This is a genomic window from Desulfovibrio sp. 86, assembly GCF_902702915.1.
Taxonomy (GTDB): Bacteria; Desulfobacterota; Desulfovibrionia; order Desulfovibrionales; family Desulfovibrionaceae; genus Desulfovibrio.
In genome coordinates, this window is record NZ_LR738849.1 from 1,151,783 (window position 1) to 1,267,125 (window position 115,343).

General features: G+C 60.3%; 90 protein-coding genes and 1 riboswitch (2 of these 91 running past the window's edge). Of the genes, 57 read left to right on the forward strand and 33 right to left on the reverse strand.

The genetic code is table 11. The annotated features are described in order from the left end of the window. The 4 genes from DESU86_RS04975 to DESU86_RS04990 form a co-directional block, all read left to right on the forward strand. Nucleotides 1-181, forward strand: partial view of an HlyD family secretion protein gene (locus tag DESU86_RS04975; RefSeq protein WP_232088270.1) — the 3' end only. The gene continues 806 nt to the left of window position 1, outside the view; only the last 181 of its 987 coding nucleotides appear in the window; its start codon lies beyond the left edge, outside the window; the stop codon is at nucleotides 179-181. Nucleotides 182-190: 9 nt separating this feature from the next. After that, nucleotides 191-1,630, forward strand: coding sequence for an oligosaccharide flippase family protein (locus DESU86_RS04980; RefSeq protein ID WP_179980034.1), 1,440 nt, complete (start codon nucleotides 191-193; stop codon nucleotides 1,628-1,630). 472 nt (nucleotides 1,631-2,102) lie between these two features. Then, the gene (locus tag DESU86_RS04985; RefSeq protein WP_179980035.1) at nucleotides 2,103-3,101 is read left to right on the forward strand and encodes a 4Fe-4S dicluster domain-containing protein; all 999 of its coding nucleotides are present in this window, start codon (nucleotides 2,103-2,105) and stop codon (nucleotides 3,099-3,101) included. Next, nucleotides 3,098-3,589: a FeS-binding protein gene (locus tag DESU86_RS04990; protein ID WP_179980036.1), complete on the forward strand. Its 492-nt coding sequence runs from the start codon at nucleotides 3,098-3,100 to the stop codon at nucleotides 3,587-3,589. The genes DESU86_RS04985 and DESU86_RS04990 overlap by 4 nt, the downstream gene beginning before the upstream one ends. A 755-nt stretch (nucleotides 3,590-4,344) precedes the next feature. Here DESU86_RS04990 and argJ read toward each other — a convergent pair. The 6 genes from argJ to DESU86_RS05020 all read right to left on the reverse strand — a co-directional run bounded on the left by argJ (nucleotide 4,345) and on the right by DESU86_RS05020 (nucleotide 12,672). Continuing rightward, entirely contained in the window at nucleotides 4,345-5,532 is a 1,188-nt protein-coding gene (argJ, locus tag DESU86_RS04995) for a bifunctional glutamate N-acetyltransferase/amino-acid acetyltransferase ArgJ (RefSeq protein ID WP_179980037.1), read from the reverse strand. Between the two features lie 361 nt (nucleotides 5,533-5,893). Continuing rightward, nucleotides 5,894-7,972, reverse strand: coding sequence for an elongation factor G (gene fusA, locus DESU86_RS05000; RefSeq protein WP_179980038.1), 2,079 nt, complete (start codon nucleotides 7,970-7,972; stop codon nucleotides 5,894-5,896). A gap of 103 nt (nucleotides 7,973-8,075) precedes the next feature. Continuing rightward, the gene (rpsG, locus tag DESU86_RS05005) at nucleotides 8,076-8,546 is read right to left on the reverse strand and encodes a 30S ribosomal protein S7 (protein WP_179980039.1); all 471 of its coding nucleotides are present in this window, start codon (nucleotides 8,544-8,546) and stop codon (nucleotides 8,076-8,078) included. Between the two features lie 114 nt (nucleotides 8,547-8,660). Then, entirely contained in the window at nucleotides 8,661-9,032 is a 372-nt protein-coding gene (gene rpsL / locus DESU86_RS05010) for a 30S ribosomal protein S12 (protein ID WP_012625691.1), read from the reverse strand. A 166-nt stretch (nucleotides 9,033-9,198) separates the two neighbouring features. Next, complete coding sequence (locus DESU86_RS05015; RefSeq protein WP_179981722.1) at nucleotides 9,199-9,543, reverse strand: SMR family transporter; 345 nt, start codon at nucleotides 9,541-9,543, stop codon at nucleotides 9,199-9,201. A gap of 462 nt (nucleotides 9,544-10,005) precedes the next feature. After that, nucleotides 10,006-12,672, reverse strand: a complete 2,667-nt coding sequence (locus DESU86_RS05020) for a valine--tRNA ligase (protein WP_179980040.1) — start codon at nucleotides 12,670-12,672, stop codon at nucleotides 10,006-10,008. A gap of 95 nt (nucleotides 12,673-12,767) precedes the next feature. Between DESU86_RS05020 and DESU86_RS05025 the strand changes: the two genes are divergently transcribed. From DESU86_RS05025 to DESU86_RS05050, 6 genes are all read left to right on the forward strand, one after another. Further along, complete coding sequence (locus DESU86_RS05025) at nucleotides 12,768-14,189, forward strand: BPL-N domain-containing protein (protein WP_442873478.1); 1,422 nt, start codon at nucleotides 12,768-12,770, stop codon at nucleotides 14,187-14,189. Between the two features lie 153 nt (nucleotides 14,190-14,342). Further along, nucleotides 14,343-15,035 (forward strand): lipoyl(octanoyl) transferase LipB, encoded by a 693-nt coding sequence (gene lipB / locus DESU86_RS05030; protein WP_179980042.1) that lies wholly within the window; start codon nucleotides 14,343-14,345, stop codon nucleotides 15,033-15,035. Nucleotides 15,036-15,185: 150 nt separating this feature from the next. Then, nucleotides 15,186-16,073: a lipoyl synthase gene (gene lipA / locus DESU86_RS05035; RefSeq protein WP_442873479.1), complete on the forward strand. Its 888-nt coding sequence runs from the start codon at nucleotides 15,186-15,188 to the stop codon at nucleotides 16,071-16,073. A 202-nt stretch (nucleotides 16,074-16,275) separates the two neighbouring features. Further along, nucleotides 16,276-16,334, forward strand: a riboswitch (Fluoride riboswitch). 76 nt (nucleotides 16,335-16,410) lie between these two features. Then, on the forward strand, nucleotides 16,411-16,800 hold the full coding sequence (gene crcB / locus DESU86_RS05040; RefSeq protein ID WP_179980043.1) for a fluoride efflux transporter CrcB: 390 nt from the start codon (nucleotides 16,411-16,413) through the stop codon (nucleotides 16,798-16,800). 10 nt (nucleotides 16,801-16,810) lie between these two features. After that, complete coding sequence (locus tag DESU86_RS05045; protein ID WP_179980044.1) at nucleotides 16,811-17,128, forward strand: DUF190 domain-containing protein; 318 nt, start codon at nucleotides 16,811-16,813, stop codon at nucleotides 17,126-17,128. A gap of 25 nt (nucleotides 17,129-17,153) precedes the next feature. After that, entirely contained in the window at nucleotides 17,154-18,329 is a 1,176-nt protein-coding gene (locus DESU86_RS05050; protein WP_179980045.1) for an MFS transporter, read from the forward strand. A gap of 155 nt (nucleotides 18,330-18,484) precedes the next feature. Here DESU86_RS05050 and DESU86_RS05055 read toward each other — a convergent pair whose 3' ends face one another. The 4 genes from DESU86_RS05055 to DESU86_RS05070 form a co-directional block, all read right to left on the reverse strand. Further along, on the reverse strand, nucleotides 18,485-19,468 hold the full coding sequence (locus tag DESU86_RS05055) for an AEC family transporter (RefSeq protein WP_179980046.1): 984 nt from the start codon (nucleotides 19,466-19,468) through the stop codon (nucleotides 18,485-18,487). Between the two features lie 312 nt (nucleotides 19,469-19,780). Next, nucleotides 19,781-20,122, reverse strand: coding sequence for a hypothetical protein (locus tag DESU86_RS05060; RefSeq protein WP_179980047.1), 342 nt, complete (start codon nucleotides 20,120-20,122; stop codon nucleotides 19,781-19,783). Between the two features lie 123 nt (nucleotides 20,123-20,245). Next, nucleotides 20,246-20,842, reverse strand: coding sequence for an OmpH family outer membrane protein (locus tag DESU86_RS05065; RefSeq protein WP_179980048.1), 597 nt, complete (start codon nucleotides 20,840-20,842; stop codon nucleotides 20,246-20,248). Nucleotides 20,843-21,023: 181 nt separating this feature from the next. Beyond that, nucleotides 21,024-22,097: a transglycosylase SLT domain-containing protein gene (locus DESU86_RS05070; protein ID WP_179980049.1), complete on the reverse strand. Its 1,074-nt coding sequence runs from the start codon at nucleotides 22,095-22,097 to the stop codon at nucleotides 21,024-21,026. Nucleotides 22,098-22,460: 363 nt separating this feature from the next. On the opposite strand from DESU86_RS05070, the gene DESU86_RS05075 reads away from it, so the two are divergent. The 7 genes from DESU86_RS05075 to DESU86_RS05105 all read left to right on the forward strand — a co-directional run bounded on the left by DESU86_RS05075 (nucleotide 22,461) and on the right by DESU86_RS05105 (nucleotide 33,776). Further along, complete coding sequence (locus DESU86_RS05075; protein ID WP_232088271.1) at nucleotides 22,461-23,753, forward strand: hypothetical protein; 1,293 nt, start codon at nucleotides 22,461-22,463, stop codon at nucleotides 23,751-23,753. A 1-nt stretch (nucleotide 23,754) separates the two neighbouring features. Then, nucleotides 23,755-25,941, forward strand: coding sequence for a SulP family inorganic anion transporter (locus DESU86_RS05080; protein WP_179980050.1), 2,187 nt, complete (start codon nucleotides 23,755-23,757; stop codon nucleotides 25,939-25,941). A gap of 289 nt (nucleotides 25,942-26,230) precedes the next feature. Beyond that, complete coding sequence (locus tag DESU86_RS05085) at nucleotides 26,231-27,226, forward strand: tRNA dihydrouridine synthase (protein WP_179980051.1); 996 nt, start codon at nucleotides 26,231-26,233, stop codon at nucleotides 27,224-27,226. A 151-nt stretch (nucleotides 27,227-27,377) separates the two neighbouring features. Next, a complete protein-coding gene (gene ispH / locus DESU86_RS05090; protein WP_179980052.1) occupies nucleotides 27,378-28,244 on the forward strand; it encodes a 4-hydroxy-3-methylbut-2-enyl diphosphate reductase in 867 nt (288 codons plus the stop codon). An 85-nt stretch (nucleotides 28,245-28,329) separates the two neighbouring features. Beyond that, nucleotides 28,330-29,358, forward strand: a complete 1,029-nt coding sequence (locus DESU86_RS05095; RefSeq protein ID WP_179980053.1) for a chemotaxis protein — start codon at nucleotides 28,330-28,332, stop codon at nucleotides 29,356-29,358. Nucleotides 29,359-29,921: 563 nt separating this feature from the next. Continuing rightward, a complete protein-coding gene (selB, locus tag DESU86_RS05100) occupies nucleotides 29,922-31,898 on the forward strand; it encodes a selenocysteine-specific translation elongation factor (protein ID WP_179980054.1) in 1,977 nt (658 codons plus the stop codon). A gap of 168 nt (nucleotides 31,899-32,066) precedes the next feature. After that, on the forward strand, nucleotides 32,067-33,776 hold the full coding sequence (locus tag DESU86_RS05105) for an FAD-dependent oxidoreductase (RefSeq protein ID WP_179980055.1): 1,710 nt from the start codon (nucleotides 32,067-32,069) through the stop codon (nucleotides 33,774-33,776). A 422-nt stretch (nucleotides 33,777-34,198) separates the two neighbouring features. On the opposite strand, the gene DESU86_RS05110 is transcribed toward DESU86_RS05105, so the two are convergent. Further along, nucleotides 34,199-34,636 carry an MbtF gene (locus tag DESU86_RS05110; protein ID WP_179980056.1) on the reverse strand — a complete coding sequence of 146 codons (438 nt, stop codon included), beginning with the start codon at nucleotides 34,634-34,636 and terminating at the stop codon, nucleotides 34,199-34,201. A gap of 88 nt (nucleotides 34,637-34,724) precedes the next feature. Between DESU86_RS05110 and DESU86_RS05115 the strand changes: the two genes are divergently transcribed. The 15 genes from DESU86_RS05115 to DESU86_RS05185 all read left to right on the forward strand — a co-directional run bounded on the left by DESU86_RS05115 (nucleotide 34,725) and on the right by DESU86_RS05185 (nucleotide 51,582). After that, complete coding sequence (locus DESU86_RS05115; RefSeq protein WP_179980057.1) at nucleotides 34,725-35,921, forward strand: pyridoxal phosphate-dependent aminotransferase; 1,197 nt, start codon at nucleotides 34,725-34,727, stop codon at nucleotides 35,919-35,921. A gap of 53 nt (nucleotides 35,922-35,974) precedes the next feature. Next, nucleotides 35,975-36,382, forward strand: a complete 408-nt coding sequence (locus DESU86_RS05120; RefSeq protein WP_179980058.1) for a rhodanese-like domain-containing protein — start codon at nucleotides 35,975-35,977, stop codon at nucleotides 36,380-36,382. Between the two features lie 87 nt (nucleotides 36,383-36,469). Next, entirely contained in the window at nucleotides 36,470-37,966 is a 1,497-nt protein-coding gene (locus tag DESU86_RS05125; RefSeq protein ID WP_179980059.1) for a flagellar hook protein FlgE, read from the forward strand. Nucleotides 37,967-38,491: 525 nt separating this feature from the next. Then, entirely contained in the window at nucleotides 38,492-39,559 is a 1,068-nt protein-coding gene (locus DESU86_RS05130; protein ID WP_232088272.1) for a shikimate dehydrogenase family protein, read from the forward strand. Between the two features lie 321 nt (nucleotides 39,560-39,880). After that, nucleotides 39,881-40,327 carry a type II 3-dehydroquinate dehydratase gene (aroQ, locus tag DESU86_RS05135; protein WP_179980060.1) on the forward strand — a complete coding sequence of 149 codons (447 nt, stop codon included), beginning with the start codon at nucleotides 39,881-39,883 and terminating at the stop codon, nucleotides 40,325-40,327. A gap of 127 nt (nucleotides 40,328-40,454) precedes the next feature. Further along, nucleotides 40,455-41,036 (forward strand): 4Fe-4S dicluster domain-containing protein, encoded by a 582-nt coding sequence (locus tag DESU86_RS05140; protein ID WP_179980061.1) that lies wholly within the window; start codon nucleotides 40,455-40,457, stop codon nucleotides 41,034-41,036. Continuing rightward, entirely contained in the window at nucleotides 41,033-41,953 is a 921-nt protein-coding gene (locus tag DESU86_RS05145) for a CoB--CoM heterodisulfide reductase iron-sulfur subunit B family protein (protein WP_179980062.1), read from the forward strand. The genes DESU86_RS05140 and DESU86_RS05145 overlap by 4 nt, the downstream gene beginning before the upstream one ends. Continuing rightward, nucleotides 41,950-43,911 (forward strand): CoB--CoM heterodisulfide reductase iron-sulfur subunit A family protein, encoded by a 1,962-nt coding sequence (locus tag DESU86_RS05150; RefSeq protein ID WP_179980063.1) that lies wholly within the window; start codon nucleotides 41,950-41,952, stop codon nucleotides 43,909-43,911. Before DESU86_RS05145 ends, DESU86_RS05150 begins: the two co-directional genes overlap by 4 nt. After that, on the forward strand, nucleotides 43,899-45,347 hold the full coding sequence (locus DESU86_RS05155) for a hydrogenase iron-sulfur subunit (protein WP_179980064.1): 1,449 nt from the start codon (nucleotides 43,899-43,901) through the stop codon (nucleotides 45,345-45,347). The genes DESU86_RS05150 and DESU86_RS05155 overlap by 13 nt, the downstream gene beginning before the upstream one ends. Continuing rightward, a complete protein-coding gene (locus DESU86_RS05160) occupies nucleotides 45,344-46,417 on the forward strand; it encodes a 4Fe-4S dicluster domain-containing protein (protein ID WP_179980065.1) in 1,074 nt (357 codons plus the stop codon). Before DESU86_RS05155 ends, DESU86_RS05160 begins: the two co-directional genes overlap by 4 nt. A 164-nt stretch (nucleotides 46,418-46,581) precedes the next feature. Then, complete coding sequence (locus DESU86_RS05165) at nucleotides 46,582-47,442, forward strand: FAD/NAD(P)-binding protein (RefSeq protein ID WP_179981726.1); 861 nt, start codon at nucleotides 46,582-46,584, stop codon at nucleotides 47,440-47,442. 568 nt (nucleotides 47,443-48,010) lie between these two features. Beyond that, nucleotides 48,011-48,538 carry a DUF2318 domain-containing protein gene (locus tag DESU86_RS05170; RefSeq protein ID WP_179980066.1) on the forward strand — a complete coding sequence of 176 codons (528 nt, stop codon included), beginning with the start codon at nucleotides 48,011-48,013 and terminating at the stop codon, nucleotides 48,536-48,538. Between the two features lie 3 nt (nucleotides 48,539-48,541). After that, nucleotides 48,542-50,146, forward strand: a complete 1,605-nt coding sequence (locus tag DESU86_RS05175; RefSeq protein WP_179980067.1) for an ABC transporter permease — start codon at nucleotides 48,542-48,544, stop codon at nucleotides 50,144-50,146. 18 nt (nucleotides 50,147-50,164) lie between these two features. Continuing rightward, nucleotides 50,165-50,845: an ABC transporter ATP-binding protein gene (locus DESU86_RS05180; protein WP_179980068.1), complete on the forward strand. Its 681-nt coding sequence runs from the start codon at nucleotides 50,165-50,167 to the stop codon at nucleotides 50,843-50,845. A 197-nt stretch (nucleotides 50,846-51,042) separates the two neighbouring features. Next, a complete protein-coding gene (locus tag DESU86_RS05185) occupies nucleotides 51,043-51,582 on the forward strand; it encodes an HdeA/HdeB family chaperone (RefSeq protein WP_179980069.1) in 540 nt (179 codons plus the stop codon). Between the two features lie 387 nt (nucleotides 51,583-51,969). Here DESU86_RS05185 and DESU86_RS05190 read toward each other — a convergent pair whose 3' ends face one another. Together DESU86_RS05190 and ilvD are read right to left on the reverse strand one after the other, a co-directional pair. Next, nucleotides 51,970-52,905, reverse strand: a complete 936-nt coding sequence (locus tag DESU86_RS05190) for an AEC family transporter (protein ID WP_179980070.1) — start codon at nucleotides 52,903-52,905, stop codon at nucleotides 51,970-51,972. 371 nt (nucleotides 52,906-53,276) lie between these two features. Beyond that, on the reverse strand, nucleotides 53,277-54,953 hold the full coding sequence (gene ilvD, locus DESU86_RS05195; RefSeq protein ID WP_179980071.1) for a dihydroxy-acid dehydratase: 1,677 nt from the start codon (nucleotides 54,951-54,953) through the stop codon (nucleotides 53,277-53,279). 331 nt (nucleotides 54,954-55,284) lie between these two features. Here ilvD and DESU86_RS05200 point away from each other — a divergent pair, with 331 nt between their 5' ends. Continuing rightward, on the forward strand, nucleotides 55,285-56,838 hold the full coding sequence (locus tag DESU86_RS05200; protein ID WP_179980072.1) for a lipopolysaccharide biosynthesis protein: 1,554 nt from the start codon (nucleotides 55,285-55,287) through the stop codon (nucleotides 56,836-56,838). 1,754 nt (nucleotides 56,839-58,592) lie between these two features. Here the strand turns inward: DESU86_RS05200 and DESU86_RS05205 are convergent. Then, a complete protein-coding gene (locus DESU86_RS05205) occupies nucleotides 58,593-60,920 on the reverse strand; it encodes a methyl-accepting chemotaxis protein (protein WP_179980073.1) in 2,328 nt (775 codons plus the stop codon). A 386-nt stretch (nucleotides 60,921-61,306) separates the two neighbouring features. Here DESU86_RS05205 and DESU86_RS05210 point away from each other — a divergent pair, with 386 nt between their 5' ends. The 10 genes from DESU86_RS05210 (at nucleotide 61,307) to DESU86_RS05255 (ending at nucleotide 71,877) form a co-directional block, all read left to right on the forward strand. Next, a complete protein-coding gene (locus DESU86_RS05210) occupies nucleotides 61,307-61,591 on the forward strand; it encodes a hypothetical protein (RefSeq protein ID WP_179980074.1) in 285 nt (94 codons plus the stop codon). 862 nt (nucleotides 61,592-62,453) lie between these two features. After that, nucleotides 62,454-63,623, forward strand: coding sequence for an ABC transporter substrate-binding protein (locus DESU86_RS05215; RefSeq protein ID WP_179980075.1), 1,170 nt, complete (start codon nucleotides 62,454-62,456; stop codon nucleotides 63,621-63,623). A gap of 181 nt (nucleotides 63,624-63,804) precedes the next feature. Then, complete coding sequence (locus tag DESU86_RS05220) at nucleotides 63,805-64,719, forward strand: branched-chain amino acid ABC transporter permease (RefSeq protein ID WP_179980076.1); 915 nt, start codon at nucleotides 63,805-63,807, stop codon at nucleotides 64,717-64,719. Nucleotides 64,720-64,731: 12 nt separating this feature from the next. Continuing rightward, nucleotides 64,732-65,892 carry a branched-chain amino acid ABC transporter permease gene (locus tag DESU86_RS05225; RefSeq protein ID WP_179980077.1) on the forward strand — a complete coding sequence of 387 codons (1,161 nt, stop codon included), beginning with the start codon at nucleotides 64,732-64,734 and terminating at the stop codon, nucleotides 65,890-65,892. A 68-nt stretch (nucleotides 65,893-65,960) separates the two neighbouring features. Next, nucleotides 65,961-66,731, forward strand: coding sequence for an ABC transporter ATP-binding protein (locus DESU86_RS05230; RefSeq protein ID WP_179980078.1), 771 nt, complete (start codon nucleotides 65,961-65,963; stop codon nucleotides 66,729-66,731). A 9-nt stretch (nucleotides 66,732-66,740) separates the two neighbouring features. Continuing rightward, entirely contained in the window at nucleotides 66,741-67,463 is a 723-nt protein-coding gene (locus tag DESU86_RS05235) for an ABC transporter ATP-binding protein (RefSeq protein WP_179980079.1), read from the forward strand. A gap of 358 nt (nucleotides 67,464-67,821) precedes the next feature. After that, complete coding sequence (locus DESU86_RS05240; protein ID WP_179980080.1) at nucleotides 67,822-68,226, forward strand: hypothetical protein; 405 nt, start codon at nucleotides 67,822-67,824, stop codon at nucleotides 68,224-68,226. A gap of 569 nt (nucleotides 68,227-68,795) precedes the next feature. Next, nucleotides 68,796-69,221 carry an EF-hand domain-containing protein gene (locus tag DESU86_RS05245; RefSeq protein WP_179980081.1) on the forward strand — a complete coding sequence of 142 codons (426 nt, stop codon included), beginning with the start codon at nucleotides 68,796-68,798 and terminating at the stop codon, nucleotides 69,219-69,221. Nucleotides 69,222-69,471: 250 nt separating this feature from the next. Then, a complete protein-coding gene (locus DESU86_RS05250) occupies nucleotides 69,472-71,604 on the forward strand; it encodes a YgiQ family radical SAM protein (protein ID WP_232088404.1) in 2,133 nt (710 codons plus the stop codon). A 45-nt stretch (nucleotides 71,605-71,649) separates the two neighbouring features. Continuing rightward, nucleotides 71,650-71,877, forward strand: coding sequence for a SlyX family protein (locus tag DESU86_RS05255; RefSeq protein ID WP_179980082.1), 228 nt, complete (start codon nucleotides 71,650-71,652; stop codon nucleotides 71,875-71,877). A gap of 537 nt (nucleotides 71,878-72,414) precedes the next feature. On the opposite strand, the gene DESU86_RS05260 is transcribed toward DESU86_RS05255, so the two are convergent. From DESU86_RS05260 to aprB, 6 genes are all read right to left on the reverse strand, one after another. Then, complete coding sequence (locus DESU86_RS05260) at nucleotides 72,415-73,140, reverse strand: hypothetical protein (protein WP_179980083.1); 726 nt, start codon at nucleotides 73,138-73,140, stop codon at nucleotides 72,415-72,417. A gap of 107 nt (nucleotides 73,141-73,247) precedes the next feature. Continuing rightward, entirely contained in the window at nucleotides 73,248-74,429 is a 1,182-nt protein-coding gene (gene qmoC / locus DESU86_RS05265; RefSeq protein ID WP_179980084.1) for a quinone-interacting membrane-bound oxidoreductase complex subunit QmoC, read from the reverse strand. 13 nt (nucleotides 74,430-74,442) lie between these two features. Then, nucleotides 74,443-76,728, reverse strand: a complete 2,286-nt coding sequence (locus DESU86_RS05270; protein WP_179980085.1) for an FAD-dependent oxidoreductase — start codon at nucleotides 76,726-76,728, stop codon at nucleotides 74,443-74,445. Nucleotides 76,729-76,733: 5 nt separating this feature from the next. Beyond that, entirely contained in the window at nucleotides 76,734-77,969 is a 1,236-nt protein-coding gene (locus DESU86_RS05275; RefSeq protein WP_179980086.1) for a CoB--CoM heterodisulfide reductase iron-sulfur subunit A family protein, read from the reverse strand. A gap of 433 nt (nucleotides 77,970-78,402) precedes the next feature. Further along, nucleotides 78,403-80,391 (reverse strand): adenylyl-sulfate reductase subunit alpha, encoded by a 1,989-nt coding sequence (gene aprA, locus DESU86_RS05280; RefSeq protein WP_179980087.1) that lies wholly within the window; start codon nucleotides 80,389-80,391, stop codon nucleotides 78,403-78,405. A 37-nt stretch (nucleotides 80,392-80,428) separates the two neighbouring features. After that, nucleotides 80,429-80,917: an adenylyl-sulfate reductase subunit beta gene (gene aprB, locus DESU86_RS05285; RefSeq protein WP_179980088.1), complete on the reverse strand. Its 489-nt coding sequence runs from the start codon at nucleotides 80,915-80,917 to the stop codon at nucleotides 80,429-80,431. Nucleotides 80,918-81,365: 448 nt separating this feature from the next. Between aprB and DESU86_RS05290 the strand changes: the two genes are divergently transcribed. From DESU86_RS05290 to DESU86_RS05300, 3 genes are all read left to right on the forward strand, one after another. After that, the gene (locus DESU86_RS05290; protein ID WP_179980089.1) at nucleotides 81,366-83,261 is read left to right on the forward strand and encodes a 3-phosphoshikimate 1-carboxyvinyltransferase; all 1,896 of its coding nucleotides are present in this window, start codon (nucleotides 81,366-81,368) and stop codon (nucleotides 83,259-83,261) included. A 311-nt stretch (nucleotides 83,262-83,572) separates the two neighbouring features. Next, nucleotides 83,573-84,478 carry a carcinine hydrolase/isopenicillin-N N-acyltransferase family protein gene (locus DESU86_RS05295; RefSeq protein WP_179980090.1) on the forward strand — a complete coding sequence of 302 codons (906 nt, stop codon included), beginning with the start codon at nucleotides 83,573-83,575 and terminating at the stop codon, nucleotides 84,476-84,478. Nucleotides 84,479-84,747: 269 nt separating this feature from the next. Then, the gene (locus DESU86_RS05300) at nucleotides 84,748-85,224 is read left to right on the forward strand and encodes a hypothetical protein (protein WP_179980091.1); all 477 of its coding nucleotides are present in this window, start codon (nucleotides 84,748-84,750) and stop codon (nucleotides 85,222-85,224) included. Nucleotides 85,225-85,273: 49 nt separating this feature from the next. Here DESU86_RS05300 and DESU86_RS05305 read toward each other — a convergent pair whose 3' ends face one another. The 9 genes from DESU86_RS05305 to DESU86_RS05345 form a co-directional block, all read right to left on the reverse strand. Further along, the gene (locus tag DESU86_RS05305) at nucleotides 85,274-85,579 is read right to left on the reverse strand and encodes a hypothetical protein (protein ID WP_179980092.1); all 306 of its coding nucleotides are present in this window, start codon (nucleotides 85,577-85,579) and stop codon (nucleotides 85,274-85,276) included. A gap of 98 nt (nucleotides 85,580-85,677) precedes the next feature. Further along, nucleotides 85,678-86,253, reverse strand: coding sequence for a cytochrome b/b6 domain-containing protein (locus DESU86_RS05310; RefSeq protein WP_179980093.1), 576 nt, complete (start codon nucleotides 86,251-86,253; stop codon nucleotides 85,678-85,680). 250 nt (nucleotides 86,254-86,503) lie between these two features. Then, a complete protein-coding gene (locus tag DESU86_RS05315; protein WP_179980094.1) occupies nucleotides 86,504-87,718 on the reverse strand; it encodes a bifunctional 3,4-dihydroxy-2-butanone-4-phosphate synthase/GTP cyclohydrolase II in 1,215 nt (404 codons plus the stop codon). A 246-nt stretch (nucleotides 87,719-87,964) separates the two neighbouring features. Beyond that, nucleotides 87,965-88,732 carry a YkgJ family cysteine cluster protein gene (locus tag DESU86_RS05320; RefSeq protein ID WP_179980095.1) on the reverse strand — a complete coding sequence of 256 codons (768 nt, stop codon included), beginning with the start codon at nucleotides 88,730-88,732 and terminating at the stop codon, nucleotides 87,965-87,967. A 383-nt stretch (nucleotides 88,733-89,115) separates the two neighbouring features. Further along, nucleotides 89,116-92,283, reverse strand: a complete 3,168-nt coding sequence (locus DESU86_RS05325; RefSeq protein WP_179980096.1) for an efflux RND transporter permease subunit — start codon at nucleotides 92,281-92,283, stop codon at nucleotides 89,116-89,118. Between the two features lie 13 nt (nucleotides 92,284-92,296). After that, entirely contained in the window at nucleotides 92,297-93,034 is a 738-nt protein-coding gene (locus tag DESU86_RS05330) for a sulfite exporter TauE/SafE family protein (protein ID WP_179980097.1), read from the reverse strand. A 10-nt stretch (nucleotides 93,035-93,044) separates the two neighbouring features. Next, complete coding sequence (locus tag DESU86_RS05335) at nucleotides 93,045-94,199, reverse strand: CobD/CbiB family cobalamin biosynthesis protein (RefSeq protein ID WP_232088273.1); 1,155 nt, start codon at nucleotides 94,197-94,199, stop codon at nucleotides 93,045-93,047. After that, on the reverse strand, nucleotides 94,196-94,678 hold the full coding sequence (locus DESU86_RS05340; protein WP_179980098.1) for a tRNA (cytidine(34)-2'-O)-methyltransferase: 483 nt from the start codon (nucleotides 94,676-94,678) through the stop codon (nucleotides 94,196-94,198). The genes DESU86_RS05335 and DESU86_RS05340 overlap by 4 nt, the downstream gene beginning before the upstream one ends. Before the next feature lie 494 nt (nucleotides 94,679-95,172). After that, nucleotides 95,173-97,107 (reverse strand): hydantoinase/oxoprolinase family protein, encoded by a 1,935-nt coding sequence (locus tag DESU86_RS05345; RefSeq protein WP_179980099.1) that lies wholly within the window; start codon nucleotides 97,105-97,107, stop codon nucleotides 95,173-95,175. A gap of 227 nt (nucleotides 97,108-97,334) precedes the next feature. Here DESU86_RS05345 and DESU86_RS05350 point away from each other — a divergent pair, with 227 nt between their 5' ends. The 7 genes from DESU86_RS05350 to DESU86_RS05380 all read left to right on the forward strand — a co-directional run bounded on the left by DESU86_RS05350 (nucleotide 97,335) and on the right by DESU86_RS05380 (nucleotide 105,266). After that, nucleotides 97,335-98,255, forward strand: coding sequence for a branched-chain amino acid transaminase (locus DESU86_RS05350; protein WP_179980100.1), 921 nt, complete (start codon nucleotides 97,335-97,337; stop codon nucleotides 98,253-98,255). Nucleotides 98,256-98,454: 199 nt separating this feature from the next. Beyond that, on the forward strand, nucleotides 98,455-100,584 hold the full coding sequence (dnaX, locus tag DESU86_RS05355) for a DNA polymerase III subunit gamma/tau (RefSeq protein ID WP_179980101.1): 2,130 nt from the start codon (nucleotides 98,455-98,457) through the stop codon (nucleotides 100,582-100,584). A gap of 60 nt (nucleotides 100,585-100,644) precedes the next feature. Beyond that, nucleotides 100,645-100,866, forward strand: a complete 222-nt coding sequence (locus tag DESU86_RS05360) for a DUF6485 family protein (RefSeq protein WP_179980102.1) — start codon at nucleotides 100,645-100,647, stop codon at nucleotides 100,864-100,866. 253 nt (nucleotides 100,867-101,119) lie between these two features. Continuing rightward, complete coding sequence (locus DESU86_RS05365; RefSeq protein WP_179980103.1) at nucleotides 101,120-101,431, forward strand: YbaB/EbfC family nucleoid-associated protein; 312 nt, start codon at nucleotides 101,120-101,122, stop codon at nucleotides 101,429-101,431. A 4-nt stretch (nucleotides 101,432-101,435) separates the two neighbouring features. Further along, the gene (gene recR / locus DESU86_RS05370; protein WP_179980104.1) at nucleotides 101,436-102,047 is read left to right on the forward strand and encodes a recombination mediator RecR; all 612 of its coding nucleotides are present in this window, start codon (nucleotides 101,436-101,438) and stop codon (nucleotides 102,045-102,047) included. 293 nt (nucleotides 102,048-102,340) lie between these two features. After that, nucleotides 102,341-103,180: a ZIP family metal transporter gene (locus DESU86_RS05375; RefSeq protein WP_179980105.1), complete on the forward strand. Its 840-nt coding sequence runs from the start codon at nucleotides 102,341-102,343 to the stop codon at nucleotides 103,178-103,180. 445 nt (nucleotides 103,181-103,625) lie between these two features. Next, complete coding sequence (locus DESU86_RS05380; RefSeq protein WP_179980106.1) at nucleotides 103,626-105,266, forward strand: methyl-accepting chemotaxis protein; 1,641 nt, start codon at nucleotides 103,626-103,628, stop codon at nucleotides 105,264-105,266. 189 nt (nucleotides 105,267-105,455) lie between these two features. Here the strand turns inward: DESU86_RS05380 and DESU86_RS05385 are convergent, their stop codons facing one another. Beyond that, on the reverse strand, nucleotides 105,456-106,295 hold the full coding sequence (locus tag DESU86_RS05385; RefSeq protein ID WP_179980107.1) for a split-Soret cytochrome c: 840 nt from the start codon (nucleotides 106,293-106,295) through the stop codon (nucleotides 105,456-105,458). Nucleotides 106,296-106,603: 308 nt separating this feature from the next. On the opposite strand from DESU86_RS05385, the gene dnaK reads away from it, so the two are divergent. The 4 genes from dnaK to gatA all read left to right on the forward strand — a co-directional run bounded on the left by dnaK (nucleotide 106,604) and on the right by gatA (nucleotide 112,613). Further along, a complete protein-coding gene (gene dnaK / locus DESU86_RS05390; protein WP_179980108.1) occupies nucleotides 106,604-108,517 on the forward strand; it encodes a molecular chaperone DnaK in 1,914 nt (637 codons plus the stop codon). Nucleotides 108,518-108,793: 276 nt separating this feature from the next. After that, on the forward strand, nucleotides 108,794-110,155 hold the full coding sequence (locus DESU86_RS05395) for a hypothetical protein (protein ID WP_179980109.1): 1,362 nt from the start codon (nucleotides 108,794-108,796) through the stop codon (nucleotides 110,153-110,155). A 74-nt stretch (nucleotides 110,156-110,229) separates the two neighbouring features. Then, nucleotides 110,230-110,526: an Asp-tRNA(Asn)/Glu-tRNA(Gln) amidotransferase subunit GatC gene (gatC, locus tag DESU86_RS05400; protein WP_179980110.1), complete on the forward strand. Its 297-nt coding sequence runs from the start codon at nucleotides 110,230-110,232 to the stop codon at nucleotides 110,524-110,526. 626 nt (nucleotides 110,527-111,152) lie between these two features. Continuing rightward, the gene (gene gatA / locus DESU86_RS05405; RefSeq protein WP_179980111.1) at nucleotides 111,153-112,613 is read left to right on the forward strand and encodes an Asp-tRNA(Asn)/Glu-tRNA(Gln) amidotransferase subunit GatA; all 1,461 of its coding nucleotides are present in this window, start codon (nucleotides 111,153-111,155) and stop codon (nucleotides 112,611-112,613) included. Between the two features lie 364 nt (nucleotides 112,614-112,977). Here gatA and DESU86_RS05410 read toward each other — a convergent pair whose 3' ends face one another. The 3 genes from DESU86_RS05410 to DESU86_RS05420 form a co-directional block, all read right to left on the reverse strand. Further along, complete coding sequence (locus DESU86_RS05410) at nucleotides 112,978-113,292, reverse strand: DMT family transporter (protein WP_179980112.1); 315 nt, start codon at nucleotides 113,290-113,292, stop codon at nucleotides 112,978-112,980. 532 nt (nucleotides 113,293-113,824) lie between these two features. Then, on the reverse strand, nucleotides 113,825-114,724 hold the full coding sequence (locus DESU86_RS05415; protein WP_179980113.1) for a M23 family metallopeptidase: 900 nt from the start codon (nucleotides 114,722-114,724) through the stop codon (nucleotides 113,825-113,827). Between the two features lie 67 nt (nucleotides 114,725-114,791). Next, on the reverse strand, nucleotides 114,792-115,343 hold the 3' portion of the coding sequence (locus tag DESU86_RS05420) for a tRNA lysidine(34) synthetase (protein ID WP_179980114.1). It continues 219 nt past the right edge of the window; 552 of the gene's 771 nt are visible here — the last part of the coding sequence; the start codon falls outside the window, past its right edge — the gene reads right to left on this strand; the stop codon is at nucleotides 114,792-114,794.

Below are 115,343 nucleotides of genomic sequence, written 5' to 3' on the forward strand. Positions count from 1 at the left end.
GGAAATTCCCTCTCTTGGCAACAAGGCCTTTACGGGCAAGGTAACTGAAATATCTTGGGTTTCCAATGACATGAGCGTTGCCAATCCCTCATATTACACTGTGGAAATCACCGTGCCCAACCCGGATTTGGAACTCAAGCCCGGCTTCAAGGCTGTTGTGCGTTTCGGGGGCAGCAGGTAAAGCTCCCACATGAAGCTCAAGAGCATTCCCCGCAGGCTCGGCTACATTCTGGGCGCGCAATGGACGCGCGACCTGGCATGGGCGGCCTTTACCATCTTGCTGGCCCGCCGCAGCCCCGACATCATGGGCCAGGTGGTTCTGGCCCTTACCTTCGGCTATCTGGTGAAAACCATTGCCGACGTTGGCCTCAATGATTTTTTGCTGTCCACCTTTGCGCGGCGTGAAGGCCGCCCCCGCGCCCTGCTGGGCGAAGTAACCTGGCTCAAGCTCACGGTGCTGGTGCTGGCTCTGGCCGTGACCTGGCTGGTCACCGGCTGGCAGAACTACGGCCCGGAACTGCGCCTTATCGTGCTATGCATCGCCGCCGGGCTTGGGCTTGACGGCGTCAGCGACTCCTTTTTCGCGCTGTGCCAGGCCCGGGGCCGTCAGGACGTGGAAATGCGCATCCGCGTGCCTTCGGCGCTCATCGGCATCGGCTTTGGCATCACCTGCGTGGTCATGGGCGCGCCGCCCATACTCATTGCCCTGTACAAACCCATTGAATCCGTATTGTGCATCGTGTTCGCCCTTGCCGCCCTGGGGCGCAACCCCCTTGCGGGCGTGGGACGGGAGGGCATGCTTGATCTTGCCCGGCAGATGAAGCACGGCCTCATCTTCACCTGCATGGCGGCCTGCGCCATGTTTTACAACAAGATCAACGTCATTTTTCTCAAGCAGTACGGCGGCAACGCCGATGTGGGCGGCTACGGCGTGGCCTGGGAGACGGTGGAAGGCCTGTCGGTTCTGGTGTCCAGCGCCCTGCTCGGCAAGGTCATCTTTCCGCTGCTGGCCAAGTTCTGGCAACAGGACAAAAACGCCTTCCGTCAGCTTGCCGGACAGACGGCGCGCTCCCTGTGGGCGGCATCCCTGCCCGTCATTTTTCTTATCTGCGTTGAAAGCGACAGGTTTTTACCCCTCGTTTACGGCCCCAACTATGAAAGCGCGGTTCGCGCCCAACAACTGCTGACCCCCTGCCTGGCCACGGCCTTTCTGCACAACCTCGCCGCCTATGCCATGATCGGCATGCGCCGTCACCGCCTGCTGCTGCTCTTCTATGTCAGCGGGCTCCTGCTCAACATTGTCTGCTGTCTGACGCTTATCTCGGCCAACCCTTTGGATGGCGCGGCCCTTTCCCTGACCATTACCAAGGTATGGGTCGCCATCCTCACCGTGGGTTTTTTCCAGTGGACAACCCGACCCATGAGCCCTGGGCAGTGGCTGCTCATGCTGGCCACCGCCGCCTCAAGCGTGGCCCTGTGGTGGGGCATCAGCACAATCGCTCCGCGCGAGCTTGCCGAAGCTGCGGGCCTCATTCCCCTGCTGGCCCTGTTCTGGCGGTGGCGGCCCCCGGCGCCCTTTGAAAACCCCACTGACGAACCGCCGCAGGCCGAAACCACGGGCACTTCGTAAGTCGCCCCCCCAAAGCATTGCACCTTTGAAAAAAGGCTCGCCCAGGGCTGCAGGAGAGTGACGCGCGCGCCTGCGCGCGGCACACCGGCACAGCCGCTTGGGCAGCGGACCACTGCATCTGCTTTTCACCTCGCGCACGCAGGCAAGACGTATAAACTTTCCAGGCAACCATGGCATTTTTTAGCCGGAATCATCCGCCTTGCATTGACGTGAGCCTTCGCCAGCGCGTACCTTGCAATCTGGCTCGTGCGCAAGGGATTGAACGGTATGCGGGAAAAACCACCTGACGGCCCGCGGGCAATGATGCTGCTGCCCATAAAACTGTCGCCGCCACTCATGCCTTTTTGATACCGCAGCTTCCGCCAAACCATTTGCGACCAGCGCCTCCGCGCATCACATGTGAATCTTCGTGGCGTATGCCTGTGAACTTGCGCGTCCGCATCCTCAAGGGTAAGAAACTTCAGGTGATTTCATGCCAAGTGATCATTTTCTACAACGCAGAAAGCTTCTCAAGGGGCTGACCTCCGCTGGCGCTGCTGCCACACTGGCGCTGGCCGGGCCCAAACCCGCGCAGGCCATGTCGTTGCGCTTGTCGTCCGACGGTGTGGACTGCTGCACCGTCATTGATGTGGACAAATGCACAGGCTGCGGGGCCTGTGTTGCAGCCTGCCGTGGCCGCAACCTTTCGCGCCTGCCCGTGCCCAAATACCCCATCCCCCAACCGGTGCCCTCCTGGGTGCCCATCAGCGACTGGTCAACGCGCCAGCACATAAACAACCGTCTGACGCCCTACAACTGGATATACATCCAGACCTGCACCCTGCCCGCCGCTGGCGGCGTTCGCCGGGTTTTCATGCCCCGCCGGTGCCTGCATTGCCTGAACCCGCAGTGCGTGAGCCTGTGCCCATCGGGCGCGGCCCGCCAAACCCCCCAGGGCGCTGCCTACATTGATGAAAATATCTGTTTTGGCGACGGTCCCTGCCAGAGGGCCTGCCCCTGGCTGATTCCCCAGCGGCAGTCAGGAGTTGGGCCGTACCTCAAGTTTGCTCCCCGCTATATGGGCTACGGCCTGGTTTTCAAGTGCGACTTCTGCCATGACCTGCTGGCCCAGGGCCAGCCTCCCGCCTGTGTTGCCGCCTGTCCAGCCGGAGCCCAGAGTTTCGGCATCAGGGACAAAATGGTTGCCCATGCGCAGGAAATGGCCGAACAAAAAAAGGGCGAGCTTTTCGGGCTCAGAGAAAATGGCGGCACCAATACCATTTACGTTTCGTCCATCCCCTTCCGTGATATCGAGGCCGCCATGCTGCAACAGGAACAGGTGAGTTTTGGCAGACCCAGCCTGCGCCCGGCCGGAGCCAGCATGGAAAAAGAAAACAGCCTTGTGGACATTGTACTGGCAGCGCCTTTGGCAGGAGCGGCCCTGGCTTCGTTGCGGCTTTTACGCGACAGACTCAAGGGGCGGAAATCATGATGCGGTCACAAAATAAACCCACGCAACTGTTTTCAGGCATATTCTGCTTTTTCTGGACAACAGCCCTTCTGACCGCCGTGTGTTCCGGACTGTCGCATCTGCCCTTTGCCGTTCGCTACGGCCTCGTGCAGACGGACGCGCGCACGACCATATGGCACTACTACGCGGCGGCCGTACTGCTCATGCTCGGCACATATGCCGTCATTATCTGGTGGTGCGGGGGCAGAAAGGAGTTTTCCTTCACACGCTGCGGAGCCATCCGCACGGTTCTGTTGGTCTTGCTGTCCCTCTCGGGCCTGGGCCTCATGCTGCATAACCTGCCCGATGTGGCCCTTTTTGGGCGTGCCTATACGGCCATAAAATTCTGCCACCTTTTCAGCGCCCTGCTGCTCGTGCCCGTCCTTCTGATGCAGGGCGCGCTGTGGCTTGCCGGAAGACCCAGCTCGCTGAAAGCCTGCATCACCAAAACCAGGCGACCTTCCGCATAATCTGCCCTGCGGGCGGTGGAGCAATTTTATTGGGGAAAAATTTGTGGGGGAGGGACCCTTTTGCAAAAGGGTCTCCTCCCCCACGCCCCAAAAATCTTATGGTAGTTTGGTAGAGTACAACGGCTTTTCTGATTGGGACGGGAATTTAGAGCATTTTGACTTTGAAAAAGTGTACATGCTCTAACGCGGCACGAAAGTGCAGCGCGCCACAACGTGGTGTGGATTCAGCCGGAAATCGCATTATTCGGCTGATGCCCTAGAAAAGCCCTGAGTAAAGAGCCTCCGGGAAACGCGCTGGTATTTCGTTTGGCAAGGCGCGATCTTTTTTTGAAGCAGGAGTGGACTCTTCTGTCCCCGACTGTTTCAAAAAAAGTCAAGCAACGCCGCCAAACGGAATAAATCAGCGTTCCCCTAGAGCAATTTCACTGGCGATGCTGCCGCCATCCGTAAAGCTTCTTCGTCGCCTAACGGCTGCCGCTTGAAATTGCTCTGCTGACGCGAAGGCGGCAGCCGCCACGAAGTGGCGTGGATTCTGGCGCAAACCACGCTTTTCGCCAGAATGATGCGTTGAAACAAGGAGTGTTTCAAAAGCAAAATGCCCTAGGAAAGCCCTGAGTAAAGAACTTCCGGGAAACGTGCAGTTATTTCGTTTGGCAAGGCGCGATCTTTTTTTGAAGCAGGAGTGGACTCTTCTGTCCTCGACTGTTTCAAAAAAAGTGAAGCAACGCCGCCAAACGGAATAAATCAGCGTTTCCCTAGGAGCGGTAGTCCGAGTTCAGCGTCACGTACTCATGCCCAAGATCCGAGGCCTTGAAGCTGTATGAGCCATTGCCGTTGCCAAGTTCAATGTCCACCTGCACGTCCTTGCCCTTAAGCAGTTCGGCCAGCGCGTCTTCCTGATCGTCATTCACCGGGCAGCCCTTCTGGAAGCGCTCGATACCGCAGAGCTTCATGCTGACCTTGGCCGGGTCGAACTTTGCGCCACTGTACCCCACCGCCGTCACTATACGCCCCCAGTTGGCGTCGCCGCCGTAAATGGCGGTTTTTACCAGCTGAGAATGTCCCACGCTGCGGGCCACCAGTTCCGCGTCGGCATCATTGGCAGCGCCTGTCACCGTGATATGGATAACCTTATGCGCGCCTTCACCGTCCTTGACCAGCATGTAGGATACCTGGGCCAGAATGGCGGTAAGCGCTTCTTCAAGCAGGCCCATATCCGCCGCGCTGGCGGCGGTTACGCCGGAAGCGCCGTTGGCAAGGCCGAGAATGGTGTCGTTGGTGGAGGTGTCGCCGTCAACGCTCACGCGGTTGAACGTCTTGCCCACCGCGCGGCCGAACATGGTCTGCCAGGGCTTGCGCTCCACCCGCGCGTCAGTGAGGGCGACGCAGAGCATGGTGGCCATATTGGGGCAGATCATGCCAGCGCCCTTGGCCATGACCGCCAGGCGCACCGTGCCTCCCGTAAGCGTCACTTCGCGCGTGGCGAATTTGGGGAAGGCGTCGGTAGTCATAAAGGAGCGGGTAAAACCCTCGGCATCGCGCGTGCCCAGGCTTTTCACGAGAGCAGGCACGGCGTCAAGCCAGAGGTCCATCTTGAGATGCGCGCCCACCACACCGGTGGACAGCGGCAGGATCGCGTCGGCATCAAGGCCCGTCAGCCCGGCCACCATGGCCTGGGTCGCGCGGCAGTTGGCAAGCCCTTCATCGCCGGTGCAGGCATTGGCCTGACCAGCGTTGGCAAGCACAGCGCGCGCCGTGCCCGAACGGGTCAGAATTTCCTGGCAAACCAGTACCGGCGCGGCCTTGAAAAGGTTCTGGGTAAACATGCCTGCCAGTACAGCGGGAGTGTCGGAAACAATGAGACCAAGGTCGTCACGACCGACTTTCTTGAACCCGGCTGCCGCGGCCCCTGCCCTGAACCCCTTGGGCAAATCATTCTGCATGGCGCTCTCCTGAAAGTATGTCGTCCGCAGGTAGCACCGCGCGCAGTGCCGGGCTTGCGGAAGCAAGGTACATGTTGAAAGCAATTTCACGCTGAAATTGCCCTGACGTCTGTTCCAGTATGCGGGCATGCGCAAGCCGCCCGCCTAGGTGAGCATTTTTGCACTGAACATGCCAGTGATCAACGTGTTTGTGACGTCCATCGGCGTTTTGCCGCATACGGTGCTGCCCAAAACCAAGGGGAAGGAATCTCGCCTGTTCGCCAGATGTCCTTCCCCTGTCTTCAGCTGCCATCAGGCGGCAAGGCCGCCCCTGGCATGAAGGGTGCGGGTCGGCGTTTTGCAACGCCGACCCGTCTGATGCCTATGTTCTGCTCTTCTGAATTTCGTCAGAAATGGCCTGGGGCACCTTTTCGTAATGGTCGAACTGCATGGTGAAGGTGGCGCGGCCCTGAGTGCGCGAACGCAGGTCAGTGGCATAGCCGAACATGGAGGACAGCGGCACCTGGGCGCGCACGCTCTGCGCGCCGCCAGCGCGGGCTTCCATGCTCTGCACGCGGCCACGGCGGCCGTTGAGGTCGCCCATGACGTCGCCGAGGTATTCCTCGGGGGTCACCACTTCCACGTCCATGATGGGCTCAAGCAGCACGGGACCGGCCTTGTGCATGGCGTCCTTGATGGCCATGGAGCCAGCCACGTAGAAGGCCTGTTCCGAAGAGTCCACTTCGTGGTAGGAACCGAAGACCAGCTTGACCTTCACGTCCACCACGGGGAAGCCGGCCATGACGCCGGACTTCAGGGCGTCGGCGATGCCCTTGTCCACAGCGGGGATGTATTCCTTGGGAATAACGCCGCCGGTGATGCCGTTGATGAACTCATACCCCTTGCCCGGGTTGGGTTCGACCTCGATGACGACGTGGCCGTACTGGCCGCGACCGCCAGACTGCTTGGCGTGCTTGAGGTCGGTCTTGGCGGGCTTGGAAATGGTTTCGCGGTAGGCGACCTGGGGCTTGCCCACGTTGGCGTTGACGCCGAATTCGCGGGTCAGGCGGTCAACGATGATTTCCAGATGCAGTTCGCCCATGCCGGCGATAAGGGTCTGGTTGGTTTCTTCGTCGCCCTTGACGCGGAACGAGGGGTCTTCCTTGGCCAGCTTATTGAGGGCGGCGGAAAGAGCGTCGCGGTCGGGCTTGGTCTTGGGCTCGATGGCCACTTCAATGACCGGCTCGGGAATGTTCAGCGATTCCAGAATGACCGGGCGCTTTTCGTCGCACAGGGTGTCGCCGGTGGAGGCGTTTTTAAGGCCCACCAGAGCCACGATATCGCCAGCGCCAGCCCATTTCACGTCTTCGCGCTTGTTGGCGTGCATCTTGAGGATGCGGCCGATGCGCTCGCGCTTGGTGGTGTTGGCGTTGTACACGGTCATGCCGGATTCAAGGTAGCCGGAATAAATGCGGAAGAAGGAAAGGTGACCGATGAAGGGGTCAGAGAAAAGCTTGAACACAAGACCGGCAAGGGGTTCCTTGTCGTTGCAGCTGCATTCGATGATTTCGTCTTCCTTGCCGGGCACGTGGCCGGGCATGGGCGGGATGTCCACGGGCGAAGGCAGGTATTCCACAACGGCGTCGAGCAGGGGCTGCACGCCCATGTTGCGGAAAGCCGAACCACACATGACGGGCACGATGCTGCGGGCAATGGTGGCCTTACGGATGCAGGACATGATTTCCTCTTCCGTCAGGGTTTCACCGCTCAGGTACTTTTCGAGCAGGACCTCGTCTTCTTCAGCGACGGCTTCCACCATTTCATGATGCTTTTCTTCGTAAAGTTCCATCATGTCGGCGGGCACGTCCTCAATGAGGAACTCGGCGCCCTTGGTGCTCTTGTCAAAGCGGATGGCCTTGCCGGCCACGAGGTCCACAACGCCTTCAAATTTGTCTTCAGCGCCGATGGGCAGCTGCAGGGGCACGGCCTTGGCGCCCAGGCGGTCGTGAATCATGCCAACGCAGCGGAAGAAGTTGGCGCCGATGCGGTCCATCTTGTTCACAAAGCAGATGCGGGGCACGTGATAACGGTCGGCCTGACGCCACACGGTTTCAGACTGGGGCTCAACACCGGCGACGGCGTCGAACACGCAGACCGCGCCGTCAAGCACGCGCAGGGAGCGTTCAACTTCAATGGTGAAGTCCACGTGGCCTGGGGTGTCGATGATGTTGATGCGGCAGTCTTTCCAGAAGCAAGTGGTGGCAGCGGAGGTAATGGTGATGCCACGCTCCTGTTCCTGCTCCATCCAGTCCATGGTGGCCTGGCCTTCGTGCGTTTCGCCAATCTTATGGTTAACGCCGGTATAAAATAGAATGCGCTCGGTGGTGGTCGTTTTGCCGGCGTCAATATGAGCCATGATGCCAATATTGCGCTGTTTGTTTACAGGAACGGTGCGGGACACAGGGTTTTCCTCCATACTGCGGATGCGGTGTGGTGCAAAACCGACGCCGCTTCCTTACGGATGCGGCGTCGGGATACATTCATGAGAAAATCGGGACGGCCTCTTACCAGCGGTAATGCGAGAAGGCCTTGTTGGCATCAGCCATGCGGTGGGTATCTTCGCGTTTTTTCACCGCGCCACCGCGCCCATTGAAAGCATCCAGCAGTTCAGCGGAAAGCTTGGCGGTCATGCCTTTTTCTCCGCGGGAACGAGCGTAGTTGATAAGCCAGCGAATGGACAGGGAAACCTGGCGTTCGGGGCGCACTTCCATAGGCACCTGGTACGTCGCGCCGCCAACGCGGCGAGCCTTGACTTCCATGTGGGGCTTCACATTATCCAGAGCCTTTTCAAAGGCGCGCATGGGATCTTCGCTGGTCTTTTCGGCCAGGGTTTCCAAAGCGCTGTAGAAAATCTTTTCAGCGGCGCCCTTTTTGCCGTCATACATGAGCCGGTTCACGACCTTGGTGACGAGACGGCTGGAATAAATCGGATCGGGCAGCACTTCCCTTTTGGGAACAGGACCTTTACGGGGCATGGGGTTTCTCCTTCATGCGGGTTTCGGCGTCACCAACCCCGCAACGCGCCGGCGCTCCGCAATAACGGGCAGCCTGGCGCGCCGCATGGCGCACGCCGTACAAATGATAAAACCTTATTTGGGGCGCTTGGCGCCATACTTGGAACGGCTCTTGCGACGATCGGCCACACCGGAGGTATCCAGGGTGCCGCGCACGATGTGGTAACGCACGCCGGGCAAGTCTTTTACACGGCCGCCACGGATGATGACGACAGAGTGTTCCTGAAGGTTGTGGCCTTCACCGGGGATGTAAGCCGTCACTTCAATGCCGTTGGTCAGGCGCACACGGGCGACCTTACGCAGAGCGGAGTTAGGCTTTTTAGGGGTGGTGGTGTAAACGCGGGTGCAAACGCCACGACGCTGCGGGCAGGCCTGCAGGGCGGGGGTCTTCTTGCGTTTCAGCACGGCCTTCCGCTCAATGCGGATAAGCTGGTTAATAGTGGGCATTCTTTCTCTCCATATTGGATATTACTCTGAACTAAAACCTTTAAGAGGACAGGTCATAGCCTGCCCGTCAAAAACTGTCAATAGCGCTCCGGCATTGGAAACGCCGGACTCTTTTTCCGGCATGCCAGAAAAAATATGTGTTTGCGGCCTGTTGCCGCCGCTCGACCTAATGCGGCATGGACCCTGAAAAAAAATGTATGACCAGCACTCCCGCCACAATGAGGCCAAGGCCAAGGCAGGCGGCCATGTCCAGCGTTTGTCCGAACAGGGCGAGGCCCATGACGGAAACAAGCACAATGCCGATTCCGCTCCAGATGCCGTAGGAGATGCCCATGGGCACAACTTTGAGCACCTGGGCCAGCAGGTAGAAAGAAACGCCATAACCGGCCAGCGCGGCCGCCGAGGGCACAATGCGGATCATGCCGTTGGACTGCTTGAGAAAGGCCGTGGCCAGCACCTCAAGCAGAATGGCGCTGCCCAGTTGCACATAGGCTATGCTGGCGGGACTCATACTTTCCTCGTTCACGGCAATATCTGCCATGACCATGGTTACAACATGCTGACGATTCACCGTCTTTTTGCCAGGAACAAATCAGCGTGCGGCCACACTGTGTTGCGGCAAGAGTTTTAGGGGGTGGGGGCGTGGGGGAGGAGACCCTTTTTAGAGCATGTAACCTTTAAAAAAGGTTACATGCTCTAACGCTGCACGAGAGTGCGGCGCGCCACAACGTGGCGTGGATTCTGCCGTAAATCGCATTTTCGGCAGAATGACACCTTTGAAATGTGAAACATTTCAAAGGTAATCTGGTCTAAAGAGGGTCCCTCCCCCACAAAGCCTTTCCAACAGCACACTCCTGACACCGCAGAGAGCCTGCGCGGCGGGCGCGAAAAAGGGATTTTCATCCTGCCAGCCGCAAAACGCGCGGAAGGCAGCGTTGAAAACCCCTTTTTACAGCGCGGTACGCTGTCGCTCTTATTCCTCGTTCAAAGCCTCGGCAAAGCGGGCGCGCAGCGCGACCATCTTGGCCTTGGCGTCCAGCAGTTTTCCGGCGCGTTCACGTTCACGTTCCACCACGTCGACGGGCGCGCGGCTCACAAAGCTTTCATTGCTGAGCTTCATGTTGACGCCCACAACGTCCTTTTCGAGCTTGGCCAGTTCCTTGTCCAGACGGGCCAGTTCGCCATTGAGGTCCACAGCGCCGCGCAGGGGCACGATGACCTGGCAGCCTTCGACCACGGCAGAGGCCGAAGCCTTGGGCGCGGACACGTCTATGCCCACGGTGAGCTCTTCCAGGCGGGCCAGGGTCAGCATGAGATCGCGGTTTTCTTCCAGCAGGGTCTGCTGGTTGGCATCCACGGGATGCAGCATGAGGCTGACGCGGTGCGAGGGGCTGATGCCCAGTTCCGCCTTGATGGTGCGCACGGCCACGATGATGCCCTGAACAAGCTCCATGCTCGCGGCCTCGATGGGACGCACGCAGGCCGGACGCAGCGCCGGGTACAGTTCGCGGGCGAGATCCGTGGGCTTTTCACCGGCGGATACGGGCAAGGCGGCCCAGATTTCGGCGGTGACAAAGGGCATGATGGGATGCAGCAGCAGCAGGGTTTCGCGCAGCGCCAGCCACAGCACATACTGTGCGGCGGCCTTGCGCTGTTCGTCTTCGCTGTACATGTCGGGCTTGATCAGCTCAAGGTACCAGTCGCAGAACTCGTTCCACAAGAACTTGTAGCCAAGCTGGGCCGCATCGTTGAAGCGGTACTCGGTGAGGGCCAGATCCATTTCCTGCTTGACCGTCTCAAGTCTGTGCAGCAGCCACTGATGGTGCAAGCCCTGAATGCCGCCAAGGTCCACGGGGGCCGGGGCTTCTTCGGGCAGGTTCATGAGGGCGAAGCGGGCCGCGTTCCAGAGCTTGTTGACAAAATGGCGGTAGCCTTCGATGCGCTCTTCGGAAAGGCGGATGTCGCGGCCCATGGCGGCAAAGGCCGTGAGGGTGAAGCGCAGGGAGTCGCAGCCGTACTTGTCGATCATTTCCAGAGGATTGATGACATTGCCCGTGGACTTGGACATCTTGCGCCCGGAGGCGTCGCGCACCAGGGCGTGCAGATACACGTCGGCAAAGGGCGGCTTGCCCATGAAATGGATGCCCATCATCATCATGCGGGCCACCCAGAAGAACAGGATGTCAAAGCCCGTCACCAGCACGGATGTGGGATACCAGCGGTGCAGTTCCTTGGTGTCGGAGGGCCAGCCCATGGTGGAGAAAGGCCAGAGCGCGGACGAGAACCAGGTGTCCAGCACGTCCTCGTCCTGCTTGAGATTGGCGCTGCCGCAGTGGGGGCAGACATCCGGCGCTTCTTCGGCCACGATGAGCTGACCGCAGGCCTCGCAGGTCCAGGCGGGAATGCGGTGGCCCCACCATATCTGACGGCTGATGCACCAGTCGCGGATGTTGTCCAGCCAGTGATAGTAGGTCTTGAGCCAGTTTTCGGGCAGGATGCGGGTCATGTCGGGCACGGCGTCGCGCGCGGCCGGGGCCATCTTGGTGGCGGCCACAAACCACTGGGTGGACACGTGCGGTTCCACCACCGTATGGCAGCGGTAGCAGTGCCCCACGGCGTGATCCAGCTCTTCAATGCCCACAAGCTGACCGGCGGCTTCAATGTCGGCCACGATTTTTTCGCGGCAGGCTTCCTTGGTCAGGCCTGCATAAATGCCGGCCTCGGCCTTCATGATGCCGTTTTCGTCAATGGCCTGGATAAAGAGCAGATCGTGCTTTTTGCCGAGCATCCAGTCGTTGTGGTCATGGCTGGGCGTCACCTTGAGCGCGCCTGTGCCGAACTCGCGATCCACATAGGCGTCGGCAATGATGGGAATCTCGCGTCCGAGCACCGGCACAAGGGCCGTCTTGCCTATCATGTCGGCATAGCGCTCGTCTTCGGGATGCACGCAGATGGCCGTGTCGCCGGGGATGGTTTCAGGGCGCGTGGTGGCGATGACGATGGAACCGGAGCCGTCCTTGAGAAGGTAGCGCACCTTCCAGAGCTTGCCCCTGCTCTGCTCGTGTTCCACTTCGTCATCGGCAAGCGCCGTATGACAACGGGAACACCAGTTGATGATATAGTCGCCCTTGTAAATGAGGTCTTCATTGTAGAGCTGCACAAAAACCTTGCGCACGGCGGCGGAAAGGCCTTCGTCCATGGTGAAGCGCAGGCGCGACCAGTCCACCGAAGCGCCGAGGGCGCGGATCTGGTCAAGAATGCGGTGGCCGTAATCTTCGCGCCATTCCCACACGCGCTCGATAAAGGCTTCGCGCCCCAGGTCCTTGCGGCCCTTGCCTTCCTTGGCCAGAGCGCGCTCGACCACGTTCTGCGTGGCAATGCCCGCGTGGTCGGTGCCGGGCACCCAGAGCACGTTTTTGCCCTTCTGGCGGGCATGACGGCAGAGCACGTCGATGAGCGTGACGTTGAGGGCGTGGCCGATGTGCAGCGCGCCGGTGACGTTGGGCGGGGGAATGACTATGGAATAAGGTTCGCCAGGGGCGTCCGGATCAGGCGTGAAGGTCTTGTCTTCTTCCCAGTGTTTGCACCACCGGGCTTCCACGTCATGGGGCTCATAGCCCTTGGGGAGGGTATCCGCCATCTTGCATTCTCCGTAAAAGGCGGCAATAGTGCAGCACTATGCATGCTGCTCAGCCAATCTGTATTTTATGGGATTCGTCCCACATCTGGGGCCTCATGGCCTGGCGCGCTGTGCGCGCCATGGGACTGCCCTGCCGCCTGGTTAAGGGAAAAGAGATAGCCCAAGGCGTCCTTTTAGGCAAGCCGCAGCGTTTTCACGCTTCCGGCGCGGCCCAACAGTTTGCCGCCACAGACAAAAATGCGGCAGACCGCGCCGCTTTGCTGCTGGTTCCCGGCGGCAACGCCCGCCTCAAGGCGGCCGGACTGGGCGATGCGGGAAGGGCCGCCGTGCGCCAATGGATGGAAGCTGGCGGCAACTATCTGGGCTTCTGCGGCGGGGCCGGGCTGGCCCTGAGCCATGCCGCGCCCAAGGAGGGGCTTGGCATCTGCCCCTGGTCGCGCGCGGGCTACCCCGAAAGGCTGCACCATCTCATTTCGGGCCATGCGCGGGTGCGCATGCGTGAGGGCGACGAATTTTCCTTTTGCCCGCAACCGCCTGACGCGGCTGATCTTACGGGCAGCGCGGCGGACGATATGGCCAATGGCACGGGCGGCGCGGCGGCCACAGCCGGAAAGTCCGGTCAGTGCCCAAGCCCGCGCCAGAGTCAGCCACAGCAGAACATCCCCGGCGGCCCCAGCCTGCCCGTATGGTGGCCGGGGCGCTTTGCCGCAGAAGACAACACGCCCGTGCGGGTTCTGGCGGCCTACGACGCGCCCGACGCCGATTTCTGGCTGGCCGATCTGCCCTTGCAGAGCGTGCCGCCCTACATATTCGAACAATGGCAGGCGCTGTACGGCGTCAACCTGTCGGCGGACTTTCTCAAGGGGCAGCCCCTTGTGGTCAGCGGCGACTACGGCCAGGGGCATTATGTACTGAGCTATTCCCATCTGGAAACCCCGCACAGCCTGGACGCCAACGCATGGCTGGCCCAACTGCTGCAACAGCTTACCGGGCTTACGCCCTCCCGCGCCGACGTGCCCCTGTGGCAACTGCGCCACCCCTGCCACGCCTGGCCGGAAGACAGCGGCCCGCTGCTGGCGGCCTTGCGCCACATGCGCGGCCTGCTGGACCTGGCCGTTGAGCACCACCTCTTCTTTGCCCGCACCCACTGGCTGTGGGGCTGGCGCGCAGGTCTGCCCGGCGCGGCCTGCAACAATCTGCACGCGGCCCTGTGCACGGCTGCAAGCCTTGCGCCCTCGCCCGCCGCGCTGGCCTACTGGCGGGAGGTGGAGCCGCGCTTCAGCAAATTGGCCGATCTGTTCGCCGCCGGGGCCGAGGGCTACTTTCTGGCCTGCCGGCTGGCCGAAACCCTCCATCCCACACTGCCGGACGCCGTGGACAGACGCGGTCTGGACAACCAGCGGCAGGCGCTTTTCGGCCATCCCATGAGCGGCGGCGGATTGATGGAAGAACTGCTGGACATCACGGAAGAACTGATTTTTCTGTCGCAGGACGCGACCCCGTGCGACCTCAGGTAGAGCGGCGGCAGCTTCTGCGCGGGCCGTGCCTCTGCCCTGTCCGCGCATACCTGTCGTGGGCGATACAACGCGAACAGGGGCAATGGTGTACGCTCCCGACGTAGAAATCCCCAGGCCCAGAACTTCTCAGACCCACAACTCCACGGCGTGAACATGCTGGCATTTGACCTTGACCGCATCGGCTATCTTGATGCATTCGCCCTGCAAGAGCGGGTACTGGCATGGGTACAGGCAGGCGGAGACGACGTCCTGCTGGTGCTGGAGCACCCACCCACCGTGAGCATCGGCAAGAATTCCGGCGCGGAAAACGTGCCCCCCCATCTGGAATCCCTGTGCAAGGGCCATGTGGATGTGGTGCAGAGCACCAGGGGCGGCAACGTGACCTGCCATTTTCCCGGTCAGCTGGTGGCCTATCCCGTCATTGATCTGAAAAAGCGCTCCGGCGGCATCCGTGCTTACGTGCACGACCTTGAAGAGGCCGCCATCCGCATGCTGGCGCATTTTGGCGTCACCGCCGCCCGGCGCGAGGGCTTCCCCGGCGTGTGGACGGACGGCAGAAAAATCGCCTCCCTGGGCATTGCCGTAAAAAAATATGTGACCATGCACGGCCTGGCCCTGAACGTGGCCGAAGACCTCTCCCTTTTCAACTTTGTCACGCCCTGCGGGCTGGACGGCGTTTCCGCCACTTCCATAGCCAGAGAATCCGCGCAGGCCGCGCCTCCTATGGACGCGGTCAAACTGGCCTTTATCAGGGAGTTTCACGCCGTTTTTCACCCCGCCGCCAGCGGGGATGCTCCCGCCATGCAAGGGCGCGACAGCCTTATGACCCTGCTTCACAGCGTATAGAGCAATTTCACTTTGAAATTGCCCTGCTGACGCGAAGGCGGCAGCCGCCACGAAGTGGCGTGGATTCTAGCGAAAAACGTGGTTTTCGCCAGAATGATGCGTTGAAACAAGGAATGTTTCAAAAGCAAAATGCTCTAAAGGACGGAAAACGTGAACAGCAAATCCCCCGCCTCCCCCTCCTGCTGCGACGCCACGCACAAGCCCCTGCGCATGCCCCCCTGGCTGCGCCGCCCCCTGGCCTCGGACAAGCGCTTTTTCACCACTACCGGCCTCGTGGACGACCTGGGCCTTTTCACCGTGTGCAAGGCGGCCAACTGCCCCAACAGGCAGGAGTGTTACTCCGCGGGCACGGCCACCTTTCTGATCCTGGGCGAAACGTGCACGCGCAACTGCCGCTTCTGCAACATCCACCCGGGCCAGACCACAGCGCCCAGCCCTGACGAACCGGAGCGCGTGGCCAAGGCGGCCCAGACCCTCGGCCTCAGGCACATCGTCATAACCTCGGTCACGCGGGACGATCTGGAAGACGGCGGCGCGGATCATTTCGCCCGCACCATCGCCGCTGTCAGAAGCGCGCTGCCCACAAGCAGCATCGAGGTGCTCATTCCCGACTTTCAGGGGGATGAAGCCGCCCTGCGCACAGTCATGGCCGCCGCGCCCGACATCATCAACCACAATGTGGAAACGCATCCGGCCCTCTACAGCCGCGTGCGGCCCCAGGCCCGCTACCAGCAGAGCCTTGAACTGCTGCGCCGCGTACACGCTGCGGGCGGCGTGGCCAAGAGCGGCCTTATGGTGGGCCTTGGCGAAACCGACGATCAGGTGCGCCAGGTGGTGGACGATCTGCACGCCGCTGGCTGTTCCATCATCACCATCGGCCAGTACCTGCCGCCCAGCAAGGAACACCACCCCCTCGACCGCTACGTGACCCCGGAACAGTTTGACGCCTACGCCGCGTACGGAAAATCCCTGGGCATTAAACATGTGTTTTCCGCCCCCCTGGTGCGCAGCAGCTATCAGGCAGGCAGCTTTATTTAGGTTGTGTGGGGGGGAGAATGCGTTGCGGGGAGAATGCGTTGCGGGGGAGGGACCCTTTTGTAAAAGGGTCTCCTCCCCCACGCCCCCTCCCCCTAAAACCTTTAATGTTAGAGCAATTTCACTTTGAAATAGCTCTGACGGCTGCGAGCGAAAGCGTATGCGCCCCGGCGGGAATTGACATTTTGCGCCAAGGGAATAAGCTTTAAGGAACGGGGATGGAGTTCCCCTTGAACCGCGTTTGCTGATAACTCCTGCCACTGCTTCGGCGTTGTCAGGTATTTTTTTGAGATAACCACGCCCAAGGGTGTGGTTATTTTTTTTGAAGGAGCGCCCGTATATGCTGAAATCCGTCATTGCCATCAGTCTGGGAGCGTCAGCAGGTTCAGTGCTGCGCTGGGGGTTGGGGCTCATGCTCAATGCGCTGTTTCCGCCAATCCCCATGGGCACGCTTGCGGCCAACCTTATCGGCGGCTACTGCATCGGCCTGGCCGTCAGCTTTTTCGATTTTTTTCCGGCCCTGTCCCCGGAATGGCGACTCCTGTGCATCACCGGGTTTCTGGGCGGGCTGACGACCTTTTCCACCTTCTCCGCTGAAGTGACCGCTCTTTTGCAGCAGCAGCGCCTTGTCATGGCGGTGGGCGCAATCGGGCTGCACGTATTCGGTTCCCTGCTCATGACGCTTCTGGGCATCGCCACCTTTGCCCTGCTCAAAAATCCACATATTTAGGAGGCCGCCCATGCACGGCTATCAATTGACGTTCTTCACGCAGCAGAACCGCCTTCACGGCGCGCTCACCATTGCCGAATGGCTGACGGCGGAAGCCAAAAAGCTTGGCATCAGCGGCGTGACCGTGACCGCTGCGCAAAGTGGCTACGGCCGAGACGGTAAATTGCACTCCGCCCATTTTTTCGAACTTGCCGCACAGCCTGTGGAAGTCACCATGGCGGTCGCCGCCGAAAAATCAGACCTTCTGTTTGCGAAAATTGCCGCAGAGCGCCTCAAGATTTTTTATGTGAAAACGCCCATTGAATTCGGCGTCACTGGCGAAGAGTAGCGCCGTTCACGCTGAAGGACTGGAAATGATACACGGAATTTTGAACCTGCCGCGCAACATCTGGCTCATTGGCCTGATAAGCCTGTGCAATGACAGCGCGAGCGAGATGTTATACCCGGTCATTCCGCTCTACCTGTCTTCAGTGCTGATGGCCGGACCTCGCGCGCTTGGCATCATCGAAGGGATAGCGGAGGCCACGGCAAGCCTGCTGAAGCTGTTTTCAGGGGTCATCATGGACCGCACCCGTACAGCAAAGCCGTGGATTATCCTGGGCTACAGCCTTGCCGGATTCGGCCGCCCCCTGATCGCCCTTGCCGGAAGCTGGGGCTGGCTTCTGCTCATCCGTTTTGCCGACAGGGTGGGCAAAGGCCTGCGAACTTCCCCGCGTGACGCCTTGCTGGCCTCCTGCGCAGCGCCCAATCAGCGCGGGCTGGCCTTTGGCCTGCACAGAGCCATGGATAACGCGGGAGCGGTTATCGGCCCGCTGTTGGCCTTCGCTCTGTTGTCGCGGGAGGTTCCTCTTGCGCATATCTTCTTGTGGGCCATAGTTCCCGCGCTCATCTGCCTTGCTCTTTCTCTGAAAATACGGGAATCCGCCCCTGCGGCGTCCGCTCCAAAGCGCGTTGCCTTTGACTGGCGCCTGGGCGACATGCCGTTGGTCTTCAAAAGATACCTCGTTGTTGTCGCCCTTTTTACGCTCGGCAATTCTTCAAACATGTTTCTGCTGCTTCGCGCCAAAGAAGTCGGAATGCCGTCAGAATATGTGCCGCTGCTTTGGGCGGCCGTGTCCGCGGTTGCCATGATTTTTTCCATCCCCCTGTCGGCACTGTCGGACAGGGTCGGACGCATCACGGTATTGGTCTGCGGCTATACGGCATATGCAATATTTTACTTTGGAATCAGCGCCACAGAAAAAAATACAGGGGCGCTCTTTCTCCTTTTCGGCCTCTACGGCCTGTTTATGGGAGCCACTGAAGGGGTCGAAAAAGCCCTGGTGGTTGATCTGGTGGCAGAAGACCGCCGGGGGACGGCTTTTGGCTGGTTCAACCTGACGACCGGTCTGTTCCTTCTTCCCGCCTCGGTATTATTTGGCTTTTTATACCAGGGTATATCACCAACGTGCGCATTTCTGTTTTCAGGCTGCTGCGCCATTGCCGCGGCCCTGCTGCTTATATTTTTCGTGGCAAACAGGCGTCCATAACCGCTTCAATACCTTTTTGCGCGAAACTTACGGTACTGACGGTTTTATCCGACTACACATAAATGACTGCCTGATCGGCCAGTTCAATAGGACGCTGCGAGCGTGCGCAGGACGCGGCATATCCTGTGCGCCCACGCACCCTCAAAGGGCGCTGTCTAAAGCATGCCCATGGCGTGGAACAGCCACACAAAGCCCGTGAGGGTCAGAATGCTCACGCCGTTGGTCACCACGGCGGTGAGAGCAGCCTCTTCAGGCACGGCGCTGTAAACTTCAGCAATGACGCTGACCAGCAGGGCCGTCGCCGTGGCGCTGATGAGCACGGGAATGACCAGCCACAGCCCCGTGATGCCCATGACGTGCAGGATGCCCCAGCACAGCAGGGGATGCAGCACCAGCTTGCAGAAGATGAACCACACCTGCCGTAGCGCCATTCCGCCATGTGAGCGGCGGGTAGCAAGAGCAAGCTTTTGCCGCAGGTCAAGCCCCAGAGCCAGCAGCATGCAGGGTGCGGCCGTATAGCCCACAAGGCTTATGGCGCGATCCAGAGGTTCCCACAGGCCCAATCGTGACATGGAGAGCACCGCGCCCGCCAGAGTGGCCAGCAGCAGGGGGTTGCCCAGAATGAAGATGCGCACCAGACTGCCCGCAAAGCTCAGCGGATTGCCGCCTTTCCAGGCCAGAGAACCGGCCAGGATGTCAAGCCGGGCCTGCGCCAGAATAATGACGACATTGGGCGTGAGGATGGCGAGGCCCGCCACCAGCATGGCTTCGGTGTTGCCGGGCCAGAGGTTGGACACAATGGGCAGGCCCACAAAGGCCGCGTTGCAGGCCGAGCAGGAAAACCCGCTGATGACGGCGGGGCCGATGCCCCGACGGCTGAACAGCTTATCTCCCATATACCCAAGAACATAGACGACCATCTGCGATCCGATGAGGCCCAGCCAGAAGCCGCCCCTGGACAGGTCTTCTGGCCTTGCCCCGGCCAGCAGGTGCAGGATGAGCAGCGGCAGGGCCACCTTGAGCACGTAGACGCCAAGCACTGGCCCTGCGTTTTCGGGTAGAACATCGCGCGCTCTCAGCAGCGCGCCAAAGGCAATGACGCAGAATACGGGGATAACAGCAAAAAGTGCATGAAACATATCAACTCTCAACCATGCAATACGGTAATTTTTTTGGGCAGGTCCATGCTGAATCTGCCCTGGCGTCTCATCTGGCAGACGCCAGCCACAAGGCGGCGGGCACAAACATGGTTGTGCCGCTCCACGTCGAAACAAGGCATTCAGCCCTCAGGGCCGATGAACTTTGGGCATATCCATTCTCTAGGGTTACGCTACGCTGTCACCGTTTGTGTACGCAAGAAGACGGCACTGCCGCCCGCATACGCAACGCGGCTGTCATGCTCCCACAGGTCAATTCCGTCAAGGGCGCGGGCAGACCCTGCTGGCGATGGATCAACCTGCGTTCACGCTTTTACTGCGGGCGACTGCGCGAGCCGTCGCCAGAGCAATTTCAAAATAAAAATGCTCCAGGCTGTCCTCCAGGTCGGCCATACCCAATGTTTCCATCGGTATGCCGCCGCAAGCAGGGCCAGCATGCTCTTCATGCCGTGCCCTGTCCAGCCCGGCACATAACAACAAGAAAACACTGATTAAAGTGCCTCCAGGAAACGCGCAGTTCTTTCGTTTGGCAAGGCGCGATCTTTTTTTGAAGCAGGAGTGGACTCTTCCGTCCTCGACTGTTTCAAAAAAAGTGAAGCACGTCCGCCAAACGGAAGAAATCAGCGTTTCCGTCACAATGTCCGGCTGGTTCCGGCATGCCGCTGCCGTGGCAGAAGCAAAACCCCCGATCCTGACGACCGGGGGTTTGCAATGTTGCTGTCCGGCATACACCGGCAGCGCAAAAACGTGGTTCGCGTCTTACTTTTTGTCAGTCTTGCCAGCGGGCTTGTCGGCAGGGGCGGCGGGTTTTTCCGCAGCCTTGTCGGCGGGCTTGGACGCTTCGGGGGCAGGGGCGGCAGCGGCGTCGCCTTCGGGGGCCACGGGCTTGAATTCCACCTTCTGCTTGTTCATGGCCGCGATGATGTCCGCAGTCACGTCAGTCTTGGGATCGAAAGAGGCAGCCGCTTCGGAACTGATGATAAGGGCATAGCCCTTTTCAGTGCGGTACGCGTTCACGATACGCTGCATGGTGTCATACAGCACGTTGACCACGTTCTGCTGTTCCACCTGCATACGCTGCTGCGACATCATATAGACTGTCTGCAGTTCTTTCTGGGCGTCGGCGTCACTGGCGTTCTTTTCAAGGCGCCCCTGAATGGCGTTGAGCTGTTCCTGCATGTCGGCCTGAAGAGCCTCAAGGTGTTTCACCCCGGCCTTTCCGGCTTCGCTGTCACGCATGATGCGCGTCATATCCACGACCGCCAGCTTGGACTGGGACGTGCCTTCGCCCTGTTGGCAGGCAATAAGCATCAGACTCAGCAGCAGGGCCAGCGGCATAAAATAACGGATTCGCATGGTAATGGATACTCCTCATCAGAATTGCCGTGTTACGCTGAACAGCCCGCACGGCGGTGTTGCCAAAGGTGTACGTTGTTTTTACAGCCACCTCAACCGTTTTTTCCCAACCAATCCCCGATGGTGCATAAAATCCGGCAGGGCGCTTTCCCGGCGCATGCGCCGCCGGTCCCCCACGGCCCTATTGCAATGCGGCGTAGTGCCCCTTCATCCGCGCCACCTTGGCCACATAGGCGCGAGTTTCGGCAACGGGCAGGCGGCGGGTGAGGTCTTCGTACAGTTCTTCGGCGGTCATGACGTTGATGGCATCCACGGCCTCCTCATTGCTTTTGCCATAGAGCCGCAGAAAACGGTTGGGCCCCATGTTGTACGCCGCTACCGCGCAGTATTCGCGGGCGCGCGGATCATACACTCCGGCAAAATAGCGCGTGAGCAGGATATGAAGATAGGTGGTTCCGTAACGGATGTTGACTTCCGGCACGCTGAGTTCGTCAAAACTGATGTCGCCCGTATGCCCATACAGATACTTGTGCACTTCGCCGCTGGCGGTATCCGGCAGTATCTGCATGAGTCCCATGGCCGACTTGTTGCTCACAAGGGTGGTTGAAAAGGAACTTTCGCTGTGAATGATGGCATATACCAGTTCGGTGCTGAGATTATACCGCCTGGCAAAACTTTCCACCAGCTGCTGGTACCGCACGGCCCTGGCAGGGAGGCTGCCGTAGGTCAGGCTGTCGTCGTCCGCCAGCGCGCCGTCTCTTTCCATCCGGCCCGAACGCGGTCTGCCGTCCGCCCTCGAAACAACGGGGCTATAGCCCTCCAGCAGGGTTTCAGCGGCAAGCCAGCGCAGGGGCAGCCCCCTGGCGTCCAGAGCGTCGCCATACTGCGGCGGCTGCACGGCCAGAAGAAAAGGCATGGAGAATCCGTCCAGCGCAAGCAGGGGGGCAAGCTGCACCAGGGAGTCCTGACCTTTGGCAAAAAGCCCGTCCGGCTCCATCCCTGCGGGCAGGGGCGACCCGGCCGCGGCCACTGCGGGCGAAACCGCGCGGCGCAGCGACCACAGGCGCGAACCGTCGCCGCGCGAAACAATGGGTGCGGGCATGTCCTCAGGCCGCAGGCTGACCACCACGGGGCTCACCCGTCGGCGGACCTCATACCCTTCCTTCTGCGGCACAAAGCCTGCCAAAAGCCCCAGGAGCAGCAACGCGCCGCCAAGGCAAGAGGCTATGATGAGAAGGGTTCTGTGGGGCTTCATGAGTGTTCCTGTGATCTGCGGGTCTTGCCCTTGGGCTTTTGGCATGACGGACACGACAGCTTTGGCGCGCGCCTTGCGCGGCGGCGCGTCTGAACCTTGCCATGTCCGATATTTTTCCGGCGCGTCATCCCGTGCTTCATCCGCTTCATCCGCTTCATCCGGCGCGTCATCCGCGTTGTCCGGCGAGCGTCATTACCAAACGCGACGCACAAACTACGTTGCGGGCCGCATTTTACCGGATGCAAATTTACTGCCACTCAAAAAAATAGACTGAATTTCAAGCAGGTTAAAAGCCATCCTGAAAATCCCGTCTCAGAATGGTCAAAATAATGAATGCCGTTGACCTGACGAACGTTCAGGAATATGATTATTAGTCTGCGGCAAGTCCTGCCTTTTTTGTCTACAGGACTGCGGGCCATAAAAGCAGACCTGCCTTCCAGCAAAAAACATCCTGGCGGCTGTGGCGTCAAAGGCCGCAGCCTTTTATATTTTTCCAGCGCGGCCATGGCCGCCCTGCGGAAAACGGAGTACGCGGTGACACAGCACACCAAAGAAGATATCCGCGAAGAAATCATCCGACTTCTAAAATACGCCCCGCCAGAAATGCGCGTGGCCGTTCTTGCGCTGTTGCCCGCCACCAAACGGACCCTCAATCAGGGCTACAGGCCCACCATGCGCGGCACGCCGCTGCGCAGCTGGCGCTGTTTGCTGCACCTGCTGTCTTCCGTGGCGTCCATGCAAAGCGATACGGAAATGCTGCTGCGTGTTTCCAGCGACCTGCTCGCCATTGCCGACCGCATGGCCCCTCCCGGCGAAGTGTTGCGCCAGAGCGCCGAAATTCTTGTGCACGCCATGCATGCGGAGCTGTACGTCTGCCGTCTGCGCAACAGCAAGGGCGAATGGGTGGCGCGCTCGGCCAACCACGTGAGCGGAAAATCCATTCCCATCGTGGCCCCCATGCTGGAAGAAAGCCTGCGTGAACACCCGGTCATGAACGCCATTCTGCAACGGCACACGCGCTACGTTGTTTCCAACAACCTCCAGGCTCTTGAAAGGGGCGGCGACTCCTTTGACTGCATCATCTACAAGGAGGGCTACCGCTCGCGCCTGTCCTTTGTGCTGCGCGAACGCAACGACAAGCCCCCTTTTGGCCTTGTCATGCTGTACACCACAAGGGAGTACGGCTTTGAAAATTTTGACGAGCGCTTTCTGGGCAAGTGCGCGCGCCTTGTATCCCTTACCGTGGGCCGCCGCATAGCCGTTGCCCGCGACACCCTGGAAAAAGCGGCCGGAGCCATGGCCCACTATGGCAACAACGCCCTCAACATCATGCGCAATCAGGCGGAATACTGCGGTGAGCTTGTGGAGGATATCGACGCCAACCAGGCCCGCGCCCTGCGCCTTGCGCGGGAACTGATGGCGGAGTTTCCCGAGGATACGCGCGGCCGCATGCTGGCCGCTGAACTGGAGAGCGCCCTGGCCCATGCCGACCTCACCGAACTCGCCGGGCATCTTGGCGGCGTGCTGGAAGGCACGCGGCGCATGACTCGCATCATCAATTCACTGAAAAAATCCGTGGAGCGTCCGCGTCTCATGCATTACGCCCTGGGACATGACGTGCTGCGTCTGGAAGACGATTTGCCAAGGGAGGATTAGCATGCGCCTTACGGGCATCTTTCCTTTTCTCACCACGCTTAAAACATATACACCCCGCGACTTCAGGGCGGACCTCATGGCCGCCATCACCGTCACGCCCATGGCCGTTCCCCAGGCCATGGCCTACGCCATCATCGCGGGAGTGCATCCACAGTACGGCATATACGCCTGCATGCTGCCCGTGATCCTGGCGGCTCTGTGGGGTTCTTCGCGTTTCATGGCCGCCGGGCCCACCAACGCCATCTCCATGGTGATTTTTTCCACCATGGCCACGGTGAGCGTGGGCGGCGTGCACATCCTCAACCTGCCCGAAGAAGTGCGCATGACCTATATTTTCGGTCTCGCGCTCTTTTGCGGCCTCATACAGGTGGGCATGGGCCTGGCGCGGCTGGGCGACCTTGCCAACTTCATTTCCCACTCCGTCATGGTGGCCTTTACCACGGGCGCGGCCCTGCTTATCGGCATGGGGCAGGTCAAGACGGTTCTTGGCATACCCGGCCCCAAGAAAGCGGGCTTTTTTCACCAGATATTCGACGTGCTGCACGGCTTGCCGCAGGCCAACTACTGGTGCGTGGGGCTGGCAGCCCTGACCATAGTGCTGGCCATAAGCTTCAAGCGCGTCTCCCGCCGCTTTCCCGCCTCACTGGCCGCCCTGGCCGTTGTTACGGCCATTGCCTGGTATTTCAAGGTGGACCAGCACGGCGTCCGGCTTGTGGGAATCATCCCCAACGTCATCCCGCCCCTTTCCGTGCCCCCGGCCTTTGATCTCTCCGCCGTGCGCGATCTCTTCATGCCGGCCCTGGCCCTGGCCCTGCTGGGCACGGTGGAATCTCTGGCCATAGGCAAGCAGCTTGCCAGCGTCAGGAACGACTGCTTTGACGGCAGTCAGGAACTCATAGGACAGGGACTCGCCAACATGGCTGCGGGCGTCACATCGGGCATACCGGGCTGCGGATCATTCACGCGCAGCGCGCTCATGGTCACCTCGGGCGGCCGCACCCGCATGGGCACAGTCTTTTCTGGCGTGCTGGCCCTGCCCATGCTCTTTGTGCTGGCCCCCTTTTTCGCATGGCTGCCCCTGCCCGCCCTGGGCGGCATCCTGCTCATCATCGCTGCGGGCATGATCGACATCGAGGCCATACGCCTGTGCCTCGTGGCCACGCGCATCGACCGCATCGTGCTGTCAATGACCTTTGCGTCCACCCTTATTTTTGACCTTGAAAAGGCCATCTTCATCGGCGTGCTGCTGTCGCTGGTGCTCTTTATCTACAAGACCGCCCACCCGCGCGTGCGGCGGCTGCGCGCCAACGACCCGCTGCTGCGCGACGCCCCCGCCGGACGGCCCGACGGCATTGCCGTCTATGTTATTGAGGGCACGCTTTTTTTCGGCGCTATCCACGAACTGGAACGCCAGTTGTATGAAGAGGACGAAGAGCCCGCCCGCCTTGTTGTTCTGCACCTGACCCGCGTTTTCTGGCTGGACGCTTCCGGGGCCTACGCCCTGTCCCAATTTGTCGAACGCTGCTATGCCCGCAGCATCCCGGTCATTCTTGTGGTGGGCAGCCGTTCCGTTAAGCGCATACTTGAGCGCACGGGCATACTTGACCACCTCAGCAATGGTTTTGTCGCCGAAACCACCAATGACGGGCTGCGCCAGGCTGCCGCCCTGCTGAGCCGGGTCGCCTGCCGTGACGACGAGTGCGTCTACCCCGTGCCCGGGCTCGCGGCTCCGGCGGCTTCGGCGGCTTCAACGGGCGCGGGCGCGCCTGGGCAGTTGGGAACCGTATCAGACCCTGCTGAAGATGCCGCTGCTGGCTCTGAGGCCACGCCGCCCCTTCTTGAAGCCACGGAAGCCGGGGCCGCCGCCAGCACGGCCCCCACCCAGCTTGACCAGATGCCCCTGGACATCCATGATGCCGATGCGGCCCACGCGGCGCAGCCCCCGAACAGTGTGGAGAAAGGGGCATCCCCTGACAACGCCCGGATCGGGGCGCACGGCTCCGGCGCTGCTGTTTCGGACAGCGCTGCGGCCCCTGCCGACGAAGCGCAGGCCGGGACCATGCCCGACCATGTTGCCGAGGCCAGCATAACCATTGTCGGCCCACGCCAGCCTGCGGCCTTTTCCGGCCCCGACGAACTGCGAGGGACGCCTGCGCCCCAGGCGGATCAACCGACGCCGCGAAAATAGAGTACTTTAAGGAAGCCCTGAGTAAAGAGCCTCCTGAAACCGCGCAGACGTAAGCGCAGTCTATCTGCGCGGTTAAACGCCGTTGTGAGCGTGCCTTAAACTTTGAGAAAGTACATTCTCAAAGGTAATCTGCTCTAGAGCAGATAACGAATGAAATGAGTTAACTGTTCTGCAAGGATTTTCTTGAAAATCCTTGCCACGAAATGCGAGAAGGCAGGCTTTTGCCTGCCGTAATCGAGCATTTCAAGTGTTAAATGCTCTAGCAGAAGAACACGAGCAAAGGATTCCCGTGAGCAAGGCATTTTCTCTGCCCCCCTGTCCCTGCAACCCCCCAACCCTGCCCATGGGCCGTGAGCATCCCTGGCTGGCCCCCCTGGCCGGATACAGCGACCTGCCCTTCCGGCTGCTCTGCCGCGAATACGGAGCCGCCGTCTGCGTGACGGAAATGGTCAGCGCCAAGGGGCTGGTCTATGAAAGCCCCGGCACCAACGAACTCTTGATGAGCCTGCCCGAAGACCAGCCGCTGGTGGTACAGCTTTTCGGGGCTGAAGCCGCCTTTCTGGGCAGGGCCGTCACCCTGTTGCGCGAGGCCGGATACGGCTGGTTTGACCTCAACATGGGCTGCTCGGTTTCAAAGGTGCTGCGTCAGGGCGCGGGCGCTGCCATGCTCGGCGACACGGACAATATTCTTGAGGTGGCCCGCGCCATGCTGGCCGCCGCCGGGCCGGGAAGGGTGGGCTTCAAACTGCGCCTGGGCCTGGACGATGCGCGCCCCGTTTTGCCTGATCTGGCCCTGAGGCTGGAAGACGCCGGAGCTGGCTGGCTTGTGCTGCATCCGCGCACGGCCCGTCAGGGTTTTGGCGGCACGGCCCAGTGGCAGGCTCTGGCCGATCTCGCCCCGCGCCTTTCCATCCCCCTCATGGCCAGCGGCGACCTGTTTACCGCCGCCGACGGCATGGCCTGTCTCGCGCAGACAGGCGTTACGGGGCTCATGTACGCGCGCGGGGCCATGCACAATCCGGCCATCTTTGCCGAGCACGCGGCCCTGTGCGCGGGCGGCCAGCCCCAGGCCCAGGACGCGGCCGGGCTCAAGGCCATGATCTTGCGGCACATGGAGCTTGCCCGGCTGCACTGCCCCGGCAATGCGGCCGTGTGGAAAATGCGCAGCGTAGTGCCGCGCTATGTACGCGCCCTCCCCGGCGCGCGGGCGCTGCGCCAGGAGCTTTGCCGCTGCTCGAACTGGGAAGAACTTGAAGAAGCGCTGGACAGATGCCTGACTGTTTGAGACGCTACCTTTACAGCATCGTCGATGATGACGGTCAGGGCCGTTGGCCGTTAGAGCATTTCCGCATTGAGAATGAATATTTTCAGTGTAAAAAGGTTCTAGGGAAGCACTGCTTAAAGAACCTTCTGGAAACGGCACTGCAGGAGAATACATGAAAGTTTGCCGCGCCAAAACAGCGGGTTTTTGCATGGGGGTCAGCCTGGCCCTGCAAAAGCTCAATTCCGCGCTGGAAGGATCATCAGGACGCTCCAAAAGCGCCGAACCGCCCCGCATATGCACCCTAGGCCCCATTATCCACAATCCGCAGGTACTGGCGGAGTATGAAAGCCGGGGCGTGGCCTGCGTCAATGAAGCCTCGCAGTTGCGGCCGGGGGACGTTGCCGTCATCCGCGCCCACGGCATCACCCGCCAGGTGGAGCGGCAGGTCTTTGAAAGCGGGGCCACTGTGGTGGACGCCACCTGTCCCAAGGTCAAAAAGGCGCAGCTTTCCATCGCCCGCGCCACTTCGAACGGGGCGACCCTGCTGCTTTTCGGCGAAGAGGACCACCCTGAGGTACGCGGCCTCATTTCCTATGCCAGCGGCCCTGCCCACGTCTTCGGCAACGCGGACGAACTGGCGGCCCTGCACCTTGACCCGGCCGGCACCTACGTGCTTGCCTCGCAAACCACGCAGGATCGTGAAATTTTCACTGGCATACGTGAGTCGCTTTCTTCCTCGCTCAATAATCTTGCTGTATTGTCCACTATTTGCGACGCAACCCGTGAACGGCAGCAAGAAGCCAGGAACATTGCTTCCAAGGTGGATGTCATGGTAATCGTTGGGGGACGGCAAAGCGGCAATACGCGACGTCTGGCAGATGTAGCCGCCCTCAGCGGCATTGCCACCTACCATGTGGAAAGCGCGGAAGAGCTTGAAACGGCCAATTTTACAAATAAATCACAGGCAGGTCTTACGGCGGGGGCATCCACGCCGAAAAGTCTTATAGACGCGGCCGAGGCATGGCTTTCGTCGCTCTAGAGCAGATTTGCTTTGAAATGCTACACATTTCAAAGTGAAATTGCTCTAATGACCCGCACATAAGGCACGACCCTGGAGAGGCAGTATGTCCCAGTCCAATATCTTACTTGAAGCCGGAACCAACGAACTGGAAGTAGTCGAATTCTATCTGGATGAATTCGTGCCTCCGTCCGACGCCGCGCCGCAGAACGATGAAAACGGCCAGCCCGTCGCCGAGCCCTCCTATCGAGGCTACTACGGCGTCAACGTGGCCAAGGTGCTTGAAATCATCCGCATGCCCAAGGTCACCGCGCTGCCCGAAGTGCAGCACCCCAGCGTGCGTGGCGCGTTCAACCTGCGCTCGCGCATCATTCCGCTGGTGGATCTGGCCATGTGGCTCGGCAAGGCCCATCCAGACAATGAAGAACAGCCCAAGACCATTGTGACGGAATTCAACAACGTCACCACGGCCTTTATGGTGTCCGGCGTCAACCGCATCCACCGCATCAGCTGGGAGCAGGTTGAACCGCCGAACAAATACGTGGCCGCTGTCTCCAACAACACGGTCATCGGCGTGGTCAAGCTTGAAGACCGCATCATCTTTCTGCTGGACCTCGAAAAGGTCGTGGCCAACCTCAATCCCAAACTGGGCCTGCGCCTGGACGACCTTGGCAAAGACTGGAGCAACTCCGGCTACCGCGCCCTCGTCGCCGATGACTCCGCCCTGGTGCGCGAAATGCTGCGCGACCTGATGGAAAAGGCGGGCTTTACCGTTGAGGTCGTTTCCAACGGCCGCGCCGCCTGGGAACGGCTTGAGGACTTCAAGCGCCGCTGCGAAGAAGGCGGGCAGCCCATTACGGATTTTGTGCACGTGGTTGTGTCGGACATCGAAATGCCCGTCATGGACGGCCTCAACCTTACCCACCGCATCAAGACCGACCCCATGCTCAACAAGCTGCCCGTGGTGCTGTTCTCTTCCCTCATTACGGACAAGCTGCGCCACAAGGGAGACAGCGTGGGGGCTGACGACCAGATATCCAAGCCCGAGGTCACCCAGCTGGCCCGCCGCGCCCTGGCCCTGATCAAGGCGCGGGAAGAAGATGCCGCCAACGCTGCGGCAGTTCAGAAGCAATAGATCCGATTACCTTTGAAGCGCACAACATTTCAAAGGTAAATGCGCAAACGACCCTTCCGGGCCGCCACCCTGACGCGCCAGCGCCATCGATCGGCCCTCGCCAAAATCCCCCTCCCGGAAGGGATGTCCACAACACCACAGCGGGGCGCTTACGCCCCGCTTTTTTTCGTCTGCTGCCCGGCGGGTGTTTCAGACTTGTCCGTGACTGAATTGTTTACAGTTCCACCAACGGCACAACCGCAACGTGGTCGCGGCCCCACGCGCGACGGAATTGCCCGAGAGCAGTTTACAAAAGAAATGCGTTAACCGCTCCAGCTAGAGCAGTTTACGAATGAAATGAGTTAAATGCTCTGCAAGGATTTTTCTGAAAATCCTTGCCACGAAATGCGAGTAGGCGGGCTTTTGCCTGCCGTACGCGAGCATTTCAAGTGTTAAATGCTCTAGCAGGGACGTCGCAGCCTTTGCCGCACCGGGCTTTTTTGTGCAGGAATCCACCTTTCCAAACATTTGCAAATGCCTGTTGCCACATGCTATCCTTACACAACAACTTCAGGGGGTGCCATATGGCAGTAGTGCTGGGCACAGCGGGTCACATCGACCACGGCAAAACATCATTGGTTCGCGCTCTTACCGGCATAGACTGCGACAGACTGGAAGAGGAAAAGCGCAGGGGAATCACCATTGAGCTTGGCTTCGCCTGGGTGGACATGCCCGACGGCGAAAGGCTGGGTATCGTGGACGTTCCCGGCCACGAGCGCTTTGTAAAAAATATGGTGGCTGGCGCGGCAGGGGTGGATTTTGTCATGCTGGTCATCGCGGCGGACGAGGGCGTCATGCCACAGACGCGCGAACACCTTGAAATCTGCTCTCTGCTCGGCATCCGCAGCGGCTTTGTGGCCCTGACCAAGGCCGACATGGTGGAAGCCGACTGGCTGGACATGGTCACCGAGGACGTGCGCGGCTTTCTTGCGGGCACCTTTCTTGAAAACGCGCCCATCTTTCCCGTATCGTCGGCCACGGGCCAGGGCGTGGACGACCTGCGCGCCCACGTTTTCCAGATGGCCAAGGAGTTGCCCGCCCGCCGCCGCTGCGACATTTTCCGTCAGCCCGTTGACCGCGTGTTCAGCATGAAGGGGCACGGTACGGTCATCACGGGCACGGTCATTTCCGGCGCGGTCAAGGTGGGCGACGAACTGCGCTTCATGCCGCCCGACACTCCCACCAGGGCGCGCGGCCTGCAGCGTCACAACAAGAGCGTGGACGAGGTGCAGGCAGGTCAGCGTTGCGCCACCAACGTGCAGGGTCTTGAGGTGGGCGACATCGAGCGGGGCCAGGTTCTGGCCCATCCCGGCGAGCTTTTCCCCAGCAGGCGCTGGCTCATGCGCCTCACCTGCCTTTCTTCCGCCCCGCGCGCCCTGCGCCAACGAGTGGAAATACACTTTCACCACGGCACGCTGGAATGCCCGGCGCGCGTGGTCTTCTGGGACAGGGACAAACTGGCCCCCGGCGAGACCGCCCTGGCGGAAGTGCGCTTCAAGGACGAAATGGTGGGCGTTTTCGGCGATCACTGCGTCGTGCGCGCCTATTCGCCCCTGCGCACTGTGGCCGGCGGCCTGCTTTTAAGCCCCCTGCCCCCTGACCTGCGCCGCAAAGATCCGCAATTGCAGGTAAAGCTGGCCCTGCTGCAAAAACTGCCCACCCTGGATCAGGAAATTGAAACGGCCCCCGCTGGCAAGGCCGGAGCCAAGGTCAGGGACGAAGCCAGAGCCGGACTTATTGACGCGGTGCTGACCCTGCGCGGAGCCGAAGGCGCGGACGAATCCCGCCTGCGCGTGCTCACAGGCTTTCCCCGTGCGGCGCTGGAAGCGGGCCTGCAACTGCTTTCCGCCCGTGGTTCGGCCCTGTGCTGGGACAAGGAGGGTCGCCTGTGGATCGGCAGGCAGCCCTTTGAAGCTCTGCTGCAAGCCTGCCTGGCCCGTGGCGAAGAACTGCACCAGAAAGACCCGCTCAAACCTGGCTTCACCCGTGGCGCTCTTTGCGCGGGCTGGAGCAAGGCCCTGCCCCCGCGCCTTGTCCAGCGCGTGCTGGACACAGCCCTCAAGCAGGAACAGCTCGTTCTTGAAGGCGAAGGGCTGCGCCTGGCAGGGCACAAGGTCAGCCTTGCGGCGGATCAGGTCGGGCTGCGGCAAAAACTGCTGGACGCCCACGTTGCCGCGCAACTGACCCCGCCCAACCTCAAGGACGTGCTTGAAGAACTGGGCGTCAGCGCCAAGGAGGCCGCGCCCGTCATGCGCCTGCTCTGCGAGGAGGGAGCCCTTGTAAAAATCAAGGACGGCCTCTACTACCACGGCCCCGTGCTCAGCGATATTCTGGAGCGCGTGCGCCGCTGGTTTGAAAGCAACGATAACCTTGATGTGGGCAGCCTCAAGGAAATATTGGGGCTTTCCCGCAAATATCTGATTTCTCTTCTTGAGTATATGGATAACGAACGCATCACCGTGCGCGTGGGCGACCAGCGGCGTTATCGCGGGCGCGGATAGAGGCCCTGCCCAAAGATGACGGCGACAACAAACCGTCGCGCCTTTGCCCGGCCTGCTGAAAGATGGTAAAAATATCGGCTCTCAGCTACTGTTCTTGTTGCGAACCATGCTCATTATACGGTAGTAATGCTCATTTGCTCATAATACATTCAAGTAAGGAGCGCAGAAATGGCTGAAAAAATTCTGGTTGTGGGCGGCGTCGCCCTTGGCCCCAAGGCTGCGGCCCGGTGCAAACGCCTCATGCCTGATGCTGAAGTGACTCTGGTGGATGAAAACGTCTTTATTTCTTACGGCGGCTGCGGCATCCCCTACTACGTGTCAGGCGAAATCCAGAACCTGAACGACCTGCGCTCCACGCCCTACCATACCGTGCGTGACGCGGAATTTTTCCGTGACATGAAGGGCATCACCGTCCGCACGCAAACGCGCGCCACGGCCATTGACCGCGCAGCCAAAACCCTTGCCGTCAAAAACGTGGTCACCGGGCAGGAAGAAAAACTGCCTTATGACAAGCTGGTGCTGGCCACCGGCGCCAGCCCCCGCGTGCCCCCTGTTGAGGGCAAAGACCTCAGGAACGTCCTTTCCCTCACCCGCCTTGAAGCTGCCGGAGCCATCCGCAGCGCCTGCGAAGAAGGCAAGATCACTGAGGCCGTCATCGTGGGCGGCGGTTTTATCGGTCTTGAAGCCGCCGTTGCGCTGGCCGACATGTGGGGCGTCAAGTGCAGCGTGGTGGAAATGGTGGACCAGATCCTGCCCGGCGTCCTTTCGCACTCCGTGGCCCAGATGGCTGCCCACGACTGCGCCGCGCACAAGGTGGACGTGTACACCAGCGAAAAGGTCGTGCGCCTTGAAGGCAAGGACGGCGCGGTGAGCAAGGTTGTCACCGACAAGCGCGAGCTCAACGCCCAACTGGTCATCTTTGCCGCCGGCTTTATCCCCAACGGACAGATCGCCAAGGACGCAGGGCTGGAAGTGGCCCCCTTTGGCGCCATTGTCGTCGATCAGCACATGCGCACCTCTGACCCCGCCATCTATGCTGGCGGCGACTGCGTGGCCATCAAAAACATCATCACCGACAAAATCGGCTACCTGCCCCTGGGCAGCATGGCCAACCGCCAGGGCCGCGTCATCGGCACCAATCTGGCTGGCGGCAATGCCAGCTTCCCCGGCTATGTGGGCTCCTGGGCCGTGAAACTCTTTGACCTTTCTTTCTGCGGCGTGGGCCTTACCGTCGAGCGCGCCCGCAAGGAAGGCTTTGACGCCCTCAGCGTCAGCGTGGAACAGTTCGACCACGCCCACTTCTACCCGGAAAAAGCCATGATGACGCTGGAACTGGTTGTGGATAAAGCCACCAGCCGCGTGCTTGGCATGCAGGGCGCCTGCGCCGACGGCGATTCCCTCAAGGCCCGCGTGGATGCCGTGGCCGCCGCGCTGCAATACTCCAAGCCCACCGTGGAGGACATCTCCAACCTTGAAATCGCCTACGCCCCGCCCTTTGCCTCGGCCATGGACGTGGTCAACGTGGTGGCCAACGTGGCCGACAACGCTCTGGCCGGACGCTTTACTCCTGTCACCGGCGACCAGTTCATAGAACTGTGGAAGAACCGCAAGGAAAACCACGTGTTCTTCATCGACGCCCGGCCTGCCGCCGCTGGCCGCGCCGTGCAGGAAAAACACCCCGACTGGCACGCCATCCCGCTGGAAGAAGTGGCCGCACGCGCCAATGAGGTTCCCAAAGACCGCCCCGTGGCCATTATCTGCAACACCGGTCTGCGCTCCTATGACAGCCTGCTTGTTCTGGCCCGTCACGGCGTCACCGATGTGGTGAACTCCACCGGCGGCATGCAGTCGGTCATAAAGATGGGGCTTTCTGTCTAGCGCCTTCTATTCTTTTTATTTGTGTGGGAGAGACCCTTTTGCAAAAGGGTCCCTCCCACACCCCACCCCTTAGACAGTGTCGTCACGAGCGCCTTTCCAGTTATTTCTGCGTCGGACTTCGCTTTTTATTCCGGTCGAGTACCATCAGAGTACACTCCCTGCATAAAAAGCTCGTTCTTCGTGATATGACTGGAAATTCATCTCGTTACGCCACTGTCTGAAATTTTTAGGTGTAACTTGAAACTTGGATTTTAGGAACTGCGCCTTTCAGGCAGATCGCCATCGCAAGGTTATCCGCTCCAGAAAGGGCACACGCACCGCATATTTTCAATAAAATCAGAAAGAAAAACAAAACCCGGCCTTCGTTTGCACGAAGGCCGGGTTTTTTATATTTTGCGCGAGCACAACTGCCCGCTACGGCGTTATTCCTGCGTAAAACGGTGCAGGCGCACGGCCAGCGGCTGCATGCTGCCCCTGTGCATGGCCGCCACCACAAAGGCGAAATCCCTGGCCTGCCCACTGGGGGGACAGGGGCCGCGATAGTGGCGGGTCAGGCCGCCTTCGGGTATGGTACCGGAACCGTCACTGTCCCACGTGCCGCCGCCGAGAAGAAGTTCCTGGGAATCCCCGGTGTATTCCACCAGGTGTACATCAAAGTAGTCCGTTCCTTTAGGAGCCTGGTCTACTGTTATTTCAGGAGAAATACGTGAACAACGGTGAACGTCGCGCAGATTTACCGTAACGCCCATACCGGGGGGCGCTTCCGCTGTTTCTTTGGCGGCGCAGGCCGGCAGCAGCAGGGCCGCGCACAGCGCGGGCATCAGGACGCGCAGGGCTTTGCCGAAAATATCAAAACGCATCAGAGCCTCCAAATGACATTTGCTTTATGCAGCTTTTGGAAGCATAACCAATAGTCATGTTGAATACAACAACCACTGGGAGTCGTTTATGTCTATTCTTGCCGACAGCGTTACCGGCTATCTTGAACACGCATCCTGGATACGCCGCATGTTCGAAGCCGGGGGACAGCTTAAGGCCCGTTATGGCGCGGACAAGGTTTATGATTTCAGTCTCGGCAACCCCGACCTGCCCGCCCCGTCCGCTGTGGCCGAAGGCCTGACCGCCTTTGCCCAACATGCGCGCGAACCCTTTGCCTTTGGCTACATGCCCAACGGCGGCTACCCCTGGGCGCGCGAAAAGCTGGCAGCGCACCTGAGCCAGGAACAGGGCGCGCATATAACGGCGGAAGACGTCATTCTCGGCTGCGGCGCGGCAGGCATGCTCAACGCCTTTCTGCGCGCCGTTCTCAACCCCGGCGAAGAAATGCTCGCCTTTGCCCCGTACTTTGTGGAGTACGGCTTCTACGTCGCCAACCACGGCGGCGTGTTCAAGGCAGTGCCCAGCGTCAAGGACACCTTCGCTCCAGACCTGGACGCCCTTGAGGCCGCCATCAATGAAAAAACCCGCGTGGTGCTCATCAATTCGCCCCACAACCCCACGGGCGTCGTCTACAAGCGCAAGGAAGTGGCGGCCATAGCAGACCTTCTGCTCAACAAGAGCCAGCAATTCGGCAAGCCCATCTGGCTGGTGTCTGACGAGCCCTACCGCTTTCTGGCCTATGACGGAGTGGAAGTGCCTTCCGTGCTGCCACTCTATCCCTACGCAGTGGCCATCAGTTCCTTTTCCAAGAGCCTCTCCCTGCCGGGCGAACGCCTGGGCTACGCCGCTGTTTCTCCCCATCTGCCCAAGGAAGAAAAAGCCCAGCTCATGGCGGGCCTTACCCTCACCAACCGCATCCTCGGCTTCGTCAACCCGCCTGTGGTCGGCCAGCACATCATGGCCGCCGCCCTGGGCAGTCAGGTGGACCTTACGGTCTACGCCGCCCGCCGCAAGGCCATGGGCGAGGTGCTCAGCCAGGCTGGCTATGAATTTCAGATGCCCGCCGGGGCCTTTTATTTCTTCCCCAAAGCGCCCGGCGGCGACGACGTGGCCTTTGTGAACGCCCTGCTTGAAGAACGCATTCTGGCCGTGCCCGGCACGGGTTTTGGCTGCCCCGGCCATTTCCGCCTGGCCTTCTGCGTGGATGAAAGCGTTATCCGCAACGCGGCCCAAGGCTTTGCCAAGGCCCGCGCCACAGTAAAATAACGTAGGCAAATAGCGCCAGCAAAATACGGGAAAGCAGATATTTGGGAAGTATCATGAAAAACACGCACCACCGCATACCGCGCCATATGTTCCGCCTTTGGGTTCTACTCCTGCTTGTGCTGCTGGCGGTTCCCGCCCTGGCCAGGGACGTCAGCGTGCAGGACGCCGCCGCCCTTCTGCAAAATCCGCCTCAAGGGCTGGTCATCGTGGATGTACGCACTCCGGCGGAGTTTCGTGAGGGCCATCTGCCCGGCGCGGTGAATATGGACTACTTTGGCGGGCCGTTTGAAACGCAGATCCAAAGCCTGCCCAAAACCGCCCCTGTTCTGCTCTACTGCCGCACGGGCAACCGTTCGGCAAGCGCCTATGACGCCATGACCAAGGCGGGCGTTGGGAATATTTTGCATATGCACGAAGGCATCACCAAGTGGCAACAGCTTGGTCTGCCTCAGGAAAAGTAATCTTTCACTGACTGGCACGCTCTCTGCATCTCCAGGGGCGGGGAGGAATCTTTTTCCTCCGCCGCCCCTATTTTTTTGGAGGCCAGCGTGAACTCGTCATTATATATAGGCGCCACCGGCATGAAAGGCCTGGCTGAGGGCATGAATGTTACCACCAATAACATCGCCAACATCAGCACCATAGGCTTCAAGCAGCAGGGCATCCTGTTTTCCGACATTTTCTATGCCCAGCAAGGCGGCATGGGAGACTGGTGGAACGCGCAGGAAAACTCGCGTGTGGCTCTGGGCCAGGTCGGCATGGGCCTTCAGGTGGAGTCCGTGCGCACCATGTTCGGCCAGGGTTCTTTTGACTCCAGCAATACGGTCACGGACATGGCCATCAGCGGCAAGGGCTTTTTTCAGGTCACGGATGGCGTGAAGCTGTACTATACCCGTGCCGGCGACTTTCGCACGGATGATCAGGGTGTTCTGCGCACGCCTTCGGGCATGGCCCTCAACGGGTATAAGTACAATGCCGACGGCTCCAAGGGCGGCCTGCAACAGGTCACCATTGACAAGTTCGCCAAAATGCCCGCCAAAACAACCACAGCCGTGGACATGCGCTACAACCTCGGCCTGAAAACGCCAAACTCCACTGACGCGACCAATCCGTATTTCACCCTTCTCAGCAACTACAATGCCTCCAATTCGCCACCCATTTCCAACACGGCCTATGGGTACGCGCAGGGCATCACCATGTACGGTGCGGACGGAACCCAGCAACAGGCCACCATCTATTTTGACGCCGCCCCCAGCGGTCAGCCGGACAGTGTGGTGAAATACCTCATCGCCTCCGGCGACACCGCCAAGGACGGCACGGCCACGGCTGGCACGGGCGCGCTCATGACCGGCACCCTGACCTTTGACTCCAAGGGGCAGCTGAAGGACATGACGGCCTTTACCCCGGCGGTGGCGGGCAGCACCAATCTGACGGACTGGGTGCCCTCGCAGCTTTCGGCGGACGGCCTGCCCCAGATGACCGTGAACGGGACGCCCACCACGGTGGACCTGGGCATCAAGTCCGCTGGCGGCTGGCAGAACGCGCCCGCCAACGCGGCGGCCGTGGGCGCGAACCAGTCCGCCCTGGGCGGCATGGGCACGGGCGCAACCGTTGCCGTTGACGCCACCACCAACTACACCGGCACTTCGCCGGTCACGCGGCGCAACACCCAGAACGGATACGCCTCAGGCACCTTGAGCAACATCAGCATTTCCAACGACGGCACGGTGGTGGGCAACTACTCCAACAACCAGAGCTCCAACCTGTGGCAGATACCTGTCTGCCGGTTTACCAGCGAGGACGGATTGCGCCGTGAAGGCAACAACCTCTTCAGCGCCTCGCCCGATGCCGGAAAAATGGAAATGGGCGTTGCCGGGTCGGAAAACTATGGGACCATCCGAGCCTACAACACCGAAAATTCCAACGTGGACATGGCCACGGAAATGACCAATATGATCATTACCCAGCGCGGCTTCCAGTCAAACAGCAAGGTGGTCACAACGGCAGACCAGATGCTGCAAAAGGCCGTGGAACTCAAGCGTTAGAGCTTTTTACCTTTGAAAAAGTGTAACTGCTCTAACGCTGTACGAAAGTACAGCGCGCCACAACGTGGCGTGGATTCAACCGCAAATCGCATTTTTCGGCTGAATGAAAACTTTGAAATGTGAAACATTTCAAAGTTAATCTGCTCTAGGCAGAGGAGCCTCTGTGCCGCATGTCTGGCGGGAGAACGCCAGCGTTTTGCCAACAGATTTGTCAAAAAAAACGCATACTCCCTGTGCGCGCGGGCCGGATCAGGCCCGCGCGCACAGGGGAAAACTGGCGCAGGAAACAAAGTTGTATTGATAAACCAGCATGTTAATCACAGAGCACAGCGCTCAGTATTTACTGCCCCTGCAAAGGGGCTTTTTTATTATTTTCACAAATGGTATACTACTGACTCCAAATGCACACAATGCGGCATGTTGTGCAAAAATGTCAAATTTGCTAGAGACTTGCTTTTACTTTCGGGTGTATTGCACGTCCTGTCTTCGGGGTCTGCCTTTTTCCGGCGGGCCTGCCGGAACCACATGGCGTTGCGTGTGGTTGCTGGCCTGAACATCATCCCGGGCTACGCCACGGGTTACATTGCCGTATCCACCCTTTTCAGACGGCGGCCCTGCCCGCCATCAGGTTGTGAGGCGGCACGGCAACAGCATGGAGAAGCCGAAGCCATGAATGCTTCCATACCGTCAGACATCCCTGCTTCAGGCAGGAAAAATCTTCCACCCGAAGCGCAGAGCGCCGCCGAAACAGTTCTTTACGGCGTCACGGGCTGGCCTCTGGCGCAAAGCCTCTCCCCTCTTCTGCACAATACCGGCTTTACAACGCTCGGGCTGCGCGCCCTGTATCTGCGCTGGGAAATTCCGCCCCAGCGTCTGCCCGCTTTTGTGGACAGCGTGCGCACCTTGCGTATTGGCGGCTGCTCCGTCACCATTCCCCACAAGGTCGCCCTGCTGCCCCTGCTGGACGCGGCCAGCCCTCTGGCGCGGCAAGTGGGCGCGGTAAACACTCTCTACTGGCAGGGAGACCGGCTCTGCGGAGAAAATACCGATGTGGCCGGATTCATGGCCCCCCTGGCGCAGGAAAACCTGCACAACGCAAACGTGCTCCTGCTCGGCGCGGGCGGCGCGGCCAGAGCCGCCGCCGCCGGACTCACGAGCCTTGCCGGGGAGCGCAGGCCGGGCACGGTGTTCATCTGTACGCCCTCCGACGCCTCGCACCTGCCCCTGGCCGAAGAATTCGGCCTGACGCCCCTGCCCTGGGCGCAGCGGCACGAGGTTCCAGCCCGGCTTGTGGTCAACACCACGCCCCTTGGCATGCGCGGCAAGGCCGAAAACGAAACACCCTATCTTTTTGAGCTCGCGGATAAAAAAAGTGAAAAAGATGCAGCCACAACAACTGCTCTGGCCTATGACATCGTGTACAACCCGCTGCAAACACTCTTTCTGAGCGACGCCGCCCGCCACGGCAGGCGCTGCATATCTGGCATGGACATGTTTTTCGGCCAGGGCGACGCCCAGTTCCGCCTGTGGACGGGCCAATGCCTGCCCCAGGAGTCGCGGCGCGCCCTGGAAGCGGCCCTGGCCGCAAATTAGTGAAACGCTGATTTATCCCGTTTGGCGGACTTGCTTCACTAGACTTCGGGCGAACATATACGGGCGAACAACTGCAGGCGGACGGTTAAGCGTGAACGGTTTCGGCCGCAAGTTTCGGGCGAACAACTACGCACGGACGATTTTATACGAACGGCTTCAGGAGCAGGCAGTCTGACGGGCAGCCGTGCCAGCCCAAGCCGCAAAGTTTGGATCACGACACCATTCCACAGGCGCGCTTGCGGCCGCCGTGGAGTATATACAGGGCGCAAGCCCGGGCCGCCGGATTCCCCCCGTCGTCGGCCAGACGCAAGCGAGGTTCATATGCGCATACTAGTTTTGCACGGCGTCAACCTGAACATGTTTGGCAGGCGCGATCCCACCCATTACGGCACAGCCACCCTGGCCCAGATAGATTCCGGGCTTGAAACGCTGGCCGCGGAACTCGGCGTTACGGTGGAATGTTTTCAGACCAATCATGAAGGCGAAATGGTGGAGCGCATCCACAAGGTTCTGGACGAAGACATCCAGGCCCTTGTCATCAACGCAGGAGCATGGACCCATTACAGCCATGCCATTGCCGAGGCCCTGGCCATACTGAAAATACCTGTGGTGGAAGTGCACATGTCCAACGTGCACGCCCGTGAAAGCTTCAGGCACGATTCCGTGCTGTCATGCGCCTGCACGGGCAGCATCTGCGGCTTTGGCCCGGCCAGTTATCTTCTTGGCTTGCGCGCTGCACGCAATGCCGTCATACATATGAACAAATAAACTTGAGCTAGTTCCAGTACATTCCTCTACACTGGAACTAGCTTTTTACATTTTTCTGCGTTACTCGTTATGCCATTATTATTTGTCCTGAGGGTCCTCCCTCTCAGCCTCTAACCAGAGAGTTCTCATGAACGACGCCATCAATCTGAGCCGGATGCGCGATGCCGCCTTTACGGCGGAAGTGGAGGCGCTAAGCGGCCAAAACGTGTCTACCTGCTATCAATGCGGCAATTGCACCGCCGGTTGCCCGGCAGGGCTCGCCTATGACCTTCAGGTCAACAAGATCATGCGGGCCATACAGCTTGGCCTCAGAGATGAAGTGCTCAATTCGCGCTCCATCTGGATGTGCCTGTCCTGTTCCACCTGTAGTCTCCGCTGCCCCAACAATATCGACGTGGCAGGCATAATGGAGACACTGCGTCACATGGCCCGCAAGGAAGGCCGCGTGACCGTGCCCAAGGTGGAGAAATTCTGGTTTTCCTTTCTTGACACCGTGCGCGCCTTTGGCCGCACCTATGAAATAGGCACCATGGCCCTGTTCATGATGCGCTCCATGCGCGTTTTTACAGACGTGGACCTGGCCCCCGAAGCCCTCAAAAAAGGCAAGCTCGGCCTCAAGCCCCATGTGCTGCCCCAGGGAGCCGCCCCGGTTTCACGCATTTTCCAGCGCTATAAAGAACGCGCCAAACGCGAGGGGGTTCGCCCATGAATTTTGTCTACTACCCCGGCTGCTCGGCCAGGGGGTCTTCCAAGGACTATGAACTGTCCACCCAGGCCGTCTGCAAGGCCCTGGACATCAACCTTGTGGACATTCCCGACTGGAACTGCTGTGGCTCCACCCCGGCCCACGCCGTGGACACCGAGCTTTCTGCCGCGCTCTGCGTGCGCAACCTGGACATAGCCGCCCAGCAGGAGGCCGAGCTTGTGCTCACCCCCTGTCCGAGCTGCCTGTCCAACCTCAAGCTGGCCTCCAAACGTATGGAAGACCCCGCCTTTCGCGTGCGGGTGGACGAACTGCTCGACGGGCCTTCTGCCAAGACCTTCCCGCCCGTGACCTCGGTCATGCAGGGCATTGCCGAAAACTTTGACATGGAAGCCATCGCCGCCCGCGTGCGCAAGAGCCTCAAGGGCCTGCGCCTGGCTGCCTACTACGGCTGCCTCATGAGCCGCCCGGCGGAAATCATGAACTTCGGCGACCCGGAAAATCCCACCCTTATGGAAAGCATGCTGGCCGCCTGTGGGGCCGAAATGGTGGACTTTCCCCTCAAGACGGCCTGCTGCGGCGCGTCCTTCGGCATACCCGAGCGCCCCATGACGGCCCGCAACTCTGGCCGCATCCTCGACCTTGCCACCCAGCTTGGCGTGGACGCCGTCATCGTGGCCTGTCCTCTTTGCCAGATGAACCTTGACCTGCGCCAGCCGCAGGCATCCAAGGAAATGGGCACGTCCTTCAACCTGCCCGTGCTCTACTTCACCCAGATGATGGGCATAGCCTTTGGCCTTGACCACAAGGACCTGGGGCTCGGCAAGCTGCGCGTCAGCGCCGACGGCCTCATCCGCAAGCTGGACGAACTGCGGCGCGACTCCGCCGCCGGCTCCAAGGCCGCTGAAGGAGGCAGGTCATGAGAATAGGTGTTTTCGTCTGCCACTGCGGCAGCAATATCGCGGGCACTGTTGACTGCGCCAAGGTGGCGGAACTTGCCCGCGCCTACCCCGACGTTGTCTATGCCGACGACCCCATGTACACCTGCGCCGAACCCGGCCAGGCCGCCATTGAGGCCGCCATTCACGAACACAAGCTTGACGGCGTCGTGGTCGCCTCCTGTTCGCCCCGCATGCACGAACCCACCTTCCGCCGCACGGTGGAACGCGCGGGTCTGAACCGCTACATGCTTGAAATGGCCAACATCCGCGAACACGTTTCGTGGATCGGCCGCGACATGAACGCCAACACCAACAAGGCCGCAGAGCTCGTGCTGCTGGCCGTGGAAAAGCTGCGCAACAACAGGCCGCTCCTGGCCAAGAGCTTTGACGTGAACAAGCGCGTGCTGGTCATCGGCGGCGGCGTGGCGGGCATTCAGGCCGCTCTCGACTGCGCCGACGGCGGCGTGCCCGTGGTGCTCGTCGAGCGCGACGCCACCATCGGCGGCAAGATGGCCAAGCTGGACAAGACCTTCCCCACTGTGGACTGTTCCGCCTGCATTCTCGGCCCCAAGATGGTGGACGTGGCCCAGCACTCCAACATCACGCTCTACGCCTACTCCGAAGTGGAAGACATTTCGGGCTATGTGGGCAACTTCACGGTCAAGATCCGCAAGCGCGCCACCTATGTGGACTGGAGCCTGTGCACGGGCTGCGGGGCCTGCACCGAAAAATGCCCCAGCAAAAAAACGCCCGACGCTTTCAACGAACTTGTGAGCGACACCACGGCCATCACCATAGCCTTTCCCCAGGCCATTCCCAAAAAGGCCGTCATCAACGCCGCCCACTGCCGCCAGTTTGTCAAGGGCAAGTGCGGCGTGTGCGCCAAGATCTGCCCCACAGGGGCCATCAAGTATGACATGGAAGACGAGATCATCACCGTTGAAGTGGGCAGCATCATCGCCGCCACCGGGTATGACCTCATGGACTGGACAGTGTACCAGGAATACGGCGGCGGCGCGTACCCCGACGTCATCACGTCCCTGCAGTACGAACGCCTGCTCAACGCCTCCGGCCCCACCTCCGGGCACATCGTGCGCCCCTCGGACGGCAAGGAGCCCAAGAACATCGTGTTCGTGCAGTGCGTCGGCTCGCGCGACAAGTCCATCGGGCGGCCCTACTGCTCGGGCTTCTGCTGCATGTACACGGCCAAGCAGGCCATCCTGACCAAGGACCACATCCCCGATTCCCAGTCCTACGTCTTCTATATGGACATCCGCGCAGCGGGCAAGCTCTACGACGAGTTCACCCGCCGCACCATGGAAGAATACGGCACGGAATACATCCGCGGGCGCGTCTCGCAGATCTATCCCGACGGGCAGGGCCAGCTTGTGGTCATGGGCGTGGACACGCTCATGGGCCAGGCCATTGAAATCAAGGCCGACCTCGTGGTGCTGGCCGTGGGCATCGAAGCCAGCAAGGGCGCGCCCCAGCTGGCCGAAAAGCTGCGCATCTCTTACGACAGCTACGGCTTCTTTATGGAAAGCCATGTGAAGCTCAAGCCAGTGGAAACCAACACCGCCGGCGTCTATCTGGCTGGCGTGTGCCAGGGCACCAAGGACATTCCCGCCTCCGTGGCCCAGGGTTCCGCCGCTGCCGCCAAGGTGCTGGCTCTCTTCTCCAAGGACAAGCTTGAGAGTGACCCGCAGATCGCCCAGGTGGACATGCGCCGCTGCGTCAACTGCGGCAAATGCATCCAGTGCTGCCCCTTCGGGGCCATCAAGGAAGTGGAAGTACGGGGCGAAGGCAAGGCGCAGGTTATCGAAACCGTCTGCCAGGGCTGCGGCCTCTGCACGGCCACCTGCCCGCAGGGCGCCATCCAGCTTTCACACGCCACAGACAACCAGATCCTTGCGGAGGTTAACGCGCTATGCCAGTGTTAGAAGGCAAAGAATTGCGGATTGTGGGTTTTCTCTGCAACTGGTGCTCCTATGGCGGCGCCGACACAGCTGGTGTGGCCCGCGCCACACAGCCCACGGATCTGCGTATCATACGTGTGCCCTGCTCGGGCCGCATCGACCCCCTGTTCATCGTCAAGGCCCTGCTTAACGGGGCGGACGGCGTGCTGGTTTCCGGCTGCCATCCGCGCGACTGCCACTACGCGGCCGGCAACTTCTACGCCCGCCGCCGTCTTGAGGTGCTCAAGCAGTTTTTGCCCGTACTTGGCATTGACGACCGCCGCTTTGAATACACCTGGGTTTCGGCTTCCGAAGGCCAGCGCTGGCAGCAAGTGGTGACGCTCTTTACCGACCGCATCCACAAGCTCGGCCCCGCGCCCAGCCTTGAAGATCCCGAACCGCTGCTCAAGATAGCCGACATGGCGCTTACCTCGCTGCGGCCTCTGGGCACAGGGCAAAGCGCCGCCCTCGGCGAACTCAAGGACGCCATCAAGGCCAAACTGCCCGAACTGGACATGGTGCTCGGCTGGGGCGAAGGCTATGACGCCGCCCATACCGTGCCCATCTTCATGAAGACGCCCGAAGACGTGGACAAGCTCGTGTGGGGGCCCTTCAACGTCAACAACCTCGCCGTGTACCTGCCCTCCTTCAAGGGCAAGAAAGTCGGCATCGTGGTCAAGGGCTGCGACTCCCGCTCCGTGGTGGAACTGCTGCAGGAAAAGCTCATCCGCCGCGAGGACGTGACCATCTTCGCCATGCCCTGCGAGGGCACGCTGGATATGGCCCGCGTCAACCAGGGTCTTGGCCGGTACACAAAGATCGACAAGGTGGAGTATGACGAGGCTGGCGTCACCATCACGGCTGACGGCAAGCCCATCCGCTTCTGCATGACCGACTACGCCCAGGGCAAATGCTACGGCTGTACCACGCCCTCGGCGGTGCTGGCCGACACGCGCCTCGGCATGCCCGTCAAGGTGGAGGCAGGCCCCTATACCCCGCCGGAACTGGCCCTGCTGGACTCTATGAGTCTTGAAGAACGCATGGCCTTCTGGCGCGGCCAGATGGATCGCTGCCTGCGCTGCTACGCCTGCCGCAATGCCTGCCCCATGTGCGTCTGCCGCGACTTCTGCGTTTCCGACAGCCGCGACCCGCACTGGATGACGCAGGACGACAGCGTAAAGGAAAAACTGTTCTTCCAGACCATACACGCCATGCACCTTGCCGGTCGCTGCACGGGCTGCGGCGAATGCCAGCGGGCCTGCCCCGTGGGCATTCCCATCCTTGCCCTGCGCCAGCAGATCGCCCGCGCCGTGGGTCAGCTCTTTGACGGCTACAAGTCCGGCCTCAATGCCGAGGACGTGCCGCCGCTGCTGGGCTATGAAGTGGAAGAAAAGAACATCCATGAGAGGGACTGGAAATGAGCATGACCCGATTTGTAACCCCCGACGGTTTGCCCGCCTTTCTGGCCTTTCTCTCGCAACAAGGCAATCGCGTGCTTGTGCCCGTGGAAAAGCCTGCGGCCAAGCGCTCGGTGGTGTTTGAACCCTGGCGCGAAGGCATGGCCTTCACCCTTGAAAAAGCCACCGTGCCCGCCAAGGAGGCCGTGCTGCCCCAGAGCGAAACCCTGGTGCGCTACAAAAAAAGCAAGGACCCGGAAAATCCGGACCGCGTAGCCATACAGCTTGACGACAAGCCCGAGGCCGAAGCCACGGTGGTTTTCGCCACCCGCCCCTGCGACGCGCGCGGCTACGTCGTCCTTGACCGGCCCTATCTCAAGGGACCCTTCGCCGACCCCTACTACAAGGCCCGGCGCGAGGCGCTCACCGTCATCAGCCTGACCTGCAACTCCGGCTGCAATACCTGCTTCTGCCACTGGGTTGGCGGCGGCCCCACCTCTCCTGAAGGTTCGGACATTCTCATGACCGAAATCGAGGGCGGCTACGTGCTTCAGGCCATCACCCCCAAGGGTGAGGAACTGCTGGCCGCCTCTTCGCTGGAAGACGGCGCTGACCGCTTCTCCAAGGTTGAGGAAGTGCGCAAGGCAGCCTGGGCCAGCCTTGTGCCCGCCCCCAATCTCAAGGAAGCCCCGGAAAGACTGGCGGCCCTGTTCACGGATGTGGAGTTCTGGCAAAACCAGACCGACCGTTGCCTGTCCTGCGGCGCATGCACCTACTTCTGCCCCACCTGCTATTGCTTCAACATCACCGACGAAGGTGAAGGCCTGAGCGAAAAAGGCGGCCGCCGCCTGCGCAGCTGGGACAACTGCATGTCGTCGCTGTTCACGCGTGAGGCCAGCGGGCATAACCCCCGCACCGTAAAAGCCTTCCGCATGCGCAACCGCGTTTCGCACAAGTACTCCACCTATCCTGAAAACTGGGGTTCGTTCTCCTGCAGCGGCTGTGGCCGGTGCATCAGCAACTGCCCCGTCTGTCTGGACATCCGCGCCATCGTACTGGCAGCGCTGGAAGCCAAGCAGCCCAAAGCCGAGTAGGAGCAGACATGGCAACCAAGAAGAATACTACCAAAGCCACAAACGACTCCCAGGCGGCCGCTCCCGCAGCCGCGGCCAAGGCCGCTGAAGTCCAGACCGAAGCGGCAAAGCCCGAAGCCGCGCAGGCGGCTGCGCCCAAGGGCCAGCCCCAGGCCAAGGGCGGCATGCTGCGTGAAATAACGCCCCGCCCGCAGCCTGCGGGCAACCCGTACCTGCCCATGCCCGCCACCGTGGCTGAAGTTATTCAGGAGACAGGCAACATCCGCACCCTTCGCGTGGTGCTCGACGACGCCGACGCCATGAAAAACTTCACCTACGAACCCGGTCAGGTGGGGCAGTTCTCCGTCTTTGGCGCGGGCGAATCCACCTTTGTCATCAACTCGCCGCCGTCGCAGAAGAACTATCTGCAGTTCTCCGTCATGCAGGCAGGGGAAGTCACCGCCGCCATCCACCGCCTGTCGCCCGGCGACAAGGTGGGCGTGCGCGCGCCGCTGGGCAACTTCTTTCCCTACAATGACTGGAAGGGCAAGGACATCTTCTTCGTGGGCGGCGGCATCGGTATGGCCCCCATCCGCACCATCATGATGCACATTCTGGAAAACAGGAAGGATTACGGCAAGGTGAGCCTGCTCTACGGCGCGCGCACCCCCCGCGACATGGCCTTCAGCTATGAAACTGAAGACTGGCTGCGCCGCGACGATCTGGACTGCACCCTGTGCATCGACGCGCCCTTTGAAGGATGGGAACACAAGGTCGGCCTTATCCCCAACGTGCTCACCGAACTGAATCCCGATCCCAAAAACTGCGTGGCCGTGCTCTGCGGGCCGCCCATCATGATCAAGTTCACGGTGCAGGCTCTGGAAAAACTCAAGTTCGCCCCGGAAAACATCGTCACCACCCTTGAAAAGCGCATGAAGTGCGGCATCGGCATCTGCGGCCGCTGCAACATCGGCGGGCGCTACGTCTGCGTGGACGGCCCGGTGTTTACCTGGAAAGAACTGCAGGAACTGCCGCCTGAAATGTAGAGAGCGTTGATGCTGGAATGATTTGTGGGGGAGGGACCTTTTGATAAAAGGCCCCTCCCCCACGTTTATTTATATGCCATGTGGCAAGGGCAAGTGGAGTGTTGCACTGATCTGTGGGGGAGGGACCCTTTTGAAAAAGGGTCTCCTCCCCCACGCCCCCACCCCCTAAAACTTTTATTTTTTGGGAAATGCGCAGTTATTCCGTTTGGCGGCCTTGCTTCACTTTTTTTGAAACAGTCGAGGACGGAAGAGTCCGCTCCTGCTTCAAAAAAAGATCGCCCCTTGCCAAACGAAACAGCTGCGCGTTTCCAAGAGGCTCTTTAATCAGTGTTTTCTTTTATTCCTGTCTCAGTCTCTTGCAAAAAACCTGCTGCCTCCAACAGGACCCGCAGAAGGCTGAACGCACATCACTCAAAGATAAAACTACCCTAATTAACAGTGATTTTTCTCTCCTCAGACAGAAGAGAAAAACACTGGAAATAATTCCTGAAATGTGTTTCCATACTAAAAAGATATGAAAACACGCGATCACACATCGCAAGCCACTACAGACAATTATGGAGAAGACATGCGTCACCCCCACACCACAGGATATTCCACCGCCAAGGCCCTGCCGTTGCCCTTTGACCGGCAGGTTCGCGCCCTGCTTCTGACGGCCCTTGCCCTTTGCTGTGCCCTCTTTGCAGCCCCTGCCCAGGCCGGGCCTTTCGGCAACCTCTTCAGCAAGGAAACCGTGCTGGAAGTCAAGGACGGGGCCGTTTCGCTGCCCGTGTCCGGCGTGAGCGTCAAGGCTTCTTTTTATAAGGTCAAGATTGACGGAACCGACGTGATCTTTTTTGCCCTGCTGGATTCCGCCGGAAAGGTCCGCGTGGCTCTGGATGCCTGCGATTCCTGCTGGGCTTCGGGCAAGGGGTACAAACAGCAGGGCGATTCAATGGTCTGCCAGAACTGCGGCATGGCTTTTCACGCCGACCGCATCGGCCTCCGCAAGGGCGGCTGCAATCCGCACCCCGTGGCCTACAGCCTTTCAGACGCTACCGTCGTCATTCCGGCAACGGAACTTCAGGCTGGCGTCAAGTTTTTCGGGTCCCGGTAATACATGAACATCATAACCATTCCCTTACGCTGCCTGCGGCAGAAATGGGGGCGCTCCGCCGCGCTGCTGTCGGTCTTTCTGCTCGGCGTGGCGGCCATTACCGCCCTCAACAACGTGTCTTCCTCCGTGGCCGAAGGATTTGAAAAAAAACTCAGCGCCTTCGGAGCCAACATCGCCATTACCCCCAAGAGGGAAACCCTCCAGATTTCCTATGGCGGCATCCCTCTTGGCAACGCCACGGTGGACAACGGCTATATTCCCCTGGCCGAAACCCAGCGCGCCATTGAGGGCATCCCCCTCCGGGACAGAATATCCGTGGTGGCCCCCAAGCTCGCGGGCCTTGTGGCCTTTGCCGCAAAGGCAGGCGAAACCCCAGTGCTTGTGCCCCTTGTGGGCGTCAATTTTGAGTCCGAAGTGGAGTTAAAGCAGTTCTGGCATGCGCAAGGTTCCATCCCCGGCGTTGCAACCATGCAGGCCCCCGACCCGCTCATGCAGCGCCTTGAAGGGCAGCACGCCAAACACGCCAGCCAGGCTGACACCCCCGGAGCTCCCGCGCCCGGCCCCAACATGGCAACCACCGGCACGGCGGGCACAAATATGTCGGGCGCGAACATGACGGCCCCAGCCATGACAGGCACAGCCGTGGCTCCCGTGCCCGGCTCCAGTGCTCCCAATGCCTTTTCCTCCGCAGCCGATAACGACGACTGCTGCGCGGGCATTATGGACATCCCTGATTTCCATGCGGGACAACCAGGACACGCTGGGCAGGATTTCAACCCCGCGCAGGCCGACATGGGCCATACCGCCATGCTGGACGCCGCACGACCTGACGCGCCCGACGGGCAGCATACCGCAGCACAGCACCCGGATCAGACGCTTACGCCCGAGCGCCATTTGCTGGCCGGAGCAACCGTGGCGGAGCGTCTCAAGCTTGGCCCTGGGCAGACAATCTGGCTCAATGGCGCGCAGTACCTTGTGGAGGGCGTGCTGCAACCCACGGGCAGCGATGACGACAGCGTTCTTTTTGCCCATCTGCCCGAAGCGCAGAAACTTTTTCACGCGCCCGACGCGGCCAGTTTTATCGAAGCGGCCGCGCTCTGCTCCGGCTGCCCCATTGAGGATATTGTCAACGAACTGGGCGCGGCCCTGCCCGGCCAGGACATCCGGGCCTTGCGGCAGGTGGTGGCCCAGCGCATGTACTCCATTTCCTTCGCGCAGAACATGGCCCTTGTGGTGACGGTGGTCATCCTGTTCTCCGCATGCGTTATGGTGGTCATGTCCATGCTGGTTTCCGTCAACGAACGCCGCAAGGAAATCGGCCTGCTGCGCGCTGTGGGTTTTTCGCGCCGGGCGGTTTTCTTCATCTTTGCCGCCGAAGCCCTTGTTATCGGCTTTCTGGCTGGCGTGGCGGGATATGCGGCGGGATACGCGGCTGGCAGCAAGGTGCTTGTGGCCATGCAGATAGAGGCTGCGGCCTATCCGGCCTTTTCCTTCGCGGCCCTGTTCGGCTACGGACTGATGGCAAGCGCCCTGGCGGTGCTGGCCGCCGCCTTTCCCGCATGCAAGGCGGCCCGCGCCAATCCGGCGGAAGCGCTCACCTCGCTGTAGCCATAAGGATACATATATATGCTTGAAGCAATTGATATAGTTAAATCCTACCGGGCGGGCGTTCAGGCCGCGCCCGTGCTGCGCGGCGTAAACCTGCGCATTGAAGAAGGCGAGTTTGTGGCAGTGACGGGCCGCTCCGGGTCCGGAAAATCCACCATGCTCAATGTGCTCTCCACCCTTACGGAGCCGGACAGCGGCCAGGTGCTGTTTCAGGGGGCCGATCTTGCCGCCATGCGTGAGCAGGAGCGCGACCGCCTGCGCAACAACGCCTTTGCCATGATCTTTCAGGCCCACCACCTTATGCCCTACCTGTCGGTGCTGGAAAACGTCCTGCTGCCGGGGGCCAACGGCTTTCGCGGCATAAGCGCGCAGCAGCGCCAAAGGGCCGTGAGCTGCCTTGAGCGCGTGGGCCTGGAGCACAAGCAAAACAGCCTGCCTTCCGAGCTTTCGGGCGGCGAACAGCAGCGCGTGGCTATCGCACGGGGCCTGGCATCCGGCCCGCGCATGCTTTTTGCCGACGAGCCCACGGGCAGCCTGGACATGACCACGGGCGATGCCATCATGCAGCTCTTGCGTGAACTCAATGGTGAAGGGCTGACCATCGTCATGGTCACCCACAACCCCGACTATGCGGCGCTGGCCGGGCGTTGCGTCCAGATGCGTGAAGGGCGCGTGCTGCCGGACGGCATTCCGGCATAGGCCACAAAGGATAGGGGCAGCGGTTGCAAGGCCCAAAAAGGGGGGTACAGGCTGGCTAACGCGCGCGCCTTGCCTGTGTGCGGGGCATGCCTTGTGCGCGACCGCGCCAGCGGCAGCCCCTGTGGCAAGGTATTGCCTGTTGACAGACGCGCCCCTGTGGGTAATGGAAGAACGAGTCTTTCACCAAGGGAGTATCCATGAAGAAAGTTCTTGTTCTCTGTTGCCTGCTGATGGGTCTGCCTGTGGCGGCCCAGGCCGCCAATGACAAAATCTCGCCCAATAGCTTTATTTGCGCCGAGCTTGTGACCATGCCCATGACGGACGGCGGCCAGCCGCCCATATTTGAAGCGCTTCAGATCGACGGCTACGTCAGCGCCGGTGCGGGCGACACCGTGGCCCATCCCGACATTCTGGCCCCTCTGCTTACCGGAGTATACACATACTGTCAGAGCCACCCCACCGAAAAGGTTGCCGACATCTGGGCCAAGGCGCGCAAGGCCCAGGACATTCCCGAAGGCGACACCTGGCAGGCTGACAAAACCAAGTGCAGCGACTACAATGCCGACCCTGACAACGGCAGCGGCTTTGTGATCTGGCTGGACGGTTACAACCGCAGCAAAAACAAAACCGAAGCCTCTGTGCTTAACAGCGACGCCACCATCAAGGCATTTCTGGACGCCTGCACCAAGCAGCCGGACGCCCTCATGCTGGACGTGCTGGCCAAGAGCGCCAAGTAGCCCACATAAAGAATTCTTTGCCGCTCAAAAGAGCAGATCAACGTTGAGAATGTACATTCTCAACGTTTAAGATACGCCCGCTCCGGCGCCCAACCGCGCAAGCAACTAGCGTTACTGTCTGCAAAAAAAGCAGCCGTCTCCAAAGAGACGGCTGCTTTTTTTCGCGTGTTCCGCGCGGGCTTTGACGCTTTTCCCCTTGGGGCATTTACCATTTGCAATGTTCGCATTCGCATTTCGTGACAAGGATTTTCAGAAAAATCCTGCAGGGCAGTTAACCCTTTTCATCCATTACCCGCCCTAAAAATAAAAGTTTTAGGGGGTGGGGGCGTGGGGGAGGAGACCCTTTTGCAAAAGGGTCCCTCCCCCACAAAGTATTTCAAAAGCACATCACAAAATGGTCATGTACAGGGGCACGGTAACAATGCAGAGCAAGGTAGACATGGTCACGGCCTTGGCGCCGAACTCCGCGTCCGTGTGGTAATAGGCGCTCAGAATGGCCGCCTGGGCCATTACCGGCAGCGAGGATTGCATGATGAAGACCTTGCCCATAAGCCCTGCCACGGGAAAGAAGGTCAGCAGCGTGTACATGACCAGCGGGCCGAGCAGTATGCGGCCCGACAGGGCCAGGGCCAGATCGCGCGAGATCGTGATGCCGCGCAGGCCCATGTCGTGCATGGTGATGCCTATGAAGATAAGCGCCAGGGGCGTGGTCATGTTGCCGAGGTAGCGGGCCGCGTCCTGGAGGAAGAAGGGCAGCTCCACATTGCAGAGTATCAGCAGCAATCCTGTCAAAAAGCCCAGCAGGGGCGGCGAAAAAATCTGCATGACGCGGGTGCGCAGAGGAATCAGCCGAGCCTCGCCCTCAATGTCCCGCGTGATGGCGTACTGGCCCACTGTCCAGAAAAACACGGTGCTGGCGAAATAATACAGCAGCACATAGGGCACGGCCTCTTCGCCAAACAGGGCCAGATTGACGGGAATGCCCACAAAGATGGTGTTGGAATTGGCCACGCTGGCGCAAAAAAGGCCAAAATGCTGCCGCCTCACCCTGGCGATCTTGCCGATAATGATGGCCAGCACAAAGGTCAGCGCCACTGCGGCCAGGGGCAGCAGCGCCCCCTGAATGAAATCCAGCAGGCCGTCGCGGCGGAAGGCCCGCATGATGGTGGACATCAGATAGGGCGGCAGGGCCACATAGGTAATGAGCCGGGGCAGCAGAATGCGGGTTTCTGGGCCAAACCACCCCTTGCCCGCCAGCACGTAGCCCACCATACCCATAAGAATGAGGCCGAAAACGCCCCCCATTGCGTGCAAAAAAGCCATGGCGCTCTCCGTATAAGAACTTTTGGGCGGGCATCCGCCCAACGCAAAACACCCCGGCAGATGCGCCGGGCCATTTCAGGCCGTCCTCCGCGAGGTCTTCCAGGGGAGCGCGGTCATAAAACCCCACAGGCAGAACAGCCCGTGGGGTCAGCAATTATATAAGGCTGCGGGCGACTGCTCACGCAATCTCCGGAGCAATTTCAAACCGAAATTGCTCCAGGGAAGCACTGATTAAAGAGCCTCCTGGAAACGCGCAGTTATTTCGTTTGGCAAGGCGCGAACTTTTCTTGAAGCTGGAGTGGACTCTTCCGTCCTCGACTGTTTCAAAAAAAGTGAAGCAACACCGCCAAACGGAATAAATCAGCGTTTCCCTAGATATCCCGGTATCTCGCGCCATTGGCCGCAGAGCTCACAAGGTGGGCGTAGCGGCGCAGCACGGGATAGGGGCTGCGTTTTTCCACAGGCTTGTGCCCGGTGCTGCGGCGTTGCAGTTCGTCGGCGTCAACCATGAGGTCAAGCTTGCGGTTGGGAATGTCGATATGGATCATGTCCCCTTCCTGCACCAGGCCGATGATGCCGCCGTCCGCCGCTTCGGGCGAAATGTGGCCGATGGCCGCGCCGTTGGTGCCGCCGGAGAAGCGCCCGTCCGTCAGCAGGGCCACGTCCTTGCCAAGGCCCATGCCCGTGATGGCCGCTGTGGGCGAAAGCATTTCACGCATGCCGGGGCCGCCGCGCGGACCTTCGTAGCGGATGACCACGCCGTCGCCGGGCTTGATCTTGCCGTCAAGAATGGCCTTCATGGCGTCTTCTTCAGACTCGAACACCCGAGCGCGCACGTCGCGGCACATCATCTCCGGAGCAACGGCGGCCTGCTTGACCACCGCGCCGTTGGGGGCGAGGCTGCCCCGCAGGATGGCAATGCCGCCCTGTTTGGAATAGGGGTTGTCCACACTGTGGATGACGTCGCTGTCCAGCACACGGGCGTCGCGCAGGTTTTCGCCCACGGTCTTGCCGGTGACCGTCATGCAGTCTTTATTGATAAGGTTCAGCTTGTCGAGTTCCGTCATAACAGCGGGGATACCGCCCGCATTGTCCAGATCCACCATGTAATGCTTGCCCGCCGGGGAAAGCTTGCACAGGTTGGGGCTCTTGCGGCTTACCTCGTCAAAAATTTCCAGGCCAAGGTCAAGCCCGGCCTCGCCGAACACGGCGGGCAGGTGCAGCACTGTGTTTGTGGAACAGCCGAGGGCCATATCCACAGCCACGGCGTTGGCCACGGCCTTGGGGGTCACGATGTCCCTGGGCTTGATGCCGCGCTCAAGCATATCCATAACGCGCATGCCAGCCGTTTTGGCCAGACGGATGCGCGCGCCGCTCACGGCGGGAATGGTGCCGTTGCCGGGCAGAGCCACGCCGATGGTTTCGGCCATGCAGTTCATGGAGTTGGCCGTGAACATGCCCGCACAGGCTCCGCAGCCGGGACAGGCGCGCTCGGCCATGTATTCCAGTTCCTCTTCGGTGATGGCGCCGCTGCGCACCTTGCCCACGGCCTCAAACACGGTGATGAGGTCGCCGCGCTGGTTCGGGCCGATATTGCCGGGCAGCATGGGGCCGCCGGAAACCATGACGGAGGGAATGTTCAGACGCATCATGGCCATGAGCATGCCGGGCACGCACTTGTCGCAATTGGGTATGAACACCAGAGCGTCAAAAGCGTGTCCACGGGCCATGATTTCAATGGAATCCGCAATAAATTCGCGTGAAGGCAGCGAAAAACGCATGCCTTCGTGGTTCATGGCCAGGCCGTCGCATACGGCAATGGCAGGGAATTGCAAGGGCGTGCCGCCAGCCATGCGCACACCAGCCTTGACTGCGTCCGCCAGGGCATTTAGGTGCAGATGCCCCGGTACCACTTCACTGGCAGCATTGACCACGCCAACCAGCGGGCGGTCCATTTCTTCTCTGGTCAGACCCAGAGCATAAAGCAGGGAACGATGGGGGGCTTTTTCAAGGCCGGATTTCATTTTTTTACTGCGGCTCTCATCCATGACGGCATCCTTACGTTGTGATAACAAACTCTCCCGCCGCCACACTCGGCGTGCGGGCAACCGTCAAGTCATACGGCAAAATATTACGCTCGTAAACAATATCGGTTCCTGTCGGCCCGGCGGGGCGCGGGTCCCAGGGCTACCCCTAGGGCGGGCAGATCTCCTTCAAAAATAACTATTCCCTGATGTTACCGTGCGCCCATTGCTGCGCGCAACACGCAGAAAAATGGCGCTTGCGCCTTCACGGCGCGCGCCGCCACGGCCCCACTTTTTTTACAACAGAGGGCTGCCCGCTATTGAGGGCCGTAAGGAAGTGGGGTAGTTTCCGGGCATGCAAAGCTCCACCCCGACGCTGGCGCGCCGCTACATCTTCAAGCTTTTGGCAAACATCGCCACTGTACCCGTCTACCTGGTCATGGAGGCGATCCTTCCGCGCGCCCTGGGCCCGCACATGTACGGCAACTACAGCTTTGCCACCAACCTTTTTCAGCAGCTTACCGGCTTTCTGGATATGGGCACCTCCACCTGCTTTTACAATGCCCTGTCCCGCCGACAGAACGAAACCGGTCTTGTGGGATTCTACGCCCGTGTGACCGTACTGGTCTTCGGCATCATCCTGCTGGCGGCGCTGGCCCTGCAAGCGCCCGCACTGGGTGATCTGCTCATGCCGGACGTGCCCCTGTGGCTGGCCCCCCTGGCGGCGTTGTGGGCCTTTCTTACCTGGTGGGGACGGGTGCTGCGCTCAATGAACGACGCCGTGGGAGCCACTGTGGCCTCGGAAATGGTGCGCACGGTGGTTTCGCTGTTCATGGTGGCCCTGCTGGGCCTCATGTTCTGGCAGGACTGGCTGAACATACACACCCTTTTCGCACAGCAGTACCTCATGCTGGGGCTTATGGCCCTTGGCTACTGGCTGGTGACGCGCCGCCACTGGCGCAGCCGCGAGGTGGCCCTGGCGTTCAGCCTGCCCGACGGGCAGAGCAAGGCCTACCGCCGCGAGTTTTTCAATTACAGCCATCCGCTTTTTGTGCAGGCGCTGCTCTCGTTCCTGCTGCTCACCGCCGAACGCTGGCTCTTGCAGTGGTTTGACGGCAGCGTGCAGCAGGGCTTTTTTGCCCTGTCGCAAAAGGTCAGCATGGCCTGTTTTCTTTTTGTTTCGGCCATGACGCCGCTCATCATGCGCGAGCTTTCCATAGCCTGGGGGCACAATGACCGCGAGGCCATGGGACGCCTGCTCACGCGCTTCGCTCCTCTGCTCTATGTTGTTGCGGCCTATTTTTCCTGCTTTACGCTGGTGGAAGGCTCCGCCCTGGTGGACTTTTTTGGCGGGGCGGAATTTGCCGCAGCCACACTGCCCGTGCAGATCATGGCTCTTTACCCGCTGCACCAGGCTTACGGCCAGTTGGCCGGATCGGTCTTTCACGCCACAGGGCGCACGCGCGTACTGCGCAACATGGCGGCCCTTGAGTGTGTTTACGGTTTCACCACTGCATGGTTTCTGCTGGCCCCGCCGGAGTATATGGGACTGAACCTGGGAGCCGTCGGCCTTGCCATCAAAACAGTGGCCGTGCAGATCATCACGGTCAACGTTTATTTATGGCTGGCTTCGCGCTTTCTGCCCCTGAGCTTTTGGCGCAATTTCGCCCACCAGATATGGAGCCTCGCCGTGCTGCTCACCCTGGCGTGGCTGTGCCGTGAAGGAACCATCATGGTTGGCCTGGGCGACCTCAACACCTTTTCGCGTTTTCTTGTCTCAGGCGTGCTGTACAGCGTTGGGGTCGGGGTAGTCTGCGTGGCCATGCCCGCCTTGCTCGGACTTTCGCGGCAGGATGTGCGGGAGCTTGTGGCCCGCTTCAGGAAGTCCCGTCAAAAGTCCGGGGAGTAGGGCTGCGCCGCTGATGGCGTTTGCGCTGTGCGCGGCGGGGGGGCGAAATCTTCGCCGTAGATACTTAAAAGAAGGCAAAACAGGGCTTGCCCTTTGAGAATAAGCTTCTGTGCCCTGCGGGCACGGCGGCTTTTCTTTTATTTAGTTTGGGCCGCCTGCGCGGGAAGGCGTGGGGTATGCGCGACGGGCGCTCTGAAGAAATAAAGCAGGGCTTGCCCTCTGAGAATAAGCTTCTGCGCCCTGCGGGCGCGGGGGCTTTTCTTTAATTTAATTTGGGCCGCCTGCGCGGGAAGACGTGGGGTATGCGCGACGGGCGCTCTGAAGAAGGCAAAGCAGGGCTTGCCCTTTGAGAATAAGCTTCTGCGCCCTGCGGGCACAGGGGCTTTTCTTTTATTTAGTTTGGGCCGCCTGCGCGGGAAGGCGTGGGGTATACGCGACGGGCGCTCTGAAGAAGGCAAAACAGGGCTTGCCCTTTGAGAATAAGCTTCTGTGCCCTGCGGGCACGGCGGCTTTTCTTTTATTTAGTTTGGGCCGCCTGCGCGGCGGGCGGCAGATGGGGGCCTGTTAGGGGCTGCCGCCCCTCCGAGGCCCCCTCTGCACTCCCCCCGGACGACCCCGCTGGGCTTGTCGTATATTCCCACTCCCACGGATTGACCTTCAAGGGCCTTCCATATCCCGCCATTCCACGAGGGCTGCGCGGCCTCTGCTTCGGGAGCTTCCTCGCTGCGCTCGGCGATCTCCCTGCGCGCCGCGCAATGCCAGCGTGCGCCTCCGCGTTGTATGCAAGGCCGAGGCCACCGCGCTGACTTGGGACATCATTGAGGATTTAGGTTTTATAGCTGATCGTTGTGTTACGGACAAACGTGCCGCAGTTGTTGTGTGGTTCAGCCCCAAAAAATCTGTCGCACAAGCAACACAGTGGGGTCTGCGCAGTTTCTCAGGCAGAGAGCGGATTGATGCCGGGGGCGGCGTCATAAAGAACCGAAGCCGACACGTCGGCGAGGTTCGTGCGTAGCCGCCCCCGAAAAAACACATTTATCGGTCAGGGTAGGACAGCGGGGTGCTTCGGGGGGGATGCAAGGGGGGCCGAGAAGGGGGCGCAGCCCCATAACCTACCCCGCCTTGCCGCACGCCGCGAAGGCGGCCAAAACAACAGGAAAAGAAAGCCGCCGTGCCCGCAGGGCGCAACACCCACCTCTCAGAGGACAAGCTCGGCTTGATTCTCCAGAAACCGCAGCTACGTATACCCCCTCACCACAACGTGCTTTCCCCAACAATAACCCACCATTCCCGAAGCTCCATACCGTCAACACGACGCCCCCAAGCCCTCATGCAGCGCGAAGACGCACGCTGGCATTGCGCGGCGCGCAGGGAGATCGCCGAGCGGAGCGAGGAAGCTCCCGGAGCAAAAGCCGCGCAGCCCTCGGACAATGGCAGAAACGGGAAAGCCCAGCGGGGTGCTTCGGGGGGGATGCAAGGGGGGCCGAGAAGGGGGCGCAGCCCCATAACCGGCCCCGCCTTGCCGCCCGCCGCGAAGGCGGCCCAAGCAACAGAAAAAGGAAAGCCCCCGTGCCCGCAGGGCACAACACCCACCTCTCAGAAGACAGGCCCTGCTTTGCCCTCTTCAGAGCGCCCGCCGCGCATACCCACGCCGCGTCGCACGCCGCGCAGAGCACAGAAACCGCTTTTCAACGCAAAAGGCCCCGCCGTTCGGCGGGGCCTTTTGCGTTGTTCCGTCTAAACTATATGAAGCCCTACCCATTCGCACTCAAACTCGTGATAAGCCTTTCCAGTTCATTCGCCTGTCTGGACAGATCGGCAATGGCGGTACTGCACTGCGCCATGCCCTGATCCGTGGCATCGGCAATACTGCTGATGGAGCTGATGGCCCTGTTGATTTCTTCTGACGTTGCAGACTGCTGTTCAGCAGCCGCCGCGATGGAATGCACCTGATCTCCGGCGGTTTCCACCATACGCACCACCTGGGCTATGGCCTCGCCGGAGCGTTGCGCCAGGCTGGTGGCCTCGGCCACGCGCTGCACCGCCGCTTCCATCTGGGTTACGGCGTCCTTGGTGCCTTCCTGTATGCCGCCAACGGCGTGGCGCACTTCCGTGGTGGCCTGAGCGGTTTTTTCGGCCAGCTTGCGCACCTCGTCGGCCACAACGGCAAAGCCCCGTCCGGCATCGCCCGCGCGGGCGGCTTCGATGGCGGCGTTAAGGGCCAGCAGGTTCGTCTGGTCGGCAATATCGGATATAACGCCCATAACGGCCCCAATACCCCGCGCCTGATCCCCGAGCTTGTCCATTATGCTGGTCAGCCGTGAAGCTTCCGTGTGGATGGACTGCACCGCTGCGGTCACCTCGGCCACCATGTGCGCGCCGTTCTGGGCTTCGACCTTGGTCGCGTCCCCGGTTTGCGAGGTGGCGGCGGCATTCTGCGCCACTTCCATAATGGTGGCGTTCATCTCTTCCACGGCCGTGGCGGTCTGGGCTACGCGTGAGCTTTGCTCGCGCGCGCCCTCACTGGAGTGGGCGATCTGATCCGAAAGCTGTTTCGAGGCCTCGGCCATATGCTCAACCACCTGCGAAGCCTCGTGGGCCGCCTGGGCAATGGCCGTGTTCTGGGCTTCAATACGGCTTTTCTGGTTGTATATCTCTGTCAGATCATTCCAAAAAGTTATGGAGCCAAGAAGCGTGCCGTCAAGGTTGTAAAATGGCGTGGACTGCGCGGCTATGCGCAGCTGGCGGCCCGAAGCTGACATATAGTCGAATTCCAACATAAGAGTCTTACGCTCCCTGATGGCCTGATCGGACAAGGTCTCGCGTGTCGAGTCATTCTGGAAAAACAGGCCGGAACGCTGCCCGACATAGGATTCACGCGAGCCTGTTTTTTCAAGCATCTTACATAGTTCGTCATTGATCCAGATCATGTTGAAATCCGGCCCCACAATGCCGCAAGGCGTGGGGATGCCGTCCAGCACGCCCTGCGAAAAGCCGAGGCGCTTCTTGAGTTCTTCCACCATGGTGTTCAGGTAGCCGGCAAATGTCGCCATTTCGGCCCTGAACTGGCCGTGCATGGCAGCCTTGAGGTCACCGGCCGCCACCCTGGCGGTAAAGTCCGACAGGGCGCGCAGGGGCTTGAATACCAGACGCTGATTGATAACGGTCAGCAGCACGGCCAGGAACACGATGGCCGCAAGGCCCACGCCGCACAGTACTGTTCGCTGGGTCAGGGCGGGGGCCGCCAGTTCTGCGTCATAGGCGCTCATGCACACGAGCCAGCCCGTGGCCGTAATGGGCGCCACGGTCATAAATTTTTTCTCGCCTTCCCAAGGATATTCGATGATACCCTTCTGGGCCTTCAAGGCTTTCTGGATAAAGTCCTGTCCCGAAAGATCGGTGAGCAGCAGCTTTTTATTGGCGCCGTGGGCGATAATGCGCCCCGTGGCGTCCAGGGCGAAACCGTAGCCCCGCTTTCCAAGCCGGATGGGGTCAATGGTTTTGGCGGTAAAGTCGCTCCAGCGCGGACACACGGCCACGGCTCCCATCAGGGTGCCGTCGGCGGCGTACACCGCCTTGGCCACAACGTATATGAGCATGCCCGCATCCGTGGTGGCCGTCATGACGCTGCCGCTGAAGGCGACACTTTTACCGCTGAAAATGGCCTTGCTGTAATCGCGGTCAAAACGGTCGCCGCCTGCCATGTCCTTGAGATCGGCATTAAGCCCGGCCACGATGCGGCCTTTGACGTCAAAAACGAAAAATGACCAGTAGGCCGGAAAGGCTTTTATATATGTATGTAGAAGCTGCTGCACGTCCTGCTTTGCCAGGGTTGAACCGTCCAGCGCGTCACGGATAACTTCCTGACCGGCCAAGGACGAGGCCACACTGACGGACTGCTCAATATAGTTCTCTGCGGACTGGGCCACGATCATGGCCGTCTGGTCCAGAGCGGCACTCTGCACCCCGGACACCATCCGGTAGGATGATGAGGACACGTACGCGATCAGAACCGCTATGATGATAAAAATGGATGCTGTTATGGAAACAGTGCAAATGGTATTTATGCGAAGCTGCCGCATGGTGCGCCCCCAGACGCTAAGGTGAATCAGAACTTCGCATGTATGCCAAGCTGACAGCATTGGCAACTGCTTTTCATTTGTAATAAGGGCTGTCCGCCGGGGTTCAGCCGGACCGCCTACGGAATTACTGCCAGAAAATCAGAGGTCTGCGCATTCCCGCCTGGTTGCGCCGACCCGAGTGTGTTTTTACCTACGAAGCTGATAAGGACTAAAATCGTTACAGAACGAAAAAACATTAGCGCTCGAAAAAAATCTTTCTGACCATGGCGCTCAGCCCCTGACCGCCAGTTTTTTATATGGCATTAACCATAGTTTCATGATTATATGGGGGGGCTTGCAAAGACGTTCCAAGGGCAACGCATGACGACATAAATGAAGGAGGGGGCATGAGTACGCATGTAACATGGGCGCTGGTGGGTTTTGGCATCGCCCTGCTTTTTGTGTGGGTGTACCAAATGCTCAAACGGCGCAATTTCAAATTTTTCTGGTACCATCCGCTTTTTACGGGCCTGTTTTTGCTCTTTCTTCTTTATCTGCTTGAGCGCATGTTTGCCGACCTGTCAGACTTTGAAGTGCAGGAAAGCTGGAACATGCTGACTTATCTGGGTGTTCCGCTGGCCGCAGCAGCCATTTTCTTTCTGTTCTGGGGCTTCAAGTCCAGAAAAAAATAGCGCGCGCCTGCGAGGGGCGTTTTTTTCAGTGCCGGGCACGCCGGTACAAATGCTGGAAGCGCAGGGTCACCGCCCTGCCCTTCTTTTTTTCCGGCATAACACTTGCAGCGCACCTTTTCGGCGAGGCGTTAGCTGCAACGCAGCCATCATTGCCGAGACGCTGCTGGCCCAGTTGCACTTCCGCCCATTCCCAGGCTTCAGGCAACCCGCCGCCCCATAAGGAGATATAAAAACCATGTCGGCGCAACATCCCCCCGTTCTTTATGCCTGCCCCGCCTTGACCGTTGGCACAGGTGGGGGAAAACTATTTTGCGCCCAAAAAATCAACCTTTTTGTAGAAACCACATTGCATGCTTAATTAGCTAAATTATAAGCTCTTTCTATCAAAAAATCTGTATTCCATTCTTTTCTGCGCTAAATTTTCTACATAAATGTAAATACGTTTTTGCCCTCTTTCAAAGTCTATATAAATGTAAACACTTAATGATTTTAGCTGGTTGTATACTCATACAGCCCAAAAGTGGCGCACCTCCCTCACTCAAGCCAGACCTTATTCGTCTTGATTATTTTATGTAATAAAATTGTAGTGTTATACATATTTGTTTGTTATTTCACAATGTTTTCCTCTCTGTCCTTAAAAACACGCTCTTCCCTTCTGTGACAAATTCTGTCGAAATCCACATTCTTTCTACGTTTACGTAGAAACAAAATAAGGCAAACTACGATTGTGTAGTTTTATTTTTCTATTGCACGATATTTATTGTATAAAAACAGTATATTACAATAATGGAACTCTTCTTGCTTATATGTCTTCCAAGGGTCGAGATTTTTCAATCCGCACGTAAACCACTGGGAGGCTTTCATGAAATTGTTCAAGTTGGCGACTGCTTGTGCTCTCACACTCTTTATGGGGCAGGCGGCCCTTGCGGCGGAACAGCCCATCAAGATAGGCTTCCCCATTCCCCTTACCGGCGAAATCCCCAAGGTAGGCGAAGGCTCAAAATTTGCGGCCGAAATGTTGAAGGAAGAAATCAACGCCAAGGGCGGCCTCAAGGTTGGGGATAAACTCTATCCCCTCGAATTTATTTATGAAGACAACGAGTCCAAGCCCGAATCCGCAGTCAACGTCACCCTCAAGCTCATTGAGCGCGACAAGGTTCACGCCATCGTGGGCCCGCAGTCTTCGCGTCAGGCCGTTCCCGCCGGTGGCGTGGCCAATGACGAAGAAGTGCCGCTGATCACTCCCTGGTCCACCAATCCTGACGCCACCAACGGACGCCCCTGGGTGTTCCGCGGCGCATTTCTTGACCCCTTCCAGGCGCCTGTAGCGGTGGACTTCGCCACCAAGCAGTTCAAGGCCAAAAAGGCCGCTGTGCTCTTTGAAGTGTCCAACGACTACTCCAAGGGTCTGGCCGACAACTTCAAGACTGCCTTTGAAAAAGTGCACGGCAAGGGCTCCGTGGTCGCCATGGAATCCCACGGCCCCAAGGATCAGGACTTTTCTGCCCAGTTGACCAAGATCATCGCGGCCAAGCCCGACTTTATCTTTGTGCCTGAAAACTACAGCTTTGCGGCGCTTATCGTGCCCCAGGCGCGCGACCTTGGCTACAAGGGCCCCTTCATGGGTTCCGACGCCTGGGGTTCCGCCGAACTGTTCAACCTTTGCGGCAAAGACTGCGTGGGCCAGTATTTCTCCACCCACTACACGGCTGAAGGCGCAACGGGCAAGACCAAGGAATTCATCGACAAGTACAAGGCCAAGTACGGCTATGTGCCCGACGATGTCGCCGCCCTTACCTGGGACTCCATCAACATCGTGCTCAAGGCCATTCAGAACGCTGGCAAGGTTGACCCCGACCTCAAGAAGGAACGCAAAATTATCCGTGACAACATGGCTTCTCTTGCAAACTTTGACGGCATCACTGGCAGCATGAAGTTCGACGCCAACCACGACCCCATCAAATGCGCCGTCATCGTGCGCGTTACCGAAAGTGGCAGCTTCGCCTTCGTTGAATCCGTCTGCCCCAAATAGCCAAACCTGCTGACAAGCCTGGGATGGCAGGCCGTGTGCGCCCGCGGGGGGCGGGCGCACGCGGCGCACACTGCCCGAGGGTTTTTTTGGCGCACGCCGCGCATATGGGCCAAGGCCCATCCCCTCTGTGCGACCTGAAGCCGAAACAAACCCCAACTGCTGATACCGAATCGGGTGCCCTATGGACTTTTTTTTGCAGCAGATGCTCAACGCACTGCAATGGGGAAGTTTTTACGCGCTTATAGCCTTGGGTTACACCCTGGTTTACGGCGTTCTTCGGCTCATCAACTTTGCCCATGGCGATATTTTCATGGTGGGCGCATACATCGCGTTTTTTGTCTCAACCTGGCTCATTTCCGGTAACGGCCTTGGCCTGCCGCAGCATACCGTGCTTTGGCTCACCATTCCCCTGACCATGATTCTTACGGCCTTTGTGGGCGTAACCATCGAGCGCGTGGCTTACCGGCCTCTGCGCCGCAAGGGCGCGCACCGCCTGTACGTGGTCATTACGGCCCTCATGTGCGGCCTTATTCTTGAAAACGGCAACCTGGCCCTTTTGGGGGCCACCAAGCGCAAACTTCCCGAGCTCATCGACAAGACCGTCTACTCCATCGGTCCCCTGGTCATCACCAACCTCAAGCTCTGGGTTATTGCGGCGGCCATCCTTGTTTTCATAGCCTTGCAGACCATCGTCACGCGCACCAAGGTGGGCATGGCCATGCGCGCCGTGTCCTGGGACCGCTTCGCCCTGCCCCTTATGGGCATACCTCTGGACAGCGTCATTGTGGTCACTTTTATTCTCGGCTCCGGCATCGCCGGGCTGGGGGGCATGCTCTTTGCCATGTGCTATCCCACACTTGAACCCTACATGGGGGCCATGATCGGCTGGAAAGCCTTTATCGCCGCCGTGGTGGGCGGCATTGGCGACATACGTGGAGCATTTGTGGGCGGCTTTTTGCTGGCGTTTGTGGAGATTATGGTGGTGGCTTTTCTGCCTTCAACCTATATGGACCTGTTCTCCTTCACCATCCTGCTGCTCATTCTGTGGATGCGGCCCACAGGCATTTTCGGAACCCCCCAAACGACCAAAATCTAGCCGGAGTCTGAGATGCTCACCATTGTGCAAATATTGCTTGCTATCCTCGCCCTGCTCTGCTTCGGATATGCTATAAAACGGGTCGTCTGTCAGAAGAAAATCGATTGTCTGCTGTTCCTGATCCTCGGCGTGGCGCTCATCTGCGCCGAGCACTTCGCATGGCTGGACGGCTACTGGCTTTCCGTACTCAAATTTATGGGCATCAACATCGTCTTTGCCGCCAGTCTCAACCTGGTCAACGGCTATATGGGCGAATTTTCCTGTGGTCACGCGGGCTTCATGTGCGTTGGAGCCTACGTGGGCGGCCTTATTTCCATCATCCTGTTTACACAGAACAAGCTGCTGGGCGCTCCGCTGCTCCCGCCCGAGATGGCTCCGCTGCTCTTTCCCCTGATCATTCTGGTGGCGGGCTGCGCGGCGGCCATCTTTGGCCTGCTGGTGGCCCTGCCCTCGTTCAAGACACGTGACGACTACCTGGCCATCATCACCATCGCGGCCAACTACATCATCATCGCCGTGATCATCAATATCGACGTCGTGGGCGGCCCGCGCGGCCTTTCGGGCATGCGCGCCACCGTGCGCGCCATGGAGCGCGTGGCCGACGTGCCCTGGATGATGATCTGGGTCGTGCTGCTTGTCATGGTGTCTGTCATGATGCTCTTCAGGCTGGTCAACAGCACTCTGGGCAAGGGCATACCCGCCGTTTGCCAGAACGAGGTCGCCGCAGAAATCATGAGTGTCAACACCAAGAAGGTCAAACTTGTGGCCTTTATGGTTTCGGCAGGCATCGCCGGCATGGCTGGCGCGGTATACGCCCACATGTTCAGTTCCATTTACGCCAACAGTTTCGGCATCATGAAGTCCACGGAGGCCATGGTTATGGTCTATCTGGGCGGCATGGGCTCGCTTTCCGGCTCCGTCATGGCGGCCATCCTCTTTACCCTGCTCATCGAAGTGCTGCGCTTCGCGCTGCCCGCCCTGAGCGACCTCTTGCACACCCTGCCCTTTGTGCCCGACAGCTTCATGATCAGCCAGGAATGGAAGTGGGTGCTTATTCCCCTTATCCTCATCCTGCTCATGCAATTCCGTCCCGAAGGGCTTTTGGGCAACCGCGAACTTACCCAGGTCTTTCCCCGGCTGAAAAGACTGCTCACCACCGCCCGCGTAGAATAACCGGCGGCGGCAAATCATGGTTGTACGGACAAAATCCCTGATGACCGACAACATACTGGGGGCAAACCTTGGCACTGCTTGAAATGAAAGACGTGACGCAACGCTTCGGCGGACTTATCGCGCTGTCATGCTTCAACATACGGATTGAGGAAAACAGCCTGACGGGCCTTATCGGGCCCAACGGCGCTGGCAAAACCACTGTGTTCAACCTGGCTTCTGGATTTTATCACGCCAGCGAGGGCGGCATTATCTTTGACGGCTACAAGTACGACTCCAAACTTGAGCCGCATGAGGTCACAAATCTGGGCATGGCCCGCACCTTTCAGAATATCCGCCTGTGGAGCGACATGACGGTTCTGGACAATATCTGCGTGTCGCAATACAGCCGCCTCGGCTATGGCCTGCTGGACGCGTGGTTCAATACGGGCCGTTACGGCCGCGAAGAAAAGCGCGTGAAAGACAAGGCCTCCCACATCCTGGAGGTAATGGAACTCAGCGACGTGGCGGAGGAAATGCCCAAGAACCTGCCCTATGGTCTGCAACGCCGTGTGGAACTGGCCCGCGCCCTTTCCACGGACCCCAAGCTGCTCCTGCTGGACGAACCGGCGGCCGGGCTCAACTCCTCGGACGTGGACGGTCTGATCAAGCACATCGGCTGGATTTACGACCAGTTCAAAATCGCCATCTGGATGATCGAACACCAGATGAAGGTGGTCATGTCGCTGTGTCAGCACATCACCGTGATGGAGTTCGGGCAGATCATCGCCAGCGGCACGCCACAGGAAATCCAAAGCAACCCGGATGTCATCAAGGCATATCTGGGCGACGAAAACGTGTAAGGGGGCGACATGTTGCTGGAAGTTGAAAATCTCTACGCGGGATACGGCAAGATCGAAGCCCTGCACGGCATCTCCTTTCATGTGAACGAAGGCGAAATTGTCACGCTCATCGGGGCCAACGGCGCGGGCAAGTCCACTACGCTCAAGGCAGTCATGCGGCTTACGCCGCCGGAATCGCCCACGGTGTTCAGCGGCGACATCCGTTTCAAGGGCAAATCCATCCTCAAGACCGAGGCGCACAACGTGGTGGCCCATCTGAAAATGGACCTCGTGCCCGAAGGCAGACACATTTTCGGCAACCTCACCGTGCATGAAAACCTCAAGCTTGCCACGTGGACACGCAAGGGCAGCGGCATTGAAAAGGACATGGACAGGGTTTTTGACCTGTTCCCCCGTCTTCAGGAACGCATGCACCAGCGCAGCGACACCCTCTCCGGCGGCGAACAGCAGATGCTGGCCGTTGGCCGGGCGCTCATGACGGACTGCTCTGTCATTCTTCTGGACGAACCCTCCATGGGGCTTTCGCCCCTGCTCATGTACGACATGTTCCGCACTTTCAAAAAGCTCAACAGCGAAGGACTCACGGTTGTCGTTGTGGAGCAGAACGCCCGCCTGGCCCTCCAGGTGGCAGACCGGGGGTATGTGCTGGATACAGGATCCATCGTGGCCCAGGGCACGGCGGCGGAACTGGCCGATACCCCTGAAATAAAAGCGGCCTATCTGGGCGCGTAACAGCAGGCACAACTGCCGGATTCCGTCCTACCTTTCCGGAATTCCGGCAACAACAGCCAAGCGGAGCCAGCATCCCTCCGCCCCCACAAGAAGCCATGGCTTTCTGTACAGGGGCGACACAAAGGGGTATGCTGGCTCTGCTGCTTTTCTGTATTTGAGCAATGTAACTTTTACATTGCCCTAGTGGCCGCGTGAGCAGACGTTAGAGCAATTTCAAAGTGAAATTGCTCTAAAAATTGCATCATCCGGCAGAATGACAACTTGAAATGTACAGCATTTCAAGGATACTCTGATCTGACATTTCTGTGCACTGAAACGCCCACCGTACCTCGGCACTGGCTACGCACACGGAGGAAGCATGAAACAAGAACACGCCATCAATCCCGCCCTGACCCAGCTTACCCAATGGCTGCGCCAACGCCACGCTCAGGTGCTGCAGGCCGAGGCAAAAGCCCTGCAATATCTTGACGAGGGCGACGCCACCAGCCACAATGCCTGCATGCGCCAGAAGGCCGAACTGCTGAGCACCATGGCTGAAGACGCCAAGCCCATGCTTGAATTTCTGCCCGGCGAACTGCGGTTCAATCTGGCCATGGCTCTGGAAAAGTTTTCCTCCAGCGCCCGTATGGCTCTACGGCTCAATTCCATATTCTATATGGGCGCCCTGCTTTACCCGGACGACCACGTAAAAGGCGAGCCAGACAACCTGATACTGTGCATTGAACGCATTGAAAAACAGGGCGAAGGCTTCCAACACGACTAGGCTTCGCCGTTTGCAACGCCCCAGCCGCGTGTTCAGTCGTCAGCCGTAAAGGCGCAGACCCGGTTCAGCTCTGGCCCCAAAGCCTGCGGATAAAGCACGCACCGCCCTGCCTAGAGCAATTTCACTAGCGATGCTGTCGCCATCCGTAAGGCTTCTTCGTCGCCTAACGGCTGCCGCTTGAAATTGCTCTGCTGACGCGAAGGCGGCAGCCGCCACGAAGTGGCGTGGATTCTGGCGAGCTTTAGCCGTTGCGACGAAGGAAGCTACGGATTAAGACAGCAATTGGTTAATAGAGCGAGCAGCCTGCTGATGGCTGGCGCAAACCACGCTTTTCGCCTGAATGATGCGTTGAAACAAGGAGTGTTTCAAAAGCAAACTGCTCTAGTGTCCCGTGGCACGCTGAAGCCAGCACCTGCCGCACCGATCTAAAACAGCGGATGACAGAACACTTGTCAAAGGTCTTTGTGGACTTATTTCAAATTTACACGCTGCCCGCAGGGCGGCGCAACTAGCATACAACCCCGCCCGGCATGGGGCCGCGCGGCTTCAGAACCTCCAAGGAGTACCGCATGACGCGCACCCTAGATTTACCCGATATATCGGCCATGCTGAAAATATCTCTGCTTCCCCTTCTGGCGGCCCTCATCCTCATGGCATCCCCAGTCCATGCCATGCCCGGCATGGGCAGCGGCGAAGGCGGCGGCATGGGCGACAAGTTCAGCCAGATGGATACCAATAAAGACGGCAAGGTCAGCCGTGAAGAGTTCAAGGCGGCCTTTCCCAACATGAGGGATGAAGCCTTTGTGGCCATAGACAAGGACGGCGACGGCTTCATTTCCGTTGACGAATGGAATGCCTTCATGAAGGACCATTCTTCCGGCATGCGCCCCAATACCATGAATAATGGCCCCATGCCCACTGTTCCCGGCAATCCGATGATGCCCAATCCCGGCAGTCCCGAACTGCCGCTGGTCACGCCGCCCAATGGCAACTAAGCGCTCTGGACCGGCCTTTTCCGAGCCCCGGCGTTCCACTGCGAATGCCGGGGCCGCTTCTGTTTCCGGGCCTCAGTCCCGGTCTGAGTCGAGGTCTGAGTCACGATCACAACACGGCGCACAATCTAAGGCGCAACACAGGCCAAAGCATGGGCATCAGCCCGGGCCGCAGTCCAGTTCATTGGCCGGGGTGCAGTCTGCGGTACAGTCCGGGCCGTTACCCGCCGGGGAACAGCCCCTCTTTGTGCCCATGAGCGCGGCCGAAATGCACGCTCTTGGCTGGGACAGTCTGGACGTGCTCTTCATCACCGGCGACGCCTATGTGGATCACCCCTCCTTCGGCAGCGTTCTGCTGGCGCGCTGGCTGATCCACCACGGCTACCGCGCGGGCATTGTGGCCCAGCCGCGATGGGAAACCCCCGACGACCTTCTGGTCATGGGCAGACCACGCCTGTTCGCCGGCGTCAGCGCTGGCGCGCTGGATTCCCTGCTGGCCCACTACACGGCCTTTCGCAAAAAGCGCCATGACGACGCCTACACCCCTGGCGGTCAAGCGGGCGCGCGCCCCAACAGGGCCTGCCTGGTATACGCCAATCTGGCGCGCCGGGCCTTTCCCGGCCTGCCCCTGGTGCTTGGCGGCATTGAGGGCAGCCTGCGGCGCGTGAGCCATTACGACTTCTGGACAGACTCGCTGCGCAAGCCCATTCTTATGGACGCCAAGGCCGACCTGCTCATCTGGGGCATGGGAGAGCGCGCCACCCTGGAATGCGCCCAGCGGCTGGACGCCGGGGAAAATTTGCGCGGCATACCCGGCACAGCCTGGTTGGACAAGCTGGAGCAGACCCCCGACGGCCCGCGCCCGGCCAACCTGCCGCCGAAAATGACCCAGGCCCCCTGCGTGCCCCTGCCCGGCCACGAAGAAATCCTGGCTGATCCCGTCAAACTGCTGACCATGACGCAGGAGCTGGAACGCCAGGTGCACAGACTGGACGCCTGGGCCTTTCAGCCCGTGGGCGACCGCGCCGTGGTGCTGGCCCGCCCGGCTCCGCCCCTGACCACGCAGGAAATGGACGCCCTGTATGAAATCCCCTTTACCCGGCGGCCTCACCCCAGCTACAAGGAAGCCATCCCGGCGGCGGAAATGATGCGCACCAGCATTACCAGCCATCGCGGCTGCGGCGGCGGCTGCTCCTTCTGCTCGCTGGCCCTGCATCAGGGCCGTCGCATCAGCTCCCGGTCCGAAGCTTCCGTGCTGGACGAGGCACGTCAGCTTGGGCAGGAAAACATGGCCCGTGGCAAGGGGCCTGTGGCCATTTCGGACGTGGGCGGACCCACGGCCAACATGTGGCAGGGCTATTGCGCCCTTGACCGGGCGGAAATCACCCGCGAAGATCATACGCCGCCCGTTGAAACCTCCACGGTGCAAAGCCCCGAACACCACAGCGCCGCGCACGCCCCGGCAGACGCGCCCGCCAGGAGCCGCTGCCGACGGGCAAGCTGCTGTTACCCTACGGTATGCAAATTTTTCACAACGCCGCAAAACAGGCATGTGGGCCTGCTGCGCAAGGTCGCGGCACTGCCCGAAGTCAAGCAGGCCCGCGTTGCCAGCGGCGTTCGCGCTGACCTGGCCCTGCGTGACGCCGCCGCCCTGGCCGCCTACACGGGCGAGTTCACGGGCGGGCAACTCAAGGTCGCGCCCGAACACTGCGCCACCGGCGTGCTCTCGCTCATGCGCAAGCCGCCCCTGGAAGTCTTTGAGGCCTTTCTGGCCAGCTTTGTGCGCCAGAGCAAGGCGGCAGGACGCGAACAGTACGTTGTTCCCTACCTTATGAGCGGCTTCCCCGGCTGTACGGACGACGACATGCGCACCCTCGCCCACTGGCTGCGCCAGCGCAACTGGAATCCACGCCAGACCCAGTGCTTTATCCCCACACCCGGCACCATTGCCACGGCCATGTTTTACTGCGGCAAAAACGAGGCCGGGGAAGACATCTACGTGGCCCGAACCGATGCCCAGCGCCTGCGGCAGCACGGCCTGCTCATGCCCGGCAGAAGTCCGGGTGACGAGGACGGCAACCGCCCACGGCGCGGCAACGAAGGCCACGCCCGCAACAATGACGCCAATGCCCGTCGCCAAACACCCGGCGGCAGACAAGGTCGTGATGATCGGCCCGACGCCCGACGTGACGGCCGACCCGATACCCGACGTGACGCCCAACATGATGCCCAACATGACGCCCGACGTGCCCCCAGGCGTGATGCGGACGCGGCCCAGGCCAGACCCCCGGAAAAGACGGGCCAGAAACCCGGCAGACAGGGCGGTCGCTCAAATGAAAACAGGCAGGATAGTCGCAAGCTTCCGGCCCCTGGACGCCGCGCCTGACACACAGAAGCGTAGTGAACAGAAAAATGACGGGCAGGAGAATCTATGCCGCAAAATCTTGAAGATCGCCTTACCAGACTGGAAGAACTGACTTTTTTCCAGGAAGAGCGCATCGAAAAACTCGACGCGGCCCTTATGGCCCAGCAAAGCCAACTGGACGCCGTGGAGCAGGAATTGGCCAGCGCCCGCACAGTCATTCGCGCCCTGCGCGACAAGATGGCCGAGCAGCCGGAAAACGGCCTGCCGCCGCACTTTATGCCCGAGCGCTGGTAATATGAAATCGCTGTTGTAGGGAAAATGCTCTGTGGGGGAGGGACCCTTTTAAAAAAGGGTCTCCTCCCCCACACCCCCTCCCCCTAAAACGTTTATGTGTAGGTGAGTCAACGCTGAAGATGACCAGGTCTGAAACGATTCCCTACAGTGGCGTCTTCCAGAGTCACGCAATTTCAAAGACAGTTGACTCTACAGAAATAGGCCCGCACTTCGAAGAAGTGCGGGCCTATTTATTCATAAAAGCTGGCTGCGATTGCGACAGCCTCCGTCAGGTCAGAAGAGTGAATATTCTCAATGCGAGAATGCTCTAGACAGGGTCGGCACGAGATGAATTTTCAGTTATATCAAGGAGAACGAGCCTTTTATGCAGGGAGTGTACTCTGATCGTACTCGACCGGAATAAAAGGCGAAGCTCGACGCCGAAATAACTGGAAAGGCGCTCGTGACGGCACTGTCTAGGGGTGGGGGCGTGGGGGAGGGACCCTTTTACAAAAGGGTCCCTCCCCCACAGAACTCTTCACCCCAAACAACTTTGTTCTAGAAACCGAAACCGTCAGAACTCGCGCCGGAAGCTCCGAAGCCGAAATCGTCGGGCACGGCGTTTTCTTCAATGGCTTCAGCCGCGGCTTCGTCGCCGGAGGCGGTCAGGGCCGCGCCAGCGCCGCCAGCCATGACCATGCCCTTAAGGCCGTCCTTGATGGCGTCTTTGATATTCATGAGCAAATCGTCATGGTTGACGGCGATCTTGCCCTGGTATTCGGCCGTCTGACGGCGCAGGCCGCCGATATCGGCGTTCAGGGTCTTGATCTTGGCTTCCAGTTCATCAACCTTTTTGGACAGCGCTTCGGCGCGGGCTTCCGTGGGCTCGAGGGCGCGTACGCGTTCTTCAAGAGCCGTGGCGGCGGAAGTCTGGGCAACCATGCTGTCATAGACTTCGCCCAGGAAGTCCAGCACCTTGTCAACCATGGCCTTGGTGTGACCGTCCATGGCGGGGAGGGAAACATTGTCGCCAAGCAGGCTTCTGCCGTTGCTCACAAAGGCGTCCCAGGACTGGCCTTCTTTCCATTCCAGTTCCAGAAACTTGGGGAAGCAACGGGCCAGCCAGGTGGCGGCGAAGGGGCCCACGGCCTTGGCGCAGGTGTCACAGACAACGGTGCGCCCGGCCACAAAACCGGCGATTTCCTTTACGTCCACGCCATCCTTGCCCACCACCAGGGCAAGCACGGACTCCACAGGAAAAACTTTGCGAGATGTATCGGACATGGCGGCCTCCTCCTCGGAGATCGTATTTTTATTCATGAAAACTCTGTTCCAACAGTCCAAACGTTGGCGTCGCCCCGGCCGGCATGAAGCCAGCCGGGGTCCGTCAGCTAGCTCCTGCCGTACATGCGGGCGTACAGCAACGCCACTGTGCGGTATAAAATATGCCCGAGCTTGGACCAGGGCAGATAGGCGAAAAGCATCCACACACATACCAGGTGCAGGTAATACACGACAAAGGCAGGCACAATGGCGTCCGCCAGGCGGAAGCCCTGAGCCATCACGCCCGTGAGCGCGATTACCCATATGATGCCCAGCAGGTACCAGTCGTACCAGCTTGAGCCCTGGAACTTGGGATTCAGACGCAGACGGCGAACCGTCAGCAGGCCCAGGCCCAGCAGCAGCATGAACGCGCCGATGTTGGCCAGAATCTTCACCGGGAAGGTCAGCGGCATGGGCGTTTCAATCTTGATGAGCGGAATGACCTTGCCGCCCCAATGGCCCAAAGCCACTACAGCCGTCACAAAGGCCAGGATGGCGAAGCTCCACACCAGAAGGAAGTGGCCGTTTTTGCGGCTGGGCGTTTCCTTGCCGGTGACGGGGCCGTCTTCGCAATCGTCGAACTTGCGGTGGGTGATGATTTCATCCCACAGCACGTCCCACAGATGCCAGACCCAGCATTTGGTCTTGCCGATAACGGTCATCTTGCCTTCAGGCTTGAATTGCGCCCACAGCTTCATGGCCCCCCGCGCCAGTATGAACAGCGCGGTGAAGAAGGTCAGCATGAAGATGGGGTCAATGGTGTAGTCGCCGTAGAATATCTGGCCGAAGACGATTCGGCCGTCGGCGGCGCGGGGGAACCACTGGCCGCCGTTAAAGCCGGCGCGGATCCACCACACCACAAGCCAGAGCACCGCCGGGATGGCGAAGAGAATGGGCAGGCCAGCGGGCTTGCTCATCCACTTGCCCACGATGGAAGGCTCGGTCAGATCTTTATAGATGACATTGCGTGCCGCGCCCATGAGGTCGGCAGGCTTGGCGCCACGGGGGCACAGGTCGGAGCAGTTGCCGCAGTTGTGGCAGAGCCACAAGTCTATATCAGCGCGCAGCTTGTCCTTGAGGCCCCAGGAGGCCCATACCATTTCCTTGCGCGGATAGGGCGCGTTGGCAGGAGCCAGGGGGCAGGCCACGGAACACGTGGCGCACTGGTAGCACTTCTTGAGGGACTCGCCCCCCGCTTCTTCCAGCGCCCTGGCGAACTCCAGGTCAGGTTTGATTGTAATTTGTGCCATTGCTGCCTTCCTCCTACATGCCCTTGAACGGGTTGGGGCCCATTGCCATGATGCGGTCCACAAAGCCGTCGATGAGGTTGGGGACCTTGTCGTACTCGTCAATGGCCACTTCAAGCAGTTCCACCCGTTCAGGCTGCACGCCCAGGCGGTTGAGAGTCTCGGCTATGTTGTCCTTGCGCTTGGCGCAGATTTCGGAGCCTTTCACAAAGTGGCACTGGTAGTCGTCGCCATACTTGCAGCCCAGCAGCATCACACCGTCATAGCCCTTGCTCATGGCGTCGGACACCCAGATGGCGTTGACCGAACCAAGGCAGCGCACGGGGATGATGCGGCAGTAGGGGCTCCAGGGCTTGTGGCGCTCACCGGCCATATCCAGGGCGGGGTAGGCGTCGTTTTCGCAAGCCAGGATCAGCACGCGGGGGCCGTCTTTCTTGAAGTCCTTGGGCACCTGCACTTCACGTATCATGGAGCCGATCTGGTCGATATTGTAGTTCGCGAAGGAGATGACGCGCTCGGGGCAGGCCCCAAAACAGGTGCCGCAGCGGCGGCAGCGCGTGGGGTTGAGCCTGGGCGTACCCTTTTCGTCATCGTCCAGCGCGCCAAAGGGACATTCCTCGGTGCAGCGCTTGCACTGGGTGCAGCGAACCATGTTGAACAGCGGGTAGGACAGGTCGCCCGAACGCGGGTGCACGGCCACGCCGTGGCTTGCCGCCTCAATGCACTGCACGGCTTTGAGCACCGCGCCCTTGGCGTCTTCTTCACAGGCGTCCATGGTCAGGGGCTGACGCACGCAACCCGCCGCGTACACGCCGGTGCGGCGCGTTTCGTAGGGGAAGCAGATGTAGTTTGAGTCGGCAAAGCCGTCAAACAGCGCCAGATCGGGAAAATCCGGGCCCTGACGATAGTCGAAATGGATGGTCACGTCCTTGGCCGTGGTGGGCACAAGGCCCGTAGGCAGAACAACCATGTCCACATCAAGGTCAAAATCCATGCCCAGCAGCGTGTTTTTGCACTCAACGACCATGTGGTTGCCAGCCTCACGGATGTCCGTGACGTCGGCCTTGGTCATCATGACGCCCAGGCGTTCCTGCATCTTCTTGTAGAAGCGCTCCAGGATGCCGGGAACAGTCATGTCCTTGTAAAGGATGAAGGTCTGACAGGCATCGTCGGTCTTTTCACAGACGGTATTGGCCAGACGCAGCATGCCCACGCTGTTGACGGCGTTGGAGTACGCCAAGTGGCGGATGCTTTCGAGGTCTTCTTTCACAAAGACTTCTTCGCCTTCAGCGGCAGGGGCTGCGGCAGGGGTTGCGCCAGACTCTGGGGCAGGCGCTTCGCCCTCAAGGGGGCAGCCTTCCACAGCCTCGGTCACGGCCTTTTCGGCCATGGTGGTATCAAGCACAAAGGCTATGCGGTTGGCCTTGACCTGGTCGGCGACCAGCATCTTGCCAAAGGTGGCGGCGTCCACCACCATGGGGCTTTTGCCCAGGCCCATGGGAGCGAGGTACTTCTGGTCCAGGGCCACCCAGCCCGTGGCCAGCACAACAGCGCCCACTTCCACTTCCACCGTGCCGGAGGCTGTGTCGATGGCGGCCTTGAATTCGCCCGGCTGGCCTTCCAGCTTCTGCATCCGGGCGCTTGTGTAAATCTTGATCTTGGGGCTGCCCATGGCCTCGCTGACCTTGGCCACGAGGTTGGTGGACTGCTTGTTTTCCCAGGGCGAAGCCAGAGGTGAGGCCATGGGAATGTTGTTGGCCGCGCCGCCCAGCTTGTCGCTTTTTTCCACCAGCACCACTTCATAGCCGGTGGCCGCAGCTTCAAGGGCCGCCGTAAGGCCGGTCCAGCCGCCGCCAATAACCAGAATGCGCTGCACGCCCGCCACCGAAGCGGCTTCGGGAGCCTCGCTCTTCTGCAGTTTCACCACGCCCATGTTCACGTAGTCGCGGGCCATGAGCCGCAGCAGTTCAGGCGCGCCCTTGGCTGTATCCACAGGGCTTCTGTCGGGATTTTTGTATGCCTGCACGCATTGTTCGCGCAGGTTCACGTGTTCGATCAGCACGGGCAGGCGATAGAGTTCGCCGTCCACGCGCGGGGAAGCGCCGCAGAGCAGCACGCCGTCAAGGCCCTGGGCCTCGATGTCAGCCTTGATTTCATCCAAGGCCAATGCCAGCACGGGAACCACCTTAACCACGGCAGTGAGATCGCCCCACTTTTCCGCAGTTTGGGCGGCAAGCGCCTCTACGTCGAGGCCGCCGCCGATGTTCTGCTGGTCAAAATAGACGCCAATCTTACCGGCCATGCCGCCTACCTCCCTTTCACCGTTTGTACCGCCTTCAGGGCGGCGGCTGTGCCGGACTGAGCCGAGCGCATCACATCAAGGGGCATGCGAGCGCAACCGGCTGCAAAAATACCGGCCTCTTCACCGCCCGCCACAAAGCCTTCTTCATCAAGAGGCAGGGGCAGAGGCGCGTCTTCACCGGCCAGCGAGGGCTGCATGCCCGTGGCCAGTACAACAAGGTCATAATCAAGGGTGAGTTTTTCACCGCTCACGGCGTCCTCGGCGGTCAGGCGAACCTTGTCGCCTTCGGCCTGCACGGCGTCAGCCACTTTGCCCTTGACAAAATGCACATTGGGCATGGCCTTGACCTTTTCAAGCACCTTCACATAGCGGCCAGGGGCGCGCAGGTCGATGTAGTACACCGTGATCTGCGTTTCAGGGCTTTGCTCGGCCAGATACTGGCAGTGCTTGAGCGTGGCCATACAGCAGATATAGGAGCAATAGTTCAGGTGGTTCTGGTCGCGGGAACCCGCACACTGCACAAAGGCCACATGGTGCGGCCTGCGCCCGTCAGTGGGACGCACTATGCGCCCGCCGGTGGGCCCGCTGGGCGCGGCAAGGCGCTCAAGCTGCATGTTGGTAATGCAGTTTTTCACGGCGCCGGCGCCAAGGTTGGTGAGGCGGGTCACGTCGTAGGGCTTCCAGCCGGTGGCGACGACCACCGCGCCAACGCTGAGCTCGATTTCGCGAGGCCCTTCATTCACGTCCAGAAACTGGTTGCCCGCAACGCGGGCCGCGTCGGCCTTGGAAAGCCCCTTCATGTCCAGCGTGTAACGGCTGGGGAAGGCAAAGGGCATGGCCTTGAAAAGGGCCTTGCGCTTGGAAAGGCCGAAGTCAAATTCGCTGGGGGTTTCACCGTCCAGACTGGAAGCCAGCAGGCCGAAATCCACATTGTGGGGCGCCGTGTGGCGCGGTTCGATGCGCACCTTCACGGTGTAGTCGCCCTTGACCCCGCGAAAGCCGACCACTTCTGCCTGGGTAAAGAACTTCACACGGGGATTTTTCCTGATACGCTGGAACTGGATTTCCAGGCCGCAGGAGGGAGGACAGAGTTTTGGGAAATATTTGTTGAGCTGAGCCACGCGGCCCCCGAGCCAGGGCGACTTTTCGACGATATAGACGTCGTGGCCCAGTTCCGCCGCTTCAATGGCGGCTGTAAGGCCTGCAAAGCCGCCGCCCACGACGAGAATGGCATTGGACATCCTGGATATCCTCCTGCGTTGTTGCATAGCGGCTGAAGAAGCGCCAAAGGGCTTCCGCCGCAGAAAAAAGGGTGGCCGCATCCGGCCTGTCTTAACGGGCTCCGGCTCTAACCGGCTGCCGACGATCAATCGCCCTGCCTGAGTGCGATGATCCTGAGCCGTCCACGCGCCCTCAAGACACTGCCTCCCCATAACCGGCAAAACTCCCGCTGACGGTCTTGCCGTCCAGCGGGGAGCGTGAGGGCCAAACATGCCGTAAAGCTGTTGGTCTGGCATCCGGGCTGCATGCCTTGGCCTGGCAGCTTCCGCGCTGTGCGGCGGCTGCTCTTATTTTCACGCTCTCTGTGTTTCTTTCGCACGCCCCTTGACTGAACATGCGTACAGCCAAGGGGGCGGCCTTACGGCCGCCCCTTTAGTGCTGTAATGCCGCCGACTAGTCGGGGATGATCTGGTAATAGGGCTTCTTGAAGATCTTGGTCTCGCCAGTGGCGGGATCGTACTTGGAGTTCACGAAGCACTTCCACTTGGTGTCGTCCAGGCCCATGAAGTCCGCACGATAGTAGAAGCCGGGATAACGGGATTCTTCGCGGAAGGAGATGTGCTGCATGTGCAGGCGCACCGTCCACAGGCGATGGTAGTTTTCCCAGCAGCGCAGCAGTTCGTGCAGGTCACGGGAGGCCAGCTTGAGGGAGTCTTCTTCCATCATGGCAAGCAGGTTGAAGCCCGTGTCGAGCAGAGCCTTGGAGGTGGTGTAGTAGGTGCTCACGCCGCCGCCGTATTCGTCGGTGCACTTCACAAGACGCATCATGAAGTTCTTGGGCGTGATGTAGTTGGGGTTGACCACGGGGTCGGTGGAGGCGTCCTTGCCAGCGAGGAAGTTGTAGTAAGGACGGTAGATCAGCTTCTTCAGTTCGTCGGCGGTTTCCTTGACCTCGGGCTTGAAGTCCTTGTGGTCAAGGCACCAGCGCACCATCTGCTTGCCGGCGATGCGGCCTTCAGCATGGGAACCGGAAGAGAACTTGTGGCCGGAAGCGCCCACGCCGTCGGCGCAGGTGAACAGACCTTCAACGGTGGTCATGCGGTTGTAGACTTTGCCGTTGGCAGCGCGAACCTTGTAGTCTTCGGGCACCCAGGCTTCGTCGGGACCGGACACCCAAATGCCGCAGCAACCGGAGTGGGAGCCGAGCAGGTAGGGTTCGGTGGGCATGATTTCGGAACCGCGTTCTTCAGGAGCGGTATTGGTGCAGGCCCACAGGTTGGCCTGGCCAACGCACATGTCGAGGAAGTCTTCCCAGGCTTCGGACTCAAGTTCCTTCTGCTGCTCTTCGTTCAGAGTGGCGAAGGTGGTCTGCAGGGCAGTCTTGGTGTCCATGTAGATGGGGCCGCGACCTTCGCGCATTTCGCGAAGCATCATGTGGTTACGCAGGCAGGTCGGGATGACATGGCCCTTGGCGTAGCCGCGATCTTCGTAGGGCTTCAGCATGGCACGGTTGGTCACGCAGTAGTCTTCGCCCTTGCTGTTGGTGGCTTTGGCCTTGAACAGAAGGAACCACGCGCCCACGGGGCCGTAACCGTCCTTGAAGCGGGCGGGCACGAAGCGGTTTTCCATCATGGTCATTTCAGCGCCGACTTGAGCGCACATGGTATAGGTAGAACCGGCGTTCCACACGGGATACCAGGCGCGGCCCATGCCTTCACCGGTGGAGCGGGGACGGTACACGTTCACCGCGCCGCCAGCTGCCACCATAACGGCGTTGGCTTTAAAGATGTGCACTTCGTTGGCGCGCAGGTTGAAGCCCACGGCGCCGGCGATGCGGTTGGGGGTATTTTTGTCGAGCAGCAGCTTCACGATGAAGATGCGCTCCATGATGCGGTCTTCACCCAGGGCATTCTTGGCAGCTTCGGCCACGATGCACTTGTAGGATTCACCGTTGATCATGATCTGCCAGCGACCGGAACGCACGGGGGCGTCGCCCTTACGCAGGCTCTTGCCGGCGGCCTTGGCGGCAGCGCCGTTCATGTTGTGGCCGTCTTCACCCTTGATCCAGCAGGGCAGACCCCAGTCTTCGAACAGATGCACGGAGTCGTCAACGTGACGGCCGCAGTCGAAGATAAGGTCTTCGCGGACCAGACCCATAAGGTCGGTGCGGACCATGCGCACGTAGTCGTCGGCGCTGTTGTCGCCCAGGTAGGTGTTGATGGCGGAAAGGCCCTGAGCCACGGCGCCGGAGCGCTCGAGGGAAGCCTTGTCGCAAAGCATAATTTTCAGGCCATGCTTGTCGCCCCAGCGCACTGCTTCAAAAGCGGTGCCGCAGGAACCCATGCCGCCGCCCACGATGAGCAGGTCAACCGCATGTTCTTTCACTTCGGGTTCGGCAATGGCTACGCCCTTGGTCGCTTCCTTGACGGGAATCATAGGCATAATGGTATCTCCTTATCGCACTAGCGGTTGCAAAAGCCTAGCGGCCGATTTCCATGCAGGTAAGAGCCTTATCGGCTTCCAACATTTCGAACTTCTTGCCGAGAGCTTCCTTGGGGGCAACCAGGGCGGTTTCGGTGAAGAGCAGTTCGTCTTCGATGTTGGCGCCTTCGGGATGACCTTCAAAAGGCTTGATGGAACCTTCCGGCGTGGTGCGAATGGGGAACTTGAAACGCTTGACATTGCCGTTCCGGAACTGAACCGTCCACATGATCGAGTCGGCCGAGCGCATGGGGATACAGGTTCCGCCCATGGGAGCGAAGTCGGCGTAGGGGCGGGCCGTAATGGCGCCCTGGGGGCAGATCTTCACGCAGGAATAGCATTCCCAGCAGGCATCGGGTTCCTGGTTGTAGGCCTTCATTTCCTCTGCATCGAGGATCATGAGGTCGTTGGGGCAAATGTACATGCAGGCCGTCTTTTCGCCACCCTTGCAGCCGTCACATTTGGACGGATCGACATAAGTCGGCATACGTATCCTCCAACTCTTTAAAAGTGTTTGAAAACCCACCGGGTTCGGCGTGGCGTGGCGGCAGATTCCGACACGCCGGGGTTAGCCGAGCGCTTTCGCAACAATTGTTGGGCGAATGGCTTGCGCAATTAGTAACAAGCACTTAGCGTCCGAGTCAAGCCCCCTCTGCAAAAATTCGTGGAAAGTCTACAGCGCCAAACATCAATTCTTTTTAAATTTAAATAGGTTAATCGTCTTGTGAAAAAAAAATTAATCCCCGTTTCAAACCATCCCCCGCAGAGTCCTCGCGAGCCGACCCTTGCAAGAGAAGCCATTTCAAGCTAACACGCATGCGCAGAGAAAGGAAGACTGTGACACTGAATTGTTACACATTTCTGCCAACCCTCTGTTATTCCATACAACGTATAAGCATTTGCATATCCCTTCCATTTTTCTCACAGGAAAGAGCATGACTGACCATTCCAACGATTCACGCGGCTCCCGCCCTTCTCGAGACGCCCGCGACGCGCGCGATTCACGCGGCCCCCGCACTCCCCGTGACGCTCGCGATTCTCGCGATTCACGCGGGCCACGTCCCCCCAGGGATGCCCGTGACTCACGCGACTCGCGCGGCCGTGATGACGCGCCTGTGCGCCGCCCCCTGCGCGAAACTGTTTGCGAGATTGACCGCGACATTCTGCGCCTTTTGCTGCGCCGCCATAACATTCTGGCGCGCATGCGCGGCGACAAGTCGCATCTCGACTCCGCCGAAGAAAAATTGCTGCGTGAATCGTGGGAAGGCGCAGTGGCCCGCATCAGCCGCGACGCTCGCCTTTCGGGCCATTTTTTTTCCCTGATGCAGGAAGTGGAATTTCTGCCCCGCCCCGCAGGCGAGCGCCCCGCTGAAAGCGCCGAAGGCCAGGACTCTGCCGACGGCCGCGCGGGTGAAGGCCCCGCTGCTCAGGAAGGGCCGGACAAACGCACTGCCTTTAACCTCGCCCCGCCCTCAAAGCCCGTTCGCCTGCGCATGCCGGCGCCCCTGGCCTGCCGCTCCACCCGCGCCTGGCTTATGCTGGCCGCAGCCACGGGACAGCCCACGCGCGTGAGCCCCTGCCTCATGAACGACCCCATTGTGGATTGCGTGAAGATGCTCATCCAGATCGGCGCATCCCTTACCCGTGAGGACGACGGCGTCACGGCGCGGCCCTCCGTGCCCGTGAGCGCGCCCGACAAGGTGCTGTACGTGGGCGACAGCGCATGGAACTTCTTTTTGCTGCTGGGGCACTACCTGGGCCGCCCCTCACGCGCGAAATTCATGGGCGAAACAAGCCTGAAACTGGCCGACCTTTCCGCAGTGCGCCACTTTCTGCCCGCCATGGGCGCCCGCCTTGTGCATGTGGTGCCCAAGAGCGACGGACTGCCCGCCCGCCTGGAGTGTTCCGGCATTATCCCCGACGCGGTGGTCATGCCCGCCGATACGCCCGCGGAACTGGCCGAAGGCATACTGCTGGCCGCGCCTGGCTACGAGCACAGCCTCATGATGGATTTGACGGGCCACCCCGCCCAAAAGACCATCTTTGCCCGTACCTTGCCCATACTTCGGGCAGCAGGGGCCGAGGTGAGCGTGGACGGCGGCGTGGTGCGCATTCATCCGACTAAGCTGGAAATCCCCGCCCTGCCCGACCTGCCCATGGAGCCTGAACTGGCGCTCTTCCTGCTGTCCCTGCCCCTGGCCATGGGCGGCGAAACCCGCCTTGCCGGACACTGGCCCCAGTGGCCCGCAGCCGAGGCTGGATGGGATCTCCTGCACGGCCTGGGCCTTGACCTGCGCCAGCAAAAAGGCGCGGATGGCGGCGAAGTGACCGCCAGCAGCACGGCCCCCCTCAAGAACTTCACTCTTGCCGCCCTGCCCGAAAATCTGCCTTCCGACTGGGCCCCGCTGGCCGTTGGCCTGGCCGCCTGTGCCGCCCTGCGCGGCGCACAGGTCAGCCTGCCCACGCTCCCGCAGGATATGGACGTGCATGAAGTGGAGAGTTTCCTCCATGCCCTCGGACTGGAACAGAACAGTGAAGGCAGATTGTGCAAAAATGAACAATCTGGCGTCAAAGCGGGCTGGAATGCCCCCACCCCTGTCTGGGCCATGGCCCTTGCCCTGGCGGCCTGCGCCAAGCCGCACCAGAAGCTGGGCAACCCCGGCGTCATGACGGGCCTGTACCCGGCCTTCTGGGCCCTGTACAATGCCCTGCCCGAACCGCCGCAGCGCCGCGCCGCAGCCGAGGCCGCTCCGGCCGCCCCGGCCCGCCGCCGTATTATCACCTCGGTTGTGGCCGTGCCGCCGGAACTCAAGGAAGATGAAGACTTTTAGCAATAACTTCCTGATTGCTGACAGGAGAGGGCCGCCCATCGGGCGGCCCTCGCGCGTTTGACGCCCTACCTGCATTAGCGCAGAGTGATTGGAGCAGGCTTTTTCGCAGGTGTTTTTGGTATGTTGTGGTGGTTTGCAGGGTCTTGCAATGTTTTGCAGTGTTTTGTGGGGGAGGGACCCTTTTGCAAAAGGGTCGCCTCCCCCACACCCCCACCCCCTAAAACTCTTACGAACCCCTTTTCCGCCATGCCGCCGTCCCCCCAGGAAAAACAATCCGAGGCACTACGACTAGCCACAGGAGAATGCCCACCATGCCCCGCAGCCTTTTACGGATCATCCTCCCGCCCCTGATGTCAGTTTTGGTGTGTTTTCTGCTTGCCGCGCCCCCCGCGCGGGCCTGCACCCTGTGGGCCGCAGCCGGTGACGCCGTTCAGGGGGGCGGCGCCATCATCGTAAAAAACAGGGACTGGACGCCGGGGGAAAGCCAGCGCATCGAGATTTTCAGACCAGCGGGCGGCTATGCCTACGCGGCGCTCATGGCCACACGCGAAGCCCAAAAAAGCACGGGAGTGCAAGTGGAGATTGACCGCCCGGTGGCGGGGGTCAATGAAAAGGGACTTACGGTCGTCAGCGCGGCGGCGAGCAGCCTGCCACGAAGGGACAGGCAGGCCTCCACGGCCAATCACAAGCTTATGGCGCAGATACTCACCCTCTGCGCCTCGGTGGATGAGGTCATGGCCCTGGATCCGTCCCGGTTTCGCGGGCCGCTCTTTCTGATGCTTGCGGACAGGGAAAAAATTGCGCTTGCTGAAATCGGACTGGAAGGAATGGTGGCCTGGCGCACGCAGACCAACGGCGTGCTGTACCATACGAACCACTATCTTGAACCGGCCCTGCAACGCTTCAACAGAAAACTTGGCGAAAGCAGCCATGCCCGCTACGCGCGCATTGCCCATCTGCTGCAAACCAGCCCCAAACCCTACACCTTTGACAGCCTGCTGGCCTTCACACGCGATCACGTCGCCGGGCCGGACGACAGCATCATGCGCACGGGTTCTACGCCGACCTCAGCGCGAACCGTAGCCGTATTCGCCGTATCCCTGCCAGGATCAGGTGAAGCCGAGGTCTATGTGCGCCTGCTTCAGGAGGGCAAACCCGAACATGAGGAAACCTACAAACTGGATTCGTTGCTGACGCCCGCCGCTAGAGGCCGGTAGCTGCGGCAGGGATGGCTATGCCGCTTTGCTGAAGATTCCTCTCTGCGTCTTCTTTCTGGTACTTGTTCTCGCCCCCACTATTGTCACACTGCTGCTTTTCATTTTCGGCATGTGAGGCGACGCCTGCTGAAGGGCGGACATTTTTCCGCCCTGCACCAGACACCTACGGAAGCACCAGGGTTTATCTGTGGTTTCATATTGCTGTGTTGTTGCAGTATTGCTATAAAAATATAGTCGTCAAAGCCGGAAGCCGAAACAATGGAGACCCGATGACTCTGGAAAAACTTGACGATTCCGCACGAGCCTTCATACGCGGCGCATGGCCCCTGTGCCTCATTGCAATACTTAACTTGTGGTGCCTGATGCCCACTGCCCATCCCTATGCGGTTTTCTCCTTCCTGTACGGTTTTGCAGGCTGCCTGATTTTTGTGCGCGGCTTCGGCCTTGCCACTTTCTGGCCCATATATTGCTTGGCTTTTGCGGCCCTTCTTACTACGTCCCCATCAGACAATGAAATAGAGCAGTTGCAGATTATACTGCGCCTTGAACGTATGGACAGTGACTACCTGGGGTATCTCGTCAGGGCCTTCAAGGCTGCCCTGATGACTGTGCCTTTTTCCCTATTTTTCTTCGACCGTATGGGCGGCTATGTCACGTTATTAAAGATCCCCCTTTGCATCTTTTTTCTGGTGCTTGTCCTCGAACCTACCCTTTTATTCCTGCTGCTCTTCATTTTCGGCATGTGAGGTGACGCCTGCTGAAGGGCGGACATTTTTCCGCCCTTCAGCAGGTCAGCTACGGAAGCACCAAGGGCTTATCAGCGGTTTCGTATCGTTGCGCTTTTTGCAGGATTTCAGCGAAATAATGCTGGCAGTTATTTAACAGAAAATTGTATCGTACTGGGGTAAACTCCGACTGAAATGCCTCATTTTTCTCTTTCTCCCATTCCTCCTCAAGAGCCTGTCGCGCACGATCAACATATTCTTTTCTGTATTTGGGCGCTTCGACTTCGTAGGTGAGAAGCTTTTTTGTATTCTCCACAAGCAAACCCTCTCCCTTGGACAAACCGAAATTGCTTCCATCACTGCCCACAAACTGCATATGCTCGAAGTGTTGCTGACTATTCCATCAATGCAGCAAGCCCGGCATGTCTTTGGACATGCCGGGCTTGCAAATCAGTGACCGTAACGAAGGCGCCGCTACTTTTTGGGCGCGGTCTTTTTTTGCCATATGGCAAAGTGGGCCAGAGCCATGCCTCCGTGGCCAACCAGATACAAGGCCAGGGACCAGGCAAAAAACTTGTGCACGCTGTAGGCCGTCAGCAATGAGCGGTGGTTGCTCCAGTTGTCAAACCACCACAGGCCGGAAGCAACAGTCAGCAACAGAGCCCACATGCCAAGCCCCTGCACGCAGGCGGGCAGGCCCTTGGGCCGGGGGCCCACAACCTTGAACTGCGCCGCCGCGCGCAGGTCCTTGATCAGCTGGTCGTTATCACCCCAGAGATAGGGAAAGAAATTGCGCAGGCCGCGCTTTTTGACGCTGAGAACCACAAGGGTCACGCCGAAAACGCACAGGAACATGCCCAGGATGATATGTATCCAGACTAAGGGCGAGAGGCCGGATGGCAGTACAACCATGCCGAAGCTGAGCAAGATTTGCAGTAATACCAGCGTTATGACGCTGGCATGAATACAGCGCAGCAAGGGTGGCTGAAAAAAACCCAAAAATTTCCACAGCAATGCGCCCTGGGCCACAACTTTTTCTTTCACGGTCATGCAGTCGCTCCTGAATTCCGGGCCCGGATTCATGCCGCTGCCAGCCCGTTGTTTCCAATCGCGGCATGACTAGCGTGTCGCAAGAAAAGTCCGGGCCAGATTAGTAAAAGACAATCCTCCACAATGACGCCATGAAAAACACGCTCCCGGCGGGATTCTTCACCCCGCCGGGGGCAATATTCATTTCCAGGAACTCCCAGGACGCGCCGCGAGGCTGTCCCGGGGCCGGGACAGCCTCGCTAAAGCTGCCCTAATGGCTGCACGAGCAGTGCAGCATGTGTTCCATCTTTTCTTTCTTGGTGCGCAGGTAGTATTCGTTTTCGGGGCAGGCTTCCATTTCGATGGGCACACGCTCGACAATTTCGATGCCGTAGCCTGAAAGGCCCACGATCTTCTTGGGATTGTTGGTCAAAAGCCGTATTTTGTGAATACCGAGGTCAACGAGGATCTGCGCGCCGGTGCCATAGTCGCGCAAGTCCGGGGGAAAGCCCAGCTTGCGGTTGGCTTCCACCGTGTCATAGCCCTGATCCTGCAAGGCATAGGCGCGGATTTTGTTGGCAAGGCCGATGCCCCGCCCTTCCTGACGCATGTACAGCAGCGCGCCGCGCCCTTCCTTTTCAATCTGGCGCAGGGCCGCGCCAAGCTGTCCGCCGCAGTCGCAGCGCAGGGAGCCCAGGGCGTCGCCCGTGAGGCACTCGCTGTGCACGCGCGTGAGCACGGGTTCCGGCCCGCTGAGATCGCCCTTGACCAGGGCCAGATGCGTGCCCTGATCGGTTTCGCTCTCATAGGCGTAGACGGTGAAGTCGCCAAATCTGGTGGGCAGGTGGGCCTTGTCCACACTGCGCACGGAAACCTGACCACGATTCAGACGGTGACGGATGATATCCTTGACAGCCGCTATCTTGAGGCCGTGCTCTTCGGCAAAGACTTCCAGATCGGGCATGCGCGCCATGGTGCCGTCATCGCGCATGATTTCGCAAATGACCGAGGCAGGCTTGAGCCCTGCCAGCTTTGAAAGATCCACGCCGCCTTCGGTCTGCCCGGCGCGTGAAAGCACCCCGCCCGCCTTGGCGCGCAGGGGAAAAACGTGCCCCGGCGTCACGAGGTCGTCGGAGCGCACGTTGTCGGCCACTGCCGCCAGAATGGTCGTGGCGCGGTCAGCGGCGGAAATACCGGTGGTGACGCCCTCGCGGGCTTCGATGGATATGGTGAAATTGGTGCCGAAGCGTGAACCGTTGCGCTGCGTCATAAGGGGCAGGTCAAGACGGTCGATAAGTTCCGGAGCCATAGGCAGGCAGATCAGACCCCGCCCGTACTTGGCCATGAAGTTGATGGCCTCCGGAGTGACAAATTCGGCGGCCATGGTCAGGTCGCCTTCATTTTCCCTACCCTCGTCGTCCACAAGAATGACCATCTTGCCCTGCCTGATATCGGCAACGGCTTCCTCAATGCTGCACAGTGGCATGATGCTTCCTTCGTTTGGCCCGCGTGCGGGCTGTGAATATATAATTGGGGAAGCACTGATTAAAGAGCCTCCTGGAAACGCGCAGTTATTTCGTTTGGCAAGGCGCGATCTTTTTTTGAAGCAGGAGTGGACTCTTCTGTCCTCGACTGTTTCAAAAAAAGTCAAGCAACGCCGCCAAACGGAATAAATCAGCGTTTCCTTAGATAACTATGGCTGGCTGGCCCTTCTGTCAACCGCGCGGGCTGCTCAAACCTCGTCGGCGGCCGTGGGCCTGAGGCCGACTTCGGCCAGCAGGTCGCGCAACGCGCGCCCCAGAAGAAAGGGCAAAATGGCCTCGGGCACGCCCGCGCGTTCCACGCACAACTGGCGGAACGCGGCCTCGGTGCGCACGGTTTCGCCCAGGTGGGCAAGCAGCGTCTGGCGTTCTTCCGCGTCCATTGCGCCAGCGTCGTGAACCTGCACGCCCTGCGGGGCAAAGCCCAGCCTGGCGGCGGTTTCCAGCACGGGAGCCGCAGGGCTCTGCTCTTCATGCGCGGCCATAAGATCTGGCAAGAGCGCGCGGGTTCCGGCGTCCAGAGCGGGAAAACCGGGCAGATGCGCTTCGCTGGCCAGAATCCTGAAGGCTTCGGCCCTGTCCATCAGAGGCGTGCCGGACAAAAGGTCTTCCAGAGGGGTCGTGTCCATGCAAAACAGCGCGGAGCACTGCACCGGTCGCTGGGCATAGATGGCGCAGCCAGAACCGTCGCGGTAATAGCGGCAGCGCCAGGGATGCGCCTGCCCGCCAAGACCGGCCACCTTGATATGCTCCTGTTCCAGAGGCCACAGGCCTCCACGCACGTCATCGCGCGCCCACTCTCCCTTTCTCAGGCAGACCAGGCTGTCCAGGGTCAAAGCGCCGCTCACCAGCCGCGAGGCGTCGTCCACCATGAGGGTGGGGCCGCCGCGCAGACAGCACATGCCGCAACGGCGGCAAACGGGCGCCTCTAGGGGCGAAGACATATCCTGTGAAATCATGACGCCTCCGAAACCGGCATGCCCGCCGGGCCCGAAACCCTGGCACATGCCGGCGACTAAATCAGATTAACTTTGAAATGCTTCACATTTCCAAGTTTTCATTCAGCCGAAAAATACGCGCCTGGGCAGAACCCGCGCTACTTGTGGCGCACTGCGCACCTCGCGGGCATGCCTTTAGGCAACATGCCGTCAGCCATATGCGCCAGCCGCGAGCCGTCAAAATGACATGCCGTACAGCTATAGATACACGCATGCGCGCGCTGCGCCAACTGGTCTCAGACTGCCAGCCCCAGATTGTGCGGCAAACTCCCGGCAGCCCAGACTTTATGAAGAGCGTCAGGCCGGCCTACGCGCCAGATCCCGTCCAATGCAGCCGTGCCGGTTTATGCGGCAGTGCCGCCCGCCTCTGCACTGGCAGTCTCGCCCGTTCCGCCAGTCTTCACGTCCTTGTGGAACCGTCCGCCCCAGCGCCTGCCAAGGGCGCGAGAGAGCTTTTCCATATAGTAATAGTAAACGGGCGTAATGTAGAGCGTCACTATCTGCGAAAAACACAGTCCCCCCACCACGGCCATGCCCAGGGGCCTTCGGGCCTCGGCCCCCGCGCCCACGCCGATGGCAATGGGCAGAGCGCCCATCAGCGCCGCCACCGTGGTCATCATGATGGGCCGAAAACGCACATGACAGCCCTGCCTGATGGCCTCCAGCGGTTCCAGGTCCGGGTTATGGCGCTGCGCCTCAAGGGCGAAGTCCAGCATCATGATGGCGTTCTTCTTCACGATGCCAAGCAGCATGATCACGCCCACAAAGCCATAGAGGTTCAGGTCCATGCCGAACAGCCAGAGCGTGCCCAGCGCGCCGAAGCCCGCCGAGGGCAGGCCGGAAAGGATGGTCAGGGGATGGATGAAGCTTTCGTACAGAATGCCCAGCACCAGATAGATAACCACTATGGCCAGCACCAGCAGCCAGCCCATGCCCGTGAGCGAGCTTTGAAAAGCCTGGGCCGTGCCCTGGGATTCGGCGGTCACCGTATCGGGCAGCAGCGGCTGCGCGGCGGCCTCCACGGCAGCGACGCCCTGCCCCAGCGACACGCCGGGGCGCAGGTTGTACGAAATGGTCACCGAGGGGAACTGGCCGTTGTGGTTCACGGCAATGGGTCCCACGCCCGGCTCCATTTTGACCAGGGTGTCCAGGGGCACAAGGTTGCCGTTGGCGGCGCGCACATAGAGGCGCGACAGAGCCGAACTGTCCTGCTGAAATTTCTTCTGTAATTCCACAAAAACCGTGTAGTCATTGGTGGGCGCGTAGATGGTGGATATTTCACGCGAGCCGTAGGCCGACTGAAGCGCCAGGTCTATCTGGTGCGGGCTGACGCCCAGGGCCGCCGCGCGGTTACGGTCAATGGAAACGCGCAGTTCGGGGTTTTTCAGCTGCAGGTCGCTGTTCACGTCCTGTATTTGCGGCAGGGCGCGCAGGGCGTTCTCTATTTTCTGGGCGCTGTCGTAGAGGTCCTCCATGTCCGGGCCGGAAAGCGTGTACTGATACAGCGCCTTGGACGAGCGCCCGCCCAGGTTGATGGCCGGGGGCACCCGCACAAAGACCCGCATGGAAGGCGAGATATTGAGTTCACGCCGCAACTGCTCCGCCACCTGATCGATGCCGGGCCGCTGCGCGTGGGGCTTGAGGGGCATAAGCAAAATGCCGTTGTTCATGCTGGGGCTGCCGCCCACAATGCCCACAATGGAATTGTACATGGACAGATGGGGATTTTTTTCCAGCAGGGGATCGAGGCTGCGCTGCGCGCTGACCATGCCCTCGTAGGATACGCCCTGCTCCGCCTCGGTGCTGGCCACCAGCATGCCCATATCTTCCACGGGCAGAAAGCCCTTGGGCATGGCCATGCCAATCCAGACCGTGAGCGCCAGCAGAACCAGCGAGGCCGTCAGCGTTTTCATGCGGTGGTGCAGCACAACGTCCAGCGAGCGGGCATACAGAGCGTTGAGGCGGTCAAAGCCACGCTCAAGCCAGCCATACAGGCCCTGTCCCGCGCTGCGGCCAGCCTTGTGCGCCCCTTGCGCCTTGAGAAAGTAGGCGCAGAGCATGGGCGTCAGCGTGAGCGACACCACGCCCGAAGCCAGAATGGCCGCGATGATGACCACGGCGAACTCCCTGAACAAACGCCCCACAATGCCGCCCATAAAGAGTACGGGGATGAAGACCGCCGCCAGGGAAACCGTCATGGACACGATGGTGAAGCCGATCTCCGCAGAGCCGTCGTAGGCCGCTGTGAGCGGGTCCTTGCCCATCTCCTGGTGGCGCACGATGTTTTCCAGCATGACGATGGCGTCGTCCACCACAAAGCCCACGGCCAGGGTGAGCGCCATGAGCGAGAGGTTGTCCAGGCTGTAGCCAAGCACCGCCATGACCGCAAAGGTGGATATGACCGACATGGGCAGGGCGAGGCTGGGAATGACCGTGGCGGGCAGGTTGCGCAGAAAAACAAAGATGACGATCACAACCAGAAAGACGGTGAGCACCAGCGTAAACTTAACATCTGCCACGGAATGACGGATGGATTCTGAACGATCGTAAAAAATTTCCAGCGATACGGAAGGCGGCAACTGGCGTTCAAGCCCCGGCATCAACGCGCGGATGGCGTCCACCACCTGCACGGTGTTTGTGCCGGGCTGGCGTTCCACGGCCAGGGTAATGCCCGGCGCGCCGCCATTGCCCCAGGTGATCTGCTTGTCCTGCTTGACGCTGTCCACCACCTGCCCGATGTCGCTCAGGCGCACGGGCGCGCCGTTGCGGTAGGCCACCACCGTATCCTGAAAGGCGCGGGCGTTGAGCAACTGCCCGGAGGACTTGATGGCACTGGCCCGCTGCTCGCCCTCCAGCGCGCCCGTGGGCAGCATGCTGTTGGCGGCGGCCACGGCGTCGGCCACTTCGTCAATGCCAAGCCCGCGCGAGGCCATCTCGTCCGGGTCAAGCTGCACGCGCACGGCGTACTTTTTCTGCCCGTACACCACCACCTGGGCCACGCCTTCCACCATGGAGAGCCTTTGCCCTATGAGGGTGTCGGCGTATTCGTTGAGGGCATACAGGGGCAGGGTCGATGACGAAACCCGCAGGTACAGTATGGGCATGTCCGCCGGGTTGACCTTGCGAAAGCTGGGCGGCGTGGTCATGCTGGTGGGCATGCGCCGCTGGGCGAGGCCTATGGCCGACTGCACGTCCAGCGCCGCAGCGTCGATATTGCGGTCAAGGGCGAACTGTATGGTAACGCGGGTGCGGCCCGTGGAGTTGACCGAAGAAATGGAATCAATGCCCGCAATGGTGAAAAATTCCTTTTCCAGCGGAGTGGCCACGGACGCCGCCATGGTTTCCGGGTCAGCTCCTGGCAGGTCGGCCATGACCTGAATGGTGGGAAAATCCACATTGGGCAGATGGTTGACGGGCAAGTTTTTATAGCCCGTCATGCCGAAAAAAAGCATGCCGAGCATAAGCAGCACCGTGGCTACGGGGCGGCGAATGAATATGGCGGCGATATTCATAATTTTTCCTACGTCAACTGAGTATCAGGCGCAAGAGCAAAAACAGCCCGAGCCCGCAGCACAGGCCGCCAATGAGCTTGCGCAGCACTTCTGTGGGAATGCGCTTGGTCACGGCTATGCCCGCGAAGAGTCCTATGAGGGCCATAAGGCAGATATACGGCAAAATGGCAAAGTCCACATGGCCGTTGGCCACGTTGCCGATGGTGCCGAAAAGAGCCGTGGTCACCTGATAGGGCATGGCCAGCCCCACCGCCGTCATGGGCGAGACTCCGGCGATGATCATCCAGGGGATGGACACCACGGAGCCGCCAGCGCCTGTGAGGCCAGCCAGCAGGCCCGTTATGGCCCCAATGCAGAAAAAACCCTTGCCGCTCTGCCAGAACGCGCTGCCTTTTCCCGTCCTTGGGGGCCGCAGGGCGCACAGCCCGGCAAACATGATGATACAGGCCAGCATGGCCACCAGAGGGCCAGCGGGCAGCCTGGCATTGAGCAGGGATCCGGGCCAGGCGGCCAGACTGCCCGCCATGTAGGGCAGGGCCTTGTACCACTCAATATGACCCAGACGGCGGTACATGACCGTGCCCACCACGCCAACAGGCAAAAATGACGCCAGGGCCGTGCCCATGGCCATGTGGGTTTCCTGCCCGCTGAACAGGATAAGGGCAGGAGGAATAAGTATGCCCCCGACCCCGGTTATGCCCATCAGAAACCCCACCAGCAACGACACCAGATACAGAACGATTGTAACCATGCGCGGAGCCTCAGAAAATAAAAAGGCATACCAGGGCCAGGGCCCACAGAACCAGGCCTCCGTAAAGCGCACTTTGGCGCAGGAGGTCGCACAATGCCAGCAGGCGGGGGGCGTCCCACACGGCGGAAGACGCGCCGGGCTCCCCCTTGTCCGGGGGTGGCCCGAGCCACGGTTTGTCCACCAGTTGGCCGAAATAGACTGAAGGCCCGGCCATACGCGCTCCGCACAGCCAGGCGCAGGCCGTCATGGGCCAGCCCGAATTGGGGCTGGGCATGCCCGAAGCCTGGCGGGCCACCACGGCCAGACCGGGCCAGCGGCCGGGCCAGCTGCCGGGGCAATATCTGGACCACAGGGCAGTACCGCCTCTGCTCTCGTCACCGTCACGGCCACCGTCACGGCCACCGCCGCAGCACGCCGCCTCAAGTCTTTGCCGCAGCAAAAAAAGAGCGTGAACCAGCGCCGCGCTCAAGGCGGCCAGACGCGCGGGCACAAAGGCCAGCCCATCGTCGGCCCGCGCCCCGGCCCAGCCGAGCCAGCGCCATTTTTCCGTCATGTAGCCCCACATGGAATCCGTGGTGCTCACGGCCTTGTAGCACCAGAGGGCCACCGGCCCGCCCATGAGCAGCCAGAAAAAAGGCGCTGTAAAGGCATCCGTAAGATTTTCGGAAAGCGTGTCGGCCAGGGTCTTGCGCATGAGGGGGCAATCCATGGCGCTGGTGTCACGGCTTACCAGCCATGACAGCGCCTGGCGGGCCTCGGCTTCCGGAGCCTGCTCCACCCTTTCCAGCACAAGTTCGCCCGTTTGCAGCAGACTGCCCATGGCAAGTCCGGCCCAGGCCAGATAGGCGGCCGCCAGCAGGCCCACCAGGGGCAAAGACACCGCTGCCCAGACGGCGAATCCCGTACAGGCGACCAGCACGAGCAGGGCCAGCGCTCCGGCCAGCCTGCCCCGGCACCGCTCATGCCCGGCCCCCGCCGCCAGCATGAAGCGCCGCGCGGGGCGCTCCAGCCAGTCGAGCGCTTTGCCCACAAGGCAGACAGGATGCCGCCAGGGCAAGGCGGGATCGCCGAGCCATAAATCCAGAACAAGGGCCACAGGGGCCAGCCACCAGCACTCCCACACGGACCAGGGGAAAACAAGGGCCAGCCCGTGGGGCAGGCTCACGTCCAGGTCTCCATAAGATTGGCCCGGGCCAGAGCCGCATACAGCACAATGCCCGCCGATGTGGACAGGTTGATGCTGCGCACGCGCCCTTCCAGCATGGGGATGCGCACGCGGTACGGCGAAAGGGCCAGAATATCCTGCGGCAGCCCGCGTGTTTCAGGCCCGAAAACCAGAAAATCGTCAGGCTCGAAGGCAAAATGGTGCACAGCGGCGCTTTTTTCGGAAGCCTTGGCCGAGGTGAACACCAGACGCCCGCCAGCGCCGCCCGCGCCGGACGTTTCCGCAAAGGTTCGCCAGTCGGGCCAGACGTTCAGACGCACATTGGGCCAGTAGTCCAGACCCGCGCGTTTGAGGTAGCGGTCTTCAAGCTTGAAGCCCAGAGGTTCAATCAGGTTGAGCGTCACGCCGGTGGCGGCGCAGAGCCGGGCGACATTGCCCGTATTGGGGGGAATTTCCGGCTCATAAAGAACTATCTGCATGGTATTCGCACTCGCGCGCCCGCCGGGCATGGCCCCCGGGCAAATTTCTTTGGAGCGCGATAGTATGGCGTATATGGATGCTTTTCAAGGGGCGGTGGCCGTAGCGTTGTCAGTGCCGACACGCGCCGCCGCTGCGGGGGCGGTTGGGACTGCCGCAGGATTACGCCGTCGTTGCCATGCCGCAGCTTTTCCTCTCCCAATCAAAAAATTCGTCGTACCATATTAGAGCATTTAACACTTGAAATGCTCGCGTACGGCAGGCAAAAGCCCGCCTGCTCGCATTTCGTGGCAAGGATTTTTCAGGAAAACCCTTGCAGAGCATTTAACTCATTTCATTCGTAAACTGCTCTAAAATACAATAAAAGTTTTAGGGGGTGGGGGCGTGGGGGAGGAGACCCTTTTCCAAAAGGGTCCCTCCCCCACAAGGCGTTTCAAACTTCAACTCTCAAAGTTCGACGCAGAAATACCTGGAAAGGCGCTTGTGACGGCACTGTCTAGGCTGACACCAGCCCCGCCAGACCAGGCACAGCCTGACACACGACGCGCATGTCCCTGCTGCCGAAGCCGTTGTCGTCCAGCGTGGCGAAGCTCTCGGCCTCGGTGATTTCCACGGCGGCCCCTTCCGCCCCTGCCTGTTCCAGCCTCTGGCGCAAAAGTTCCCTGGCCCGATCGCCAAGGGCCTCAAGGCTGCATCCCTTGCGGATGTTTTCCGTCAGATCCAGCGCAGGGGCGCGCAAAAGGCAGGAGCCCGTGTCGGCGTAAACTTCCACGGCGTCGGTGGGCAGGGTCAGGGCCGCGCCCACGGCATTGGCCACAGCCGTATGGGCCGGGCAGTCCACGGGCAGCCCAAGGGCGGCGGTCAGATACGGCTTCATGCAGGCTGCCGGGCCGCCTACCAGCCAGGCGCGCGAAGGACGCGCCTCCTGCAAGGCCCGCAGGCCCGCCAGCGTATAGATGGGACGGGCGTTGACGGCGTCCGCCAGTGCAGCGGCGGCGCGGCGGATCTGATCCAGGGCGTTGTCCACAGCCTTGCGGGCCAGAACACGGGGCTCAAGGCCGCACTGTTGCGCCAGCGCCTCCATGCCGGACAGGGAGGCGGCCACGTTTCCGGCCTCGTCCGCCTGCGGGGCGCTGTGCAGGGTATTGAGCGCGTCCAGCAAGGTCGGGCTCGTGCCGCCAAAGGCCATGGCTGGCCCCTGACGCAGCGGCCCCACCCGTACCGAGGCTCCGGCCCCGTGCCCGTCAACAGACACAAGGGAGTCGCCGCCCACGCCGATGGAAACCGAAGCAAGGGCGCGCACCAGGGTTCGCCGCCCCTGAAGGGTCATGCCCTCCCTGTCCACCACAGGGGAGCCGTCCACCGCCAGAGCCATGTCCGTGGTGGTGCCGCCTATGTCCAACAACAGGGCGCAGCCCTGACGGGCGGCCGGGCACAGGGCCAGCACGCCCATAACGCTGGCGGCCGGGCCGGAAAGAACCGACTGTACCGGCTCACGGCGCGAAAGACTCAGGGGCACCGCGCCGCCGTCAGCCTTGAGCAGGCGCACGGCGGCGCGCACTCCGGACTCTGCCAGCGCGCTTTCCACAGCGTCGAGAAAATTGGAGTGCAGGCGCTGCACGGCGGCGTTGAAATAGGCCGTGGCGATGCGGCGGGGGAAATTGAGCCGCCCCGAAAGCTTGTGCCCCAGAGTGACGGAAAATGATGCGCCAGATTCTACATTGTGCGCGGCATCTGATGCGGCGTTTGGCGCGATATTTGGCGTGGCATTGGGACTGTTTGTGGCGGACGCGGCGTTCTCACGGCTCAGGGCCTGCGCCATCCGCTGCTCATGGGCCGGATTGCGCGGCGAGAACTTGCCCACGCAGGCCACGGCTGCGATGCCCTCCGCGCTCCAGCGGGCGGCCTGCGCCTCAAGGCCGCCGACATTGAGCGGGCTGACCTCCGTGCCCCTGTGATCGAGCCCGCCGGGAACGACATATACATGCCGCCCCATGGCAAAACGCCGGGGGTCAAGCCCCGGCCCGGCGGAAAGGGCAAGGGCCACGGTATCGGCCTTGTCCTGCACGAGCGCGTTGACCGCCAGCGTGGCCCCCAGAGTGACGCGGCTTACGCGGCCCAAAAGGCTCGCCCCGCCAAGGGCAAGGGCGGCGGCATCGTCGTCCAGGGCGCAGGACAGGGCATGCAGCACCTCGCATACCGAAGCGGGCAGGTCATCGTGTTTTGTGCGCGTTTTGGCCGCAGCCAACAGGCGCACGCGCGGCAGCGCCGCCGGGTCAGCCGGCGTCCGCTTTGGAGGTGAAGCCGCGCGGTTTTCGGATGCTTCCTGCTCCTGCACAAGAAGAACCGCGTCGGTGTTGGTTCCTCCGGCATCTATGCCCAGCAAAAAAACCTGCCCTGCGGGCGCATTTGCGCCATGCTTCTGCTTCATTTCATCCGTCCCTTTAGTGCCAAAAGGCCGGAGTTAGCATACGACATGCCTTGCCGCAGGGCCAGCGCTTTCCCCGGCGCCCACCCTGGCGGTTTTGAATCCCGTGATCCCCTGGCCTACTGCTTGCCATACGCGGCGCTTTACAGTAAATTTTTGCTCTTGCGGCCTCAGGCAGCCACGTGCGCCGCCGATGGGACCGCCCTACAAAGAGGCTTGCGGAGGACAGCATGCAAAAGATGAAGTACATCTGGTTTGATGGCAAAATGGTTCCCTGGGATCAGGCTCAGGTTCACGTGCTCACCCACGCCCTGCATTATGGCAGCGCCATTTTCGAGGGCATCCGGGCATATGCCTGCGCCGACGGCACTTCCGCCGTATTCCGCCTTGAAGACCATTGCAAGCGCATGCTCAACTCCGCCAAGATTCTACGCTTGTCCCTCCCCCTCACCGCCGAGGAACTGGTTGCCGCCTGTATCGAAACCCTCAAGGCCAACGAACTGGCCGAGGGCTACGTGCGCCCGCTTTCCTTTGTGGGACACGGCGAAATGGGCGTCTACCCCGGCAACAATCCTGTGCAGACCATTGTGGCCACCTGGCCCTGGGGAGCCTACCTTGGCGCAGAAGCTCTTGAAAAGGGCATCCGCATCAAGACCAGCACCTTTGCCCGCAGCCATGTGAACACCTGCATGTCCAAGGCCAAAGCGGCCGGCAACTATATCAACTCCATTCTCGCCAAGGTGGAAGCCAAGGACGAAGGCTATGACGAAGCCGTCATGCTGGACACCAACGGCTACGTTTCCGAGGCCACCGGCGAAAATATCTTTATCGTGCGCGACGGCGTCATCAAGACCACGCCCTGGACGTCCATTCTCGGCGGCATCACCCGTGATTCCGTCATGAAACTGGCCAAGGACCTCGGCTATGTGGTGGAAGAACAGCAGTTCACCCGCGATGAACTGTATATCGCCGACGAGGCCTTCTTTACCGGCACAGCGGCTGAAATCACCCCCATCCGCGAACTGGACCACCGTCAGATCGGCGTGGGCCACGCGGGCCCGGTGACCAAGCACCTGCAGGCCGAGTACTTCAAGATCGTCAAGGGCGAAAACCCCAAGTACGCCAGCTGGCTGCACCACTATAAAGTCTAGGGAAGCACTCATTAAAAGCCTCCTGGAAACGCGCAGGTATTTTGTTTGGCAAGGCGCGATCTTTTTTTGAAGCAGGAGTGGACTCTTCCGTCCTTGACTGTTTCAAAAAAAGCGAAGCAAGTCCGCCAAACGGAATAAATCAGCGTTTCCCTAGGTATACCGGCGCGCCCGGCCCAGCCGGGCGCGCCCGCAAAAACACATGAAACATCTTTCCCTCGCATCGCGCTACCGCCCCCAGACCTTTGCCCAGGTGGCGGGACAGGACATGGTCAAGGCCGTCCTCTCCCGCGCCGCAGCCGAGGACAGGCCCGCCGCCGCCTATCTTTTGAGCGGCACTCGCGGTGTGGGCAAGACCACCATTGCCAGAATTTTCGCCAAGGCCCTCAACTGCGAGCATGCGCCCGGCCCGGAACCCTGCAATGAATGCGCCCAGTGCCGCAAGATCACGCAGGGCATCCATGTGGACGTCACCGAAATCGACGGCGCTTCCAACAACAGTGTCGAAGACGCCCGCTCCCTGCGCGAAACCATCGGCTACGCCCCCATGGAAGGCCGCTACAAGGTCTTCATCATCGACGAAGCCCACATGCTCACGCGCAACGCCTTCAACGCCCTGCTCAAAACGCTGGAAGAGCCGCCGGAGCGCGTGGTATTCATCTTCGCCACCACGGAAGCGCACAAATTTCCCATCACCATTGTGAGCCGCTGCCAACATTTCGTTTTTCGCCATCTGGGCGAAGACGCGCTGGTGGAGCACCTTTCTGGCGTGCTGCGCAAGGAAGGCGTCAGCTTTGAAGAAAGCGCCGTGCGTCTGCTGGCCCGCCGGGCCGCTGGCAGCGTGCGCGACAGCATGTCCCTGCTGGATCAGACCCTGGCCCTCGGCGGGGCGGAACTGACCGCAGCCGCCACACGGCAGGTGCTCGGCCTGGCCGGGCAGGAAATGTTCGGCAATCTTTTTACGGCCCTGCACGCGCAGGACTGCGCAGCCGTGGCCGACCTCTGCGGCCAGATATTGCAGCAGGGCGTGGACATAGGATTTTTCATCCGCGAACTGGCGGGCAACCTGCGCAATCTTTTTCTTTTGCGCCAGGGCGGCGAGGCCATGCTGCCGAGCCTGCGCCTGCCCGCTGACGAAGCCGCCCTGTGGCAAAGCATCGCGCCGCGTTTTTCCACCGCGCACCTGCACGCCGCCTGGCAAATGACGCTCGATTCGCAACGCGGCATTGTGCAAAGTCCGGAACCGGCGGCGGCCCTTGAACTCTTGCTGCTCAATCTGGCCATGCTGCCGCAATTGCTGCCCGTGGGCCAATTGACGCCCGCACAGATGACGCCTGCGCAGATGACGCCTGCGCAGATGGGTGGCCAGGCATCGGGCCAGCCATCTGGTCAGACTTCAGGGCAAGCGCAAGGCCAGTCGAATGGGCAAGCCACAAAGCAAGCCCCAGACCAGGCGCAAGCCACGGCCACGGCGTCCCGCGCCGCCAGCCCGCAGCCTGCGGGCCAGCCTGTCGGGCACGCTGCGCCGCAACCGCCCCACGCCGGGAGCGAAGCCTCCCGCAACGGCTACGCCGCGCAGAACGCGGGCCGAAGCCCGGCGCGCCCGCGTGACGCGGCCACGGCTCCCGGCCCTGCCACTGACGGGGATGAGGCCGAAGGCTCTGATCCTGCCGCAGGCAGCCCTTCACGGAACAAGAATTTACGCACAGATGACAGCCGCGTTTCACGAGCGCCGGAGGGCGCGGCCTCTACGCCGCAAAAGCCCGCCGCCCCGGTGGAAGACGACGCCCCGTGGGGCGACGACGCTGACGGCGCGTGGGGCGCTCCGCCCTATGCGGATGCGGATATGGACGACGCCGCCGGTGTTGACGCTTCCGGCGGGATTCCCTGGGACAGCGCCGGGCCCGACAGCGATATGGCAGCGCCAGCGGCTCCTGCGCCCAGGACGGCGGACGTTGCGCCAAGGCCAGCAGGCGACTCCAGCCGCAACTGGCAGGATTTTTATGACTTCTGCATTGCGGAGCAGGCCGCAGCACGTCCCGCTCCCGCGCCGTATACCCTTCGCGGCATCGGCGTGCAGTGGCAGGATAACACGCTGCGGCTGCAGCCAAGAACGGAAACCCAGCTGAACCAGCTTGAAAAACAGGGCAAAGCGCTGTATGCGGCATTGGCTGCATTTGGCGCGGCGGATACGCGGGTGGAAATCGTCCCACCAAAGCCGCACCGCCCTGAGGCCGAGCTTATTGCGGAATTCAGCCGTAAAGAGGCCCTGCAACCCTGCCTTGAGGTGCTCAACGCCTCATTGAAGGGCTGCCGCCCCATGGAATCGTGATCTTGGCAGGCATGGAACAGGTCACCCGGCCTGTGGGTACACAATAGCTCAGGAGACGGCATGAACAACATAAGTCCATTCTGTTCGTGCAAAAAAATGGACTGCCCCCTGCATCCCACGAAGCACGACAAGGGGTGTGCGCCATGTATCAGCAAAAACCTCAAGTTACGGGAGATCCCCAACTGTTTTTTCGACCTGTTGCCGGGTTCGGAATCCAGAAGCGGAGATTTTTTTGAAGATTTTGCAAAGCAGGTTTTTTCTTCCAGACCCAATAAAGGTTGAAATGCTGTGCGGTTCAGAACCGGACCCAACCAAACGCGGGTTTCGGTGGAACCCATGAATTATTGCGACGGACGGCGCAGCCCGCCCGTCACGGGCATACTGACGTAAAAACCGTCAACATGCCTTGAGTTATCACGATGTTCAGCAGCCCGTCCGGCGAAACCCAGCAGCCTGCCCACAAAGCGGCGGCGCGCGCCGGACTTCAGCGCCACCAGAGTAGGCCGTAACAACTTGAATATGTAAGGAGAGTCCCATGCGCAACATGAATGACATCCTGCGCCAGGCGCAGGTCATGCAGAATAAGATCGCCAAACTCCAGCAGGATTTGGGCGAACACAGCTACGAGGCCACCAGCGGCGGCGGCATGGTCAAGGCCGAAGTTTCCGGCAAGCAGGAACTGCGCAAGATCACCATTGATCCCAAGGCGCTGGAAGGCGGCGACGTGGAAATGCTGCAAGACCTCATCCTTGCTGCCGTCAACGAAGCCGGACGCATTGCCCGTGAAACCATGGACCGCGAAATGAGCAACATTTCCGGCGGCATCAAGCTGCCCGGTCTTTTCTAGGTCCATGAACAAACGCATTCCAGAACCGCTCAAGGCCCTGGTAGAGCAGCTTGCGCGCCTGCCGGGCCTTGGCCCAAAATCCGCCATGCGCGCGGCCATGGTGCTGCTCAAGTGGCCGGAGGCCGAAACGCGCCGCCTTGGCCGGGGCATTCACGACCTGCGTGACAACCTGCACCTGTGTTCGCGCTGCGGGGGGCTTTCATCCACAGATCCCTGCCCTGTCTGCGCCGATGCCGAGCGCGCCCGCGACACGCTCTGCCTTGTCACCGAGTGGGACAGCATGCTGACCATTGACGAGGGCGGATTCTACCGGGGCCAATACATGATTCTTGGGGGCCTGCTGGCCCCGCTGGACCGTGTGGACTCTGAAAGTCTTGATACCGACAGGCTGGTGCGCCGCCTTGAAGAAGGCGAGATTACGGAACTTATCCTGGCCCTCGGCGCGACCCTTGAGGCCGAGAACACGGCCACCTTCATACGGCAGATGGTGTCCTCGCGCTTTCCGCTGGTGCGGATCTCGCGCCTCGCCCAGGGTATCCCGCTGGGCGCCGAAGTAAAGTATATGGACAAGGAAACCCTGCGGCAATCTTTGCAGTACCGTCAGGATCTCACATAAAGGTCCTCACATAGAATGCCCCAAGGCCGTCACGTGGAGCGCCCCGCATAAAGTCCGTAGCCCTGCCCTGGACAGGCCAGTTTGCTGGCCCGCGGCAAGCCCTGCGGGCAAAGGCTGAAGCTGCGTTTGCGCCTTTGCGGCGGGCGGCTGCTCACGTAACCGCCGGAACACTGTCACAGTGAAACTGCTCTGCTGCCCCGGTAACAAGGCGCTGCCACTCCAACATTTCGCGCTGCGGCGTTCGCCCGCAGCGTCCCTTCGCAAAATATATTTTCGACAACCGGGAGGTCCAGATGGAACTGGCCAGCTCTTCCGTTCAATCCCTTATCCTGCACCCCCTGGTGCAAGCCCTTGTGGCGGGCATACTCTCGTGGCTTTCGGTAACTCTTGGGGCCGCCTTCATTTTCACCCGCCGCGAATTTTCGCGTAAGGCCATGGACTGTCTTCTTGGCGCGGCTGGCGGCATGATGCTGGGCGCGGCTTTTTTTGGCCTTTTGCAACCCGCCATGGAGATGGCCGGACACATGGGCCGCCTTGGCTTTGTACCCGTGGTTTTCGGCCTTTTGCTGGGCGCGGCCTTTCTTCTGCTGCTTGACCGCGCCCTGCCCCACCTGCATCTGGTTCAGGGCACCACCGAGGGCATCTCCACCAGTTGGAGACGCAGTGTGCTTCTGGTGACGGCCATGGCCCTGCACCACATCCCCGAGGGCCTTGCCATCGGCGTGGGCTACGGCGCGGCAGCGGCTGAAAACTCCCTGCTCGGCAACATTGAAAGCCTCGGCATGAGCACGGCCCTGGTGCTCACCGTATCCATCATGCTGCAAAACCTGCCCGAGGGCATGGTTGTTTCCACCGCCTTGCGGGCCGAAGGCTACTCGGCCAAAAAATCCTTTTTCTACGGCATGCTTTCCGGCGTTACCGCGCCCATGGGGGCTGTGCCCGGCGCTCTGGCGGCGGGCGTGACTGCGGGCATACTGCCCGTGGCCCTGGCTTTTGCCGCTGGCGCCATGATTTATGTGGTTTTTGAAGAAGTCATTCCTGAGGCCAATGCCTCCGGCAACGGCAACGCGGCTTCGGTTTCCTGTATTTGCGGGGTCTGTCTTGTCATGGCGCTGACAACCCTTCTCAGGTAAACCTCATGCTTTTTAATAACAAAACGCTGGAGCAACTGACAAGCTATAAATCTTTGGGGAGCATGTCCGATAAACTCAATATGTACGGAGTAAGCGCCGTTGCTTATTACCCGGAATAGGCGCTTTGACACTTGCGGCACCTGTTTTTTTATCCTATTTTTGATAAACGATATTTACATTTTGTAGCCGAATGCTCACGCGAAACACAGGTCTCTGGGTTTGTGTCCTCTCGCTCGGAGAAGGGGAAGCAGGCATGCCTAACAGTACGTATTAATGGGTATTTTAGAGCACAAATCATTTTTGGCAACTAGGCAACATTACAAGACAAGCACGGGCTGAGCTCACAGCCAGCCACGACGACGCAACCCCGCTTCACAGGCCCAGCTTTACTGAACTTTTCCTCCGCAACCTGTGACTCCGGCAACGGGTACTCAAGGATAGATGTATGAATATTACCCTCAGCCTTCGCATGATCATTTTTTTCATTATAAGCCTTGTGCTGGCCTGTACCGCCATGCTTGTGAGCTTCAAGCTGGTTATGGCCGACGGTTTTTCTTCGCCGCAGATGTGGAAAACGCTGCTCGGCGGCCTGATCGTGGTTGTGCCCATTGGCGCCATCGGATCCGTGCTTATCAACAGCTGGCTTTCGCCCATCCGAAAATGCGTGATCTTTGCCGAAGCCATCTCCGCCGGGCACGAAGACGCCAAACTTGACGTGTACCGCACAGACTGTCTTGGCCACCTGGCCGAATCCCTGCGCATCATGGTGTCAAAGCTCGAGGATCAGGCCCACTGGTACGAAAGCATCCTCAATACCCTGCCCCTGTCCATTTCCGTCACGGACAACGACATGGTCTGGACGTTCTGTAACACCAATGCCCTCGGAAGCATGCAAAAAACCTGTCAATCAGACGTGGTGGGCAAACACTGCTCCGAAAAGCAGGGCAACATCTGCAACACGCCCGAATGCGGCATCGAGCAGCTCCGCCTTGGCAACAAGCAAGTCATCAATCACATGCCCAACGGCAAGACCATGCAGATTATGCTGGACTACCTGAAGGACTCGCAGGGCAGAACCATTGGACATGTGGAAATAGGCGAAGACATTACCGAAAAAGTGCTTCTTGAAAAAAAGGCCGCCGCTGCCGCGCATCAGGCCAGAATGTCCACCGTGACGCAGCTTGAGGACGTGGTGTCGCACCTGCAAAGGGCGGCCGACACCCTCAATGCCTCGCTGGGCGATGTGCGCGACAAGGCGGGCATAGCAGCCGACCGCATGGCCGAAACAGCCACGGCCATGAACGAGATGAACGCCACGGTTCTTGAAGTGGCCCACAACGCCGAAGGCGCGGCAGAGGCCGCCACCTCGGTGCAGGGGCATGCGCAGGACGGCGCGGGCATAGTGCTGCGCACCATACAGAGCATGCAGAGCGTGCAGCAGCAGTCCAGCGGGCTCAAGGGCGACATGGCCAACCTGGACAAGCAGGCCAAGGACATCGGCACGGTGCTTACGCTCATCCGCGACATTGCCGACCAGACCAACCTGCTGGCGCTCAACGCCGCCATTGAGGCTGCTCGCGCGGGCGAGGCCGGACGCGGCTTTGCCGTGGTGGCCGACGAAGTGCGCAAGCTGGCCGAAAAAACCATGAGCGCCACCCGCGAGGTGGAAACCGCCATTGCCACCATTCAGGAAGGCACCGGCAAAAGCTCCACCACTGTGGACGGCACCGTGACGTCCATTGAGGAAGTGGGCCGTATGGCCGAAGAATCCGGCCAGTCGCTGGAACGCATCTCCAGCCTTGCCGGCGACTCCAGTTCGCGCGTTTCGGCCATTGCCGCCGCAGCCACGGAACAGTCCGCCGCTTCTGAAGAAATCAACCGCAACATCGCTGAAGTGAACACCCTGAGCGCCCACATCGCCGAGGCCATGGATACGGCCGCGCGTCAGGTCAGCGACATGGCCGGGCAGGTCAGCGTTGTCACGGGCATCCTGGATGTCATCCGGCAGGAAGACAAACAACAGGCCCTCGCCGAAGAGGCGGAGTCAAAAACGCACGCCGTCCGGACATCACAGGCCGCCTCGTAGAAAAGGCCCACGCCTGACGTCAGCCCGCGCCTGCGCGCAAATTCGGGCATACACACGCGAGCAGCACCCGTTGGTGATTTCCAACGGATGCTGCTCGTTTTTTCAGGCCTAAACCACTTTAGCCCCGCCTTTCGGCGCTGCACCAGAATGCCTTTGAAATACTGTGAAACATCTCACAGGCGCCATAATCTAGGGGTGATTCACAAACTTGTTCTGCGTGGCGGACGTGCCGCTGTGGCAGGGGGTGCAGTCCATGACGCCCTTGGCCCAGTTGGCGTCGTTGCCCTTGGTCATATGGCACTCGCCGCAATAGGTCACGGACTTCTGCATGGGGAAGGCGCTCTTGAAATCCTTGCCCTGCTCAATCTTGGCATTGATGATTTCCGCAGCCTTGGAGGCGGTGTCCGCAGTGAGGCGGCCGCAGCGTTCGCTACGCTGCTTGCTGTCGGCCTCAATCTTGTTTTCATAACACCACTTGGACACGGAAATGTGGCAGAGCACGGAATCCGAAGCGCTCATGGGCTGTTCGCCCTTGAAGCCCTGGGCCGCGTCGCCGGGATTATACACGGGCAGTTTGGTCACTTCATACCAGCGGAACAGTTCGTTCACCATGGGGCGCACTTCTTTACGGCTCCAGAACAGCGAAAAGCTGGACGCGGCTCCGTAAAGAGCGCCGCAAATGGTGCCCCAGTCGGAGATGCCGCCCTTGTTGGCCTCAAGCATGGCAAAGGGAAACTGATTGTACGGCGCGCCGTATTTTTCGCCCATCAGGCCGACTATAGCGTAAAACGAACCGAAGCCACAGCCAAAACCCTTATGCCAGTAGCCCTCATAGGCCACCTTTGCGCATTCCTTGGGGTCGAGTTTGTGGGGCGTCCAACCAAAGGCTCCTCCAACCTGGTCAAAACGGCCCACTGCCTGCTGCGTCTGCCCCGCAGCCTTGGCCTCAGCACCGCCCAATCCGAGCACAGCTCCGCCCACTGCGAGCCCGCCAAGGCCGCAGATAATATCTCGTCTGCCGATATTCACCGTAGTCCTCCTGGTTATGTGTCTGCCGTGACACGGTTAAGTTAAATAATTCACTAGCAAGGTTGGGAAAGAAAGGTCAAATACAAAAAATGGACTAAAAACCGCCTTCCGCCCCTCCGAGCACACACTTTTTATTGTTTTTTTTCGGCAACGCTCTGGACGACCCGTCAGAAGGACTTACATATACCTCGCAGTTGGCGAGCCATCTGCCAGAATTTGTCGCGCGCGCCGTTCTGCGCGGCCCACTGGGCGACACGGTCGCTGCGCGAAACTACACGAGAAAAGCTTTCCCCGAGGAGGATCAACATATGTCCAAGATTATCGGTATTGACCTGGGTACTACCAACTCCTGCGTTTACGTCATGGAGGGCAAGGACCCCAAATGCATCACCAACCCTGAAGGCGGCCGCACCACCCCTTCCGTGGTGGCTTTTACGGACAAGGAACGCCTTGTGGGCGACATTGCCAAGCGCCAGGCCGTTACCAACCCCACGCGCACCATTTTCGCCATCAAGCGTCTCATGGGCCGCAAGTTTGACAGCCCCGAGGTTGACCGCTGGAAGGAACACAGCCCCTATGCCATCGTCAAAGCCCCCAATGCCGACGCTGGCGTTGAGGTGGATGGCCGTACCTACAGCGCGCCTGAGATTTCGGCCATGATTCTGGCCAAGCTGAAGGCCGACGCCGAAGCGTATTTGGGCGAAACCGTTACCGAAGCCGTCATTACGGTTCCGGCCTACTTCAACGACGCCCAGCGCCAGGCCACCAAGGACGCGGGCCGTATCGCCGGTCTTGAGGTAAAGCGCATCATCAACGAGCCCACGGCCGCCTCCCTGGCCTATGGCGCGGACAAGAAGGCCAACGAAAAAATCGCGGTCTTCGACCTTGGCGGCGGCACGTTTGATATTTCCATCCTTGAAGTTGGCGACAACGTCGTTGAAGTGCGCGCCACCAATGGCGACACCTTCCTGGGCGGCGAAGACTTCGACCAGCGCGTCATCAACTTCCTGGTGGAAGAGTTCAAGAAAGAGAACGGCATTGACCTGTCCAAGGACAGCATGGCCCTGCAACGCCTGAAGGAAGCCGCCGAAAAGGCCAAGAAAGACCTTTCCACCTCTATGGAAACCGAGGTCAATCTGCCCTTTATCACGGCTGACCAGAACGGCCCCAAGCACATGCTCATGAAGATCAGCCGCGCCAAGCTGGAATCCCTTGTGGGCGACCTCGTGGACAGCACCATCGAGCCCTGCAAAAAGGCTCTGGCCGACGCCGGCATGACCGCCAGCCAGATTGACGAGGTCATCCTCGTGGGCGGCATGACCCGTATGCCCCTGGTGCAGCAGGTTGTGGGCAAGTTCTTTGGCAAGGAGCCCAACCGCTCCGTCAACCCTGACGAAGTGGTGGCCATGGGCGCCGCCATCCAGGGCGGCATCCTCAGCGGCGACGTGAAGGACGTGCTGCTGCTCGACGTGACCCCGCTTTCCCTCGGCATTGAAACCATGGGCAGCGTGTTCACCAAACTTATCGAGCGCAACACCACCATCCCCACGCGCAAAAGCCAGGTCTTCACGACGGCTTCGGACAATCAGCCCTCGGTGTCCATCCACGTGCTGCAGGGTGAACGTCCCATGGCCAGCGACAACATGACCCTGGCCCGCTTTGACCTTACGGGCATTCCCCCGGCGCCCCGCGGCGTGCCGCAGATTGAGGTGTCTTTTGACATCGACGCCAACGGCATCGTCAATGTGTCCGCCAAGGACATGGGCACCGGCAAGGAACAGTCCATCAAGATCACGGCTTCTTCCGGCCTGTCCGAAGACGACATCCAGAAGCTGGTGCGTGAGGCTGAAACCCACGCCGATGAAGACAAGAAGAAGCAGGAGCTTATTGAAGCCCGCAACCATGCCGACAGCCTCATCTATGGCACTGAAAAGTCCCTGACCGACCTGGGCGACAAGGCTGACGCCACGGTGAAGAGCGATATTGAAACCAAGATGGCCAACCTGCGCAAGCTGATGGAAGGCGAAGACGCCGCTGCCATCAAGACAGCCACGGACGAACTTGCCAAGGCCTCCCACAAGCTGGCCGAGCAGCTCTACCAGCAGCAGGCCCAGCAGCCGGGCGGCCAGCCTGGCCCGCAGGCGGGCGCGGCCGAAGGCCAGTCCCACGGCAATGCCGGGGATGACGTGGTGGACGCCGACTACACCGAAGTGAAGAAATAAGCGCGCCAGGAATATCTGGCGACCGAGTTTCCCCAGGTTTACTGACCGCGTGTGGTTGCGGGCGCGAGCGCCTGCGGCCACACGCGGCTTGCCAGCCTGACGGCGGGGCGGCCACCGCCCGGACTTGGGCGAACTGGGCGCACCTGCGTGAACCAGGGCGAACTTGCCTCAACGCCTCCACTGTACTAAAAAGGTCTGGCTCCCCGTGAGCCAGACCTTTTGTTTTTTGCGGGCAGAACAAGCGCCCGTATAATACCTATCCTGCCGGAGGATACCGTGCGTACATCCACGACGTGCAGCCGCGCCCTCGAGCGCCTGACGCTTGGTCTTCTGGTGCTCCTGCTGCTCGGCAGCCTCAGCGCCTGCAAGATGCCTTTCAGCGGACAGGGCGCCCCCGTGGCCCCGGCCAAGCCGGTTGTCGGCCCCGGAACCTGCGTGGCTCTGGCCCTGCCCTCTTCCGGGCCGTATGCGCCCATTGGGAGCAAAATCCGCCAGGGCGCGCAGATGGCCCAGAAAGAAATGGCTGCCAACGGCGTGAATATGCGCCTTGAAATAATCAACACCTCGGCCCCGGACTGGCTGCAAAAGCTCAAGGCCCTGCCGCCGTCCTGCACCGTGGTGGGCGGTCCCCTGCAAGCGTCCAACTACGCGCAGGCCCGCAACGCGGGCGTCACGGCCGAACGCGCGCTCTTCACTTTTTTGCCCTCCCTTGAGCAGGGCGACGAAGGCACGCGCGCCTGGCGCTTTTTTCCCAGCCCCCAGGATCAGATCGACGCCCTCATCGGTTTTGCCTCCGACAGCCTGAACATACGCAGCTACGGAGCCTTCTATCCCAGCGACGCTTACGGCGCGCGCATGACGGGCCTTCTGGAGCAGAGCCTCTACAAGCGCAATATGGCCCTGCAAAAAGCCTCGTACAATCCGGCAGACTCCACCTCCTGGAGTACGGCTGTAGCGCCGCTCATCAATGCCAAAACGCCCGAGGGCAGCAACACGCCAGTGCCGCAGACAGCCTTTGAAGCCCTGTTTCTTCCCGATTCGTGGAAGAATATGGAAATGCTGACCACAAGCCTGCTCTATAATGGCGAAGACCGCCTGGTGCTGCTCGGCACCACGCTGTGGGAACAGGGGCTCTCCGGCAAGGTGGTGAACGCGCCTGAAAAGTATGCCCTTGCGGTCTTTCCCGCCGCCTGGAACCCGGCCCGCGCTCCTCGCGCCCTGCAAGCTCCCGGTTCGGACTTCTGGACGGCCCTTGGCTATGATTTCGCGCGGTTTGCCGTGAGCCTCGGCCTCAATACCCGCCTCAGCTCGCCGGAAATAACCGCCCGCGTGCAGCGCGCCTCGCAGATGGTCTGGGGCATGGCTCCCATCACCTGGGACAACGCCGGCGTGGCCCACCAGAAGCTCTTCATCTTCGGCGTGTCGCCCACAGGCATGGTGCCTGTTGTTCTGGAAGACTTCCGCCAGACCCACAGCAACATCTTGCAGCAGTCCGCGCTGCGCATGCAGGGCCTGCCCCCTGTGGACGCCACGGGCAATCCCGTTACGCCGGGCGAAGCGCCGCAGCAGCCCACGCTTCAGCCCATCGGCACTACGCCGCGTCCCTCGTACAAGCTCAGTCTGCCCTCACACCCCTAGAACAACATCTGTTGGAACACCATCTGTGGCCCGGCGAGCAGCAAGCGCCGCCGGGCCGGACAAAGGACTTCATAATGGCAGAGAATAAAGGCATCGGCTCAAAAGAAGTGGCCCACATGGCCCAACTTTCACGGCTCAGTCTGAGCGGGCAGGAGCAGGAGCTTTTTGCCCGGCAACTGGGAGACATCCTCGGTTATATGGATGTGCTCGCCAAGGTGGACACCAGCGCCGTCGAACCCCTGTACAGCCCGGCGCATCATACGTCCGCCGCGCGTGAAGACGTGGCCGCCCATGTGCGCACCCGACAGGAAGTGCTGTCCAATGCCCCCGAGGCTGACGGCGAATACTTCATGGTGCCGCGTATCGTTTAGAGCAGATTAACTTTGAGAATGTACATTCTCAAAGTTTAAGATACGCTCGCTTCGGTGCTTAACCGCGCAGATAAACTGCGCTTACACCTCTGCGGCGGGCGTCTGCTTCCGCACCCGCCAGAGCAATTTCAAAGTGAAATTGCTCTAGGGAAACGCGGATTTATTCCGTTTGGCGGCCTTGCTTCACTTTTTTTGAAACAGTCGAGGACAGAAGAGTCCACTCCTGCTTAAAAAAAGATCGCGCCTTGCCAAACGAAACAACTGCGCGTTTCCAGGAGGCTCTTTAATCGGTGCTTTCCTAGAGCATTTAACACGTTAAATGCTCGTGCACGGCAGGCAAAAACCTGCCTACTCGCATTTCGTGGCAAGGATTTTCAGAAAAATCCTTGCTGAGCAGTTAACTCGTTTCATTCGTAAACTGCTCTGGGCGGATTGGCATTGAAAACGGCCATTCGCAACAGTTACGGCACGGCAGTTGCGGCAAGCGGGCACGCCGTCACAGAAGGCGGCCTCCTGGCAGCCCGCATGGCAAGATTGCCCAAAAGCCCCGCTCCCGGAGCATGCGTACTCCCGGAGACCTGTTTGTATTCGCGCAAATACCGTAAGCGGAACACTTGAGAATACCCATGACCGACATATGCTCCCTCTCCCTCACGGCTGTGGCCCAGGCGCTGCAAAAAAAAGAACTGAGCGCCGAACAAGTGGCCGCCGCCTGCCTTGACCGCGTGGCCGCCACCGAGCCCGCACTGGCCGCCCTGCTGCATGTGGACGCCGAAAACGCCCTGGCAACGGCCGCCGCCCTGGACAAGGCTGGCCCCGACGCCTCGCGCCCCCTGTGGGGCGTGCCTGTCACGGTGAAGGACGCCCTCTCCACCAAGGGCATGCCCACCACATCCGGCTCGCGCATACTGGAAGGGTATACCCCTTTTTACGACGCCTTTGTGGTGCAAAAACTGCGTGAAGCCGGAGCCGTCATTCTTGGCAAGGCCAACATGGACGAATTCGCCATGGGCTCCAGCACGGAAAACTCGGCTTACCAGACCACCCGCAACCCCTGGAACGTCAACAAGGTTCCCGGCGGCTCCAGCGGCGGCTCCGCAGCCTCGGTAACTGCCGGTCAGTGCTTTGCCTCGCTGGGAACGGACACGGGCGGCTCCATACGCCAGCCCGCCGCGTTCTGCGGCTGCGTGGGCCTCAAACCCACCTATGGCCGCGTTTCACGCTACGGCGTCATCGCCTACGGCTCGTCCCTGGATCAGGTTGGCCCGCTGACCCGCAACGTTACCGACTGCGCGCGCGTGCTTACCGCCATTGCCGGGCCCGACGCCCGCGACAATACCTGCGACCCGCGCCCCGCTGAAGACTACACGGCCACGCTCGCCAGCCGCCCCCTCAAGGGCGCGCGCCTGGGCGTTCCCCGCGAGTTCTACGGCAAAGGGCTGTCTGCGGAAGTCCGCACCGCCTGCGAAGCCGCCATGCAGACAGCCAGGGACAACGGCGCTGAACTTGTGGAAGTGGGCCTGCCCCATACGGATGCGGCCATTGCCACCTACTATATCATTGCCATGGCCGAAGCCAGTTCCAACCTGGCCCGCTTTGACGGCGTGCGCTTCGGCCACCGCGCCGCTGACATCAAAAACCTTGAAGAACTTTACGTGCGCAGCCGCACCGAGGGCTTCGGGCAGGAAGTCAAACGCCGCATCATGCTGGGAGCCTACGTGCTTTCCTCCGGCTATTACGACGCCTACTACCGCAAGGCTGCCCAGGTGCGTCGCCTCATCCGCGACGAACTGCTGGCAGCCCTTGACCAGTGCGACGCCCTGCTGGCCCCCGTGTCGCCCGTCACCGCCAGCGATCTTGGCAGCAATACGGCGGATCCGCTGGAGATTTACCTCATGGACGCCTACACCCTGTCCCTGAACCTGGCGGGCCTGCCCGGCCTTTCGCTGCCCGTGGGCCTTGGCGCTGAAAGCCAGATGCCCGTTGGCATGCAACTCATCGGCAAGCCCTTTGCCGAAGCGCAGCTGCTGGCCCTTGGGCACAGCATGGAACAGGCCCTGCCGACTATCGGCAGCCCCAAGCTGTAGTCGCAACGGTCTGTAGGCAAAGAACTGCTTTGTGGGCAAAGAACTGCGTTGTGGGGGAGGGACCCTTTTGCAAAAGGGTCTCCTCCCCCACGCCCCCACCCCCTAAAACTCTTATGGTGTTTCAGTAGGGCGCAAAGAGTTTTCTGGCCTGAAGCGGGCGGACAAGAGGCGTCGGAAAGGCATCACACGGCCTCAAAGGATATTTGCGCCAGCAGCGCAGAGAACCACGCAACCCCCTTGTGGCAAACACCTGCCCCCGCAGTGCCCAGAACTATTTCCACTCGAACGTGCGTATCCAACACAAAAAAGCCGCTTTTTACAGCGGCTTTTTTGGTTAGGGGGATGTTACGAGGGGAAATGGCGTTCACGAAGAAATTTTCATCATCACAAGTCCAGTTACTATAAGCGCGGCCGCGCCCACGCGCATGGCGTTGGCAGGCTCGCCCAGCACCAGTATGCCCAGCAAAAAAGCCCCCACCGCGCCTATGCCCGTCCAGATGGTGTAAGCCGTGCCCAGGGGGAGGCTCTTCATGGCTACGGATAACAGCGCAAAGCTGGCGGCCATGGCCACAAAGGTGAGCACCGAAGGCAGCGGTTTGGTGAAACCAAGCGACAACTTCATTGTATACGCCCAGACAACCTCAAGCAGTCCGGCGAAAAAAAGAAAAATCCAGGCCATCACGGCTCTCCTTGTTCAGAGCCGGGTCGTCCCGGAGTACATACCCTTTATGGGGGAGGTCGTCCTCACGCTACTCAGTATATAAGAGCGAATGCCGTGCTGTCCAGTTTGGCAGATGGCGCGCGGTTGGGAAACTTGAGAAGGGGGCGCCTGGGCTGGCGAAGTTGCCAGCCCTGAAGCGGATTATCCCTGAAGCGCTACCGCCAATGAGCTATGGGCGCGCGCGGGTTGAAGACGCCGCTTCGGCAAGTGCCCACACTCAAATAAAAAAACTCTCTGTACCATGCAGAACCACAACAAGAGTTTTAGGGGGTGGGGGCGTGGGGGCGTCGACCCTTTTTTAGAGCATTTATTTTTTGGAAAAAATTAAATGCTCTAACGCTGCACTCTTGTGCAGCGCGCCACAACGTGGCGTGGATTCTGCCGCAAATCGCATTTTCGGCAGAATGTCACCTTTGAAATGTGAAACATTTCAAAGGTAATCTGGTCTAAGGAGGGTCCCTCCCCCACAAAAAACTTCACGCGAATTGCCCTAATCAAGAATGTAGCGCATGGGGTTCACCGGCACGCCATTGAGGCGCACTTCATAGTGCAAATGCGGGCCGGTGGTTCTTCCGCTCATGCCCACAGTGCCGATGACCTGTCCCCGTTTGACCCATACGCCCACAGGCACGCCGCAGCGCTGCATATGTCCGTATTTGGTGATAACGCCGCCGCCGTGGTTGATTTCCAGGCTCAAGCCGTACGCGCCGTCCTGGCCGGACTGCGTAACCAGCCCCTGTGCCGGGGCCACCACGGGAGTGCCGATGCGGTTGGTGATATCCAGCCCCTTGTGGAAGTGCCCCCGACCGCCAAATGGCGAGGAGCGCCAGCCGAAGCTGGAAGACACAAAGCCCACCACGGGCCAGATTGTGGGCATGGCAGAAAGCGCATCCCTGTTTTCGCGCAGGGCCAGCAACAGATCCTGCTGGCGCACTTCTTCAAGGCGGGAGGATTCCGAGAGCCGTTCAAGAAAATCCTGCATCTTGCGGGCGGCCAGCTCCTGCCGGTGCAGGGGCAGGTATGACCGCGAAAAATCGCCCGCGATATCCAGGCCGCCGCCAGCATCGGCGGGGTCTTTGTCCATATTCATCATGATGCGCAGTTTGGAGTCGAAACTCTGGACCCTTTGCAGGTCGCGCCCCACCTGCGAAATGCGTTCGGCCAGATTGACGAGCTGGCGGCGCTGCTCGCTGATGACGCGCTGGGCGTTTCCAAGATCGTCGTTGAGATGGCGCGCCTCGAGCCAGGCGCGCACCAGCCAGACATTGCAGGCCGCCAGTGCCACCACAAGAACGCAGGCAAAAAAGCCGAACCAGCCGCGCATCCGCAGATTACGGCTGCCGCTGCGACCTTCCTTGAATATGACAATATGATATTTGCCGAAAAGCATGTGCGCAAACTTTAGGGGGCCGGGGCTGCGCTGTCAATGCAAGAAAATTGACGGCGCAGCCCCGCGCCTACGCCTCGTCCGGGGCGTCTTGCTGCGCCGCGCTGCTGCTTTTTTCCAGCTGCCAGCGCGTCAGGCCGTTGAGCACGCAGCGGCGGCCATCCTTGGTGACGGCGTAGAGGTGCTCGAGCGTCTGGGCCATGTCGCTTCTGGCGGTTCTGCCTGCCGAAGGGCAGGCATTGGCCCAAATGGGCAGGCCCCACTGGCGCGCCGCCTGCCGGATATATTTTTTCTCCACAAGCATGAGCGGGCGGATAAGCCGCAACTGGCCGTTGAAAAAAGGCTCGTTCATGCTCATGCCGTCCACACGTCCGTTGCGGCAAATATTCATAAAAAACGTTTCCACCAGATCTTCCGCATTGTGGCCCAGCGCCAGGTGGGTCAGCTTGTACTGCGCGCAAAGCTCAAAAAGCCTCTTGCGGCGCAGCCATGCGCAACGAAAACAGGCCGAGCGGCGCAGATTCTTCTCTGAATGGGCGTCAGGCCCGTGCGTTGTCACCTCCACATGGGCGGGAATGCCATGCTCGGCCAGCCAGGGCAAAAGAGCCGCATGGCTCTGGCT

What these genes read in the sequence shown, in the direction of transcription:
- DESU86_RS05320 (WP_179980095.1), bottom strand. Translation starts at nt 88,732, where the DNA reads ATGATTTCACAGGATATGTCTTCGCCCCTAGAGGCGCCCGTTTGCCGC.
- DESU86_RS05225 (WP_179980077.1), top strand. Translation starts at nt 64,732, where the DNA reads ATGCTCACCATTGTGCAAATATTGCTTGCTATCCTCGCCCTGCTCTGC.
- qmoC (WP_179980084.1), bottom strand. Translation starts at nt 74,429, where the DNA reads ATGGCACAAATTACAATCAAACCTGACCTGGAGTTCGCCAGGGCGCTG.
- DESU86_RS05205 (WP_179980073.1), bottom strand. Translation starts at nt 60,920, where the DNA reads ATGCGGCAGCTTCGCATAAATACCATTTGCACTGTTTCCATAACAGCA.
- DESU86_RS05315 (WP_179980094.1), bottom strand. Translation starts at nt 87,718, where the DNA reads ATGCCACTGTGCAGCATTGAGGAAGCCGTTGCCGATATCAGGCAGGGC.
- dnaK (WP_179980108.1), top strand. Translation starts at nt 106,604, where the DNA reads ATGTCCAAGATTATCGGTATTGACCTGGGTACTACCAACTCCTGCGTT.
- DESU86_RS05375 (WP_179980105.1), top strand. Translation starts at nt 102,341, where the DNA reads ATGGAACTGGCCAGCTCTTCCGTTCAATCCCTTATCCTGCACCCCCTG.
- rpsL (WP_012625691.1), bottom strand. Translation starts at nt 9,032, where the DNA reads ATGCCCACTATTAACCAGCTTATCCGCATTGAGCGGAAGGCCGTGCTG.
- DESU86_RS05325 (WP_179980096.1), bottom strand. Translation starts at nt 92,283, where the DNA reads ATGAATATCGCCGCCATATTCATTCGCCGCCCCGTAGCCACGGTGCTG.
- DESU86_RS05260 (WP_179980083.1), bottom strand. Translation starts at nt 73,140, where the DNA reads ATGTCCGATACATCTCGCAAAGTTTTTCCTGTGGAGTCCGTGCTTGCC.
- DESU86_RS05110 (WP_179980056.1), bottom strand. Translation starts at nt 34,636, where the DNA reads ATGCGTTTTGATATTTTCGGCAAAGCCCTGCGCGTCCTGATGCCCGCG.
- argJ (WP_179980037.1), bottom strand. Translation starts at nt 5,532, where the DNA reads ATGCAGAATGATTTGCCCAAGGGGTTCAGGGCAGGGGCCGCGGCAGCC.
- DESU86_RS05170 (WP_179980066.1), top strand. Translation starts at nt 48,011, where the DNA reads ATGCGTCACCCCCACACCACAGGATATTCCACCGCCAAGGCCCTGCCG.
- DESU86_RS05240 (WP_179980080.1), top strand. Translation starts at nt 67,822, where the DNA reads ATGAAACAAGAACACGCCATCAATCCCGCCCTGACCCAGCTTACCCAA.
- gatA (WP_179980111.1), top strand. Translation starts at nt 111,153, where the DNA reads ATGACCGACATATGCTCCCTCTCCCTCACGGCTGTGGCCCAGGCGCTG.
- DESU86_RS05250 (WP_232088404.1), top strand. Translation starts at nt 69,472, where the DNA reads ATGAGCGCGGCCGAAATGCACGCTCTTGGCTGGGACAGTCTGGACGTG.
- DESU86_RS05075 (WP_232088271.1), top strand. Translation starts at nt 22,461, where the DNA reads ATGATTATTAGTCTGCGGCAAGTCCTGCCTTTTTTGTCTACAGGACTG.
- DESU86_RS05295 (WP_179980090.1), top strand. Translation starts at nt 83,573, where the DNA reads ATGCCCCGCAGCCTTTTACGGATCATCCTCCCGCCCCTGATGTCAGTT.
- DESU86_RS05015 (WP_179981722.1), bottom strand. Translation starts at nt 9,543, where the DNA reads ATGAGTCCCGCCAGCATAGCCTATGTGCAACTGGGCAGCGCCATTCTG.
- lipB (WP_179980042.1), top strand. Translation starts at nt 14,343, where the DNA reads ATGCTGGCATTTGACCTTGACCGCATCGGCTATCTTGATGCATTCGCC.
- DESU86_RS05410 (WP_179980112.1), bottom strand. Translation starts at nt 113,292, where the DNA reads ATGGCCTGGATTTTTCTTTTTTTCGCCGGACTGCTTGAGGTTGTCTGG.
- DESU86_RS05115 (WP_179980057.1), top strand. Translation starts at nt 34,725, where the DNA reads ATGTCTATTCTTGCCGACAGCGTTACCGGCTATCTTGAACACGCATCC.
- DESU86_RS05415 (WP_179980113.1), bottom strand. Translation starts at nt 114,724, where the DNA reads ATGCTTTTCGGCAAATATCATATTGTCATATTCAAGGAAGGTCGCAGC.
- DESU86_RS05305 (WP_179980092.1), bottom strand. Translation starts at nt 85,579, where the DNA reads ATGCAGTTTGTGGGCAGTGATGGAAGCAATTTCGGTTTGTCCAAGGGA.
- DESU86_RS05245 (WP_179980081.1), top strand. Translation starts at nt 68,796, where the DNA reads ATGACGCGCACCCTAGATTTACCCGATATATCGGCCATGCTGAAAATA.
- DESU86_RS05120 (WP_179980058.1), top strand. Translation starts at nt 35,975, where the DNA reads ATGAAAAACACGCACCACCGCATACCGCGCCATATGTTCCGCCTTTGG.
- dnaX (WP_179980101.1), top strand. Translation starts at nt 98,455, where the DNA reads ATGAAACATCTTTCCCTCGCATCGCGCTACCGCCCCCAGACCTTTGCC.
- recR (WP_179980104.1), top strand. Translation starts at nt 101,436, where the DNA reads ATGAACAAACGCATTCCAGAACCGCTCAAGGCCCTGGTAGAGCAGCTT.
- DESU86_RS05145 (WP_179980062.1), top strand. Translation starts at nt 41,033, where the DNA reads ATGAATTTTGTCTACTACCCCGGCTGCTCGGCCAGGGGGTCTTCCAAG.
- selB (WP_179980054.1), top strand. Translation starts at nt 29,922, where the DNA reads ATGGCAGTAGTGCTGGGCACAGCGGGTCACATCGACCACGGCAAAACA.
- DESU86_RS05310 (WP_179980093.1), bottom strand. Translation starts at nt 86,253, where the DNA reads ATGACCGTGAAAGAAAAAGTTGTGGCCCAGGGCGCATTGCTGTGGAAA.
- DESU86_RS05330 (WP_179980097.1), bottom strand. Translation starts at nt 93,034, where the DNA reads ATGGTTACAATCGTTCTGTATCTGGTGTCGTTGCTGGTGGGGTTTCTG.
- DESU86_RS05180 (WP_179980068.1), top strand. Translation starts at nt 50,165, where the DNA reads ATGCTTGAAGCAATTGATATAGTTAAATCCTACCGGGCGGGCGTTCAG.
- DESU86_RS05275 (WP_179980086.1), bottom strand. Translation starts at nt 77,969, where the DNA reads ATGTCCAATGCCATTCTCGTCGTGGGCGGCGGCTTTGCAGGCCTTACA.
- DESU86_RS05025 (WP_442873478.1), top strand. Translation starts at nt 12,768, where the DNA reads ATGGCCTGGCGCGCTGTGCGCGCCATGGGACTGCCCTGCCGCCTGGTT.
- DESU86_RS05380 (WP_179980106.1), top strand. Translation starts at nt 103,626, where the DNA reads ATGAATATTACCCTCAGCCTTCGCATGATCATTTTTTTCATTATAAGC.
- DESU86_RS05220 (WP_179980076.1), top strand. Translation starts at nt 63,805, where the DNA reads ATGGACTTTTTTTTGCAGCAGATGCTCAACGCACTGCAATGGGGAAGT.
- DESU86_RS05080 (WP_179980050.1), top strand. Translation starts at nt 23,755, where the DNA reads ATGCGCCTTACGGGCATCTTTCCTTTTCTCACCACGCTTAAAACATAT.
- DESU86_RS05045 (WP_179980044.1), top strand. Translation starts at nt 16,811, where the DNA reads ATGCACGGCTATCAATTGACGTTCTTCACGCAGCAGAACCGCCTTCAC.
- DESU86_RS05070 (WP_179980049.1), bottom strand. Translation starts at nt 22,097, where the DNA reads ATGAAGCCCCACAGAACCCTTCTCATCATAGCCTCTTGCCTTGGCGGC.
- ispH (WP_179980052.1), top strand. Translation starts at nt 27,378, where the DNA reads ATGAAAGTTTGCCGCGCCAAAACAGCGGGTTTTTGCATGGGGGTCAGC.
- DESU86_RS04985 (WP_179980035.1), top strand. Translation starts at nt 2,103, where the DNA reads ATGCCAAGTGATCATTTTCTACAACGCAGAAAGCTTCTCAAGGGGCTG.
- DESU86_RS05055 (WP_179980046.1), bottom strand. Translation starts at nt 19,468, where the DNA reads ATGTTTCATGCACTTTTTGCTGTTATCCCCGTATTCTGCGTCATTGCC.
- DESU86_RS05365 (WP_179980103.1), top strand. Translation starts at nt 101,120, where the DNA reads ATGCGCAACATGAATGACATCCTGCGCCAGGCGCAGGTCATGCAGAAT.
- crcB (WP_179980043.1), top strand. Translation starts at nt 16,411, where the DNA reads ATGCTGAAATCCGTCATTGCCATCAGTCTGGGAGCGTCAGCAGGTTCA.
- rpsG (WP_179980039.1), bottom strand. Translation starts at nt 8,546, where the DNA reads ATGCCCCGTAAAGGTCCTGTTCCCAAAAGGGAAGTGCTGCCCGATCCG.
- aprA (WP_179980087.1), bottom strand. Translation starts at nt 80,391, where the DNA reads ATGCCTATGATTCCCGTCAAGGAAGCGACCAAGGGCGTAGCCATTGCC.
- DESU86_RS04990 (WP_179980036.1), top strand. Translation starts at nt 3,098, where the DNA reads ATGATGCGGTCACAAAATAAACCCACGCAACTGTTTTCAGGCATATTC.
- DESU86_RS05130 (WP_232088272.1), top strand. Translation starts at nt 38,492, where the DNA reads ATGGCGTTGCGTGTGGTTGCTGGCCTGAACATCATCCCGGGCTACGCC.
- DESU86_RS05165 (WP_179981726.1), top strand. Translation starts at nt 46,582, where the DNA reads ATGCTGCGTGAAATAACGCCCCGCCCGCAGCCTGCGGGCAACCCGTAC.
- DESU86_RS05345 (WP_179980099.1), bottom strand. Translation starts at nt 97,107, where the DNA reads ATGAAGCAGAAGCATGGCGCAAATGCGCCCGCAGGGCAGGTTTTTTTG.
- DESU86_RS05235 (WP_179980079.1), top strand. Translation starts at nt 66,741, where the DNA reads ATGTTGCTGGAAGTTGAAAATCTCTACGCGGGATACGGCAAGATCGAA.
- DESU86_RS05020 (WP_179980040.1), bottom strand. Translation starts at nt 12,672, where the DNA reads ATGGCGGATACCCTCCCCAAGGGCTATGAGCCCCATGACGTGGAAGCC.
- DESU86_RS05210 (WP_179980074.1), top strand. Translation starts at nt 61,307, where the DNA reads ATGAGTACGCATGTAACATGGGCGCTGGTGGGTTTTGGCATCGCCCTG.
- aprB (WP_179980088.1), bottom strand. Translation starts at nt 80,917, where the DNA reads ATGCCGACTTATGTCGATCCGTCCAAATGTGACGGCTGCAAGGGTGGC.
- DESU86_RS05140 (WP_179980061.1), top strand. Translation starts at nt 40,455, where the DNA reads ATGAACGACGCCATCAATCTGAGCCGGATGCGCGATGCCGCCTTTACG.
- DESU86_RS05175 (WP_179980067.1), top strand. Translation starts at nt 48,542, where the DNA reads ATGAACATCATAACCATTCCCTTACGCTGCCTGCGGCAGAAATGGGGG.
- DESU86_RS05350 (WP_179980100.1), top strand. Translation starts at nt 97,335, where the DNA reads ATGCAAAAGATGAAGTACATCTGGTTTGATGGCAAAATGGTTCCCTGG.
- aroQ (WP_179980060.1), top strand. Translation starts at nt 39,881, where the DNA reads ATGCGCATACTAGTTTTGCACGGCGTCAACCTGAACATGTTTGGCAGG.
- DESU86_RS05215 (WP_179980075.1), top strand. Translation starts at nt 62,454, where the DNA reads ATGAAATTGTTCAAGTTGGCGACTGCTTGTGCTCTCACACTCTTTATG.
- gatC (WP_179980110.1), top strand. Translation starts at nt 110,230, where the DNA reads ATGGCAGAGAATAAAGGCATCGGCTCAAAAGAAGTGGCCCACATGGCC.
- DESU86_RS05095 (WP_179980053.1), top strand. Translation starts at nt 28,330, where the DNA reads ATGTCCCAGTCCAATATCTTACTTGAAGCCGGAACCAACGAACTGGAA.
- DESU86_RS05255 (WP_179980082.1), top strand. Translation starts at nt 71,650, where the DNA reads ATGCCGCAAAATCTTGAAGATCGCCTTACCAGACTGGAAGAACTGACT.
- DESU86_RS05200 (WP_179980072.1), top strand. Translation starts at nt 55,285, where the DNA reads ATGCAAAGCTCCACCCCGACGCTGGCGCGCCGCTACATCTTCAAGCTT.
- DESU86_RS05300 (WP_179980091.1), top strand. Translation starts at nt 84,748, where the DNA reads ATGACTCTGGAAAAACTTGACGATTCCGCACGAGCCTTCATACGCGGC.
- DESU86_RS05360 (WP_179980102.1), top strand. Translation starts at nt 100,645, where the DNA reads ATGAACAACATAAGTCCATTCTGTTCGTGCAAAAAAATGGACTGCCCC.
- DESU86_RS05065 (WP_179980048.1), bottom strand. Translation starts at nt 20,842, where the DNA reads ATGCGAATCCGTTATTTTATGCCGCTGGCCCTGCTGCTGAGTCTGATG.
- DESU86_RS05160 (WP_179980065.1), top strand. Translation starts at nt 45,344, where the DNA reads ATGAGCATGACCCGATTTGTAACCCCCGACGGTTTGCCCGCCTTTCTG.
- DESU86_RS05290 (WP_179980089.1), top strand. Translation starts at nt 81,366, where the DNA reads ATGACTGACCATTCCAACGATTCACGCGGCTCCCGCCCTTCTCGAGAC.
- DESU86_RS05155 (WP_179980064.1), top strand. Translation starts at nt 43,899, where the DNA reads ATGCCAGTGTTAGAAGGCAAAGAATTGCGGATTGTGGGTTTTCTCTGC.
- ilvD (WP_179980071.1), bottom strand. Translation starts at nt 54,953, where the DNA reads ATGGATGAGAGCCGCAGTAAAAAAATGAAATCCGGCCTTGAAAAAGCC.
- DESU86_RS05150 (WP_179980063.1), top strand. Translation starts at nt 41,950, where the DNA reads ATGAGAATAGGTGTTTTCGTCTGCCACTGCGGCAGCAATATCGCGGGC.
- DESU86_RS05340 (WP_179980098.1), bottom strand. Translation starts at nt 94,678, where the DNA reads ATGCAGATAGTTCTTTATGAGCCGGAAATTCCCCCCAATACGGGCAAT.
- DESU86_RS05105 (WP_179980055.1), top strand. Translation starts at nt 32,067, where the DNA reads ATGGCTGAAAAAATTCTGGTTGTGGGCGGCGTCGCCCTTGGCCCCAAG.
- DESU86_RS05270 (WP_179980085.1), bottom strand. Translation starts at nt 76,728, where the DNA reads ATGGCCGGTAAGATTGGCGTCTATTTTGACCAGCAGAACATCGGCGGC.
- DESU86_RS05185 (WP_179980069.1), top strand. Translation starts at nt 51,043, where the DNA reads ATGAAGAAAGTTCTTGTTCTCTGTTGCCTGCTGATGGGTCTGCCTGTG.
- DESU86_RS05050 (WP_179980045.1), top strand. Translation starts at nt 17,154, where the DNA reads ATGATACACGGAATTTTGAACCTGCCGCGCAACATCTGGCTCATTGGC.
- DESU86_RS05190 (WP_179980070.1), bottom strand. Translation starts at nt 52,905, where the DNA reads ATGGCTTTTTTGCACGCAATGGGGGGCGTTTTCGGCCTCATTCTTATG.
- DESU86_RS04980 (WP_179980034.1), top strand. Translation starts at nt 191, where the DNA reads ATGAAGCTCAAGAGCATTCCCCGCAGGCTCGGCTACATTCTGGGCGCG.